The sequence below is a fragment of the Umezakia ovalisporum Ak1311 genome (genome assembly GCF_029891685.1).
Lineage (GTDB): Bacteria > Cyanobacteriota > Cyanobacteriia > Cyanobacteriales > Nostocaceae > Umezakia > Umezakia ovalisporum.
The window spans coordinates 55897-171239 of sequence record NZ_JANQDJ010000041.1 but is presented as its reverse complement, the minus strand read 5'-3'; the positions used below and the strand labels follow the sequence as shown (position 1 = coordinate 171239).

Here is a 115343-nt window from a genome sequence, read left to right as displayed (position 1 = left end):
TTCGCCATTTGGTGATAGTCAATCAAGACAAGCAAGTGGTGGGAATTGTCTCTCCAGAAAGTATTAGGCAAGTTTTACGCCCCACAAATTTGCTAAAAATGCGACGGGTATCAGAGGTCATGACTACTCAGGTGATTCATGCATCACCAACAACTTCTGTTCTCAGCTTGGCGCAGATGATGGCAACTCATCAAGTTAGTTGCATAGTGATAACCAAAATTGATTCCTGGAATGATGTTCTGCATGCTATTAAGCCTGTGGGGATTGTTACAGAACGAGATATAGTACAATTTCAGTCATTAGGACTTAATTTGGCTCAAATTGATGCAAAAACAGTGATGAGTACACCTTTATTTTTGCTTAGTCCGGAAGATTCTCTATGGTCTGCCCATCAAGAAATGCAACGGCGGCGAGTACAGCGATTAGTTGTATCCTGGGATTGGGGAGCAAAGTTAGGTATCGTCACTCAAACCAGCTTGTTACGGATATTTGACCCGCTAGAAATGTATGGAGTTATAGAAACTTTGCAACGAACTGTAGCTGAATTAGAAGCTAAGAAAGAGCAACATCCCAGGGAGGAAACTAACTCTACAGAATTATTTGTACAGCCATATTCAAAACAAGTAGAGAAACAATACATAATTCCTGACGAAAATTTAGATAAGTTGCTTTCCAGTGTTGAAAGCAGGATAGAACATTTGATGAAAAACCCTGATTTGTCCCCAGAATTGCAACAAATGTATTTAAGTTTAGCAACAACAGACATCCAAAAAATTCGCCATGGGCTTGGTTCTTTAGATACCAATAAGTTTTGCCAAAAATCAAATAATAGTGGTATTCAATAAAAAACTATTGCTTATATTTTCGCAAATTTGTGTCATGGTGATACCTAGGGATGGAACCTTGCTTTAGTGCATAGGAAATTCGCCCCAAACTACTTTTAGATATTGCTTGGATGTCTATGACTTCGCTACAACCAGCCCAAATCAAGTCAGAAATTACGGCAATGCCTAGCTGGTTACGTCGTTCCATTGGCAAAGCTAGTGAGCTTTCCACTGTACAACGTATTATTAAGCAACGCCAAATTCATACAATTTGTGAAGAAGGACGATGCCCCAACCGAGGCGAGTGCTATGCACAAAAAACCGCAACTTTCTTACTATTAGGTCCAGTCTGTACACGTTCTTGTGCTTTTTGTCAAGTAGATAAAGGTCATGCACCAATGCCTGTTGACTCAGAGGAACCAAGAAAAGTAGCAGAAGCAGTGCAGCTTTTGGAATTGAGGTATGTGGTGCTGACTTCGGTGGCTCGTGATGATTTACCAGATCAGGGAGCGGGGCATTTTGTTGAGACTATGGATACTATTCGCCGATTAAATCCAGATACGCAAATTGAAGTGCTGACCCCAGATTTTTGGGGTGGTATCGGTGTTGGGGAATCAGGTCAACGGCAAAGGATAGCCACAATTGTGAAAGCCAAGCCAGCTTGTTTTAATCACAATGTGGAGACAGTGCGGCGGTTAACAGGCCCTGTACGTCGAGGGGCAAAGTATGAGCGCTCTTTGGGAGTGCTGGCCACAGTTAAAGAAATTGATTCGAGTATTCCTACTAAATCAGGTGTAATGCTGGGACACGGTGAAACCAAGGAGGAAGTCATCGAAACGATGGCGGATTTAAGGGCTGTGGGATGCGATCGCCTGACCATTGGCCAGTATATGCGTCCTTCTTTAGAACATTTACCTGTGCAAAAATACTGGACACCAGAAGAATTTGATGCCTTGGCGGGCGTAGCATGGGAAATGGGATTCAACCACGTCCGCTCCGGACCTTTAGTGCGTAGTTCTTACCATGCGGGTGAGGGGGGATGAGGGGTGGGGACAAGTCTAGTCCTCAATCCCCAGTTAAAAGTCCCAAAGACACAAATATTTCTAAAGAATTTGGGTTTTTGGTACAGCTGTTTGGTATTTCTGAGAAAGTCAAGCAAGAAGGAGAACAAGTAATGGCTAAAGTTCAAAATTCACCGGTTCCAGCAACAGGAGCTAAACCCCCATACACTTTTCGTGCTGGTTGGGCATTGCTGTTATTAGCTGTTAACTTTTTGGTTGCAGCTTATTATTTCCACATTATTGAATAATTAGAAGTGGAGTGGTGCTGTTCAAATCGTACCTTTAAATAAACCTTTGGGGCGAATGAGCAGCACCAAAATCATCATCAACAACGCTATACCTTGTTTGTACTGTGAACCTATCCAGAGGGTGCTGAGTTCTTGGGCTACACCAATAATTAAAGCCCCAGCGATGGCTCCGTAGGGATTACCAATACCTCCTAAAATGACTGAAGCGAATAAGGGTAAAATCAAAAACCAACCCATATTCGGGCGGACAGCTGTAATCAATCCATACATACTCCCACCTAAGGAGGTGAATGTACCAGCAATGATCCAAGTCCAAAGGATGACTTGTTCTACATTAATACCAGAAACTCTAGCTAAATCTAAATCATCTGCAACGGCTCGCATTGCTTTACCAATTTTGGTATTTTGCAGGAGATAGTGCAGCCCCAAAATTGCTAGCACGGCTAACCCCAATACCAACAATTGATTTTGCGGTATCCTAAGACCAAAAATATTCAAAGCAGTGGTCACGGGTAATTGATAATTTTTGTTCTGGCCTCCCCAGAGAAAAATAATGCCATTGCGTAAGAATAAAGCCAGTCCAATAGAGATAATAATCAGCGTGGTGGAAGTGGCACGAATAGAACGCATTCTTGACCACAATAGTTGTTCTGAAAGCAGCATTGCTGCTACTGTTCCCGTTGCTGCCAAAATCATGGATAGCCAAATATTGATGCCAGCGGCATTTACTAACAAAGTCAAGTACGCTCCTAAAGTGAGAAAGTCCCCGTGAGCAAAATTAGATAAGCGTAAAATACCGTAGGTAAGTGTAAGTCCCACCGCTGCTAAAGCAATAATGCTTCCTACAGCAATGCCATTGATAATGAGTTGGGCAATTTGTGTATCCATTAGTTTGATCTCAATAGTTACTCCTGAAAATACCTGGAGGTTGATTTCAGATAATCATGCTTTTTACTAGTTATCAAAACTATAAGTTATCAATTGTAAACAAAAGGCAATAGTAAGTTAATATACATAAAATCTTGTTCTCTTTTTTGTGCCTCGCCAAAGTTGTTCAGCGGTCTAGCCGACCATGCAGCAATATTCAAGCTTACCAGAACAAAACTCATCTGTAGATGAAACGTCAACACTTTTGACAACAATACAGCAACTTAGTGCCGAGTTGTGGCTGGAGCGCAGCTTGAACCAGTTGCAAAGTCGCCTTAATGATTGCCTACTTGTGGGTTATGGTAGTGTATTACAGTGCAGAACCACAGCAGCAGAAATCTTCCAAACTGCGGTGAACGAGCTGAGCATAGCCTTTAATGGTATGACAGTGGCCATCGCCCTGTTTCAACCCAAGGCAGAAATTGCTCAAATTTGTTATATTTCTTACTCTTCCTCGCCATCTCCACAGTTTATATTTCTAAAGCAGGAAGACAAAAAATTGCAATGGCAACTCCAAGCAATCATAGCAGTGGAAGATTTAGAGCGGCTGGAGAGCGAAGAACCAAATCATGTGCGGTGCTTAACTGACGATGCTGGGGCTGTGATTGGTTGGCTAATCATTTCTAAAACGCTGCCAAAGTATGATCAAAAATCACTCACACCATACCAATCTCAACTGAGATCGCAATTGCTGGAACGAGCCATTAAGCAGTGTGTGACTGCACTGGCACAAATGCAAAAAATACAATCTTTGCAGCAACAGTCGCAACAGTTAGGTAGTTGTAATGAAAAACTGGAGCGCACCAATCAACTTAAAAACCAGTTTTTGGCTAATACCAGTCACGAAATTCGTACACCGTTAAGTTCTATCATCGGTTTTAGTCAACTACTCTTAGCCCAAGGCTACAAACCCACCAAAGAAAATCACCAAGAGTATTTAAGAATCATTCAATCCAGTGGTAAGCACTTACTAACGCTGATTAATGATATTTTAGACCTCTCCAAAATTGAAGCTAATCAGCTAGAGGTGGAATGGGAAAATATTAATGTCCGAGAAATGTGTCGTAATGTTTTGGCACTAGTCAAAGAGAAAGCAGCGAATAAGGGTTTGAAACTAGATCTGAAATTACACCCTGATGTCACAACTATGGTTGCTGACCCTTTGCGACTGAAGCAAATGCTGTTGAATTTGCTGTTCAATGCCCTCAAGTTTACCAAAACAGGTACTGTTGGTTTAGAAGTTTTGCCCAAAGATGGATTTGTACATTTTATTGTTTGGGATACTGGTGTTGGCATTTCCCCAGAAAACCAAGAGCAACTATTTCAACCTTATTTTCAAGTTGCTAATTCTGTAGTTCATCGCAGTGAAGGTAGTGGTTTGGGGTTAACCGTAACTCGGAAATTGGTGGAAATTCATGGTGGTTGGCTGGAAGTGGAATCGGAAGTTGATCATGGTTCGCGTTTTACCATCATCCTTCCTGTGAAACCTGTGGGAGAACTAGAGAAATATGAATTAGATTTGGAGAAGATAGTGGCTTCTGACCAAGACAAACATCAACAGGAGGAAGGAGAATCTACACTAATTGTCCCTAGTTCTTCTCTGAATATTTTGTTGGTGGAAAATGATTTACCCAATGGCGAGCTGATCAGAATTTATCTAGGTACATTGGGATATCAGGTAACTTGGGTCAAAAGTGCTGGGGAAATGTGGTCAGCACTTACACAGTTAAATCCAATAGTGATTTTAATGGATATTCTCCTGCCAGATGGAAATGGTTTAAAACTGGTACAGCAGCTACGGGAAAGACCCAATTATCAAATGATTCCAGTAATTGTGCAAACAGCAATGGCAATGAAAGGCGATCGCGAAACTTGTTTAGCTGCTGGAGTCGATGAATATATCTCTAAACCTATTGATTTGCCTGTTTTAGGTAATCTGGTAGCTAAGTATTGTAAAGTGTCGAGTAGGGTTACCAAAACGGGGCATTAGTCAAGAACATTCATTTTTTATCTAAGATAGAATTGGCTAGGTGCTATGAGGTATACCCGGATTGGGGAATCATGTTGACAGAAAAACTTGAACAATTAAAAGTTTTATTTCGCGAAATGGAGCAGGCTTTAATTGCTTACTCTGGAGGTATTGATAGCACTTTGGTTGCCAAGATTGCTTATGATGTGTTGGGGGATAGCGCTTTGGCGGTAACAGCCGTTTCACCTTCGCTGTTGCCTGAAGAATTAGAAGATGCGAAAATCCAAGCAGCAACCATGGGAATTGCCCATAAAATTGTCCAAACTCACGAAATGGACAATCCCAATTACAGTTCTAATCCTGTCAACCGTTGTTATTTTTGCAAAAGTGAGTTGCATGACACTCTCAAACCCTTAGCTTTGCAGCTAGGTTATCCTTACGTGGTGGATGGGGTGAATGCTGATGATTTACACGATTACCGCCCAGGAATTCAAGCGGCTCAGGAAAGAGGGGCGCGATCGCCATTAGCAGAAGTGGGTGTGACTAAAGCTGAAGTCCGTCAACTTTCAAAACAACTCGGTTTACCTTGGTGGGATAAACCCGCTCAACCTTGTCTGAGTTCTCGTTTTCCTTATGGTGAAGAGATTACCATAGCTAAGTTGCAAAGGGTGGGTAGAGCAGAAATTTATTTACGAAAGCTGGGTTGGCAGAATTTGCGCGTGCGTTCTGAAGGCGATACAGCCCGGATTGAATTGTTACCAGCAGATATCAGAGATTTTGTCTTAAACACCGATTTACAGTCAGTAGTCTCTGCATTTCAGGGTTTGGGATTTATCTACGTTACCCTGGATTTAGAAGGTTATCGTAGTGGCAAGTTAAATCAAGTTCTTCAGCACTCACCAATGGTTCACTAAATGTCTGTGTTGGTAATTGGGTTTGTGCAAATTGCCAAACTCGCCATGATAGAAATGAAAACGCAGCCTTGCTGCAAGCTGCGGATAATCCCCAGGTGATGATGCAAACTCTCGACAATGCTTACCCAATATAAAAAACTCTTGACAAGAGTTTTTTGTTGAATTTATAGAATAACCTGATGGGAAGTGCTAAGATTTAGGCCAAGTAATTAATGTTTCTTTCTTATTCTGTGGCTAGAGCTAGTACAGCAATTGGTGTCAGTCCAATAATTAAGGAGATTGTGCAAAAACAGGCACATTCGACACGTTTAACTCTAAAAGAGGTTATTCTTATGGGGATGTTAGCTATTGACAAGTTAGATGATCAAAGTCGTCAAGAGTTAGCCGATCAAGTTCATCAAATGCAGGTGAATGGGGAAATTTGAGCCAGAGGAATTTAAGTGGCGCAGTTTCAACGGAAATTACAAAGTAACTAGGAATCCATAGGGCTTGTTTTCCATAGGGTTTTGGATATCCAGCTTGACCATATCTACGACTGAATGCACCCTTTAATACATTAACAATTTGAGATATTGAAAGTTTGGGTGGAAAGTCAATTAATGGGTGGATGTGGTCTGGTGCTGGGTTGATATCAAGGACTTGAAAATCCGTCTTTTAGCCACTTGTAGAAATGATTTGTGGATTATTTCAAGACTTTCATTAGTAAAAAATTTTCTTCTGTAGTTAGTAGCAATGATCTTCTAATTGTTAGAAGTTCTCAAAGTTAGCGATCGCATTCTTCATTTTATCCACCACTTCATCCACAGGTATCGCCCCCAACTCTCCAGCCGCACGAGTCCGGATACTTAAGCTGTTGGATTCAAATTCTTGGGCTCCCACCACGGCCATTACTGGTATTTTTTCTTTTTCCGCATTGCGGATAAGTTTACCCAAGCGCTCGCCACTGCTATCGACTTCTGCACGAATACCCGCAGCAACCATTTTGGCTGCTACCTGTTTAGCAAAATCTAGCTGTGCTTCGCCTACAGGTAACAATTTGGCTTGTACAGGTGCTAACCATAGAGGAAAATCCCCAGCATACTGTTCAATCAAAATCCCAATCAGCCGTTCTAGAGAACCAAAAGGCGCGCGGTGAATCATCACCGGGCGTTTGCGGGAACCATCTTCAGCCACATACTGCAAATCAAAACGTTCCGGTAAGTTGTAATCTACCTGAACAGTTCCTAACTGCCATTCACGTTCCAAAGCATCACTAAAGATAAAATCTAGTTTAGGTCCATAAAACGCAGCTTCCCCAATCCCCTCAAAGTATTCCATTCCCAACTTTTCCACTGCGCGGCGAATTGCCCCTTCGGCTTGATCCCAAACTTCATTAGAACCGATATACTTATCACTGGCTGGGTCACGGAAGCTCAGTCTAGCTTTAAAATTCTTTAACTGTAGACTCTTAAACACCGACAAAATCAAGTCCACCACATTCAGGAATTCACTGTCTAGCTGTTCTGGAGTAACAAACAGGTGGGAATCATCCACTGTAAAACCCCGCACCCGCGTTAAACCGCCTAATTCTCCTGATTGTTCATAGCGGTAAACAGTGCCAAATTCTGCCAATCTAATAGGTAGTTCCCGGTAAGAACGTAATTCACTCTTGTATATTTGGATGTGAAAAGGACAGTTCATAGGTTTAAGGACAAAACCTTGCTCTAATGCTGCGGCTTTGTCGTCATCGGACATCAGAGGAAACATATCTTCCTTATATTTTTGCCAGTGTCCAGAGGTCTTAAATAAATCGACTCTGGCAATATGTGGTGTAACCACAGGCAAATAACTGCGTTTTAGCTGTTCCTTCTTAAGGAAATCTTCTAACACATTCCGCAACAAAGTACCTTTGGGAGTCCACAGAGGTAAACCCGGCCCCACTTGCTCAGAAAATATAAATAATCCCAGTTCCTTACCCAGTTTACGGTGGTCTCTTCGTAGGGCTTCTTCTTTGCGGCGCTTATACTCAGCCAGTTGTTCTGAGCTTTCCCACGCAGTAGCATAGATGCGTTGTAATTGCGCCTTGGTTTCATCTCCACGCCAATAAGCACCGGCGACACTTTCTAATTCAATAGCTTTGGCGTTTAATTCACTAGTGTTTTCCACGTGAGGCCCAGCGCACAAATCCCACCATTCATCTCCCAGATGGTAAATTGTGATGGGTTCTTCTTTGATATCTGCTAGGATTTCTAGTTTATAGGGTTCCTGAACTTCTGAAATTCTTTTTTGGGCTTCTTCCCGACTGACTTCTTCGCGAATTACAGGCAATTTGCGACTAATAATTTTGACCATTTCTTTTTTGATGGCTTTCAAATCATTTTCGCTAAATGGTTCTGGACTGTCGAAGTCGTAGTAAAAACCGTTCTCAATCCATGGACCGATGGTAACTTGCGCTTTAGGAAACAGCTTTTGTACCGCCATTGCCATTACATGGGAAGCTGTGTGGCGAATCTTCTTTAATTTCTCTGATTCGCTGGTACGGGGTAAATAAATTTTTTCAGGTTGTTCTGATTGACTGAGAGATGATTTTGGCGACATCGGCTGCTGAACCATTAGCGAAGTGATTGCAAAAAAATAATTTTAGTAGTTGAAGCTCTGAAAAGTCTACCCAAGGACTGGCGACCAATGCAACAAGGCAGAAGCCAACAGTCAAAGAGCTCATTTTATAAACCTTCCATTGATTTTAGAGCGTTGTGCTATGTCCTTTACTTGGTACTACTATTTTTTAGTCAGGAATTCAGCACTGACCAGTGCTGCTCCAAATATAGCGAGATTGCTGACCTTAATTACTGCCAGTTCGACTTTAAATATATCTTATAAATTTTAGCCAGTCAGGGCTGAGAAACCACAAACCAACAGGACACCATTCGCCCTTAACCACCTCCACCTCACGGGAACTACCCTCAGAAGGTAGCAAAGACGCTTTACCTGTGTAGTTAGTACAGTTCTTTTCTATTTTTTTTAGTTGCCCTATTACCCCATCACAATTATTGCAGATTTTTTCACATTCCATCTGAGGAGAGAGCAGAAAAAATGTTAATTTTTGTAAAAAACGTTAAGATTAATAAGGAAGTTAGAAATATACTTTTTATCTATGCGAGACTCGAATTTACCGGGGGCTGAGATGCTAAAAACGGTGTTAGAACCTCTGCTGGAGGATTTTAATTATTGGTTTGCGCGATCGCGTGAATTGTTAGAAACCGGGCAACTCACATTCATGAGTCACGAAGAGCAATCTGATTTACTTTTGCGAGTCAAGCAAGCGCAAGAGGAGCTAAACGCAGCAAAGATGCTGTTTAACGCCACGGATAGACAAGTCGGGGTGGAAATGACGACTTTAATGCCTTGGCACCAATTAGTTACAGAATGCTGGGACATATCAATGCGTTTGCGTCAAGCACGAGAAGCGTGAGGGTGATCTGCTGGTGGATTTCAGTAGGTTGATTGGGATAACAACAGCACAATATACAAGTCGCATTGAAGATACAAAATCCTTAATATTATTTTTATTAACAAGTAATGTATCCCATGCTACTTTAATGTGAATAACGATTAACAAAATTTTCCATAAAAATATGGCGCGCCAAGGGTGCGTTAGGCATTCATCTTCGCCGGATAAAACAATGTAGGCGAAAAAAAACGTTACTGAATAAAGTTTTAAAATTTGCTGTTTTTGGAGGAAAACCCAATGTTACACTTGCTTTACATTTTCGCTTTTACAATTCTTGCTATCATCGCCGTTGCTAACTTAATCCGCAACTTGATTATGTTTAGTGTTGATCGAGAGCAGGTCTATGCGCCTAAAAATTCATCAACCGATCATCAAGGTTATCGTTCCCCCAGAAAACAATTTATCCCCCATCCAGAATTATTAGATAACGCGGGTAATCTCATTAAAGAACCTTTGTTAGTAATGCGTTCGGTCAACGTTGAAGATGCTCGTCAACAGTTAGATGCTCTGTATGAATCTTCTCCAGGACAGAAAATCGACCGTCAAGAAGAGGGTTAATTTTTCACTGTCATCAGTGAGGATTTGTAGCGTTGGGGTTGAGCAATGCTAAACCCCTGTAACTATCAAAAACACAGATCAATTGCAGTTTGAATATTTGTAGTAAGGACTATAGTCCTAAACATTGTCGCTACTAAAGCACTTACAAGAAATCAAGCGGAAGGTTGAAAGCCCCTGAAAAGCCGCAACATAGTTCCGTGCTTTGTGCTTTACAAAGGGACAGTTTAGAATCCTTCCGCCTAAAGGTAGGGGAGAAGTCAAGCACTAATTAAGCTTCAATAAATACCCGGAGATTACCCCGCTTTTTGACAACACGACAAGCTGTAGTATTACCAGAGCGCTCAAACTCCAAATCCAGAATAGTAGGGCCAACTCGCAAATTATGTAATGAGAGACGATTAATTGATTCTGGTAAAGTCGGATCGATAATTCGCAAGCAGTTATTTTGAGCATCAGGTACCAAATTAACTACCATTTGCAGCAGTTGAAAAATACTACCAGTAGCCCAAGCTTGTGGTGTACAAGCCACTGGATAGCGTACGGGAGAATGGTCACCATTACGTTCGTAACCGCAGAAAAGTTCTGGAGGACGTTGATATGGTTGCTGGCTAGTCATATCAAACAAACCCTGGAACACTTCCAAAGCTTGATCAATCAAACCGAGCGATCGCAATCCCATAGCAATGAGAGAGTTATCATGAGGCCAAACTGAACCAATGTGATAACCCATAGGATTGTAAGCTGGGGATAAACTGCTGAGAGTACGAATACCCCAACCATTAAACATGTCTGGTCCTCGGAATCGCTCCGCCACACTATGAGCTTTTTCAGGTGTGAAAATCCCTAAATTCAGACAGTGACCAGGATTAGATGTAATACTGTCCACTTGGTTACCGTCTCCATCCAAAGCCAAGGCGCAGAAATCTTGGTCCTTAATCCAAAAGTCTTGATTAAAATAAACCTTAAGCTGTCTTGCTTCATCCAGCCAGCGTTCCGCTAAGTCCAGCCGGTCCTTGATTTTAGCGATTTTTGCTAGGTGAATTTTGGCTGCGTAAACGTAAGCTTGCACCTCACTCAAAGCAATGGGGCCTTTAGCTAACTCACCCTTATGGTCTACGATACAGTCATTAGAATCTTTCCATCCTTGGTTAAGTAGACCAAGTTTAGATTTACGGTAGTAAGTCAAATACCTATTGTGTTGGAGATGGCCATCAATCCATTCCATCGCAGCTAGAGCATTTGGCCAAAGTTTGTCTATAGTTTCTTGATCGTGAGTCCAAGAGTAGTATTCAGCATACAACATCAACCACAGCGGGGTAGCATCAACCGTACCATAGTAAGGTGTATGAGGAATTTCTTGACAACGAGCCATTTCCCCACATCGGATTTCATGTAAGATTTTGCCTGGTTCTTCTTCACGCCATTCATCCTCTGTTGTACCTTGATATGACGCTAGTATGACCAGGGTTTCTTTAGCAATTTGGGGATTTAACATCAGGGTTTGGGAAGCTGTAATCAGGGAATCTCTGCCAAATAATGCCGAAAACCAAGGTACACCTGCGGAAACAGTCTTATACTTACCAAAGGACTGGCGTAACAAATACAGATCTTGTTCAGCTCGCTCAATTACACGATTGAATATACTTTTATCTGATCTAATCTGTGTAATTTGCTCTATCCATTGTTGCTCTTCCATCAACTCAGCAGCTTTGGCTTGTACTAAGGTAAAAGCTGCACTGACTGTAGAACTGGGCTGATTGTTCGTCAACATATTAACTCTGTAACCCAGCTTTTGAGTTTCGTGAGAAGCTAAATCCAACCGCCAGATAGCAGTGTAGCCTTGGAAATAGTCTGGTTGGCGATACTGAAATTGGATACGGGATTCCATTAATAAGCCATCCAAACCTTGATAGGCCAAGGTCAAAGATTCTTCTCTGGGTGGATGTGTCGGCGCAACACTGTAGCCAGTAAAAGCTGCTTTTTCTTCAGTTATGGATTCTACCAAGCGTAAAATTCTACCCTGTTGTTCTCTTTGGGCACCGCGAACTTCAAACAAATCAACAAAATCTGCATCAAAGCTGATACTTAATTCAAAGCTGATATGAGTTGTGCTGTAATTAGATATTTCAATTTCTTCAAATAGCGCCCCATTGAGGACTATTTCTCGGCGAACACCTACGGTTTCTGCCTTCAAGTTTTCCTCAATACTGGGGTTAGTACACAGAACAGAAACTGCAAACCCTTTTTCAGCAGTACTGCTGAGAAGAATAGGCGATCGCCCAGCAATTTGCAACTCCAGACGACTCAGAAATCGTGTATCAGCGCAAAATAATCCCACATTTGGGTTACCCTCTGTGAGGGAACAGCCAGAAATGTTTCCTAATGTATCGGTGACCAAAAATAAATCATCATCTTTAACCGTCAGAGTTGGTTGTGCTCTTTCACTTACAACAGAAGGCCATTCTGGTACAGGTAATTGTTCTGCGGGAGTAAAAGTTTTGCCATGCAAAGAAATTTTTTCTGGGGTCATCAGTGTATCCGGTGTCATTAGCCAAAGTTCCAATTAAAGGTATTCGTCGATGATGTCAACAGAGAAAGTATTTTTGCCAGGTCATTCCGATATTTTGGAGCCCAATTGAGATTTACATCTTTTTGGCAAAGTAGTAGACAGAGATTTAGCACAAATCCTTATAAGAGTATATTTTCTACATCTAAAGTCAAGGCTCAAAAATGGTGATTTTCAGCTAATTAATCTCCGCCTCAACCTTCTCAGTCCTCATGGAAAGATTATTCTTAGCCAAGATACTAAAATTCCCCCTAGTCTTTGACGCATTCATGGTTTAAGCCCAGCAAAGCTGTCAAATTATGTAGACAATTTTTGGATTTTATTAAAATTTTTGTCTAAAGAAATTCCTTGAATTTAAATAAACTAATACAATATCAAATGAATGTAGAAATATTAAAAATTATAGTCATATTTACCGTTTACTCAGTTAAAACAAACAAAATGTTTTTAACTTCCTAGCAGTTATTACTTAAGTCAGATATGGCAAAAATCAATTAACCACATATAACAGTAGATACTAAATAACGAAAATCTATAAAACTGAAATATTTGTGCGAAAGTTGCAAAATTAAAAACCAAGAAGACTTGAAAGTAGCTCATATTGGCTCCATTGGGCATTTGCTGATAGCAAAATTGTCTGTTGAATGTATATTGGGCCTAGTAACCTATAATTTCCAAATTGATAATGCCAGCAAAGTTGCCAAAAAAAAGCTGAAAAAGGTGAAAAATAAATATATACTCCCATGTGCCTAGGGTAAGACCAATTAATTTACCACTTGTGTGCGTCTCATTCTGGAGATTTTTCTAACGCCGTCACCACCTTTGTGAACAGTGTTGTTAAAGATTCTTTACATATTCCAACTGTTTGCTGCACTTGAGAGTCCGTTGTGATTTGTACAATGCAGCTATGAAGTGAATGTTTTTTGTGATTGGGCTTTTCCTTAACGATATTCATGAGCATTTCGTCTTCCGTGCTGAGTGATCTGCTACAGTCCATAACCTACCTGCGACCCCAGCTATATTTCAAGGCTTCATTAACAGCCCTTTCCCATGCGATGGAAGATCAGGTTTTGGCTGCAACTTTAGAGCAGCCCTTGGTAATTGCTAGCTTCCAACGAGAGCGATACTATCGCCAAGAAGCTCATCGCTATCAACGCTTGGCTTTACGTAGTAATCAAATATACGTTTTATCCGCACTAGAAACGGAGTTTACCAACAGTTCAAAATCTTATGAAAAAATAGCCTTTGAGCCAGAAGATGCCTTAAGTCAAGAATGGCATTTAGTGGTAATTGCTGATAACTATGCTACTTCTCTGGTATGTCGGGAGCAATCCTGTTCCATTGCTAAAAATCAGGAGCTACGAGAATTCACTCCTAGCCTGGATATGGACACAGCTCGCAGGTTTGAAGGTATCTGGACATCAGAAAGGGGAGTTAGTCTCAAAGCAGCTGATTTGCTATTAAAGAGAATTTTGGTTTACAGACCAGACCTGCTAGACAAAATAAACAAAGCACGCCAGAGGTTTGGTATTGGGCAAGCCAGAAGTTTTTCCCCGGCAGAAAAAACTACTGAATTTGCTTGTGATATCGACACTGACCCCTTTGTACAGCGCTTAGTAACTTATCTCCAAGCCAGTCAGTACAAATTGCACAAAGCCTATCGTTCCATTACTGCCCAAGCACGAAAAGAGCGTTTGATCAACTCCATTAGTACAGCAATTCGCCGATCGCTTGACCCCAATGAAGTACTACAAATTGGTGCAGAAGAACTAGGGCAACATCTAGGGGCTAGTCGCTGTTTAATTTACCGCGCTCAAGCTACAGATGCACAGGCGCACATTGAACATGAGTTTTTGATTCCTGGTGTTTTACCCATTTGTGGGCAAAGTTGGCAGTTAGATGAAAATCATTTATTTCAAGAAGTAGTACAAAAGGGCGAGGGGGTTTGTGTAGCTGATACCCAAAGTGACCTTCGTGTGACCAATTCCAGTAAACTTACCACCATTGCCAAAAAATTTGCTATTCGTTCTTGGTTACTTGAACCAGTATTATTTCAAGGACGGTTGTTAGGAATTGTAGAATTGCACTATTGCAACCTACCACCGCACGAGTGGCAACCAGGAGAACTAGATTTGGTAAAAGCCATTGCTACCCAAATGGGTGCAGCTTTAATTCAAGCAGAAGCTTACGCCAACTTAGAAGACCTGAACCAGCAACTAGAAGCCCTAGACCGCACCCGCAGTAACTTAATAGCGATTACCGGACACGAACTCCGCACCCCTTTATCGACAATTCAGGTGTGTTTAGAAAGTCTGGCTAGTGAACCGGATATGCCTTTAGAGTTGCAGCAGGTAATGCTGAATACTGCTCTTTCCGACTCAGAACGAATGCGGAAATTGGTGCAAGATTTCCTCACCCTGTCCAACCTCGAAAGCGGCCGAGTAGAATGGCATCCAGAATCCCTCACTTTACAAGAATGTGTGGATTTAGCCCTCAGCCGACTTCGCACTCGTTCTTCCACAGAACGACTTCCCCAAATCAAAACTCAGATTAACCAAAATTTACCTTTGGTCAGAGCTGATGGTGATTGGCTGGTGGAGGTAATAGCAAAACTGATCGACAACGCTTGTAAATTTACGCCACCTCAAGGAAAAATTACGATTACAGCCACCCAAAACAACAATGAGATGGTGGAGGTGACGGTGGCTGACACTGGACGCGGTATCGAACCCAATCGACTGGAAATAGTTTTTGACCGTTTCTATCAAGAAGAAGGAGCGTTGCGACGTACCACTGGCGGTACAGGTTTAGGACTAGCAATTAGCCGCCAAATTGTCAATGGCTGGAGTGGAGAAATTTGGGCAGAATCAAATGGTAAAGACCAAGGTAGTGAATTTCATTTCACTGTTCCCATCGCCCAGGTTAATCAACAGGAAAAACGGACGGCTGTCAATAGCAGTTCCTAATGTCTCTTTCAGAGGAGAGCTTCTCCCCAAGATAATTGGTAATTCTTAATTTTTGAGGTTTATGTAGAAATAGCTCCTTAACCAGTCCCTTAGTTAGGAAAAAAGAAACTTTGACTAAAAACTGTTACAGTCTATAACGCGATGGCAACATGATCCCTTGAGCGGTGTTACGATTCCCTAAAAACCGTTGAGAGACTAATTTTTTTTATGGCAGAAAAACTTTCTGGGCAAACTCCCCTGTTTGGTGGTAGCACTGGTGGCTTACTCACAAAAGCACAAGAAGAAGAAAAGTACGCTATTACTTGGACTAGCGCTAAAGAGCAAGTTTTTGAAATGCCTACAGGTGGCGCTGCTACTATGCGTAAAGGCGAAAATCTGCTATACATAGCTCGTAAAGAATATGGCATCGCCTTGGGTGCTCAACTCCGGAAATTCAAAATCACAGACTACAAAATTTACCGGATTTTACCAACTGGAGAAACCACTCTCATTCACCCAGCTGATGGTGTCTTTCCAGAAAAAGTTAACCAAGGACGCGAGAAAGTGCGTCATGTACCGCGCAGCATCGGGGAAAATCCCAGTCCCGCAAAACTCAAGTTCACTGGTAAAGCTACCCACGATGTCTAGGGGCTAGGTATTGGGGACTGGGAATTAGAAACTGGAGACTGGGAATTGGGGACTGGGAAAGAGTTTTCTGAATACCTCAGACCCAATACCCCTCCCTAATCACCAATCCCCGCTTCCTCAACCCCGATTCCTCATCCCTACATCCAGTTATGATATTCCCCGATTTTTCTGATTTTTCTCAGCTAGCTTTACAAGGTAATTTTGTCCCGGTGTATCAAGAATGGGTAGCAGACCTAGATACCCCCGTTTCTGCTTGGTATAAAGTTTGTGCTGGTCAGCCTTATAGTTTTTTGCTGGAATCAGTGGAAGGCGGGGAAAAAATAGGACGCTACAGTTTACTGGGTTGTAATCCACTTTGGATTTTGTCAGCAAAAGGTGACACTACCACCCAGACCCATCGCGACGGTTCACAAGTTGTCTTTCCAGGCGACCCATTGACAGCTTTAGCTCAATGTCTAAAACCTTATCAGCCGGTCACCTTACCTCAACTACCCCCGGCTATTGGGGGTTTGTTTGGATTTTGGGGCTATGAATTAATTCGCTGGGTAGAACCACGTGTGCCAATTCATCCGCAAGATGAGCGTAATATCCCTGATGGTTTATGGATGCAAGTAGATCACCTGTTGATTTTTGACCAGGTAAAGCGGAAAATTTGGGCCATCGCCTATGCTGATTTACGTGACCCGCAAGTAGCTTGGCAACAAGCCTATGAACAAGCGTGTGAGCAAGTAACTCAGATGCTCCATAAGTTATCTTTACCTCTGTCGCCGCAAAAAACTACTTTAAAATGGGCTCACCCAGGAACCAACAATGTTGGGGGAATAGAGGGATATACCAGCAACTTCACCCGCCAAGAATTTTGTGCGAGTGTAGAAAAAGCCAAAGAATATATTAAAGCTGGCGATATTTTCCAAGTAGTAATTTCCCAGGGTTTATCAACACAATACACAGGGGATGCTTTTGCTCTTTATCGTTCTCTGCGTCAAATTAATCCTTCGCCTTACATGGCTTTCTTTAACTTTCAGGATTGGCAAATTATCGGTTCTAGTCCTGAAGTCATGGTCAAAGCAGAACGCAATGGCGATGGTGAGATTATAGCCACAGTCCGCCCCATCGCCGGGACACGTCCACGGGGTAAAACAACTAAAGAAGATGCAGCCTTAGCAGAAGATTTATTGCAAGACCCCAAAGAAACTGCGGAACACGTCATGCTAGTTGATTTAGGGCGTAATGATTTGGGGCGTGTTTGTCAAAGTGGTAGCGTCAAAGTTGATGAGTTAATGGTAATTGAACTTTATTCCCATGTCATGCACATTGTCAGTAACGTGGTAGGTGAGTTAGCACCCAATAAAACCGCCTGGGATTTACTCAAGGCTTGCTTTCCTGCGGGAACTGTGAGTGGTGCCCCTAAAATTCGGGCTATGGAAATTATCCACGAGCTGGAACCGACTCGCCGGGGTGTTTATTCGGGAGTGTATGGTTATTACGATTTTGAAGGACAGTTGAATACTGCCATCGCGATTCGCACTATGGTATTACATAATAATGTTGTAACTGTTCAAGCAGGTGCAGGGGTGGTGGCTGATTCTGATCCAGAGAAGGAATACGAAGAAACTTTGAATAAGGCCAGGGGTTTGTTGGTCGCTATTCGTTGTTTACGCTGAGTTTTTTCTCACCCAGAGGCCTAGAGACCCAGAACTAGTCAGAACTAGTCAGAACTAGTTAGTTATTATCTGTTTTTTGAGAAAGGATCAAATTTAATACGTTTAATTCGCGGGAATTTAAAAGATATTTGTCTGTAAATAGTTTTTGTCTGATTTCTTGTAATGCATAACTTCTAAAGACAACGAAGGGAAATTCTTTATAGTTATTTCCTATTGGTAAAATGCTATTTACTGGGTATAATAGTCTAATGTATTTAGCGAGAATATCCCGGAAACAATTGTCTTCTGGTTCTGATGGTTCGTTAGCAAAATATTCAGCCATCACTTTTCCACTGATAAATGCAAATAAAGGTAACGCATAATATTGATCATTATGTTGGCTTTTTTGCCTGAAATTTTGTGTTTTATCCGGTGCGTTTTTTAACTTATCAACCAATTCAATTGCATCTTTAATCGCAAATCTTAAATTTTCAGGATACTTGAGATTTTTACTAATTGTTTGCATATTTTCCCATAATTCCCCCTTGGCGTATTTTTCAATATCCAATAATTTTATTTGATACGATTCTTCTATATTTGCACTGGGTACTAATAGCAAACCACCGCTAATGTAACCGAATTCCATAACATCAAAATCAAGTAATTTATCCAAGGTGTTAGCTACTTGCAAAAATTTGTTATTAAAAGATTTCTGCAACATTAAATAACTTTGTTTTGCGCTTTGTTGAACTACAAAATCCCCATCTCCCATGAGTTTCTCTAAGTTGGTGTAGACTTTTGCCAATACCTCATGACTGGGGTTTATTTGGTATTCTTTTTTGAGTTTGTAAATCAAACTTAAAATTTGACTAGAAAATGTTTCCCCAGCGGCTAAAACTGATTTTCCACCCAGAGGAATCAAAACATACTTCCTCCTACCAATTTTACCATAGCCATAAATTCTTGTCATCATCGACCCTTTCAGAATTAACAACAGGTTTAATAAACTGAGCACACTTTCTTGTACAGATAGCTGGGGGTTATCTGCATAATAAATAGCACGTTCCGCTAAGTAAAAGTATAAGTATTTATCCTGTTTATCTATATCATCATTTCCTCTACCTCGGTAAATCACCTGAATGATTTCCATGAGGTTTTTCTCAATTTCAAACTTGGGTATCTCCACTAAAATATGCTTTACTTTGGGGAAGGATAAACCACGACTTCCCGAAGCAGTCATAAAAACTACCTTGACATTTTCTTGGTACTTTTTAATTTCTTGTTTTTCCCATTCCGAGATATTCGCGTGTATTTCCAGGTATTGTTCATTTTTCTGGAACTTATCTTTCCCTAACTTATCCTGGATTTTATCAATTATTTGGGACAGCAACCGTTTATTTTGGATGTATACTATGAACTGTGCTACCTGTGAATTTTCTAACAGATGGTAAATATCTGCTAAAATTGCTTTGACAACAGTTTTTTCTAGATTAGATTGCTCATTTAATCGCTCTTCCTCGTTAAACTTACAAGATTCGATAAAAATTTGGTAGCTAATAGTTAAACTTTTGGCTGGGTAGGAATTAGCGTTAATGACAGTAGCAGGGAAATTTTTAAACTCTAAATTTGCAACTGATAAGGGTTGAATATGATCTCCAGCGTGACGGAAGTAGATTTTATTCGGCTCCGAGGTGGTCTCTTCTAGATGTTGACGAATTACATTCTCATCCACAATGGAAGCATCTGCAATAATTACCTTGGTATTAAAACCGTTTTCAGGTTTGGTTAATTCATATTGCTTGATAATTTTATGAATACCAGCGAGAAACTCTACCCCTCCCTCATCACCTGTGATTTCGTCTATCATGATCAATAAATGTTTGATACGACGAGAGATATTTTGCATTTTGTCCGGGAAAACTTTGTTTTCTCTAGCGTTGTATGCGTTACGGAATATTTTTTCCAGGTGTTGTAAAGTATCACCAGTATCGGTTTTTTTCAATGACTGAGTAGACGTAGTAGCAATAATATGGTGGGATAAATTCTCAGAAATGATAGTATATATACCTTCGCAGATACTATTTAAAACACCTTTGTATTTTTGTCCTGCGTCTTGAATAGTATTATCAGTAATATGTTCGAGCCGATTGTTGCGTCTAGCTTTTCTTTCTGAGTTTCCACTATGGAGAAACTGAACTGCTGCTTTCACAAAATCATCCTGACGTTGGTTGGAAGTATATTCAACCGAACATATGCCAAAATTATCATGAATTAGGTTACTATTGGTATTGATAGCAAAAATTCTGTCATCTACTAATTTACCAGTTTGTTTATCTTTAAATTTTTCTATAATGTCGAGATTTACCTGTTTTCGAGGACTGATATAAAAAAAGAGAAACCCTTCATCTAGATGTCCTTTCAGAAAGTTGACAATAGCTGTGGTTTTACCAATACCTGGGTTACCGGTCAGGAATATATAGGTGTTGTCGGAAAGAAGAGACTTTTGAATGAGTTGACTATGTGCGTCGCGAAAGCTCTCATTTCCTGTTAAACCTAACTCAGAAATTAACTCTGGGGGAACTTTAGCAACGGAGCTAGAAAAGTTGCTGATTTTCTCGACGTGCGGTGGTATGGTGTTGATTCTGTTAGGAGTAATTTCTACAAGAGAGTTGATAAACTCCTGTCCGTTGTCAAAACTTCTTCCAGCGTTACGTTTAATTTGATTGAGAACTCGATAACGTACATCTGTAATTGCTTCGTTGCTATTATGGCGTTTATAAATTTGATAACAAGTCCGAAAAATATCGAGTTTATCTGGTTGAATAGATATAGTATTGAATGAGCGATCGCTATAACCAATCGCATTGAATACCATTGGTGATATGTTTGATATTACCCCAATTTCTTGAATAAATTGATAAAAGCTATAAATATAACCAGCAGCTTGAATTAATTTGGTGCTTTCTTTATCTTTAGCCTTAAAAGCTGTAAAATAATCTTGCAAATCTGGGGAAAAATCTAAACCCAAAGAGTTAGTATCAATACTCAAGTTAGAGAAAACACTTTTAGAACGGATATAGTTGACATCCCGCATTAATAAGCGGCGAATCATTTCCACAGAATCAATATTTTTGATATCTTCATCGCTGTGAATAGAAAATACGGACAAATCAACACACACAATTTTGTATTTTCGCTGATATTTGAGCAAAATTAACGTATCGGCGTTGAGAAAATCACCTTTTGTCTTATACTTCGTAATATAGTAATCAAAATTTTCTAATTGTTCAAACTGAGAAAGAAGATCTTTAAACCATTGCGTCTGATTAGTTTCATAAGTTCCTATGCTGTTATCACCATGAAAGCAGCATTGATAATATAAAATTTCTACCCTGGGAAACTTTTCCGGTTGATCGCATCCCACAGATATAAGATATTCATGAAAGAAGTTTAATCCTGATAGAAAACCTTTTTGAAGGAAAAATTGACACCAAGTTTCAGCTATCTGTTTTTCTAATGTACTGACAATTTTATCAACTATTCTTTTGCAAATTTTAGAAAATTTCAGATTTTCCAGTTCGTGACGATATAAATTACCAAATCTTTGTTTGATTTGGTTTTGCTGAATGTAGGATAAAATACCAACATTAAATCCTACTTCATATAGTCTTCCTAGATCATCTGCTATTTTTACTGTCATATTGATATATTTTTTTTAATTAACCACCAAGTACCCCAAGAACCAAGTAAAAAAGTTATAAGTATTATCTCTACTAACTTTATTCTGGGGTTTCGAGTATGTCTCTAATATAAGTTAAGAATGCTAGGGAGTTAAATTTAGCCTTTCCTCTAGTATGGTTAAATAACGCCAGTTTACCTATAGATTCGTCTCCAATGAGATTTTCATAAGGGTCTAATTTCAGTTGTAATACATTGTACTTTTCGTATCGGTAAAAATGAAATAAGGTTAAGCATTGCAGTATTTCACTTTTTAAGTTGCTTTGGTTGGAAATTAGTCCTCTTCTAATATCATCATCATCAAGAATACCTTTATAAATATTCAGCAATGTGGCGTAAGACATGACCCCATTATAATTTGTGTCTTTAGCAACCACCATACCATTAAATAAGTTGAAAAATATAACCGATTGTTTATTGCTATCTTCTGCTAATTCTGTCAGCTCCATGGTATCTTGAATATATAATGATGTTGATTTTATTTCTTCACCTACTTTTACGGCATAGTATTTATCAAAAAACATGGGGTAGATTTTAATGTGCTCTCGTTCTGTTTTCAAAGCCTTAATCACACTTCCAGACATAAAATATAGTCCGTCATTTTCAGTTTGAGTAATATGTAATGTGCTGCTGTAAGGAACTTTCGCTATATAAATAAAGTGTTTATAACCTTTTTTATACAGTTTATCTACATTGTCAACTATAACACTCGGATATTCAAACATCTTTTGATGATCATCATAGTTTTCTGAGAATGTTTTTAACAATCTCAATTTCACTGTTTGCGGTGTTTGATCTTGGATTTGAAAATCAATAATTTCTCCCATCAAGTTAGATTTTTTGGTTTGTGTTCCCCATTTACTATCACTCACTCGACTGGAAACTACAATTATGGCAAGTTTATCTAGTTCGCTAAATTGAAATTTATCTGGATCTTTTAGGGTAAATTTTTTGGGTAATACAGAATACAAAGAACTTAAAGTGTTAGGCTTTTTATATTTACCCTTAGCATCAAGGTCACTAATATATATTCCTTGGGAGTTGCTGCGATGTTTTTCATTTAATAAATGGGATAGTACACCCGTTAAGGAAGCTATAAATTTTTCTATCGGTTCATCATCGGTTTTCTCTTTTAAATGTAACCTTAAAACGGGAATAAATAACTTTGATTGTTTTTCTAGTAAGACATACAAGCAAATATAAGCTAGTAAGCTGTAGGTGATTTTGTAAATAAATTCTTGATGAGATTCTAGTTTCTCAGTTTCTGAGCAATATGGAAATATGACTAATTTACGCTCTGAAAAGTTTTTTTGATAAAATTTGTCACATTGTCGATTGTTAATCGGCAAAAAGACTACAGGTAAAACACTAATATCTTGTTCTATATCATATTTCATATCGCATTTTTCTCGATCATCAGTCTCTAAAAAATGAATTTCGCTGATAGTCATTTGCGCTTGGAGACTGACAATAACGTTTGTGTCAGTGCTTGCTTCTCCTAAATTGATGTATTTTAAACAATCTTTATGATTATCTTGTAACCCAGGCTTAAATAATGTACTTCTACTATTAATAGTGTCAATATCCTGTTCTAAAATACTATTTTTTACAGAAATATGTAGGGGGTATTCTCTAGTAGGAAATGGAGTTTTCCGCTTAATGAGCTTTTTTAAAACTTCCTTGAGAATGTTAATTTTCTTTTGAACTTTAAATTTATCAAAACCTTTTATACAACGTCCAAAAATATTTTTCTTCTCTTCATCAGTACCATGCTGTAATATTGGTAGTATGTCTTGTTCAAATTTGGCAATGGGGTTATAGTGTAATTCATTCTGAGGATGATAATTTGGTTCTTCAGGATTTTCACGAGATGCAAATAAAAAGTAATATAAAAATGCTATTTTTAAAACTTTGTAAACAAATTTTAATTTTTTCGATTCATCTTTTATCCCTTCTTTATGCTCTCGACTATCTGGATTTAAAATATTGAGATTATAATCAAAAACAGTTCTACCTCCATCGGCTTGTACTCTACCATCAAATTTCAGTTTTATACCAAAAACAAATTCTACTTTTTCGCAATTTTGATCTTCTGTCTCTCCTAAGTAACCCTCAATAACAGGTATAATAGGCAGCATATCAAATGCTTCGCTGTGAGAAAAAACATTTTGATAATTAACTTCTATCCCCTGATAGTTGACTAAATATTCCCCATCCGCTTTGTTGGGATTGTTAATGTAATCATCTAATAATTTCAATCTCCTGATTAAGTCAGCTAAATATATTTTTCCCCATAAATGTTCACTACTAGCGTTTTCAGTAATATTTTCAAAAAGAAATTCTAAGTAATTAATTTTTGCTAGTCTTTTCAATTTACCTAATGTTTCTTTATTAACTAAATTTTGTAATCGATAGATATCAGAGTTGATGTCCTCTTCCTGTTGATGTAGAATATATGCTATTTCTTCCTTATCTTCATAACTTGTATCCCCAAATTGCCTATCTATAAAGTTATTAATACCCTTTACTAATTCTCTGTGAAAATCACGTGGTTTGTTAACTGAGATTTTGATTTTATGAGCTTTAAGTAATTGTCTGTTTTGCTCGCAGTCCTTTTTAAAGGTTAAGCGCTGTTTCTCAAGATTTTCAGCTGGAGGAAAGTTATACGTCAAATCAAATTTATGGGATATGACGCGAAATTTTTTTAAATCACTAATTAGCTGTTTAATAAATATAAATCTATCTATACCTGTCTTTTTAAGAATAGCTGCTTTTAATTGCGTCTGAATAGCATTGGTAATTTGCCTAATTTGTTGGCAAAATCTTTCTTCTGAACCAGCACTTAAATTGAGGGTAGCTGTATCTACTGCTGTAGCGTTTCCTAAAGGATTATTTACTTGTAATTGAGTAATTTGAGTCGCTATTTGATTACTGTTAATCAGTAGCCATTGGTTATTGTGATGGATTTCAAATATCTGTTGCTCTTGTAAAACCTGTAAAATTTTATTCAATAAATCAGTATAATCGACATTGGCTAAATCTGGATTCGGTATTATTCTATTCATTGTGAGAATTTTTCTGTATTAAATATAATTATGCTAAGATTATAACCTTGTATTCAGTAACTGTATGTTTGATATATGGTTGGTTATTTTTTTCCTCTTGGTAAGGAACCACAGCCACGGGGAGAACATAGGTAGATTTAAAATATACTTTCATAAAAAAAAGTCCACTTAGGCGGACTTTGAGCAAATTTCAGTTGTTAAATGAAATAATTAGGCGTAGGCGGCGATTTGATCTAACAAGCCTTGAAATAATCTCAACCCGTCACTACAACCTAGAGAGGCATCTGAGGCCCTTTCTGGGTGGGGCATCATGCCTAAAACGTTGCCTTGAGGATTGCAAATACCGGCGATGTTATTAAGAGAACCGTTGGGATTTTCTCCTGTATAGCGGAAAAGTACTTGCCCTTGATCTTCTATGGCTGATAAAGTGGCTCCATCAGCGTAAAATCTGCCTTCACCGTGAGCAATGGGCAATGTGATTATTTCACCAGTTTTATAGGCTTGTGTCCAATTGGTATCGGTACGCTCGACTTGCAAAGGCACGCGATCGCATATGAAACGTAAATCCTGATTTTTGGTTAATGCCCCTGGTAAAAGTCCGGCCTCGGTTAATACCTGAAAACCGTTGCAAATACCCAGGACAAATTTACCTTTTTCGGCGTGGCGAATTACCTGCTGCATCACAGGGGAAAACTGAGCGATCGCACCACAGCGTAAATAATCCCCGTAGCTAAAACCACCAGGTATAATAATTACATCTAAATCAGCAATGTCTGTTTCTTGGTGCCAAACCATACGAGTTGGTTGACCTAGCAATTCTTTGGTGACATAAGCCACATCGCCATCGCAATTGGAACCCGGAAAAACTAAAACCCCAAATTTCATCATTTAGTCATTAGTTATTGGTCATTAGTCATTAGTTAATGGGAGGAGGAAGTGGGGAATTAATACTGTTCCTATTCCCCCATCCACGATGTTAAAAGACTCCCGTTTGTGTTTCCACCTCTATCAAATCAAAGCGGTAATTTTCAATTACCGGATTTGCTAGCATTTGGTCACAAATACGTTCAAGGTCTTGACGCGCTTTAATCTCTTCGGTGGAAGTGATGATTAGTTCAATGTACTTACCAATCCGCACCTGTTCCACGTTGTTATATCCCAGTTGCTGTAGACCGGATTGTACAGCTACACCAGCAGGATCTAAGACTGAAGGACGAAGGGTCACGAAAATTTTAGCTAGATACTTCCTTTGCACAGGCTTTTTGCTCAATGCTGCGATCGCTATACTATAACTTTATGCCCCAACTGAGTAAAAATAAGATTACGAAGCAGTTACAGTTAATCAACTAGTTAGCGAGTACCACAGCTTCTACTAAAGTGGCAAATTTAAATGATTGTCTATGAGAGCCATACACACCCGCAGTCAAGAGCGGATTTTGAACTTGCTAAAAACCGTTAAACAAGGCATTTCTGCCCAAGACATTTATGTAGAATTACGTAAACGGAATCAGAGTATGGGTTTAGCAACGGTTTACCGCTCCCTAGAAGCCTTAAAACTAGAAGGAATGGTTCAGGTCAGGACTTTGGCTAACGGGGAAGCCCTCTATAACCTAGCACAGCAAGACAAACACCACCTCACATGCCTCCAGTGCGGCTTGTCGATTCCCGTCAATCAGTGTCCAGTCCATAATCTAGAAGATGAATTGGAATCCAGTCATAAGTTTAAAATTTTTTATCACACCCTGGAATTTTTTGGTTTGTGTAGTCAATGCCAAATCAATCAAGCTGCTAGCATGGGAGTTCATTAGACATTGGCGACAAAAATGTAGCTTTAGTAGCTAGTTAGTTTTTTGCTCACAAAAGCTAACAAACAATCATATTTAAGCCAAATTTCCCATCATCTACTGGCCAGTCCACAGAATTACCAGTAAAATACCTTTAAGTCACTAACCAACTCATATTCGGCGTGAGTCAAGTTGTTGGGGTATGATTTACTCATGTCACTCTCTCAGTGCTGTTTATTATCTATTGACAGTCAATACTGAGAGAGCTTTTTTACCCCTTTTCCCACTTTTAAAACAACCTCTTAACTTAAATCAAATCACAAACATAATTATTTATACTTTAAAGTCACTGGTAATATTTAAGTAATTTAGTCATCTATCCAAAGCTAGATATTTCAAAACATCAATCATACTCAAACCCAATCTCTACAACCACAAATAAAACACAAATAATAATTCCGCTAGTGGTTGGGTTAGCTGGCGTTGTCTAGGGAATAGCTATTAACTGTATTGGTAGCTTGACAATTAATATTTAGTCAGATGAATCTGACTTGAGCTGATGGCTAACCCCAGGCTGCTGACAATTTAACTAGTCAAAATTCCTCATCAATGACGTGTCAACTACATTGTTATTTTCTATAGCTTCTTCAAGCTCACTAGGTAACTTAAATGCTTTGATAGCATCAGCAAATAAAATTTACTGTTGTTAATATCTACTTTAAGATACGTTACAAATTTACACTTATTTTAAAACCAAGATATTTGTATTTGTAGAAATTTGAATAAACTCTAAATATAAAAAAATAACTACATATATACACGTAAATATGTTTATGATTACAAAAAGAATATTATTTGCTGTATTTTATTTTATTTCTGGACTAGTTTATCTATGAAAGCAAGCGAAACCAAAGTACAAGATTTTTTATCATTATCCAAAACTCAGTTTATAATTCCTATTTATCAACGGAACTATGATTGGGGAGCTAGTCAGTGTAAACAACTCTTACACGACATTCTCGAAGTTGGAGCAAAAAAACAAATTAAGGCTCACTTTATTGGAAGTGTTGTATATATTCATGATGATATTTACACATCTTCAAAAACCAGGGAATTGACAATTATTGACGGACAGCAACGTCTAACAACATTGACAATTATTTATTTAGTTATTGTAGAACTTGCCAAACAATTAGGAGATGAAAGTCTAGTTAATGAAATCAGTGAAACTTATTTAATAAATAAATTTGCTCAGGAACAAGAAAAACTAAAACTAAGGTCAACAGACGATAATCATGATGCATTGAAGCATCTACTAAAGGGTGAGCGTAGTGAATATTTTGCATATTATTCAAAAATAATAGATAATTTTAATTTTTTTAAACAAAAAATAAACAAGGAAAATTATCAAACTGTTTTGGAAGGTCTTTCAAAACTAATGTTTGTTGAAATCTCATTAGATAGAGACAAAGATGATCCACAACGAATTTTTGAAAGTCTCAACTCCAATGGTTTGGATCTTTCACAGGCTGATTTAATCCGAAATTACATTTTGATGGGATTGAACCGTAAAGAGCAAAAAAAAATCTATCAAAACTATTGGGAAGTTATCGAAACATTAGCAAAAGATGAATCTAACAATAGTAGAGTATCGGATTACATCAGAGATTATTTAACACTGGAAAACAAGAAAATTCCAAATAAAAGCCAAGTTTACTTGGAATTTAAAACCAAGTATCCTCATACCGACTTAAATAATTTAGAAAAAAATCTAACAGGATTAAAGACATTAGCTTACCATTACAACAAACTAATTAATCCCCAAAAAGAAACAGATCGTGATATTCGTTTACAGATAGAATATATTAATCGATTGGAAATAAATGTTGCTTTTCCTTTTCTAATGAGAATCTATGATGATTTTATCAAATCAATTATTGATAAAAAAATATTTTTACAAATATTAAACTTAATTCAGTCTTTTGTTTGGCGCAGGTCTATAGTTGGTTTACAAACTAATGCGTTGAGCAAAATATTTATGAACCTCTATGAAAAAATAGACACTTCAAAATACTTATTTTCAATTCAGAAATCATTAATACAAAGGTCAGGTACTCAAAGGTTTCCCAAAGATAAAGAATTGATAGAGGCATTAAAAGTAAAAGATATTTATAATATAAAACCTAAAAATAGAATTTACTTGCTCGAAAGAATAGAAAACTTTGAAAATAAAGAACAGGTATTAATTGACAAAAATCGTGACATTACAATTGAACATATATTTCCACAAAACCCTGACCATTCATGGAAAAAAACATTAGAAGATGAGGAATTCCTAGCTATCAAGGAAAATTATCTAAATACCATTGCAAATCTTACTTTATCGGGTAATAATAACAAACTTGGAAACAAACCTTTTTTAGAAAAAAGAGACTTACCAGGTGGATATTCAAATAGTAGACTGTGGTTAAACAAATATTTGTCAACTATTGATAAATGGGGTATAAAGGAAATTGAAACACGTTTTAACCAGATATCAGAAAGAGTATTGAAAATTTGGGAATATCCAAAAATTTCAATTGAAGAAGAAATTGATAAAGGAGAGATAAATATTTTTGAAGCCGAAGATCCCACATTTAAAAAACTCGAATATGCTATTTTATTCGACCAAAAAATTGAAGTAACCCAAGTATCAAAACTTTATGCAGAAGTATTTAAACAGCTTTTTGAACGGAATCCAGAGATATTTTTTACAACAGATTTATATCAGAAAATTAATTTAACTCACACAGATGCTGGAGTAAGACAACCTGTAAAAATCAGTGACACTTATTTTATTGAAGGTAATATGGATAGCCTTAATAAATTTGAACGAATCAAACAAGCTTTGATTGCTTTCGACTGCGAAGAAGAGCTAATCATAAAATATCAGCCTTAGCCTGAAGATAACCCTGCAAACCCCCTAGGTCAACCTAGATTGAATCTTCTCCTTTCTGTTCACAGCCTACACTGAGGGAGCTTTTTTACACCCCTTTCCACTTTTAAAACAATCTCCAAGTCTTACTTAACTTGCAAAGACAAAAAATTATCTCTGTCATTGCCTCAAAGAGTGTTTAAATGTGATTACTGCGGCTTTGAGTGTGACAGAGACTTAAATATTGCCATAAACCTGAAACAAGAAGCAGTCACATTGACCGTGTTAGCCTGTAGACTAAATACTGCCGACACTACAATACAATAGTTGGGAAAAAAGCATACTTAAATTTCCGCCAGGTGATGTATCAACTCTTCCTACCTAGAAAGATTTTTATTAACGTTTAGATTCTCACCGCTAAACAAAGGGTTAGCAGAACCATCGGTAACAATGGAACGCATCCCCTCTAAAGTAGCGGGAATAGAGCGGGGATCCATAAACATTACCTTGCTGCTGTCACTGCTACCAATCTTCACACCCATTTCTAAATAATTTTGCGCCAGCAAAAACTGTAACGCTTCTTTTGCACCTGGTTGACTATTGAGGGTTTTAGTAATAATTTCTAGTGATTCCGAAGTTGCTTGTGCTTTGAGAATTTGTTGCTGGCGTTCTGCTTCAGCTTGCAACACAATAGATTTTTGTTCCGCTTCCGCTTGGAGAATCGTAGATTTTTGGCGAGCTTCAGCATCCAAAATTTGAGCCTCAGCCTTACCCCTAGCGCTGTTAACAGCAGATTCCCGTTCCCCTTCAGAAGTGAGAATTGCCGCTCGTCTGCGCCGTTCTGCCGCCATTTGCAACTCCATTGATTCTCGTACTGTTTGGGATGGAACAATATCCCGCAATTCTACCCGCGTAATTTTCACACCCCAGGGGTCAGTAGCAATATCTAACTCCCGTAATAAAATTTCATTAATTTGAGAACGAGCGGTAAAAGTTTTATCTAACTCCAGTTGTCCCATTTCTGAACGAATTTGAGTTAGCACCAAATTTGTCATGGCGGCACGGAGATTTTCTACCTTGTACCATGACTTTTCCATATCTACAATCCGCCAGTAAACCACCGCATCTACTTCAATGCTAACATTGTCGCGAGTAATACATTTTTGCGGAGGAATATCTAAAACCTTTTCCCGGATGGTTTCTTGATAGACGATTTTATCCAAAAAAGGGATGACAAAGTTCAGTCCTGCACCAAGCTTTTTATTATAGCTACCTAATCTTTCTACTAAAACTTCATTACCTTGATTAACAACTTTCACCGACCCCGCCACTGCAGAACCACCAAGCGCTAAGAAGATTAACAAAAAAAACTGTTCCATTTATTTATCCTCCTAATTTTTCCTAGCATTTTTTCTGCAAACCGTGATGAAATTACTTCCTTATTCCTTACTCCTCATCTCCTTTGCGTTTATTCCTCATCCAGCTTCTTGCAGGTTTATAAGGTACACAAAGAAGTAATCAACTACCAATCTGTATTTTGTCTGAATCAAAACTGCTGTGTAGACAAGAGGCAATTTACCACCTTTCTACAAACACACACTCAAAGCAATAGATAATCTGGCATCACCACCAAGGTAGTACCTTCTCTTCTGACCACGTAAACTTTTTGATGGGGTGCTAGGCTCAAATGTGGGTCGTCACATTGTGCGCGCCAAGAATTTCCTTCGTATAGCACCCGCCCAGTTTCCCCAGGAGGAATTTCCGTTAAAGTTTCAGCTAAAACTGTATCCAGCATTCTTGAGTTGCGTCGTCGCGGTTGCAAAAACCGTCGGGAAAACACAATCAGAAGCGTGGAAAGCATTAGCCAAGCAGTAACTTGTAGCCATAAACTCTTTAAACCCACCAGAGAAACCAGAGCTACAATCAGGGCACTAATTCCCATCATGAATTCGACAAAAGCCGATGGTAAGAAAAGTTCCATTAAGCAGAGAACAGATCCTGCCAGGAGCCAGATTAAGGTATAACTTGGCATAGGCATTGGGCTATCCTGGATTCTACATTTACGTAAATGTATTTCTGAGATCAGATACACCTAGACTATAACTGTTTACCGAAAAAAAACATAAATTTCAGCAACAAGCTGTAGTCATCATTTTACTAGTCCAGTTTATTCTAGCTTTAAATTCTTTAAAAGTTGGTTGATATTTTAACTTGATAACTTGATGATTTCCTCACAGCGAATAATTTATTGCCTCAATCCAGATTGTACTAATCCCATTAACCCTGTGGGAGAAACTGTATGTGCAAGTTGCCAAACTCTTTTAGTTCACCGTTTTCTCTGGGCTACTGGTTCCTTAGCAGCCAGCATCCCCCCCGGATCTGTAGTGCTAGATAGGTATGAGGTAATTACACCCCAGGTTTGGTTAGATACACAACCGGGCTTACCACCACTAGTGTCTAAAAAGTTACCAAATATAGTTATGCCTTACTTAAGGCTATACCAAAAGCGGTTGCACCTCCCCGCAGCCTATGGGTTTGTTTACACCACAGAAGAAAATGTAGATGATATCCTCTTATTGGAAAATGTGCCGGTAGATCAGACAGGAAATCTCTACCCCGCCATTGGTGAAGCATGGGAACCAGCAACCACCGTCAGACAAGTTTACTGGCTATGGCAAATTCTCCAACTGTGGCAACCTTTGTTAGAGTTAGGAGTTGCCCACAGTTTACTTGTACCAGATAACCTGCGATCGCAAGGTTGGTGTGTGCGACTGTTAGAACTTCACCAAACACCAGATGCTGAGAAAGCGAGTTTGGCAGATTTGGGTCAATGTTGGCAACTATGGGTGAGATCTGTAAATACCGCAGTATCTCAAAAATTAGAAAATATCCTTCAGCAAATGTGTAGCACCGAGGCAAAGTTAGAAACCATTTCTACTCAACTCAACGCTTTATTACTTTCAACTGCCGCAGAATTACCATTAACTTTGCAAGTAGCAGGGGCAACGGATATTGGACGGGAATTACGGTACAATAAAGACAATTGCTACCCCATAACTGCCAGTGACTTAGATGACCCCATACTGCCAGGATTAGCAATTGTTTGCGATGGCATTGGTGGACACCAAGCCGGTGAGGTTGCCAGTCAATTGGCTGTACAGTCCCTTAAGCTGCAAATCCCTGCCTTTTTAACCGAGGTCGCAGAACAAACTCAACTAGTTGCGCCTAATTTATTGCAGCAACAACTAGAAGCCTGCTTGCGGGTAGTAAATAATGTCATTTGTGCTTGTAATGATGAACAAAAACGCCAAGGTAAAGAACGCATGGCCACAACCCTCGTAATGGCCGTACAAGTGCCGCAACGAGTGACAACGACCTGTGGATGGCAATCGGATAACGCCCATGAACTTTATCTAGCTCATATTGGCGATAGTCGCGCCTATTGGATAACTCGGGATTACTGCCAGCTACTCACCCTAGATGATGTTGTCGCCACGAGAGAAGTCTGTTCTGCCCGGAGTTTGTCTCGTCCAGCACTTGAGAGAATAGATGCAACTGCCCTTACCCAAGCATTAGGGACAAAAGATGCCGAATTTCTAGACATTGTGATTCAACGTCTTGTCATAGAAGAAGATGGTGTATTGCTGCTCTGTTCTGATGGTTTAAGTGATAACAATTGGGTAGAAAAATCTTGGCAGGATTATGTCATACCCGTGTTAACAGGTGAAATTTCTGTTGCAGATACCGTCAACCATTGGATTAATTTCGCAAATGAGAAAAATGGTCATGATAGTACCGCTGTTGTCATGACTCTTTGCCGAGTTTCTACAAGAGACCTACTGCCAGTTACTCCATCATCATCTTCAGAATTTTCAGAAGAAATTATCATAACCGAGGAAGTACAAGCACCAAAAGAACTAGAAACACCAGCAGGAAAATCTTCCTGGGGGGAGAGTTCCCCAGTTCTACTGGATGTGGACTTGACACCTGACCATCTCCCGCACTCTCCGGTCCCCACTCCAGTTAAACAACCAAGTGGCTTTCATCCTCTGTTTTTAATGGCGGGATTGTTACTTGTGCTGATGGGGGGTTCCAGTGTGGGATTATTTGCTTGGTGGCAACTTAATCCTCCAGGATTTCAACAGATATGTCGGCAACTTCCCCACAGCATAAAATCAATATGTCCCAATCAAGGTAATTAGTGGTAAAAGCATCAGTTGTTGTAGAATTAGACTTGTCGTTAAGGCGCACAACAAAACCGAATCGGGTTTTTTATTATCCAAATGTCGCTGACTAACTACTATTAAAGCCTGCTGGGGCAGGCTTTGTTTGTATATCAGTTACAGAAGCGTAACTATTGCAAACAGTTTTTTTCAAAAAAGCAGTTCAGTGAGGAGTGACAGTGGAAATGGTTGTGGAACAGCAAAAGCTAGGTGTAAATGTTGTTATGAAAGTTGGCGATCGCGTCCGTGTTAAAGAGTCGGTGGTAGTTTATCATCATCCTGAGCATCGAGGTCAGGCTTTTGACATCAAAGGTATAGAAGGCGAAGTCATCGGTATTGCTACTGAATGGCAAGGTAGACCTGTCAGCGCTAATCTGCCAATTTTAGTTAAGTTTAGTCAAAAATTTAAAGCCCATTTACGCGACAATGAGTTAGAACTCATTTAAATACCTACCAGCGGCGAAACCACTGGAAAATATTGATTTCGCCGCGCATTTTTTCCAGGTCTTGACGATGCTGTTCGGCCGTTGTGTAGTACCACTCACAATAACTTTGAAACTCTGAGCGGGTCTTAACTTCTTGGTAGAATTGGCGTGTTGTTTGGTAATTAGCAAAGCCTTCCTCAACATCACATTGAGGCGATGGCATGATATAAGGTAAATTTTTAGACATTGTTTTTAGACATTGTTTTAAAGAAAGAAAATGCCCAAAACCCTTGATGATCAACAGGCGCACTGCCCTCTATATCCCACTTCAGACAAGGGATTTTCGCCCGAGGCCCCTCTTTGGGAGAATGCTGTTTAAGTCCTTTAACCCACAGGAACTTGGGACATTCTAATATTAACAGGAAGGGTGAAAACCTGTATAAAAACCTAGCTGCCTAACGGCAATCTGCACCTTGATAATAGTCCACATAGGCTTTTATTCCATAGTTCTAGTTCCCAGCAATGAATAGGGAAAATCTACATGGACACCAGAAAAATCAAAATTTAAATCAAACAAATTCTTAGGTAATCCAACTACCGAGGTGTACTCAGAAAGTTAAGGCCTTCAGGAGAGTGTCAAAAACCTTGATTACAGCCAACCCCGCCAGCTATAGACAAAACTGCCAATATACTCTTTCAGTGCAGTAGTAAATTGGTGTAGATTATTGCTATCTGGTAATAAACTTAAAATAGCGGCTTTAGGAGTAATGCTGAGTTCTTGGAGTTCACCTTCACTGACCAGAAAATCTGTAGGCGCAGGAACAGCATCAATACCTAAACCCTGGAAAATTTTTAGCGATCGCGGCATATGCATAGCCGAAGTCACTAATAGTATTTTACCAATATTACGAGATCCTAAAATTTTCTGAACATTTACAGCATTTTCATAAGTATTAAGAGAGTTTGGTTCTTGGATAATTACCTCTGACGGGATACCAATAGATGTGAGCACATTTGCCATATCTGCCGATTCCGAAGAACCACCACCACCACGCCAATCAATACGTCCTCCACTGAGAATAATGATTGGAGCTTTTTTTTGCCGATATAATTGAGCCGCATAAATTATGCGATCGCCCGTTTCACTTAAATCAACAGTAGGTCGGGGAGGATGAGCTGACTTAGTTGCACCCCCTAACACTACAATTGCCTCTGCATTAGGTACTGGGGTGGGAGGAAGATATTGCCATTCCAGCGATTGCACCAAAAATTTAGCAACCCAAGCATTACTGCAAACCAGCAATAAAGTCAAAGCCAAGGAAATAGCCATCGCTGCCATGCGTGGTCGTTTCCACAACGTTACCAATGCAAATATCAAGCTAATACTCATTAATCCTAGGGGATAAAAAAATAGTGGTATTAACTTAGAGAGATATAAAAACATATTTCAGATCAACCCAAACATGATTTAGTCTGGCTCTAAAGTTGGAGGACAACTAACAAAAAAGTGTACATGATCTTCCATAATTTCAAGAGCTAGAGTGTGAGATTTTAGCTTTTTTATTTTTTCATAAACCAACCATAAGCATCTCTGCTTAAGTGGGAAACTCCTTTAAGTAAGTCGGCTGATTGAAACAACAATCCCACAGCTTCAAGCCGTGGGAGCGTCAAAAATTAACCTCATTTTTGCCAAAACCTGAAATTAAAACTACCAGAAGCCCGACGATAACGACGGCTAGTTATTCTTCTCCTTTGCTGTTTAGTAATTCTTTCTCTGGAGCTTGTATTTGTCTCCATATCAGAAGTTTCTAGTGGCTGAGTAATCATTTCTTCCTTGCTTCCCCACCAAGCAGTAATCCAGCCACCACCGATAGCAGCGATACCACCCAGTAAGATACTTATAGGTGGAGAGTAGCCCAAAAATACAAAACCTAAGAGGAAAAATAACCAGTACTTCAGTCCTGCGTCGATACCATCAGAAGAGGCTACCGTCATTTCCTCTGGGCTATTTTTACTGGAATTTGTAAACCAACCTAAGATGAAACCAGCAATAATACCGAGGAAGATACTCAGGGGTGTAGAAGCCCCTACAAGCCTCAATACGAGGATTAAAAATCCTCCAAAGACAAGTTGAGATAGGAATTCAGGAGAGATGGGGGGTAAACCTTGATTTTTTGATGCCATAACGTAAACGTAATAAATACTACATGTGAAATAGTTGTTTTAATTGTTTTAATTGTGTCTGTGGTGGTTGAGTTGTATCCCAAACTTGCACATAGGGTTTTTCTGCGGCGGTAAATGCTTCAGCTTGCTGAAGTTGGGATGCTAATAAATCCACCGTAGCATCAGCAATATCACCAGTGCGATTAGCCAGACGCTCTTGTACAACTTCTACAGGTGCTGTGCAATGAATAATTTCCAGGGGAAGTTGGTATTTTGAGCCTTGGGCAATGGCCTCTTGTCGCAGTTGTTGTTTATCATACTTAGCATCTAAAATTACATTAAAACCTTGTCTAGCTAGTATAATTCCCAAATTCAGCAATCGGGCATAAGTTTTTTGAGTCATTTCAGGAGTATACAAATCATCTCCGCCACGTTCCCAAACAGAAATACCCCCCAAATGTTTGCGTACTGCATCTGAGCGAATTTGAATCCCTCGCAGTTGACGGGCTAAATATCTTGCGGTTGTAGACTTTCCAGAACCAGACACACCAGACATTAAAATCAGTTTCCCTTGTTGGGATTTAGTGTAATCCCAAGCCTGTTTGTAATATTCTGCTGCTGTTTTTGCCGCTTCTTCCTTGGCTATCCCTGGGACACTAGGGTCATCTAACAAAAATGAAGTCACCTTTGCCCGCACATAAGCTTGACGGCTTAAATACAAAGGTAGTACCTGTAATCCTTCCCAATCACCAGTTTGCTCAAGGTAGGTATTCAAAAATACATTAGCTAAATCAGGGCTTTGTCGCGCTTCTAAATCCATCACCGTAAAAGCCACATCATACATGACATCCACAAAGCGAAACGGCTCATTAAACTCAATACAGTCAAAAAGGGCAATTTTTTCATTCCACAGAGCAATATTTCTCAGGTGTAAATCACCGTGACATTCACGAATGTAATTATTTTCTACTCTGCGGGTAAATAATTCTGAGCGTTCTGCAAAAAAACCATCTGTATAACTTTTTGTTTCCTGAAACTGTTTTTGTGTCTGTGGTCCACCAATATACTTTTCAGTTTGTTGGTAATTCTCATCAACAGCTGCTCGCACCTGGGGAACTTCGCCAAAACTGCGAATATAATCATTGGTTGCAGATTTTGCGTGGTATTCAGCCACAACTTTCCCCAAATCCTCTAGGTGGCTCTCATTTAATTTCCCTTCCTCAAATAATGTACTAAATAGCAACTCTTGGGGAAACTGACGCATTTTTAGTGCATATTCCACAACCTTTCCCATTCCTCCCAGCTGATATTGCTCATCCACCACAGTCACAGGTAATACTTGCAAATACAGTTCAGCTGCTCCGCGTTGATTCAACCGCAATTCTTCCTGACAAAAATGTTGTCGTTTCTCTAAAGTAGAAAAATCTAAAAAGCCAAAATTAACTGCTTTTTTGAGTTTGTAAGCATATTTTCCGGTGAGTATGACATAAGAAATATGAGTTTGAATGAGTTGAATTGGTTCTATTACTTCATGGGGATAAAATCCTGGCTGTAACATTTGTTGAATTAAAACTGGAAGATTTACTTCTGTCATAAAAATTATGGATTAGATATTTACAGAAACTATGGAATAGACAACTAAGTTGTTTTTGCTCAAGGGTTTGCAGCTATCATTCCTAATCAAGTATAAACATATCATCTCACCCTGTGAACATATATCAGTATCAGTTAGACCGATGCTGAATAAAAAACCAGGGCTTAAACCCTGGTATAAATAGCACTTATCATCAAATGTTCAGTCGTCTTTTTTACAACTTATCAGTTTGTCTTAGCTTTGAGAAGATGCAAAAAAGCTGAGGTGATAGATAAAACCCTTAGATGGATGGGACTGAACTTCTCGCAGTACAGTGGTACCGTTCCAATCAAGTTCAGGGATATTCAGTTCAATCTCTGTCTTGTTAATAGCAGCTTGTTTGAGTAAGCGCTCAACAGTTTTAGCGTCAACCACCAGAGCAATTGATTCCGCACCTTTGTGTCCGTACAAATTAGCAGGGATAAGGCCAGAACGGCGTAAAGCATTTGGCTTGCTACCTTCTGGTCGTTTTTGAGATTCGAGTTTAATAGCCATACAAGTTGTTAATTAGCAGTTATCAGGTGTTAGTTTTGGGTGATCAGCACTTTGTTGTAGACGCAATTAATCGTGTCTCAGTACTAAGCATTTGATAAAGAAGCGGGTGTACCGTCAGGATGCAATAAAGCACGTTTTGGCCCGTGGATTGGGTCTTCGACGATAATGGTTTGATCGCGGCTAGCTCCTAAAGAGACAATGGCGATGGGAACTTCCATCAATTCGGCTAAGAATTTGAGGTAGTCTAGTGCTTGCGCTGGTAAGTCTTCTAAGCTACGACATTCCTTCGTGGATACTTGCCATCCTGGTAGAGTCTTATAAATAGGGCGACATTGAGCAAAATGACGAGAACTATTGGGGAAGTGTTCGCACCGTTCCCCGTTTATTTCATAGGCCACACAGACTTGAATTTCCTCTAGTTCGTCGAGAACATCGAGTTTGGTAATGGCCATACAGTCCATACCATTAATTCGCACCGCATAGCGACCGATGACAGCATCAAACCAGCCACAACGCCGCTTGCGTCCCGTGGTGGTGCCAAATTCTGCACCGCGATCGCACAACAATTGTCCCACTTTTCCATGCAATTCAGTGGGAAAAGGCCCTTCTCCCACTCGGGTTGTGTACGCTTTTGACACCCCAATCACTCGGTCAATCATTGTCGGTCCTAGACCCGTACCAACGCAAGCCCCACCAGCCACAGGGTTAGAGGAAGTAACATAGGGATAAGTACCGTGATCTAGGTCAAGAAGGGTACCTTGTGCGCCTTCAAACAAAATATTCCGCCGGAGCTGAATGGAATCATATATTTTTAATGATGTATCAACGACGTAAGGCCGCAAGCGTTCCGCGTAACCCAGATATTGCTCAATGACTTGCTGGGCATTGAGAGGAGGTAGGTTGTAAAGTTTTTCTAAAATTGCGTTTTTATAATTAATCGTCCATTCTAATTTTTCACGTAGCGCTTCTTGATCCATCAAGTCTAAAACCCTGATTCCTGTACGTTCTGACTTATCAGCATAGGTGGGGCCAATACCTCTACCTGTAGTGCCAATTTTATAACTTCCCCGTCGCTCCTCCGATGCCTGGTCAATCAAACGATGATAAGGCATCGTTACATGGGCTGTCTCAGATATTAATAGCTTCCCAGTAGAAATATTTAATTTTTCTAGTTGATCAAGTTCTGCTATTACAACCTGTGGATCTATGACTGTTCCACAGCCAATAATACACTCTGTATTTGGGTACAGAATACCAGAGGGAATTAAGTGCAGCTTAAACGTCTGATCTTCCACCACTATGGTATGTCCAGCGTTCACTCCCCCTTGGTAACGTACCACCACATCTGCGGAGCGGCTGAGTAAGTCTGTTATTTTACCTTTTCCTTCATCGCCCCACTGGGCACCTATGACAATTACGTTAGCCAAGAGATTATATTAAAGGGTAAAGTTTCCACAAATCATAATTAATAGCAGATTGCAGAGGTTTTGTCAAGACTTAATCATCAGCTACCCCTTTATGGGAGGTTGGTTGTCCCTCAACTTTGCTGTCAAAACTCTGGAGAGTTAAAAATTTATTTGTTGCACTATGGTGAGTACGTGGAGTCACAAATCAATTTAGTTTTTCCTAATTTAGCAATTACTCAGCTACCCAAATTAGTCACAGAATATCGCATCCAGACAAGAAATGCCATGAGAAAAGCAATCAAAAACCGGGTGAGGAACTTAACTGGAGATTACAGCAAACCTTAAGTTGTAGAACGAACTTTTCGTTGAATGACCAGGTATCCCCTAAACACCATAATCCCTTTGCAAATTTCTGCGCCTCTGGGTTTCTGGGAGAGACAAAAACATATCGAGGGGTTTTACATAACAGCTTTCTTTATTTAGAGCTTTTGTTACAATTAGTAAAATTTGTATTTACAAAATACCATTATGGCCTTATACGCTGAGTTACATAGACACCTGGGGGGTTCCGTTGTTCCCCGTGTGTTGTGGCGTTACTTTGAGCGCCATGCGAGAGATTTAATTTCTCGTTTTGCCGAATATTCAGAGTTTGAGGACTTTTATACTCGTCCCCGTAACACTTTAGATGAGTATCTAGAATTACATACCCTAGTGGAAAGTGTACAAACTGTAGAAACATTACCCTACTTTATCTATCGGTTACTGCGGGGGGCTTATATTTTTGAGAATTTAGCTTACTTGGAACTACGCTATACACCCTACTTACGTACATCTGAAGATCTAAGTCAAACCGCAAGAATTGACAAGATGGCAGAAATTGTGGAGGTGGTAGGCAAATCTAGTTATGTACCAGAATATCCTATTGTTACTAGCCAAATTCTCTGCATGCACTCGCGTTTGCCTTATGAGGTGAACAAGGCAATAATTGATTTGGCGTTGCAAAATCAACAGTACGTTTGTGGGATTGATGTAGCTGGTGGCGATCGCTATTATGAAGAACGTTTAGACGAATGGATCAGCTTGTATGATTATGGGCGATCGCATGGAATAAAGACAACCGGACACCTTTACGAAACCACAGATGGTTGTTACCCCAGACTCTTACCCTACCTAATGCGAATCGGTCACGGTATCCAAATTCCGTTGTTATTTCCAGAGTTATTAAAAGATATAGCTAGACGGGGACAATGTTTGGAAGTTTGCCCTACAACTTACCTCAAAACAGGTACTTTACAGGATATCCGTCAACTCAAATTAGTTTTTGACCGTTGTTTCGAAGCTGGAGTAGACATCGCTATTTGCACCGATAATGCAGGGTTACATAATATGCGCCTACCCTTTGAGTATGAAAACCTGTTGACTTACGACATTATTAATTTTGAACAACTGCGAAGCTGTCAAAATGCAGCTTTTCGCCATGCTTTTGCTTGGCCTTACAATCAACCTCCTGCATCTCTATTGAACAGATTACTTAAACCCGAATTTCCTAAAGTTTTAGTGATGACAGATTAGTTGTTGACCATTGAATTATTGATCTAAATTAACAAATCCCAGAAACACGGAGAACACAGAAGTTGATACTCGGTAAATCCCCAGCCGTGAGTTTTTAGCGACAGGAATTTTGATTCTGTGTTCATCTGTGTTCATGTACAGTGGAGTTATTTTTCAACAGATGTACCTTCTGTTGCGCCACCAATTGTTTTCCAGGCCGTCAAACCCCCTTTGATTTCAGTAGCATCATGAAACCCAGCTGCTCGTAACATTTCGGCTGCTTGGGCTGCTTGTGCATCATTTTCTCCATATATATATATGTGGCGTTGTTTGTGCAAAGAACATTGAGCGCGTTGCACCAGTTCATCTAAAGGGATTTGCATAGCTCCGGTGATGCGACTGTAATTGTAATTGTGGCGCTCACGCACATCTATGATTGTAAAAGCTGGTTGTCCCCATTCCAAACGAGATTTTAGATCATGAACCTCAGCAGTTAAATCACTACTCATAAACTTTTCTCGTTGATAATCTCACCTGAAATCTATCAAGAATCCCCATAAAATCTCAGTTTCTTTACAAAAAATCAAAAATTCTCTGGAAATGTAAATAAAAATGCTTATTCTACTTCAGTGGTTGGCAATTAGCCTAAACTGTAATTTATGGCATCTACTATTCAAGCTCTACCAACAGAAGTTGTATATCTGATCACCGCTGGAGAAGTAATCGACTCTTTAGCATCTGTGGTGCGGGAATTGGCAGAAAATTCCCTAGACGCAGGCGCAACACGCATTGTAGTTTCAGTCTGGCCCCAGCAGTGGCGCGTTCGCGTAGCAGATAATGGTTGTGGAATGAACAAAAATGATTTGCAACAAGCAGCGCTAGCATACAGCACCAGTAAAATTCGCTCTAGTGAAGATTTATGGAAAATTAACAGCTTGGGGTTTCGCGGTGAAGCGTTGCACAGTTTGACAACTTTGGCAGATTTAGAAATTTTGAGCCGTCCACGAACAGAAAATGTTGGCTGGCGCGTTGTTTATGGTGATGATGGCAAAGCTGTGGAACTAGAAGCAACAGCGATAGCACCTGGTACAGTAGTTACAGTTTCTCATCTTTTCGGTAACTGTGTCATGCGTCGTCAAGGTCTACCCACAACCGCACAGCAAATAAGAAGCATACAAGTGGCAATTCAACAAATAGCTCTCTGTCATCCCCATATTACTTGGCAAGTTTGGCAAAATGACCGCCAATGGTTTACCATCTCTCCAGCCGCCACCACAGCACAGATCCTACCGCAAATTCTCCCCCAAGTGCGACAGGGTGATTTACAAGAATTAAAACTAGAAATTCCCAACCCTGCAAGTTCAGAAATTCCCACTGGTAAATCAGCAATAACTTTGCTAGTGGGATTACCTGACAGATGTCATCGCCGACGACCAGATTGGGTGCGAGTGGCAATTAATGGGCGCATGGTCAAATCGCCAGAATTAGAGCAGACAATTCTATCAGCATTTCACAAAACACTACCACGCGATCGCTATCCTATTTGTTTATTAAAACTTGCCCTTTCTCCTGAACAAATTAACTGGAATCGTAATCCAGCCAAAAACGAAATTTATCTCCATGAAATCAGTTATTGGCAAGAGCAAATTACCCAAGCAATCAATCAAGCACTCCGCATCAGTGCTGTCCATCTCCAAGAATCTGTGCACACAACACGAGTTAGTAAATTACTAAAATCCGCAGAAACCAAAGCAGATTATTACCCTAATACCCAAAACTCCCATGCAGAAAATACTACTCAGCATTCTCTCAAAGCGATCGCACAACTTAGTAATACCTATATTGTAGTAGAACATCTAGGTGGTATGTGGTTAGTAGAACAACATATTGCCCATGAGCGAGTTTTGTATGAGCAAATATCTGATAATTGGCAACTTGTACCCGTTGAACCAGCAATTATCCTTTATCAATTATCACCAGTCCAAGTATCACAACTACAAAGAATTGGTGTAGACATAGAACCCTTTGGCGAACAAATTTGGGCAATTCGCACTGTACCAGCACTTTTGCAACGGCGAGAAGACTGTGCAGAGGCAATTTTAGAACTTAGTTGGGGAGGTGATTTACAAGCAGCTCAAGTAGCCGTTGCCTGTCGCAGTGCTATTCGTAATGGCACACCAATGAATTTGGCAGAAATGCAGACACTTTTAGATCAATGGCAACGTACTCGCAACCCCCGCACCTGTCCCCACGGTCGCCCAATTTATTTATCTTTAGAAGAACCAGCTTTAGCCCGATTTTTCCGGCGTAATTGGGTGATTGGCAAAAGTCACGGTATTTGAATTTTATACCCGAATCTGACTCATAAATCTTACATTAGGCAACTTAAAATTTAATTTTTAAAATAAATATCAGGAGATATTTTGATTTTTGAATCAGCAAAATATAATATTAACTATCATTTTATTAAAAATTTAAATAAACCGATTATTCTGTTTTTGCATGGTTTTATTGGTAATATAAACGAATTTGATGAGGTAATTAAGTTACTTGCTAATGAATTTTCTTTTCTCACAGTTGATTTACCTGGACATGGAAAAACTCAAGTATTGGGTGGGGATGAATACTATAAAATGGAAAATGTGGCTCATGGTGTAATTAATTTACTACAAGAGTTAAAAATTAACCAATGCTTTTTAGTAGGTTATTCAATGGGTGGAAGATTAGCCTTATATCTCACCCTGTATTTTCCAGAGAGATTTGCTCAGGTTGTCCTAGAATCATCATCCCCAGGTTTAGCAACAGAAATAGAAAGGTTAGCAAGAGTTAAACTTGATGCTCAAATAGCTAGGAAATTAGCACGCAGTGTTGGCAAATTAGATTTTGCTGCTTTTTTACAAAATTGGTATAGTCAACCAATCTTTGGCTCAATTAAAAATCATCCTCAATTTGAGATTATGTTACAAAGTCGCTTGGGGAATAATCCAATTGAATTAACTAAATCATTGCAATTTATGGGTACTGGTAATCAACCCTCTTTATGGGCAAAACTGAAAGAAAATACAACACCTTTGCTGTTATTAGCTGGGGAATATGATGAAAAATTTATAGCTATCAATACAGAAATAGCTCAAATCACTAAACTTGCCCAGCTAAGAGTCATTAATCATGCTGGGCATAATATTCATTTAGAAAAAACTGAACAATTTGTGAAAAGTATCAAAGATTTTATACCAGCTTAACGCCAAGACTCAACAATCATGGCAAGAGCAAACAATGCAAATAACAAGCCTGCAACCCTTGCAAACCAGATCCAGACATTGAAAGACCCCAGGGTTTGAGCAAGTGAGGATATACCTAAAATTTGAAAGATAACTAAAGAAATCGCAAAACTAGCCAAGGTCAACAAAAAATACTTCAATCCTTTTCCAGTCAAAATTAACAGTGAATTGCGGTTTTCTTTGAGATTAGTTTTCATAATTTTTTCACTGTCCTCAGTAAAGAATTCAACAACATAGCTGTCATGCTTTTCGTTGATATTCATTAGACTTTCCTCCAGTATTAAATAAACCTAAACAAAAAGCCGGGCAATGTATAAACTACACCTCCGGCTTGTAAACTTCTCATTTATCAAAAGCCAAATGTCTTGAGACAATCAGATATTTAATTGTGTTGATAGCTCATTCACCTAGTAATAACTATGTAGGGAATTATCTTGCTTTGTATGACTGCCTCCAAGCTATCCATGTTTCAAGAATGTAGTCATGCAATTGTTGAAGTTGTTGCAGTTCTTGTGAACTTAAATTGTAACGGTGGCTGATATGACCACTTAGTTCAACCATAGTTTCATATTTGCCTTTTTTACTAGAAATAACCAATTCACCATGTTGAGTTTCTGACAAGGTTTCGATGAGCAGAAAGCTCATGTGAGAAAAGACCAGTGGTAACTCAATTGTGTGGAAATGGTTCGTTTTAGGTAAAAATCTCAGATTTTCTCGTTCTGGCGATGTGATTTCAACTGGAGGTTTTGGGTTTTGTTCTCCTATTTTCAAGATGGTTGTGATGTTATTGGCACTCCTAATAAAGTCTGGCAATCGTGAGAAGCTGTGCATTTTCACCACTCCATGATGTTGGCTGTTGAGCTTGAGACTTATATGTATGTATAACTCACATGGAAGTACATAGCTATACGATACACACATCTCTACTAAAAAGCAAGCACTTAATAAGAATATTTTTTTACTAACGTGAGAGTCGCATGTTTTTTTTCTCACGTAAATATACAAAACCAGGAAATAAGTATTTTTTAATACAAAAAAACCTTCCGGTAGAGAGGAATTTGATGGAACAGTTGTGTATTTGTTGTGTAGTTAATGTGAAACTTAGAGAAAAGTTAAACAATACTCTTTTCTAAAATTCAAAGTTATGCTATAAAAGAATATTCTCACATACTTATAATTAACAGATATACTGTGGAGCTTAGATAAGATGAAGAGCGCAGATCATATGCCTCTGTTTCCTGATGACTTTATTACTGAAGTTGCGAATAAACATGGTGTGACCAAAACAGAGTTAGATGCTTTAATTCTGGCATTAAACGGTTATTCGGGTGCAGAAATTGCCGTAAAACTAAAAATTTCTCAACCAGCCGTGAGAAAAAGATTAGGAGAAAGCTATCGCAAATTAGGCATAGAAGGAAGCGGTAATAAAAAAATTCATAATCTGAAACAAAAGCTATATGCCCAGTACCAAGGTATTAATGAAAAAAATGTCACTTCATCAACACAAGACTGGGGTGAAGCAGTGGATGTAGAAGGATTTCGTGGTCGGGAAACAGAAATTCGGGAATTAGAGGAATGGATAGTTGGTAATGATTACCTCAGATGCCGTTTGGTAGCAATATTAGGAATGGGTGGAATTGGCAAGACGGTAATAGCGGCGAAAATCGCTAAACAAGTCCAGCCACAATTTGATTATCTCATTTGGCGATCGCTTCGCAATGCACCACCATTACAGGAGATTCTGACCCAAATTTTGCGATTGTTACCGATTGATCGCGAACATTACTTACAAGTTAGTGAAAACGATAAAATACTGTTACTAATTGAAATGTTAAGAAAACATCGATATTTAGTGATTTTAGATAATGTCGAATCAGTGCTACGCAGTGGCGAAGGTAAAACCCAAGAATGGGCAGGTGAATATGAACCTGGCTATGAAAATTATGGCTACTTTTTTAAAAAAGTAGCAGAAGCATCTCATAAAAGTTGCTTGCTATTAACTAGTCGGGAAAAACCAAAAGAAGTAGCTGCACTAGAAGGTAAAAATCTGCCAGTTAAAGTTTTGCAATTATCTAGTCTCAATTTAGCAGAAGCTAGAGAAATTATGCTTGACAAAGGATGCAATTGTACTAATGAAGAATTGCAAACATTAGTCACAAAATATTCTGGTAATCCTCTAGCGTTAAAAATAGTCGCAACTACAGTTTATGACTTATTTAGCAATAATATCAAAGAATTTTTAAAAGAAATTGAAGAATCAAACGTCGCTGTTTACGGAGATATTCGCATCCTGCTAGATACGCAATTTAAACGCTTGTCAGATTTAGAAAAACAAGTGATGTATAAGTTTGCAATACATCGTGAATATGTTTCTTTACCACAACTGAAAAATGATTTAAGAAGCACAGCTGCAGAATCTAACATCCTGGAAGTTGTGGAGTCATTATTGCGCCGATCGCTGATTGAAAAAGAAGCAAGCACCACTAGATTCCGCCAACAATCTGTAGTCATGGAATATGTGACCAAACGTTATATTGAACAGGTCACTGATGATTTGATCGAAAAAAAAAACCAGAGTTTGTCAATGGTTACCCTTTAATGCAGGCGCGATCACTTGATTATATCCGACAAATCCAAGAACGGCTGATACTAGAACCTGTAAAACAAAAGCTCATTCAAGCTTTCGGTACAACCAAACAACTAGAATCTCATCTACGGCGAATACTGAGGACCTTACAGCAGGAGTCGCCGCCAACCAAAGGTTATGCCGCTGGTAACTTAATCAATCTACTGCGACAACTGCAAATAGATAAATCCCAGCAGGATATTCACATTGATTTAAGTGGGCGGGATTTTTCCGGTTTGACAATTTGGCAAGCCTATTTCAAAGATGTCAACTTAAAAGACACCAGTTTCGCCAATGGGGATTTAACTGGGTCCGTGTTTACCGAAACCATGTCTAGTATGGTTTCTGTGAGATTTAGTCCTGATGGCAAATTCTTTGCTACAGGTTTAATGACCGGAGAAATTCGTCTATGGCTAGCTGGTGATACTAGGCAAATTCGTATTTATACTGGTCATACTGACTGGGTTTGGGCTTTTAGCTTTAGCCCAGACAATAAAATTTTGGCCAGTGGTAGTGCTGACTACACAGTTAAACTCTGGGATGTGCAAACAGGTGAATGTCTACATACCCTCAAAGAACATACCAATAAAGTTTACTCAGTAGCTTTTAGTCCCGATGGTTCTCTTTTAGCTAGTACTGGTGAAGACCAAACTATTAAAATTTGGGACATTGCTACGGGAGTTTGTCAGCAAACACTCCGTGGTCATGATGGCTGGGTGTGGTCTGTCACCTTCCAACCATCTCCAACTAATGAAAATAATCTTTTACTCGCGAGTGGTAGTGCTGACAACACAATTAAGCTCTGGGATATCAACACAGGTAGATGTCTAAAAACCTGGAATGGTCATGGTAGTGATGTTCACTCAGTAGCCTTCAGTCCCGATGGAAAAACACTAGCCAGTGGTAGTAGAGACCTCACCTTAAGATTGTGGGATGTCAATACAGGTCAATGTCAACAAGTGTGGGAGGGACATACTAAAAAAATTTATTCCGTGCGTTTTAGTCCCGATGGGGAAATTGTCGCTAGTTGTGGTGAAGACAGAATAATTAAACTCTGGGATACCCAACGGGGTCAATGCTTGAAAACCTTACAAGGTCATTACAGCCAGGTGTGGGCCATCGCTTTTAGTCCTGATGGTTACACCCTAATCAGTTGCAGCGACGACCAAACAGCCAGGCTCTGGGACGTAAATACAGGCAATTGCCTTAATGTTTTGCAAGGCTATACCCGTGATGTCTATTCCGTAGCATTTAGTCCCAACAGTCAAATCTTAGCCAGTGGACGGGATGACTACACTATCGGTCTGTGGAACTTACAAACAGGAGAATGCCACGTTCTTAGAGAACATCAAGGACGCATTCGTTCTATTGCCTTTCATCCCCACGGTCAAATACTCGCCAGTGGTAGTGCTGACAACACTATCAAACTGTGGGACCTCACAGATATTCACCATGGCAAATGTCTGCAAACCTTAACCGGACATAGTAACTGGGTGTGGACAGTTGCGTTTAGTCCTGATGGGCAAACTTTAGTCAGTAGTAGCGAAGACCGCAGCATTCGCATCTGGGATATTTCTAGCGGAGAGTGTCTCAAAAAAATCAAAGGACATAGCCATTGGGTATGGACAGTGGCCTTTCATCCCAATGGAAATATTTTGGCAAGTGGCAGTGCTGACAGTCAAATTAAACTTTGGGATATCACCACCCAAAAGTGCATCCAAACTTTCACAGACCATCAAGACATGATTTGGTCAGTAGCATTCAGTCCCCACGGGCAACTTTTAGCCAGTGGTAGCAAAGACCATACTGTGAAGTTATGGAATCTGACCACAGGGAAATGTAATCAAACCCTAACAGGGCATAATCAACCAGTTTACTCAGTGGTATTTAGTCCCAATGGAGAAATTTTAGCTACTGCTGGTGCTGACACCACTGTGATCCTGTGGCAAGTGAGTACAGGTGAGTGTCTAGAAATCCTCAAATTGGGACATACAGCAGCGATTCGCTCTCTAGCTTTCAGTCCCGATGGCAAGTTATTGGCTAGCGGCGGTGAAGACGAAAAAATTCAACTGTGGGATATGCAAACTTATAGCCGATTACGAGGGCTTAAACAAGATCGCTTTTATGAACGTATGGATATTAGCGGTACTACAGGCTTAACGGACGCCGAAAGAGCTTCTTTAAAAATGTTGGGTGCTGTGCAGTGAATTACTCAGCTTTTAGGCAGTAGTTTTTTCTATGTTAAAAAAATATTTATTACTCTAAATACCCAGTGCATTACACCATGTCAAAATAATCATTTTAGGTATGTAATAGTGTTATCATCTCAGTCTCTCATCAAACAAACATCCAATCACATCAATTCCATTAAAATTGTGTTGATTGGTGAGTTTATTAAACACAGAAGCTTTAATGGAGCTAATAAAGCCCTGCCCGTTCTAGCTTCTAGTTTAGTTAACGCTGGGTTTAGCCAAGTTGTACAGCTAGATTTAGAACGCCGTGATTTAAGTTTTGATGATGTTCTTAATGAAACAAGAAACGCTGACTTAATTGTTTTTGCTGGTTGTTTAACAAGTCAATGGCCAGAAATTGACGAGCATAGTCACAAAATCTTTACAGAACTTAGGAAATCAGGTAAAGAAAATGTACCAATTTTAGTTGGTGGTTATGCAACTAAAGGTGTTGCAGATATTGCCAGAATCACACCTTGGATTACAGCCTTTTGTGATGGCGAAGGCGAAGAATCAATTATAGAAATTGCTTACGCAGTTGCTAAAGGTACATTTTATCAACAGCAGAAGCACTTACCAGGGTTGTGTTTCATAAATCAAGATGGTAATTTCCATAGTGTTAATCTTGATAATCATAGTGATAGAGAAAATCTTGTCTTTCATCATGCCATTGCCCCCAGAGTAAATAATTTTGATGATATTGACCAGAACTTTGGTTTAATTCATATACCGGAGATACATGATATGGACATTTTTAAATCTCCAGAAGGTAGACAATTAAAAACAGCCCAAATTTTTACTCAGCGAGGATGTCCTTGGCAATGTGGTTTCTGTAATAAAAGTAAAGAAAGTAATAATGTTGTTAGATTAAGTGAAGCCTCTTTTCGCCGACAATTACAGCAACTAAAAAAACGTGGTTATCAAGCAGTCTATCTAGATGTTGATACTTTTACAGTTCATGAGCTAGCTGCTAAACAAGAAGCAAAGATTCTTAAGGAAGAAGGATTCGTTTGGGGTTCAAACACTCGCATCGACAAAATTAACTATGAGGGAATACAGTATCTAGTAGAACATAATTGCGTCTATATGTTTTTTGGGGTTGAGCATACTTTACCAGAAGTATCTTTAGCCTGTCATAAGTTTAATGGTTCTACCTTAAGTCAAATTAAACAAGCTTTTGAGTATCCACAGAAAATTATTAAAGTCTTTGAGGCTATGAATTTAGCAGGACTACCTAGTAGTTATTTCTTGATTTTAGGTTTACCAAAAGCTAAACTTAATGCTGACCAAACTGAAATTCTTGGTTATGAAACAACCACCCTTGCAGATGACATCCAAGCAATACACTTTGGGATTGAAAAATGTAATCCAGATTTTTTGAATTTTAATGTTATGCGGTTTATGCCTGGAAGTATAGCTGCTGATACTATAGGTGATTGCAGTTACTCTTGTGTAAGACCATCAGGAAAACAGCCAATTACTGCTGGATATTTTTTACCACGAGCTGTCAACCATTATGATTACCCACAATCTAAAGAACATAGTGTTTACCGACTTTGTGAATCCGTCAGCAGATATCAACCTATTACAACTGCTATTAACCCTCAAAGAGTTTATGACACTATCTGCTTTGCCATGCAGTTAATTAACGCCAAAATTGATGCAGGTGGTAAAGCCACAAAGTTGTTTATTGATAGAGAATTACTTTCTTTAGGTCTAGTAACTCAAGACAAACTAGGTAGATATAACATCGCTCCCCTATCTGAATTTGAAGAATTTGCCAATATTTAAAATGCAGTTGTTTCACCTAAATACCGTTAGTAGCCCTTAATTCCTCCTGTAACATTTTCTTGTAAATACTAGGTAAAGAACCACTAATTGAATTAGTTTCTATACCGTATCCCAAACTCGTCCAAGTGGGGGAAAGTAGGCGCAAAACATCGTCAATTTTCCCCTTTCGTAATAGTTGAGAAATATCAGTTCGCCAAACTTTTGTATCATTTAACCAACGGTAAACCACTACATCTTGATACACAGCTTCAAAACTATAAGCAGACCAAAACATCATCTGCATGGGAGGGTTGGGATGATAGCGAGGAGCAATATCATACCAAGTCTGATTAATAATTTGGTATCTCCCAGCCGCAGTAGAACAATTGCCCTGATTTGGTCCTGTGACGATGGTCACACATATCTCTGGATGACGGCTGAGACTATTCACCTGCTGTCCACCATACAAAAGAGAATAAGGACGATCACTATTTGCTTCACTAGCCGAGATGGTTCGCATCAAAGCCCGAACATAAGGATCACCCCCTTTCATCACCAAAGGCGGCTGTTGTACTCTAAACACAGGATCGCCAGGCGATTGCAAATCTCCATCTATGTACCATTGTAACAAATAGACAAAGCCGAGAAGTGCGGCCATGGGGCCAATCAGAAGCTCAACGCCTTTGAGTTTAAAGCCTTTCAGTGTCAAACTCCTTCAAATTCGCTCTTCATTAACAACAATAACTGACGCACTTATTTCGGCAAAGTTCACAAAGAAACTGCTGAATGCTAAAGGAATTATTTTTTAATCAACCAACATTAGCAAAGAGTTCTCCAAAGCTTTTCCAGGAAGCTTCTGGTTTAGCCACAACCTCAACAACTTTATTACGTGCAGCTAGCTCAAACAAGGATTCAACAGCAACCTCAGCAACCTTCTGTCGAGGAATACTACCATCAAATAATGTATCAGCACTCTGCATGACGATGGCATCAGAGTTATCTTCATTTTTTAACCCACCAGGGCGGACAATAGTATAAGTCAAACCACTTTTTTGAATGTATTCTTCCGCTTGTTTTTTCCACATTAAAATCAGCCAAAACAAGTTCAACGGATGGAACAACTGAGAAACACACAAAGAAGATACCAGAACAAAATGCTCAATTCCTTTGGTTTTAGCAGCATCAACTAAATTTTTAGTACCTTCATAATCCACTTTATAGGGACCAGTAGGGTCGAAACTGGGTTTAGCGCCAGTAGCACACAATAAAACAGTACTATCTCCTAATGCAGCATTCAGGCTTTCTGATTGCAAGACATCCCCCAGTACTAACTCGACATCAGGAGGTAAAATAGCCCTAGCTTTTTCTGTGTCTCTTACCAAAGCCCGGACAGGAATATTTCGCGCTCTTAGCTCTCGGACAATTCGGCGACCTGTTTCACCTGTTGCTCCAGCTACAAATGCTTTCATCAGTGTGTTTGGGGTTGAATATTTAACTTTAATGCTAACTGCTAGGCCATTTCTTGAAAAGGTTGGTTCCGTACAAACTACCCATCCCAATTCTATGCTGCCACAGAGATAAATTTTGATCTCGCCAGTCCCTAATCAGAAATGTGGACAACCAATTCTCTACTGTGACTACGCTGACGATGTTCCCAAATATAAATGGCTTGCCAAGTTCCCAAGACTAAATGACCACCATTGATAGGAATCTGTTCAGAAGTATGAGTGAGTGCTGTCCGAATATGTGCCGGCATATCGTCCGGTCCCTCAGCATCGTGGATATATTTACCTGATTCTGGGACGAGGTTAGCCATAAAGTTGGCTAGATCCACCAGTACATCGGGGTCAGCATTTTCTTGTATAACTAAACAAGCTGAAGTGTGACGCAAAAACAAGCTACAAAGACCAGTTTTTACCCCAGATTCTGCAACTATGGCTGCAACTTTTGCAGTAATATTGTGAAAACCTTTGCCAGTGGTAGAAATTTTTAGTAGCTTTTGGTAGTGAGCCATGTTGACGGTAATTGACTATTAACTCTATTTTACGGATTTATGACTTCATCTGGGCTAAGTGGGGCAATAAACCCTATAGTAGTAATATTGCTTTTCCTCTCTAACAAGCAAAAAACACAAAAATATCATACATTAACATCAAGTATTTCCAACTTGAGAGAGATGTTAGTGATACTCTCTTTTTATAGGTTCTTAACTAGTGTTGCTTAAAATAGGAGAATATACTCATGAGTTTATTAATGCAAACCGCAGCTGAAGCAGTCACAAAAGGTTCCGAATTTCCTTTGGCTTTTACATTAGTGTATGTAGTTGGTTTTATTGCTGCTGTTACCATTGGTTCTATTGCTTGGTACAACTCTAAACGACCTGCAGGTTGGGAAAGCAAAGATCGTCCTGACTTTCTACCTGAAATTGAAAAAGAAGAAACTCCGGGCGTAGGTAAACCGAAGTCTTAAGAATTACAACATCCTGATTTTTGAGTTGAATTACCAAGTCTAAATTTAAATCAACAGGCGCGATTTATCGCGTCTTGTCAACTCGTCTCTGGTCTGTTAGTTTTGAACTTCAACCCAGCGACGATAAAGCTTTTGAACTTGTTTGAGCAAAGCCGTATGAAGTGATTGAGTGGTTTCACTCAGATTAGTTAACTGCTGTAATTTTGTCAGTAGCCGCGCTTCCTCTACAGCTACATCTCCATCACTGTAAATTAACCCACTAATAGCCTCAATCAAATTTTCGCAATCTTCAAGGCTGGGGCGATCGCCCAAATATTCTTGTACCCAAGCATAACATTCTTTTGGTTGCACAGGAACCAATTCGTACAGCCAAGGTTTAATTTCCGGATCAGTGGCTAAACCTTTTGCTTGAGCTATTTCGCGCAGATATTGTCGTTCTTCTGGCTGGATTTTACCATCAATCCAAGCCGCGCCAATCAAAATTTTCACTAAGTTTTTTACATGGGAATTAGTCACCGTTGTTGCCTCCTGGGGTAGATTCGGGGCTTCAACAAAATAGTACAATCCCAAACAGTATTCATTCGGAATCGTTGGTTTTTCTTAAGCGCACCATAAAAAACCCATCCATGTTGTGTTCATGAGGCCAAACTTTCAGCCAACCTTGGGGTGTAGAATAGGCAAATTCAGGAGCATCAACCCTGGGAGGTTCAATTTCCCAACGGGGATGATTGGCTAAAAACCTGGAAATCACACCTTCATTTTCATCTGGATGTAGTGTACAAGTAGCATAAACAAGTACACCACCTGATTTCACAAACTTTGATGTGTGTGAAATCAATTCTGTTTGCAAAACTTGCAGTTCTTGGACAGATTCTGGTGTTTGTCGCCAACGTGCATCGGCGTGTCGGTGTAGCGTTCCCAAGCCAGAGCATGGTGCATCCAGTAAGACGCGATCGCTGGTATTGTAAAATTGCGGCAGATACCGGCTATCTCCTGTACAAATCCTAATAGATTGTAAATGTAGGCGTTGAGCATTTTCTTTCAGTTTACGCAGACGGGAAGCAGTGCGATCGCCAGCCCAAATTTCCCCCTGATCCTGCATTAATTCGGCAATATGGGTTGTTTTCCCCCCGGGTGCTGCACAAGCATCAATCACCACTTCACCTGGTTGAGGGTTGAGTAAATAACCCACAAGTTGAGCGCTAGCATCTTGTACAGACCACCAACCTTGACCAAAACCGGGGAGATTTTGTATCGCTCCTGTACTACCAATTAGTCTTAAAGCTTGGGGTAAATGAGGAACCCGCCTAGTTAAAATCCCAGCCCAGTGCAAAGCCTCCTCAACTTTCTCAATAGTTGTCCGTAGAGGATTAATTCGCAAATCAATTGTCGGGGTTTGGTTCATCCACTGACATAGTTGTTCTGTTTCAGCCAAACTTAATTGTTCTAACCAAACCTGAATCACCCAATCGGGAAAACTGTGTAAAACCCCCAAACGTTCTACTGGATTTTCCGGCAATTTTAAAGGTTCTGGTGATTTTTCCGCTAAACGGATATATTGTCGCAATAAACCATTAACAAAACCTGTTAAACCTGCAAAACCATTTTCTTTAGCCAGTTCCACAGTAGTATTTACAGCCGCCGAAGCAGGAATACGCTCTTGATAACGCAGTTGATATAAACCCAAATGTAGAATAATGCGGAGGTTTTTGGGTTGTTGGTGAGATTTTTTCGTCGCCAGTTGGTTAATGAGTGCATCGAGAGTGCGTTGCCTTCTGACAGTGCCATATACTAATTCTGTCAGCAAACGACGGTCTAAATCAGGTAAGCAAACTTTTTGCAGCACTCTATTTAAGGCAACATCAGCATAAGCGCCTGCGTGAATATCTCCCAAGGCAATTAAAGCTATTTGACGGGGGTTAGTCATCGAAAAATTTCCATCAGGAATTTAGATAATATTCCTATTTAAATTTAGTAAAATTGTTGACAAAAATGCCTACATTCGCCAAAAAAATTACAATTAGTCATCATCTTTGCGAAAAACCAAGCCCCAGTAAAAAAAAATCAAGGAACAAACATTATAATTACTCCGAGACCTTTTTTACCCATAAAGAATCAGAGGAGACAACATGGCACGAGTAATGATAGTTGGAGCTGGTGGTGTAGGTAACGTTGTTGCACACAAATGTGCGGCACAACAAGAGTTTGAAGCAATTCTTCTTGCCAGTCGAACCGTTGACAAGTGCAATCGCATAGCAGAACGTATTGGCTCAAATAAGCTAAAAACTGCGGCTCTAGATGCAGATAATGTTAATAATACTATCAAACTAATCAGAGAGTTTCGTCCTGATATCCTCATTAACGTGGCACTTCCCTATCAAGATTTAGTCCTGATGGATGCTTGTTTAGAAACAGGAACCGATTATCTGGATACCGCTAACTACGAACCTCCGGACGTGGCTAAATTTGAGTATAGTTGGCAATGGGCCTATGGCGACCGCTACAAACAAGCAGGCATTACTGCCATTCTAGGATGTGGTTTTGATCCTGGGGTAACAGGAGTGTTCAGCGCCTATGCACTGAAACACTACTTTGATGAAATTTATTACTTAGACATAGTTGATTGTAACGCAGGTAATCACGGTCAAGCATTTGCCACAAATTTTAACCCAGAAATTAATATACGTGAAATAACTCAGCCAGGAAGATATTATCAGCAGGGTCAATGGATAGAAATACCTCCATTATCAATTCATCGTCCCATATATTACCCGGAGATTGGGCCCAGAGAATCCTATCTTCTCTATCATGAAGAACTAGAATCTTTAACTAAACATATTCCCACCCTGAAACGAGCGCGTTTTTGGATGACCTTTTCGCAAAATTATATTAATCATTTGCAAGTTTTACAAAATCTTGGTCTGACGCGCATTGATCCAGTTGATTATGAAGGAACCCCAGTAGTACCGTTGAAATTCCTCAAGTCCCTCCTACCAGAACCCTCATCTTTAGCAGAAAATTATACAGGGCAAACATCCATTGGCTGTCATATTCGCGGAGTCAAGGATGGCAAAGAACGCACCTACTACATATACAACAACTGCGATCACCCTCAGGCATATCAAGAAGTTGGCAGTCAGGCCATTTCTTACACCACAGGCGTACCGGCGGTCATCGGTGCATTAATGGTAGTCAAAGGTATCTGGAAACAGTCAGGTGTCTTTAATGTAGAGCAATGTGATCCTGACCCGTTTATGCAGTTGTTAGGGCCTCTGGGTTTACCCTGGAAAGAAGTAATTGATCAACCCTCACCTTTTGAGGACAACTAACTTAACATTTTTTCACCGCAGAAAAACCAGCCTTGGTTCTCGTTAACAAGGCTTGGTTCAACACCCACCGCGCACAATTGACGAAAAATTTTTCTTTCCATAAGTCACCTTGCTCAAACACTGTTTCTAGGTTTAAGTCAAGGTTCGTCTCTCCACCAGCTTTAATTTCCGTTTTCCCAACGGTATTTGATATGATGATACAAAGAAATACTTCGGTTTTGGCAAATATCCCCTCCCCTTGTTTCGTACTACAAGAAGAACTTCTTGAGGGAAACCTGGCAGTTTTTCAACGGGTGCAACAAGAAGCACCAGTAAAAATTCTCCTCGCTTTAAAAGCTTTCGCACTGTTTCATAGTTTTCCCTTAATTCGCCAGACACTAAAAGGCGCTTCAGCCAGTTCCCTTTGGGAAGCACAACTAGCAGCACAGGAGTTTGGCGGGGATTTACACATTTATTCCCCGGCTTACCGTGATCAGGATATGACTGGAATTCTCACCTATGCTAACCATGTCACATTTAACTCTATTAGTCAGTGGAAAAGATTTTATCCTTTAATTGAGCATTTGTCTGCTCCCCCTTCTGTAGGATTACGGATTAATCCCCAATATTCCCCCGTAGAAACAGCTTTGTATAATCCTTGTCAACCTTATACTCGTCTGGGTGTTTCCCCAGAACATCTGGGAAATGTGTTACCAACAGGTATAGATGGTTTCTTATCTCACAATTTATGTGAAAGCGATTCCTACGCATTGGAAAAAACTCTGTTACACATTGAAGACTTGTTCGGACAGTTTCTCCCCCAGCTAAAGTGGCTCAATTTGGGCGGTGGTCATTTGATGACTCGTCAAGGGTATGATGTGGGACACGCAGTCAAGGTGCTCACAGAGTTTCACCAACGTTATCCCCATATTCAATTGATTATGGAACCAGGTTCTGCAATTACTTGGGAAACAGGCTTTTTGTTGAGTACTGTACAAGATATAATTTCCACTGCTAATGTCACTAATCTCATGTTAGATGTATCATTCACAGCTCATATGCCTGATTGTCTAGAAATGCCCTACAAGCCCGTGATTTGTGGCGCTCATGAACCACAGCCAGGAGACAAAATATATCGCATGGGCGGATCTAGTTGTTTAGCCGGGGATTTTATGGGTGACTATGCTTTTACTGAAGAATTATCAGTAGGCCATCGCATCATTTTTGAGGATATGATGCACTATACAATGGTAAAAACTACCATGTTTAATGGTGTAGTTCATCCATCAATTGGTATCCTCAAAAAAGACGGTACATTTGAGATATGGCGAGAGTTTTCTTATCCAGACTATCGAGCTAGAGTCGGCTAAGAGCATTTCAACTGCTGATTTGCATTCAGTACTTACTTGTGATTAACTATTCCATTGGTGATATTTTTGTGTGGCAAGTTAGTTAATCAATGCGTCGAGATTGCTTTGCTTTATCACTGGCCACACATTATCAAATCGCTCAAAACTAATTAATGCTAAATGCAGTGAGTTTCGCATCAATTCTTTATAAAATAAAGCTCGAATTTCCAAAGGATATCCATGGATACCCATAGGCCGATAAATCATACAAGCGCCATCTGTAACTAACAGCGTTGGGTACATATCAAGTAGCAAAAGCCCCATATAACTACAAAGGGGCTGGAAAGCTGATGTTTATTTTCCACAGTTTACACATTTTATTTGCAGTATTATTGCACTGATTTTCACAATAGCATTCCCCATGGAAGTAGTGATATTTACTATCGAGATATATAAGGTTCTACACTCCCAATTTCAAACTCACAGGCACGAGAAACAGCTTCAGGTGGTAACTCATCAAAACTAACTAATGGTAAAAAGTTGGGATTATCCATCAATTCTTTTGCCAACAAGAAACCAGCAATTGTCCAAGTTTGATATTTCCTGGCTTGTTTGCCAATTAAACGCCCTTTTTTACCGTCATAATACTCTGGCCATTCATCTTCATTCAGCCGTACTTGGGCAATTTCAAGAGCCCTTCTAGCTACAGCAGTTTTGTTAGTTTTTACAGATGCTGCGGCCAACATCCACATTAATACCGGCCAATTGCCAGCATTATGATATGACCAAGGGATATTTTTAGGGTCACATCCTGTAACAATTCTGTATTCTTCATTTTCTAAAGCTGGGAAACAGATTTTCATAGGCATATCTCCCACTAAATCCTCCCATCGCTCCTCAATTAGAATCATAATTGCTTGTGATTGTTCCTCGCTGGCTAAGTCAGAAATGATCGCCATTAAGTTACCCAGTGCAAAGAAACGAGTATCTAACTGGGAGGGTCCGACATTACCAGCTAAATAACCACCTTTTCTTGGTAGCCACTTGTCTAACTCGTAATAGGGAAGAGAGTCTACATAGATATTAAAAAGATTGACTGCTCCTTTGCCGTACTCTTCACTCTTGAAACGATAAATTGCATTGAGGCGATTAATATCTATCCAATAATGTTGCCGGATATGAGCGCATAAAAGCGGTAAGCGATTGTCAATGGCGGCGACTATATCTTGATTACCTTGACAAATGAGCATTTCACGAGCAGCTCGCAAAGCTGCATAAAACAAAACCTGAATTTCTAGAGGATGGCCATAAATCCCCATCCGACGGTCAATCATACAAGCACCATCGGGAACCAACAACGTCGGATACATATCAAAGCGATTAGCCAAGCAGATTTCCATAATTAACCTGATACCATTTTGGAAATCAGGTTCATAGGCTATAGAATAATCCTTAGTAGCGACTACATATGCACGCAACAAAATAATCCACCACAGACAAGAATCCACAGGAGTAACTCTAGCGATGGCATGTTCGCCAAAATCTGCTTCTAAATATTCCTGTCCATTTTCGCAGACAACTTTAAAGCTAGCTGGAATCAAACCGCGCCCTGGCTTATAGGCATCTAATTGTCTTTCTTTAGGCTGTAACTTCAAAGTTTCTTCTAGGAAATTACGAACAATATCTGTTCTACCTTTGATCAAAAAAATTAACGCTGAAGAAACAAAATCCCGGACAAAGCACTGATCATAATTAAGTGCTTCCACTGAAACATCATAGGCAGCTACAGTTCCAATGGCGCGTCCTTGATAATAGAGAATTGAGTTCTCTATTGCTCGCCATGCTTCTTCTTCTATATTCTCATCTGTTACTAATTCATTTGTAGGCATCGCTAGAGTAACTCCATTGAGGGGGTGAATTTTTAGTAGATGCGCCTTCATTGAATATTTATGCTATTTCTAGCATAAAAAAGAGCATCTTATGAATAGCAAATTGCTGGAAGAAAAGAACTTATAAATAATAACTTAAGCCATCAATTTCTACGCAATTGTATCTACAGTTAGTTGCTGTTTAATCAATTATCTGTTGCGTGAATTGCAGCTGGGCATTTTTAGCCTCAAGTCAGTTATCATTTCTAAAATAGCCACACCATAATGTATATTCCTAGATGATTCTCTGTCCTGTCTGTACATCTAGAACCTGGCTTTACCAAAAACAATATATTTGCCGTACTGCTCAAACTCTGTGCAGTTTTAACTATAATCCGGTAGATTTACTTATTGAGAATTTAGTTTCAAGACGGCTGATCAGATTATTCCCCCATAACTCCATAATTTATAATGTTTTTGCATAATATGCAATATCAAAGCTCAAAAATTTTAGATGTTAATATTTCTCAAAACCTAGATATTTTACCTAAATTACCAATAGCATTGTGAAATTTTGGGAGTAGAGTCAAAAAATATATATTGTATGGAACTTAAATAGTCAGTATCATTTTCTGCTTCCCGTGGGGTAGACACATGGAATTGCACTGAAATTTTGTCGAGTCGAAGAGACAAGATTCAGCTATCTTAAGTTTTAAGATGACAAAACGCCATTAATATGACTTCAATTTATCCTCACAAAAAAGCCAAAGCCCTCAAACCGACTAGCCGCCGCCCTGCCAAAGAACTTTGTAGCGAGTGCGGACTGTGTGATACATACTATATCCATTATGTCAAAGAAGCCTGCGCTTTTCTTAATCAGCAGATAGGCGTTTTAGAACAACAGACCCATCAGCGATCGCGTAATCTGGATCATGAAAATGAACTTTACTTTGGTGTTCATCAAGACATGATCGCAGCCCGGAAACAGCAGCCCATAGAAGGATCCCAATGGACAGGGATAGTCAGTAGCATTGCCATTGAAATGCTGAATCTAGGATTAGTTGAAGGCGTTGTCTGTGTACAAAACACCAAAGAAGACCGCTTTCAACCCATGCCAGTGATTGCCCGTACCCCAGAAGAAATACTAGCAGCTAGAGTAAATAAACCAACATTATCTCCCAACCTTTCTGTTTTAGAACAAATAGAACAATCGGGGATGAAACGTTTATTAGTAATTGGTGTAGGTTGCCAAATTCAAGCCCTCAGAGCCGTAGAAAAACAACTAGGGTTAGAAAAATTGTATGTTTTAGGTACACCCTGTGTAGATAACGTTACCCGGGCTGGATTGCAAAAATTCCTAGAAACCACCAGTCGTTCACCCGATACAGTAGTACATTATGAATTCATGCAAGACTTCCGCATTCACTTCAAACATAAAGATGGCTCCATCGAGAAAGTACCATTTTTTGGCTTAAAGACCAATCAACTTAAAGATGTCTTTGCTCCTTCCTGTATGACTTGCTTTGATTACGTCAACTCCTTGGCAGATTTAGTTGTTGGTTATATGGGCGCACCCTTTGGTTGGCAGTGGATTATAGTCAGAAATCATACAGGTAAACAAATGCTAGATTTAGTGCAAAATCAATTAGACACCCAGCCTGTAACCTCCCAAGGAAACCGCAAAGAAGCTGTGCAACAAAGTATTCCTGCTTACGATAAAGGTGTGACATTACCGATGTGGGCGGCGAAACTCATGGGAGTAGTAATTGAAAAAATAGGGCCAAAGGGTTTGGAATATGGGCGGTTTTCTATTGATTCCCACTTTACACGGAACTATTTGTATGTAAAGCGGAATTATCCTCAGAAGTTGGCAACTCATGTGCCGGAGTTTGCTAAGAGGATTGTGGGACAGTATAAGTTACCTAACTAACCATTGCCACAGATGTGATTGCCGCCTCTAATGCTATGGAAACATGAGTCCAATGAGTCCCCCCCTGACAATAAACCACATAAGGCTGACGCAAAGGACCATCAGCAGAAAACTCTAAAGTACTTCCCTCAATAAATGTCCCCCCAGCCATCACTACTTGGCTCTCGTACCCTGGCACATCATCAGGAATGGGGTCAAGGTAAGAACCCACAGGTGAATGCTGTTGTATAGCCTTACAGAAGGCAATTAGCTTGGCAGCAGAACCGAGTTTAATGGCCTGAATTACGTCCCCACGGGGTGCAAATGGTGGTGGATTGACGGGATAACCCAATTTATCGAACACATAACCAGTTAAATGAGTTCCTTTCATCGCTTCCCCTACCATCTGGGGAGCTAAAAATAAGCCTTGGAAGAGTAGACGATTTTGGTCAAAGGTTGCACCACCATAACTACCAATACCAGGGGCGGTTAAACGACAAGCTGCCGCCTCCACTAAGTCGGCTCGACCGGCAACATAACCCCCAGCTGTGACAATGGTCCCACCCGGATTTTTAATTAATGACCCTGCTATTAAATCAGCACCCACATCTGTGGGTTCTCTGGTTTCAATGAATTCGCCATAACAGTTATCTACGAAGCAGACGGTATTGGGGTTTTGTTGTTTAACTAAATGGACGATTTTTTCTATGTCGGTAATTGATAAACTCCGTCGCCAGGAATAGCCGCAAGAACGTTGAATTAATACTAAACGCGTTTTTTCAGCTACGCTATGACTTAAGGTTTGCCAATCTATGCTTCCTTGCGAGGTTAGCTCCAATTGACGGTAATTTATGCCAAACTCAATAAGAGAACCTTGGCCTTTACCCCGTAAACCAATGACTTCTTCAAGCGTATCGTAGGGAGAACCCACTACTGCTAACATTTCGTCTCCTGGACGGAGAACACCAAACAAGGCACAAGCGATAGCATGAGTTCCAGAAACAAACTGCACTCGCACAGCCGCAGCTTCAGCACCCATGACTTTGGCAAAAACTTGGTCTAATGTTTGTCGTCCTAAATCATCGTGGCCATAACCACTAACACCAGCAAAATGGTGTGCCCCCACACGGTGATGACTAAAAGCATTCAGGACTCTTTTTAGATTATGCTTGACCTGAGCGTCAATTCCAGAAAAAATCTCTAACAGTGCCTGTTCTGCTTGCCGCAGCTGTTCCACGCTGTTCATTAGTTCCTCTTTCACAACAAATTAATTATTTTGGGATGCGGATTTTCCAATCACGCAGATTAGGCTAGACAATTTCAATTCGGGTTATTGCATGACAATTGCTACTTCAACCAAACCTCAAATCAACTGGGTAAACACCCTGTTTTTCATTGCCTTACACATTGGCGCTTTATTTGCTTTTGTTCCTGGCAACTTTAGCTGGAATGCCGTTGGTGTGGCTTTATTACTTTACTGGGTCACCGGTGGACTGGGTATTACTTTGGGATTTCACCGCCTTGTTACCCACCGCAGTTTTCAAACTCCTAAATGGCTGGAATATTTCTTGGTTCTGTGCGGGACTTTGGCCTGTCAAGGTGGGCCAATTGAGTGGGTAGGTACACATCGCATTCATCATTTACATTCTGATACTGACCGAGACCCCCATGATTCTAATCAAGGTTTCTGGTGGAGTCATATCGGTTGGCTCATTTATCATTCTCCCTCTCACTCTGATGTTCCTCGCTTTACCAAAGACATTGCCGAAGACTCAGTTTATCAGTTTTTACAAAAATATTTTATTTTGATTCAGGTAGCACTGGGTTTATTACTCATTTATCTGGGGGGCTGGTCTTTTGTTGTTTGGGGAATATTTGTTCGTATTGTCTGGGTCTACCATTGTACTTGGCTGGTGAACAGCGCCACTCATAAATTTGGTTATCGCAGTCATGATTCCGGCGATTCTTCCACTAACTGCTGGTGGGTTGCTGTGCTAGTGTTCGGTGAAGGCTGGCATAATAACCATCATGCTTTTCAATATTCCGCTCGTCACGGGCTGGAATGGTGGGAAATTGATTTAACTTGGATGACCATTCAGTTACTGCAAGTATTTGGTCTGGCTACTAATGTCAAATTGGCAGACAAAAAGCAGTAATTTTCATCTACTTAGTCAATAGTGAATAAACCGATACATTTATTCACTATTGGCGAAAAATCAATTTCTCTGACGCACTAATAACCATTCACAATCTCAGAAAATAATCGACTACAGCTAATTAATAGTGCGCTTGTGTAGCTTGGATTGTTATAATCCAAGACGCTAATGTTAAGAAACTTTGCAGCCAGTTACTTTTTTGGTGACTTGGCCGCGAGTCTTGTTGTTTTCCAGGTGTTCATGACTATATCAATCATCAATAGCGACAAACTAGGTGAAGACCTTGGCGATTCCAGCCTGAAGCTAAAACATATTATCAAAAGCTTGCCACGGGAATGTTTTCACCAGAACCGTCGTAAGGCTTGGACTCAAGTTTTGCTGAGTGTTTCTATGGTTGCCTTGGGCTATTATCTGCTGACCATTAGTCCTTGGTTCCTCTTACCCCTAGCTTGGGTTTTTACAGGCACCGCCTTAACAGGTTTTTTTGTCATTGGCCATGATTGCGGTCACAGGTCTTTTGCAAAAAATCGTTGGGTAAATGATTTGGTGGGACATCTATTCATGATGCCTTTAATTTATCCTTTCCACAGTTGGCGGATTAAACATAATCATCACCATGCTCATACCAACAAGTTAGATGAGGATAATGCTTGGCATCCCATTAGAACAGAGGTGTTTTCCAGCTGGAAACCCTTAAATCGGTTTGCCTTTAAAATGTTCATGCGTCAGCGTTTGTGGTGGGTAGGTTCCATTGGACATTGGGCAGTAGTGCATTTTGATTGGCGGAAATTCAAAACCAAAGACCAATCTGATGTGAAGTTTTCCGTGGCTGTAGTAGTTGTGTTTGCAGCCATCGTATTTCCTCTGCTGATTGCCACAACCGGTATTTGGGGATTTGTCAAGTTTTGGCTCCTGCCTTGGATGGTTTACCATTTTTGGATGAGTACCTTTACTATAGTTCACCACACAGCCCCAGATGTTCCTTTTAATACAGCTAACAAGTGGAATGAGGCTTTAGCACAGCTATTTGGTACTATTCATTGTGATTATCCGCGTTGGATAGAAATTCTCTGCCACGATATCAATGTCCACGTTCCACATCATATCTCCACTGCCATTCCTTCTTATAATTTGCGGCTAGCCTACAGTAGCATCAAAGAAAATTGGCAGCCTTATCTACACGATGAATGCAAGTTTTCTTGGTCTCTAATGAAGCAAATTACAAACCAATGTCAACTGTACAAAACTGATGTTGGTTATAAGACCTTCAACGAATATTACGCAGGAAAATAAATAGCATTGCCAGTAGTTAACCTATGAGCAAAGTTCCACTCTTGTTCTTGCAAGAGCGTTTATTATCCTGTAAATTAAATAGATTCTGGTAATTAACATCACAATAAATTGTGATGCTAATTACCAAAGACTACCTTTTGAGGTATTAGTTAAAGCTAATACTAAAATTCCGTCGCAAAAGATTCCGATCAATATCCCAAACAAAAATAAAGTGCAATCAAATACCATCCCTGCCAATAATCCACATGACTGTGAGTTGTCTGAGAAGACTACCAAACTGCCTTTTACTCTTCAGGATTTGAAAGTTGCAATACCTGCTGAATGCTTTCAGCCAAATTTGATTAAATCCTTATTTTACTTTTTTCGTGACATCTTGATTATTACTCTGCTTTATGCAGTGGCTCATTATCTGGATTCTTGGTATTTTTGGCCTGTTTTCTGGGTCATGCAAGGAACAATGTTTTGGGCTTTGTTTGTCATCGGACATGACTGCGGACACCAATCTTTTTCTAAGCACAAATGGCTCAATGATTTGATTGGACATTTATCTCATACACCCATATTGGTTCCTTATCACGGTTGGAGAATTAGTCACAGGACTCACCACAAAAATACTGGCAATATCGATAATGATGAAAGCTGGTATCCTGTGACAAAATCACAATATAAACAAATGCCATTACTCCAAAAGTTAGGACGATATTATGTTTTTCTTTTGGCTTATCCGGTGTATCTTTTCAAGCGTTCTCCCGGTAAGGATGGCTCTCACTTTTTACCTAGTAGCCCACTTTTTAAACCTTCAGAAAAACAGGATGTGTTGACCAGTACTATACTTTGGATTGGTATGGTAGGGTTGCTAGGTTTCTTCACTTATCAATGGGGTTGGATGTGGCTACTCAAATACTACGCTATGCCCTACATTGTGTTTGTAATTTGGCTGGATTTGGTGACATTTTTGCATCATACAGAGCCAGATATTCCTTGGTATCGTGGAGAAGATTGGACTTTCTTGAAAGGTGCTATTTCTAGCATTGATAGGGACTATGGTTTTATCAATCATATCCACCATGATATCGGTACTCATGTTGCTCACCATATCTTTTTGAATATGCCTCACTACAATTTACGGAGGGCTACTGAGGCGATTAAACCGATTATGGGTGAATATTTCCACCAGTCTCAAGAGCCAATTTGGAAGGCTTTATGGCGTTCTGCTCTCAGCTGTCATTTCGTCCCAGATACGGGTAATAAAGTTTACTATACCTCTAATCGTCAAAAATAGGCAGGCAATTTAAGTCTTAGGTAAGGCAAAGGAGCGTAAGGTCTACGCAAAGGTACGCATAAGTTTATTTCTGGGCGATGGATGGCTAAAATCCTAAAATCTTCCATTGCCTTGGACTATGTGCTTAACAGTGGTTAAGGTTTCTAAGCTAACAAAGCCACGGCGGTGTCCTTTTTGGTTGGACATACCTAGAAATACTGAATCTCCGCGGCAAGGGTTACGAGAAAACCGGGGGGAAGCGTTAATGTAGGTGGAGGCGCTATTTACTCCTGAGGCAAATTGCCGACTTTCTTGATAGGAGTCTGTGACAATGCAGTCTGCATGACCGCTACTGTATTGATTGATCCAGGCGATGGCATCTTCTAAACTATCTACCAGTTTAAAGGCTACTGTCCTAGTTAAATAGGAATTTCCCCATTCATTGGCCTTGACTAGCTGTAAATGGGGAAAAGCCTCTACCAGCTCTTCATCTCCTTTGATTTCAAAGCCTTTTTCTTTTAAGCTGTTCCACAGAACTGCTAATGATGATGGCAAAGCTTGACGGTGAATTAATACTTTTTCAATGGCATTTACCGGGTCTGGTTCACTCTCATGGCTGTCGATAATCATCCACCGTATCATGTCTAAGCTACTATTCAGTGAGCAGTAAAGGTAACAGTTACCCATAACTAATTTTAAGACTGGGCAAGTTGATTGTCGCATGACCTGGTGGACTAAGCTGGAACGTCCGTAGGGCATGATTAAATTGATGTACTTGTCTTGGGTGACTAAGTCTCTCAGGGAAGCACCATGTTCTGCTGTAATTAGTTCTACACAACCCGGCGGTAAACCAACTTCTTCTATGGCGCTTTGCAGGACATTGGCCATCGCTTCGTTAGAATGACTCGCTTCTGTACTACCTTTAAGTATGATACTATTACCAGTTTTAATACATAAACCAGCTGCGATCGCTCCTAAATCAGGAAAAGCTTCATACACAAATCCAATTACTCCCAAGGGCATTAACTGGGTGTAACTTTGGGAATCTTCTAGTTGATAGTCAGCGTTTCTAACTCGCCGTAAGGGATCGGAAATTTCCCCCAACCTTTCCAGAATTTCTACTGCTGCTTCTAGCCTAGTGGGAGTCAGCTTCAACCAATCTAAAATTAACTCTGGCACAGCCATTTCTTTACTGGCTTCTAAGTCCAAAGTATTGGCTTCCAAAATATCATCAAAGGAATTTGAAAGCGCCTGTGCCATTGCTAATACAGCGCGACTACGGTCTACTCCCTTGGTTAACCCTAACTTGAGCCCAGCTTGATAAGCGCGTTTAGCGCTAGTAATTGGTTCGGGGGAATCATCTACAACTTCAACGGTCATTGAATTAACGTCTGTAAGTAAGCCAGACCATCAGCGCTGGCAGAATAGCCAACAGCACCGCTACTATAGCCCAAGCAATTAGGCTTGAACTATTTGCCAATCGCAGTGCTAATGGTAACCATATAATCACTAACACGAAAATAATGCCTAGCGCTACAGTTAGATAGCTGTCTCCCAACTGAGTCGGTACCACCCGCCAACTGTTTCCTATCCAATGCCAGGCTCGCTTGTAGGGATAGGTGGTTGAAAGTTGTTCTAGGACATGACCATTATCTTCTACTACAAAGATTTGTTGACAGCGATCGCAACCGAATGCCTCTGTTAGTGTAATGGGAATTAGCTGTCCTTTGCGTCGGCAGGGACAAGGATATTCCCTATTCAACTCTATTTTTTCTGGTTTTTGAGATGGCACAAGCGTTATAGTAACTTGAGCGTATTTTTTATCTTTTCCGAGCACACCGTACCTCAATACCTTGGGGTTGGGTTTCTCATGAGAAAAATCCTGCCTTCCCCCATGACAATGCCGTGAGAATAGCTAGACTTAATCCAGTTTAGTACACCCATTTCAAATGAGGAAACGGCTTCTTTCCCAAACAAAAAAACACCAGTTTCCCTCGACATTTCCCGGAGTTACATCATCTTCAACTTCGTAATTTCTTAAGCGGGTAACGCGATTCGAACGCGCGACATTCACCTTGGCAAGGTGACGCTCTACCACTGAGCTATACCCGCAACTTCAACACAACTTCTATATTCCCAGATATATTTTAATTTGTCAACCCCCAATTTTGATTCGGTGCTGAGTTGTGGGACTCAGCACACAGCCACAGCTTCAGCCTAGCTCTTCTGACTCTGCGGTTAAATTGCCTAACTTTTTACCAGGAAAAGATGCTGGCAAAGACTGTCCATTGTGGGGGTATGAGTCTGTGAGACTAGAGCGCAATTGCCGCATCAGGCTAGCCATTTCTAAGGCATTCATAGCGTAGTCCCAGCCATGATTACCTTTAATTCCTGCTCGTTCTAAGGCTTGCTGCATGGTATCCACCGTCAAAATGCCAAAAATCACCGGTACACCAGTTTGAAAGCTAGCCGCGGCAATGCCTTTAGAAACTTCAGAAGATACATAATCAAAATGAGGTGTTTGTCCCCTAATGACGGCACCCAGACAAATTACAGCATCATAACGATGAGAAAGTGCTAGTTGGCGGGCTACCAGAGGTACCTCAAAACTTCCTGGAACCCAAACATAATCTACCTGACTACCGTAGGGGTCTGGGTCTACGCCGTGACGTTTCAAGCAATCTTGACAACCCTCCAGCAGCTTCCCAGTAACAAGGTCGTTGAATCGACCAATAACCACTGCTAACCGCAACGGTTCGCTTTGAACAAAAGTTCCCTCAAAAACTGCCATCACTGCCTCTTAATCAACTATACTCTGGTCAATATACATTTCTTATTTAAATGCCGAAGAGCAGGAGAGCACATTTGGGTAAATAGAACAAGAGAACAGGACAATCTTGTTCTTGGCTCTTCTGCCCCTCTGGTCGCTATGCTATTTTCAATAGGTTCCAGCGATGGCCTAAACTACAAAAAAGTTTAATATACCGACTAAAAGCACCAAAGCAATCCAAACTCCAGAACCAAGCCAGAGAAATTTTTTAGATTCCACCCAATTTTGTGGGGTAGCATAGACCACAGGAACCCCAACTACCAATACAAAGGACGTGAGAACTAAAGATATCAAAGCGGATTGAAATACTATGGTCATTTTTCCTTCTCTCAAACTAGCGCAAATACTAAATATAGAACATCTTGACACTCCCACAGATGGAAGCATGTGGGATTCTTGTTTCATCCAGCCAACTTACTAACAGGAGTTTCCTCACTTAAACAGAAGTTGTTCTGTCCACAAGCTTGAGATTCCGTGTGTCCCACGGTACGATTTAATTCTACAATAGTGTCTAAATCAAGTGAATAAATTGAACACCCCACCCCAAAACATCAGAACCGAGGACATTAAGATGCTCAAGGGGGATGGTTCAGCCCTCTCTACTGTAGGAAGAGAGCTAAGACCAAACATGGGGATGAACTCCCACCTGGGGAATTTCCCAGGGAGTACAGAAGGTGCAACCAAAGCCTCCCATGAGTTGGAGTAGTTCACACCAAGGACTAATGAATATGGATTTAATTCTTTGTCACACAACCGCAGACTTTGACACATTAGCTGCGGCAGTCGGACTAGCCAGCCTACGTCCAGGCAGCAAGATTGTACTAAGTGGTGGCGCACACCCACCTGTCAGAGATTTTTTAGCCCTGCACCGAAATGAGTATCCCATCATTGAGAGACGTTCAGTGAATCCCCACCAAATTCGCTCTTTGACAGTAGTGGATACACAAAGGCGACATCGCCTCGGTAAAGCTGCCGAATGGTTAAACTTACCCAATATAAAGGAAATCATAGTTTATGACCATCACTTAAGTCAAGAGTTAAATATTCCCGTCACAGAATCTCATATTGAACCAGTGGGAGCCTGTACAACATTAATGGTGGAACAATTACAAAAACAGGAAATTCCCCTGACTTTATCTCAAGCCACGGTCATGGCATTGGGCATTCATGTTGATACAGGTTCATTAACATTTGACAGTGCCACACCCAGAGATGCCTTCGCCTTAGCTTGGTTAATGGAACAAGGAGTGAGTTCATCGGTAATTTCCACCTATCTTGATCCCGGTTTATCTCCTCAACTACAGCAGCTATTAACAGTAGCACTGGAAAAATTAGAATATTTTTATTTACGCGGATATACCATTGGTTGGGTAACACTGAAAACAGATGATTTTGTGCCAGGGTTATCTAGTTTAGCTTCACAACTCGTAGAATTAACAGAATTAGACGCCTTACTATTGGCCAATGAATACACCCATAAAGAAGCTGACTCACGTTTAACAATCATCGGGCGAACGCAAATTTCCGGTATCAATCTCAACCTCTTATTTCAAATATTCGGCGGTGGTGGACATTCCCAAGCAGCATCCTTGAGTTTACGCCAAGTAGACACACAGCAAACATTACAACAACTCCTAGACGCCATCAAAGCTGCAATTCCTCATCCTCCCACAGCCAGAGACTTAATGTCCTCCCCAGTCCGCACCATTCGCCCCCAGACCACAATTGCCCAGGCACAGAGCATTTTATTACGCTATGGACACTCTGGTTTATCTGTAGTGGATGACCAAGGACAACTTGTGGGAATTATTTCCCGACGGGATATAGATATTGCTCTACACCACGGATTTAGTCATGGGCCAGTGAAAGGCTACATGACAACTAAAGTTAAAACAATCACACCAGATACCATACTGCCAGAGATTGAAACCCTTATGGTAACTTATGATATTGGACGCTTACCAGTATTAGACAACGGGCAATTAGTGGGAATTGTCACCCGTACTGATGTATTGCGGGAATTACATCAAGCTAAAGAGGAAAAAAACCGCAAAATTCAAGATTCAAAATTGAAAATCGACTTTAATACCGAGTTACAAAATCGCCTAGCCCCACAACTATGGCAACTACTTACCATAGCATCCCAAGAAGCGGAAAAACGAGGTTGGCACCTTTATTTAGTAGGTGGTGCAGTGCGAGACTTGCTGTTAGCCGAATCAGCTACAGGAACATTAATGATTACAGATCTAGACCTTGTAGTTGATGGCTTTCACCAAGCAGCAGATGTTGGTGCTGGAGTAGAACTAGCAAAAGCACTCCAAGAAATTTATTCCCAGGCGCGGTTAGAAATTCATGGTGCTTTTCAAACTGCTGCCTTACTGTGGCACAAAGACCCAGAACTAGATTCATTATGGATGGATATTGCCACCGCTAGGACAGAATTTTATCCTTACCCAGCTGCAAATCCTGAAGTTGAAGCTAGTTCCATTCGTCAAGACCTATATCGCCGTGACTTTACCATCAACGCCCTCGCCCTTCGCCTTACCTCTCCCCGTCCGGGAGAATTACTAGATTTCTTCGGCGGTTTACTAGACTTACAAGCCAAGCAAATTCGAGTTTTACACCCCAACAGCTTTATTGAAGACCCTACCCGCATTTATCGCGGTGTACGGTTTGCTGTGCGCCTTGGATTTGCCATTGAATCACAAACCCAAGAATTTATTCACTATGCCATTAACAGTGGCGTTTACCATCGCACTGCTCAAACAAATATCAAAACCCCAGGGCTACAAACCCGACTGAAAGCGGAATTAAAATACATCCTCCAAGGGACTAATTGGCAACCAGCTTTACAATTACTCAATAAGTTAGGAGCTTTGCAGTGCATCCATCCCCGACTCAATCTGGATGAATCACTTTTACATCAACTGCGATTGTTAGAACGCTGTTTACGACGATTTGACCCCCAAGAAACCCTCAGCCACTGGGAAATGCGCCTAGAAGCCTTAATTGCCCACTTAGAACCACAGTATCGCCAGAAAGTAGCTAGAAATCTGCATCTACCAGAAGATGGCATTAAACGGTTACAAAACTTGCATCAAGCCCAAACAAAGGTAGTGGAATTATTACCAACTTGTCAGCGTCCTAGTCAAATAGTGCAGTTGCTACGACAGTATGATTTACCTATGCTGATTTTAATTGCTTTACCCAGCCCCCCAGCACTGAGACGGCAAATATGCCATTACTTGAAAGATTTAGCCAATGTCCAGCCTATACTCAATGGTAATGATTTAAAAAAATTAGGCTACAAACCAGGTCCACAATATCGGCAAATTTTAGACGATTTACTCGCTGCTACCTTAGATAAAGTGATTGAAAATCCAACTGAGGCTGAGGAGTTTTTAACCAACCATTACCCCAAGTAAGCTACGTTAACAGCTAGGAGATTTTCTCTTCAAATAAGAAGACCTTCACAAAGCACATCTGTTTCACTAGGGCTGAGTTAGCGAGATTAGCGATGGCGATGATTATTTCAGAAAGTCAATCAAGAACTTTTCCTCTGGCACGATGTATAAAAATACAATTTTTTTTGAGAGTACATACGCTACTGTACAGTAATTGACCCAAACTATGATAGTTTCTTGAGCTTTGAATCTCTAGCTTCCCAGCAGAAGCGGCAAACCAGGCAAGCAAGTTATAATTCTTTTGCGGAGCAACGTAACAAAAATTTATGAGTAACCCCTTTGTACAAGCCTTTTTCCTAGGCAGAGCTGTGGCTGAAGTAATCAATGAGCGCTTAGAGGTGGCCATCACCGACGCTTTGAGCGATTTGGGCAAATTTGATGCCGAAGCAAGAGAGCAAATGCGCCAGTTCACACAAGAAGTCATAGAACGGTCAAATCGGGCAGCAGAGGCTGCGGGTCAAGGTACCTCTACTGCTGACTCTTCTAGTTCTGATGCTGTTGACTTGCAAGCAACAATCGATGAACTAAGAGCAGAAATCGCCCTCTTGCGAAATGAACTGCAACGTTATCGTAGCAGTTCTGTGTAAATTTCCTGATTATTCATGACACATTACGCTTAATAGCAAAAAGTTTAGGATTCAGAGTGTCTTTTCATCGAACTGTTTTGGTTAAAAACCAACGGTACAAAAAAAATATGGAAACAGGTTATTCAGATCAGGCATACCGTTGGAATCGGGAAAACTACTCTAGTAGAAGGCGGTTTGTTGACATTTGGTCTTTTGTCTTGACCTTAACGTTCAAGCTTTGGCGTTACAACAAATCTTGGAGTTATGCGGGTGGAATGACAGAGGCCAAGCAACTTGCAAGACGCAAAACTCAAGCCGTTTGGATTCGTAATACATTGCTGGACTTAGGGCCAACCTTTATTAAAGTCGGGCAGTTGTTTTCTACCCGTGCTGACATATTCCCCAGCGAATATGTTGAAGAACTGGCAAAGTTACAGGACAAAGTGCCGGCCTTTGGCTATGAGCAAGTAGAAGCGACAATTGAGCAAGAGCTAGGCAAAAAAATTCCCGATTTATTCCAAAGTTTTGAACCTATCCCCCTGGCGGCTGCTAGTTTAGGCCAAGTACACAAAGCTGTGCTGTACACCGGGGAAGCAGTTGTTGTCAAAGTACAACGTCCTGGACTAAAGAGGTTATTTGAAATCGATTTACAAGTTCTCAAAGGCATCACCCGCTACTTCCAAAACCACCCCCAGTGGGGACGGGGGCGAGATTGGCTAGGGATTTATGAAGAGTGTTGCCGTATTCTTTGGGAAGAAATTGATTATCTCAATGAAGGTCGTAATGCTGATACATTTCGCCGTAACTTTCGCGGCTATGACTGGGTAAAGGTCCCCAGGGTTTACTGGCGTTACGCTTCTCCTAAGGTCTTAACTTTAGAATATCTCCCCGGAATTAAAATTAGCCAATACGAAGCTTTAGAAGCCGCAGGTTTAGATCGCAAAGTCCTAGCCCGTCAAGGCGCCCAAGCTTACTTGTTGCAGTTGCTCAATAATGGCTTTTTTCATGCCGATCCCCATCCAGGCAATATTGCCGTAAGTCCTAATGGGGATTTAATCTTCTACGACTTCGGTATGATGGGGCGAATTCAATCCAATGTCCGTGAAGGATTGATGGAAACTTTGTTTGGCATTGCTCAAAAAGATGGCGATCGCGTTGTACAGTCTCTCATCAATTTAGGAGCCATCGCACCTACAGATGATATGGGACCTGTGCGCCGTTCCATCCAGTATATGCTAGACCATTTCATGGATCAGCCTTTTGAAAATCAATCTGTGGCCGCAATCAGTGACGATCTGTACGAATTAGCTTACAATCAACCATTTAGGTTTCCTGCAACCTTCACTTTCGTAATGCGAGCATTTTCTACTCTAGAAGGGGTAGGCAAAGGCTTAGATCCAGAATTTAACTTTATGGAAGTTGCCCAACCATATGCAATGCAACTCATAACAAATATGAATGGTTCCGATAATAATAGCTTTATCAATGAATTAAGTCGCCAAGCAGTTCAAGTCAGCACAACTGCATTTGGCCTCCCTCGGAGATTAGAGGATACACTAGAAAAATTAGAACGCGGAGATATGCGCGTGCGCGTCCGTTCAATAGAAACTGAGCGTCTGCTACGAAGGCAAAGCAATGTTCAAATCGGCACAAGCTACGCTCTAATTATCAGCGGATTTACTCTTTCTGCCACAATTTTATTGGTGAATAGTTATGTATGGTTAGCCGTTTTAGCCGGTTTAATTGCAGCCCTAGTCTCGGTTCTGCTGATTCGCTTGCTATCACGCCTCGACCGTTATGACCGAATGTATTAATTTTCGTCAAAAGTTATGAAACTAAAATTCGTCGGTATTACTGATCCGGGACTTGTTCGTTCTAATAACCAGGATGCTTACTATATCGACCCCCATGGACGATTTTTTATTGTTGCTGATGGTATGGGTGGTCATGCAGGAGGTGAGCAAGCAAGTCACACCGCCACGGAAGAAATTGCAGCTTTTCTGGGGTCTCACTGGGATAGTAGTGAATCAAGTCAAAAATTGCTAGAAAATGCCCTCGAAAAAGCCAATGCAGCCATCCTCAACGAGCAGCAAAAACATCCTGAAGGTGCTGATATGGGTACTACCGTGGTCGCCGTGATTTTTCGCTCACCAGATTCTCCTTGGTGCGCTCACGTTGGTGATTCTCGGCTCTATCGGTTTCGGGAGGGGAAATTACAACAAATCACCGAAGATGATACATGGGTAGCTAGGGCTATTAAAATAGGTGATATCACCGAAGAGGAAGCCCGCAATCACCCCTTCCGCCATGTATTATCCCGATGTTTAGGTAGGGAAGATTTATGTCAAGTTGAGGTGCAAGAAATTGACATCAAAACAGGCGATCGCCTACTTCTATGTAGTGATGGTTTAACTGAAGAACTGACCAATCAGAATATTGCTGCACACCTTGGTAACTTTCCCATATTGGAAAAAGCTTCTGTTTCTCTGATTGAATCCGCCAAAAACCAAGGTGGACACGATAACATTACCGTCGTCATTATCTCCGTAGAAGAAAACACTCCACCATAGTTCGGATATGCAATTTTGGATTTTAACTACTCAAAAGCCCATAGGTTCCACTGACATGAAATTGCTTTCCAACAACAACTGCGAATTTAAAGTCCAAAATTGCGAATCAACATTTTTTCACTGCATATATTCGACCATATTTTTCCTATTTATACCAAATCTTCAACAATTTGTTCAGCCTGAGCATTTTTCCTGTTGACAACTTGATACAAATACTCTTAACCTCCAAACTTACCTAACGGAGGTTAACATTACACAGTTTGATTCATTGACTTCTTCTACCCAATCATATGTGGCTAATAAAATACACCCACATTACCTGAGCCTTCCTACCCCTATATCAAAACTCCTGACAGAAGACTTGGAAACGAGTGGGAGGTAAACCTTAGCTATACATCAGTTGGTTGAACTACAAAATAACAAAACCAGAATCCTACCCATAAGGATGTGGGCAATTCGTCAAACAATTGTTATCTTTCTTAATATAGAAGTTCAATTGTACGAAGAACACTCACCCAAATTTTGTACCTTTGGGAATTGTGTAATCGACATAGATTTTAAGCGTTGTTTTTCTAGGAGTTTATTATGAACCAACCCATCCAACTATCTTTAGAACAGCAATTTAGCATCCGCTCCTTTGCTACCCAAGTACAACACATGAGCCACGACCAAGCTAAGGATTTTTTGGTCAAGCTTTATGAGCAGATGATGGTGCGGGAAGCAACCTATCAAGAGCTGCTCAAGCACCAGTGGGGCTTAGATTCAGGTTCCACTCCGGCATAGATGAGCTTGTGTGTCGCGGTGGACGACCTCCTTCTCTTGCTCGGTTCCAAGAAGGAAAGGAGCTGGGGATGCTGGGGCGTCAACTTCAACTAACAACTCACCACCAGCAATTCTAGGTTAAAGCTAAAGTTATGTACACAGCCACCCTCGCTCTTTGGTAGAATCACTGCCCATTGTTGAGCAAGTTTATATTGAGAATTTATTGGACTTTCACACAGCAACAAGGGCTCACATTCTTAACGTTAAGCCCTCTGTGGAATCGATAAACTAACCTCTGTTCCACTCTTTTCTTGAGCCTTGCAGGTTTTTCAATGAAGTTTTGCAACTCCCTGCAACTCCCACTGATAAGCATTATATTTTTTATAAATCAAACTTACAAGTAGATATATATCCTTCTTAACAAAGTTTTACATTTCTCCACACAACATCAGATGATGTGCTTTTCCTCAGTTCTTGTTAAATGAACTTCTCCCAAAGGTATTTCACGAGGTGCCCCAGTCACAGCAGGTAAGTTAGCAGCAAGGCCAAGTTGTCGCCAGTAAGCTAAAACCGCAAAGGCGATAGCCTCTTTAAAATCTGCATTCAAGCCCACTTGATCTGTAGTCAAAACTTGCACCGATGGCAACAACAACTGTAACCTTTCTTTTAAATACAGATTACGACTGCCACCACCACACAGTAACACCTGCTGAGGCATTTGGGGCAAAAAAGTTTGATAACTATGAGCAATAGAGGCAACTGTTAGTTCTGTGAGTGTGGCTAGTAGGTCAGCAGGGCTGAGTTGGTACGGTGCTGCATCTCGCAAACACTGATCCAGGTAAGCCACACCAAATAATTCACGACCCGTAGATTTAGGGGGGGGTAGATGAAAATAATCTTGCTTGAGCCATTGTTCCACTAAGGAAGCCCAAGGAACACCACTAGCTGCCCAATTCCCATTTTCATCATAGGACCTAGCACCATCAGTCAAATGTTGTACTGCCAAATCCAATAAACTATTTCCTGGTCCGGTATCCCAACCACGAATTTTTGTCAGCCATTCATCACCACGAGGGGGAATGTAAGTAACATTGCCAATTCCACCAATATTCTGAATACAACGCCCTAAAACAGAATCACTTAATAAAAAAGCATCTACCCTCGGTACAAGAGGCGCACCATGACCACCAACATTGATATCGCCCACACGAAAATTACTTACAGTTGTAATTCCCGTAAGATGAGCAATCAAAGCTCCGCGACCTAATTGCAGGCTATAACCTAGAGAGTGGGCAAAATTAAAATCCTGGAAATTTTGACCTTCTTTTAGAGGTGGTCGATGATAAACAGTTTGACCGTGGGAACCAATCAAAGTTGCAACCTCGTGACCAATTTGGATATTTTGAGCAGCTTGAGCAAAAGCAATGGCAATGGCATCATCCATTTGTGCTAATTCTGCCATGGAAATGGGAACGCCTGCCCCAATGGCCAAAATTTTTTTTCTTAATTCCGGAGTGTAGGGATAGGTTTCCCCTGCTAGGAACGAAACCTTCAAATCTAAATCACTACCAGTAATCTCTACCAAAGCAGCATCAATACCATCTACGGAAGTACCACTAATTAAACCGATAACGCGAACAGGTACGGTAACTTTTTGAATCTGAAACATTGGCAGAGATAATTTTGTGGTTGGTAACAGTTTATTCAACTTATCTTACTGTAAAAAAATAAATAGCGATTTTCCTGCAATTGAGTTCAAACTCCCCGCTGGCGACGGTAGGATGAAAAGAACAATCAATGAGCTTTCCTGGTGATGAATCTGGCTGAAACTCCCAACGACCAAAATTTTGACAATCCTTTTCTCACCCTGAACTATGAACCAGCATTGGCATCCTTGGGTGATGATTACTACGACGAAGTGATGGCGGCAGATTTTCCCCGGAATACTTTACGCTGGCGCAATGATGCACTGCTACCTCCTTTAGGACTAGACCCCCAAACAGTTAGAGACGAAGATTTTATCAATGCCTTTGGGAAATTCCAGGGACGCAAACCATTTTTAGCATTGCGTTACCACGGCTATCAGTTTGGGGAATATAATCCTCACTTGGGTGATGGTAGAGGGTTTCTCTACGGACAAGTACGTGGTACTAATGGTGAATTGTATGATTTAGGCACAAAAGGTTCTGGCAAAACACCCTACTCTCGCGGTGGTGATGGGATGCTCACACTCAAAGGCGGAGTGCGAGAAGTTCTAGCAGCAGAAGCATTACATCAATTGGGAGTACGTACCTCTCGCTGTTTGACAATGATTGAAACTGGTTTATCTCTTTGGCGTGGTGATGAACCTTCCCCCACTCGCTCATCTGTAATGGTCAGATTCAACAGTTCTCATATACGTTTTGGCACTTTTGAACGATTGCATTATTTGCAACGACCAGATTTAACCAAGAAACTTTTAGACCACGTAATTGAGAATTATTATCCTCATTTAATCCTAGAAAAAAATAAATACATTTTCTTTTATGCCGAATTAGTCCAACGCGTAGCACAACTAGCAGCCCAGTGGATGGCCGCTGGCTTTTGTCATGCAGTGCTGAATACTGACAATATGTCAATTACAGGCGAAAGTTTTGACTATGGACCTTATGCATTTATTCCTACTTATGATCCATACTTTACCGCTGCTTATTTTGACTACTATAGACGCTACTGTTATAGTCACCAACCAAGTATTTGTCAGTGGAATTTAGAAATGCTCCAGGAGCCATTAAAGGCAATTATTGACAAAACCGAAATGGAGTCAGAATTAGCAAAATTTAATCATTATTACCAAGGTAAATACCGCTCGTTAATGTTGAAAAAGTTGGGCTTTGAGGAGTTTCAGCTACCAGAAGCAAATGAACTGTTAAATTTAACTATTCAATTCTTAGAAGATAGCCAAGTTGGTTATCACCTGTTTTTCTGGGAAATAGCCCGTACTTTTGCTTCCAAATGGCGAGAAGACCCCGCCTTTGTCCTCAACGGTTCCAATATTCTCCCAATATCACCAGCAAAAATTTTCGAGAATTGGTGTCTACTGTATCATAAAATTCTCAATTCTTTTCCACCTGGACGTATGGATATAATTGCCCAAACCCTTACTCATCACAATCCCCAAACAGCATTATTAAGACCCATTATTGAATCAGTTTGGGAACCTATTGTCCAAGAAGATAATTGGCAACCTTTTCACGATTTACTCAAAAAAATTCAGTCAAAAAGATAGTATCACAAGGCTCTTGTCACTTTTTGTCTGTATGCTCATTACATATTTTCAACACTTGAAATTTATACTAATTGATTGATGATTTGCCGTCAACTAAACTCATGCTGTGATCAGGTTTAATTGAAATCACTAAATCAACGCCTTTAGGCGATTTCACCAAGGGGGTAATGAACAATTCTGGGTGTAGCGATCGCCAAAAATAATTGACAAATTCCTCAACTTGTGAATCAGACATTCCTGATTTACCAGCAGCGATCATTTGTCGTTCTGCTTGTTTACGCCATGCCATTGAACAACGATAATCAGTGGGGTATAGGACTATTAAACTGTCTAATCGTTCCCACAGTGGCAAATAATCACTCAGTCGCCGATTCATATCACGAGCAAAGTTCTTCTCTTCATCTGTGATAATTGGTGGTAGTGCATAATTAAATACGTTGGAGTCAATTGGTCGCACCCCCACAAACCATCCTTCAAACAGGACAATATCAATGTCTTTGACAATTTCTGGACTGGTGCGATCGCCTGCACCGTTGTATAGAGATTTATCAAAGCGGGGAACAATAACTGGACTTTTACCCTGACGAATTTGATCTAATACCTTTAAACCTAAATCTATATCATGGGTTCCTGGGGGTCCGCGCCAAATCAGCCTGGGGTCTTGTTGAGTTAAAACCAAGCGATGGCTATAAGTTTTATACAAGTCATCTAAAGATAAACTCAAAGTACGAAACCCTATTTCCTCCAGGATCAAACTTAGAACCTGGCACATTGTAGTTTTACCCGTACCTTGTCCACCTAAAATTCCCTGAATGAGCGGTCGTCCCAATCCTTGGCGATGTGATGCTAACTTTATACTCAGTGGTAGCCACAGGTCTGAGAACACCGCCAAAATTTGTTCTGGTGGTTTATTCAGGTTAGTTTGACATAATCGGTTAAAATTTGCCAGGATAGGGTTGAGTAAACCTGCTTTTGTTGTATCCGCATCACTAGCCCAAGAATCCATAATTATGAACCAAGTTTAAAGGATTCGACAAACATACTATAGATAAAACCGACTTTGAGAACATTTAGCGATTCGATCAAAAGCACTTGCTTAGACAACAACCTCCGACCATAAAATACTCTGCTAGTCACCTCTGTCAATACAACTAAAATGCCGGCCATCACAATATCTAACAGACCTCTTTGTCCAGCTATAGTGGAAATTGCTGTTCCCAGAAAAAAACCAAAAAAGAAACTAATCAACAGTAACGATAAACGTCGCCAAGGATTTAAAAACCATTGCCCCAAACGGATAGCAATGGAATCGAATAAGTTAGTGAGACGAGTGTTTTGCATTAATTACCTAGGTACTTTTGCGAAATGGTAACATTTTGCCAGTTTTCATCCTAACAAGACTATGTTTGAGATCAAAGCAGCAACTTGACATTCTGAATGGTAGGCAAATTGAGACGCAAAAAAAAGGTGAAATTCCCCTCTTGTTAGTTAAACTGACTAAAAAATATTAATATATATACAGGAATTTCCCCAGTCATGCCCAGAACATAAGGAAAAACACCCTGTTACTCACACTACATCATTCTCAAAAGCTGCTGTTTGCGTTTCTACAAACGGATTTATAGCTTTCGTATAATATTTTACATTTTTCCTTGATTATCATTCTTGTTAACAAGAACAAGCTTTTTTATCTATTTTTTACTTGACAATTAATGTAATTATTTATGCCGAACTGCTCTGCTAAACATGGTACTTCCTATACATTGCATCTTCTGAGGCTACAAGAAGCTAGAATCAGCCACTAGCAAAATATCGAGTTAACATTCAAATAACAGGCTAATATTTGGTTAAGCCTAGGCAAAATAAAATATTATTGCTAACCATTATCAATATGAAATCTAAACTATATCGTAACGCTGCTATTACAGTTTGTGCTTTGGGGTTGCTTGGGTTAATGATAGGATGCTGGGAGATAAGTGTATCTTTTGAGTCAGTAGATTCCGATACATCTTTGCCAGTGAGTTCTGATACATTAAATCCGGATGCAACTTCTGCACCACCACTCCCAGATCAAACACTTCCTTCTACTGACTTAATTCCAGCAAATAACCAAACCAATAAAATTGGAATCAATGACACTCACATTTTGACACAGGGTCAACACTCAAATGCTGATGCCCAGAGTCAGAGAACTTTACGAATCAGTAATCAAACAGATCAGCCTGTGCGCCTGGCCTTACTAGCACGACAACCCCGGGTGAAAAACCCCGGCACTCAAACTAATTATCATCTTCCGGCTCATTGGGATTTTGATCCCCAAGAAGGTAGTGAAAAAGGGTTGATTTTATCCTTGCCTGATGGAAATCTCAAACTGGAAAATGGAGATATTATAGTTGCCTTCGCACAAGACGGTTCTCGGCGTTACTGGGGCCCATATGTTGTTGGGGAAACCTCTTTGCCTCAATGGAACAGCGAAAATCAAGAATGGTTATTGGTACTGAGTCCTTGACGAAAGGGACAATTAATAAATTTCCCATTCTTGATAGCAGAACAAAATATAGTCAGTCAACGACTATTCACTAGTTATGACTGTTAACTGATAACTAATGACCCATGAGGATAAAACTGAGTGTTTCTGGTATTGTTAACCACTGGTACCACAATCTAGCGAAAAGTCCGGTTTTTGCCGTAAGTATACTAATTCTGATTAGTTGGCTGGCTTATGGGTGGAATTTGGGCAGTGTGGGTTTGATTGATGAAACAGAACCATTATTTGCTGAAGCTTCCCGGCAAATGTTGGTAACAGGTGATTGGATCACTCCGGTTTTTAACGGCGCAACTCGTTTTGATAAACCAGCTTTAATTTACTGGTGTCAAGCCATGGCCTACTCAATTATCGGAGTGAACGAATGGTCGGTGCGCTTACCTTCAGCCATCGCATCTGCGGGAATCATTGGTTTAACTTTTTACAGTGTACACTGGTATTGTGCTCAAAAAAACCAATCAGAACAACTGGCACACCCCGCTCAAGGCAACTTAACAGCTTTAGTTGCAGGGGCTATGCTAGCACTCAATCCTGAGATGATTGTCTGGGGAAGAATCGGTGTCTCTGACATGATGCTGACCGGGTGCATCGCATCAGCGTTATTATGTTTTTTTCTGGGCTATGCAGGTAAGAATGAACAAAAGCCAGAATCTTTTTCGTCCCCATTCCCCAACAAGTGGTATTTAGCTTGTTATGTACTAATTGCTGGAGGGATTTTAACCAAAGGGCCTGTAGGACTTGTTTTGCCCATACTCATTATCGGCGCATTTATCATTTATGTCGGCAAGCTCCGAGAAGTACTAAAAGAAATGCGTATCCTCACGGGTATGCTGATTGTTTTCGCTTTATCAGCCCCCTGGTATATCCTAGTAACTTGGCGTAATGGTTGGAATTATATTGATTCTTTTTTTGGCTATCACAATATCGAACGTTTCACAGAAGTAGTTAATGGTCACTCAGCCCCTTGGTATTTCTATTTTGTAGTAATTCTCCTCGGTTTTGCCCCCTACTCTGTGTATTTACCCCTAGCAATAGCTAAACAGAAAATTTGCCAGCCATCGCACTGGATATCCCAAACACGCTCTCAACAATTTAGTTTATTTGCCTGCATCTGGTTAATTAGCATCTTTGGCTTTTTCAGCATTGCAATCACGAAGCTTCCCAGCTATGTACTACCTTTAATGCCAGCAGCAGCTATTTTAGTAGCGCTGTTATGGAGCGACTTTTTCGGCCCCAACAACCAAGATAAATCCTCTGTGTCCTTTTCTTTCAAACTCAGTGCTTGGATAAATGTCATCCTTGCCACAGTACTAGCAGCAGCACTATTTCACATTATTCACCTCATCAATAATAATTCAGTTGCACCCGACTTTCCGGCACTGATTCAAAAAGCAGGCTTACCAACACTAGGGGGATTAATTTGGTTCTTGGGTGCGCTAATCATGGCCGCCTTGATTATTAATCGCCGTTGGCAAAATATTATCAATGTCAATTTACTATTATTTACACTATTTTTAATAATTGTCTTAATGCCAGCTTTATTTTTGATGGATCAGCAACGTCAACAACCCTTAAGAGAATTATCTGCTCTCATAGTCAAAGCAAAACAACCAGACGAAGAATTAGTTATGGTAGGTTTCAAAAAACCGAGCGTAGTCTTTTACACCCAACAACAAGTAAATTATATTAAACTCACCAAAGATGCTGTAGAGCACATTAAAAATCTTACTTTTCAGCCAACACAGCCAGCGTCAATACTTATCCTCGCTGAACCCAAAGCCTTTGTAAAAATGGACTTACAGCCCGATACATACGACATCTTATACACAAAAAAAACTTATCAGTTAATTCGAGTTTCCTGGAAAAAAATCAACAAATTGGTTTGATACAGACGTGATTATTTTTTTCTGGGCTTCAATTTCGCTATTTTTAACACTCTTAAATGTTGCATCTTCAATTTTTTAACTAAATTCTCCAGGCCTTCTTACACCCAAAGCTTGATTGATCTGAGTCAATAAATCCTCCATTGATATAGAACGAGGCAAAATCTGAGCATTAGTTTCCTCTGTTTTCCTCACCGAGACACTACCCGGTAAGGGACGGGATTTCCCCAAAGCTTGACGAGACCCTATGCTCAACACAAACTGCGCCAACTCACTCATAACATTTTCCACTGGAGAACCCTCCGACAGAGAACAAGTCACAGTGTGATTTAATTTCTCATCAATTACCAAGATTGGGGGCAAATCCTCAGGTAAATCCGCCAAAACCTTCAATTTCCCTAGCACCTCCTGATCCACAGAAGAATCTCCCAAACAAATCAGCAGTAAATCAACACTTTGGTGACGAATTTGTTGTAACACCTCAGTCCAACAACGCCCCATTGCAGCTTTTAAACCAGCAGTCTGTAAATACTGAATTAAAGCCTGGAACCACTCAGACCCCCGCTCAGTAATCTCATTATTCAGGGAAGATTGTTTTACCGTCGCATCTTTCACCTTTTTGAACCGCGTCCGTGGCAAATCATCCAGCATCGTCAAATCCACCACAAGGATACTTGGTGGGCAACAAACACCAGAAGCAATTTGCAACACAGATAACAAAGGATCTGTTTGCTGGGTCAAGTTTTTTTCCTCTCTAGAGAGAGATGTTAAATAAGGAAACACTGACAAACCAGATATTTGGGAAGCCGCTAAAGTAGTTGCTACATCGCAAGTCACCAATGGAATATTAGCCAATGTGGGATGTTGAATTAACTGTTCTAGATAAGTTTGAGCAACAGAACCTTTCGCATCTAATAAAATTACATCAAACTTCCAAACCCGTGCTAAAAGTTCAGCCTGATCTAAATCATCTACCTCTATTACCCGATGTTCTCGCAGGGAAGGATGGGGGTCAATTGACTGTAAATTATGTTCTACCAACCTCAAAATTCGCAGTGGAGTTCTAGTTACTGTGATGTGCTGATTTTCTAACCCCGAGTGCCCAATTGCTAGTTGAGTAACTAAGTTTTCTAACAATGGTACTAAATCCTGGTGCTTAACTGGCAAATTGAGAAAACCATCAGACCCATAAGCAAATGCTTGATCTTTTTCAGCCCCCGTCGCTGTCACCATCACAGGAATGTGCCTAGTAGCAGCATCAGATTTCAATAAAGTCAACACATCCCAACCCGAAAGTAAAGGTAATAGTGGATTTAAGAAGATAGCTTTTGGTTGCAAGCGTCGGGCTTTTTCTACTGCTTCTGTTCCCGAACGAGCAATCACCACCCGATAACCTAAACCCTTGAGCTGATCAGTTAAATCTTCGATATATCCAGCCACAGCTTCCACCACCAGGACTAACCTTTGTGAGCTAGTAGGTTGATGTTGGGCAATTGTCGTCATGGGGCTACGTGCTGAACTTGTAACCTCTCGTGTTTCAGAAACTGGGATTTTACCATCTGCTCTCATTCCCATATCAGTACTTGTTAAACCAGTGGGCGGTGGACTTGGTGGTAGCAGTAACGTAAATTGGCTACCCTTGCCTTCACGAGATAAAAAGCTAACATCACCTCCATGAAGACGAGCCAAAGCCCTAGTTAACACCAACCCCAAACCAGTTCCTTCAAATTGCCGCGTCAGGGGATTTTCCAACTGTTGAAATTTTTGGAAAATTAAATGTTGCTGATGTTCAGGAATGCCAATACCTGTATCCCACACTGTAAAGGCAACCCAACCTTCCCAACGACTAACCCGCAAACCAATTTCCCCAGAGTTTTCTGTGAACTTAAAGGCATTGGACAGTAAGTGTACTAACATCTGACGCAAGCGCAATTCATCCGCCACCATCTGGTCTAAGCCTGGCTCAACAAAGAGGGTAAAATCAGGAATAGCATTTTCTGTTGGGTTTGCTGAAGCGGAAGCCTTGGTAGTTTGAGTGTGGATTGCTTTTGCTTCCGCCAGGGCGCGATCGCACACCGTCCGAATTTTCACAGGTACCAGGGCTAAATCCATCTGTCCTGTTTCCATCCGAGTCAAATCTAAAATATCATTGACCACACTCATTAAATGCCTTCCGCTTTGGTGAATTAGTCCTGCATAACGGGCTTGGCGCTCGTTGAGTGTACCCAACTGCTGATCCACCAGCAACCTTGATAGTCCCAAAACAGCAGTTAGGGGGGTTTTCAGTTCATGACTGATACAAGCTAAAAATTCATCCTTTAATCGATTTAGTTGAATCAAATCAGCATTTTTCGCCGCTAGTTCTTTACATATCTGCTGCTGTTCCGTAACATCAGTGGCTAATACTAACCATAGGTCATGATTTTGTTCTGTCTTGAGATTTTCCCCAGTTTGCTCAAAGGTAAATTCTCCAGCCAATATTTCCCGCAACAGTAGTTCTGACTTCTGATTATCCAAGGAAATCTTGGCAAATTGCCAAATTCGCTCCTGACCACTTTGCACCTCCACAACACAAGTACAAGTACCCATCTGACTATCCAAAAAGCAGCGATTGGATGTAGCCGTTGTGGCTATTGGCTGTTTATATACATTGTCCATTGGCGGTGGAGAAGATATTCTTGGGGGCAGGCCTAACTTAGACCGTAGTGGTATAGATTGCCCCTGGCGGGCATTACCCCCCTCACCATGAGAATAAAATCTACTTCCTTGTTGGCTGGCGTATTCTGTAGCCGTTTTCGTCTGGGCTGAGGCCAGTATTGCTTCTACTTGTTGTCGGATGGCCTCTGGATCTTTCAATGCTCCTAATTGCTGCCACCAAGCCGGATTTTTTGCTACCACTTCACCTGTTCCAGTTTGCAGCATTAACGGCCAAGGCAATAATTCCAATAACTGCACCAGTGATTTCTGTGCTGGTTGACGTTGATTTATTCTTTGGGATTCCCCGGTACTGTTAGAAGGACATCGCCCCATGCCTAATAAGTCAATTTGCCTGTGAGTTTTGGCTCTTTTTCTGGAAGTGTTAAGATTATCTGGGGAAATATTTTTAGCCGTTCTCTTGACAGCCGGAGAGTATCTATTTTTCCTAGTATTGATTGCCAATTTTTCCTTAGCCAAGGCTCTTAACAGACTTGCGCTGTTAAGCAATCCCAGGAATTTGCCATCTGCATCAATCAGCGCCCACTCTAAGTTATTGTTCCTTAGAATCTGATGTTCAGATCCGCTAAATTCCAATTGGTAACGTAAAAGTAACTCTAATTGCTCTACACAATAACTTGCAGGTAATGTCTTGAGTGGTTCTATGATGCTTTGATCCCACTTGGACAGCGGCTGGTGCCAATCCAACATTTCATGACCACTGGATGCTACCAATAGTTTTTGTGTTAAGCGAGCAGATTGCACCAATCCCAAAGGGCACTGTTGCTGATTTACTATCACCAAGCGATCGCACTGTTCTTGCTCAAATATCCCCAGCACTATAGCCAGGGTACTTGTTTCTACGCAGTTGGGTACGGTTGCGAGAAAGTCATAAAGCGGGTACTGTAGCATTGACATAAGGAATCTTAGGGGTCATTCTTCTTTGTGGAAGCTTGCAGGTTCACCATCAGCACTTCAGCAAATACTGTTCCACCAGCAAACAAATATTCTTTGAGAAGACTCATTTCAGCGATTCTTGTTACAGCCACAACGCCATTGAAACAATGAGTTTGCCGTTTGAATGCACTCACGGCCATATTTTTATTGGACAGGAGTTATGGCGCTCACTCGTTGCCTATGCCGCTGGTACTTTTAGGGAAGTGTCCTTGTCAGTCCCTGACTGCTGTGGAAACTTCTTTTCCAGCGTGACAACTAAAACAATTATGGGGTCAAAGATTCGCTAATAAACCTTGAGGAATTATAATGATTTAGAACGAGACGATACTTTAAGTTAATTTAAGTATCTTATCAAGGAGTGAAGTCAAGGGATCTATGTCTGGGGAAATATACATACGTGAATCATTAATTAAATAATGTACCTTCATTGACAACAGAGGCTCAATCCACAAGCTACTAAGTGCTAGCACTTATCCAAGTGTATCTCGCTGTTGTACAACCAGACATGCACTGAAAAGGAAAGTTACCAATCTAATACACAACTACACATAAACCTTAAAAGTGTTATCTACATCTAATGATATAGATACTCCACCAATATGGGTCAGGGTGATTAACTTCAGACATACAAGTATACATATGTTACTGATCATATTGGTTTTTCCAGCCAGTCTCCCCCATTGAGACCCTCAGGCTAAACAAATTACCCAACTAAGTTTCAATCATTACACCACCGAGCAATTGAGCTGATGGCCAATAATCACCACTACCACTGCTAGAATTTACTACCTACTGACGTGGGGGCAACAATATCTTAATAAAAATTTCACTAGTCAATCTTTTTATGTACTTCCATGACAGACACAAAAACCACAGCAGTTCTTTCAGCAGATGACTCAAGTTGATCGGCAGGCATTGTTACAACAGCTTAAAGCAGATTATCGCCGCATTCTTATAAATTACTTTACTGCAGACAAAACTCTGAAAGATGAAATTGATAAATTTATCAAAGCAGTATTTTATGCTAATATTCCTGTGCCTCAAATTATAGAATTTCATATGGAACTAATTGAAGACTTTTCCATACAGCTAAGATTAGAAGGCAGGAGTGATGAAGCACTGCTTGATTACCGCCTAACACTCATAGATATACTAGCGCACTTGTGTGAACTGTATAGATGTTCACTTTATAAATAAACGAAATTCATAATAATGAATCAACCCAGAAAAACTTATGTCCTCAAGCTTTATGTAGCAGGGAATACACCTAATTCCGTAAGAGCATTAAAAATACTTAGAAATATTTTAGAACAGGAATTTCAAGGTGTCTATGCTTTGAAAGTAATTGATGTGCTGAAAAACCCACAGCTAGCCGAAGAAGATAAAATATTAGCTACGCCAACATTATCTAAAATTTTGCCTCCACCCGTCCGCAAAATAATTGGTGACCTATCAGACAGAGAAAGAGTTTTGATTGGATTAGATTTACTTTATGAAGAACTAAGTGAAGAATATTGGGAAGAGTAAAAAAAATCTTTAATCATACAAATTTGATAACAAATTACCAAGTTTAGTTTAGTAATATAAAAACCGGGTTTAATACCCATTTGTTAACAAACAATGAGCGAAAAAGACCAAGCAGCGCCAAACAACACCCTGATTACTGGGGTAGAAAAAATTCGCACGATGATAGAGGGCTTTGACGATATTAGCCACGGAGGTTTGCCTATTGGTAGAACTACCTTAGTTAGTGGTACATCCGGCACAGGCAAAACTTTATTATCCCTGCAATTTCTCTATAACGGTATTACCCGTTTTGATGAACCCGGTGTATTTGTTACCTTTGAAGAATCCCCCAGCGACATTATTAAAAACGCCCAAATTTTCGGGTGGAATTTACAACGCCTCATTGATGAAGGAAAGTTATTTATTCTTGATGCTTCACCAGATCCCGAAGGTCAAGATATTGTTGGTAACTTTGATCTGTCTGCACTCATTGAACGTTTGCAATATGCAATTCGCAAATATAAAGCCCAAAGAGTATCCATTGACTCAATTACAGCAGTCTTTCAGCAGTATGAAGCCATGGGAGTGGTGCGGCGAGAGATTTTCCGCCTTGTTGCCCGTCTGAAGCAACTACACGTCACAACTATCATCACCACTGAACGTAGTGAAGAATACGGGGCTGTTGCTTCCTTTGGGGTAGAAGAATTTGTTTCCGATAACGTGGTAATTGTACGTAATGTTTTAGAAGGAGAACGTCGCCGGCGCACAATTGAAATTCTCAAATTGCGTGGTACAACTCATATGAAAGGCGAGTATCCTTTTACAATTACTAATGAAGGAGTCAATATTTTTCCTTTGGGAGCAATGCGCTTGACCCAAAGATCTTCTAATGTCAGAGTATCATCTGGAGTCAAAACCCTCGATGAAATGTGCGGGGGTGGTTTCTTTAAAGATTCTATTATTTTGGCAACAGGAGCCACGGGTACTGGTAAAACTTTACTAGTCAGTAAATTTCTACAAGACGGGTGCATAAATGGTGAACAAGCAATATTATTTGCTTATGAAGAATCACGGGCTCAACTGTCTCGTAATGCCTATTCTTGGGGAATTGATTTTGAAGAATTAGAACGTCAAGGATTACTCAAAATAATTTGCACTTATCCTGAATCAACTGGTTTGGAAGACCACTTGCAAATTATTAAATCAGAAATTGCAATTTTTAAGCCCTCCCGCATTGCCATTGACTCGCTTTCAGCACTAGCTAGAGGAGTGAGTAATAATGCCTTCCGTCAGTTTGTCATTGGTGTTACTGGTTATGCCAAGCAAGAAGAAATAACTGGTTTTTTTACCAACACAACTGACCAATTTATGGGATCACATTCCATTACTGACTCCCATATTTCTACAATTACTGACACAATTTTGATGTTACAGTACGTAGAAATTCGTGGTGAAATGTCACGGGCAATTAATGTATTTAAAATGCGGGGTTCCTGGCACGACAAGGGTATCCGCGAGTATAATATCACTGCTGACGGCCCAGAAATTAAAGATTCTTTCCGTCACTACGAAAGAATTATTAGTGGTTCGCCTACTCGCGTTAGTATCGATGAGAAGGCGGAACTATCGCGCATAGTCCGCCGTTTTGATAACAAAGCAAGTTCTGATTCTTAAATTTACTGTCATGGTATATTCATTTTTAAATTGAGGATCATGCTATATTCTGTGGATAAGAGGGGTTTTCTGCCGCTAGTATTGATTTTTGTGTGAGGGGATGCGGTGAAAGGACAATACTTATTCTATAGTTTCCTACCTAGTGTCACAGCAGCAGTATTAACAACCCAGCCTGGATTAGCTGGGATAGCAACTGGTGTAAAACTTGGGTCTTCTCCTAGTGTCTTGACTTATAGTGATAGTCCAACTTCAGTAGCAGACAATATTGATACCCAACTGCCTATTACTAAGACACAGATTTTTCCAGATATAGTACCCGAATCTGGGTTAACTACATTTGATTTGCAGTCTTCAATGAGTAAGAGTAACCCAGTTATCTTGACAAAAACTACTGTCATACCCATAGAAGAAGATTCGCAAAAAGATGAAGGTAAATTTCCCAGTTTCACACATTGGTTAAATCCTGACCCAAATAACCATCAACAACAAACTGAAATTGCAAGTTATGAGCAGCAATTACAAACAACTGGTAATTTAAATGTTACCTCCAAACCAAATGTTTACCTGTCTAGTTTACCTTCGTCAGCAACTTATGCCACAAAGGCAAAAACTCAGTCATTGAATTTAAAAACTGAGTTCCAGGGTAATACAGCCGCTGGGTTGTTGTCCGTGGCTAGTTGCTCCCAGAACGGGGAGTTAAATAATATATCAATTTCTTCGTCTACAACTGCTAGTAAGTGCCCGTCTCAACATCTAAGTTATCCCAATACTGCCAACATCACCTCAGCCTTGGGAAATACTGGTTCGGATTTAATTCTTTTGCCACCAGAAACTAACAACATTGCACCTGCTAGTACTGCTCAAATTCCCACGCAAATAGAAGGTGTAAGATTTATGCCGACTAGTAGTGTGGAAATTCCTGGTCATCTCATCCCTAGTGCCAATCCTTTGCAATTTCCTACCAAACCAGAGGAAGTGAGATTGGAAGGTAATCAGCCCATTACCTTGGTACAAGCCCTAGAACTGGCAAAGCGGAACAATCGTGATTTACAGGTGTCTTTATTGCAGCTAGAACGGGCTCAAGCCGCTCTGGGTGAGGCTCAAGCTGCTTTATTGCCTAATGTTGGTCTGAGTGCTGATATTACTCGCAGTCGTTCCGCTGCACAACAGCTACAGTTAGAACAACAAGCACGACAGTCACCTTTACCAGTACCAGCAGCTGAAACCACAACGGCTTTTAGCGGTCAAGCTCAATTGACATATGATCTTTTTACTTCCGGCAGACGACGAGCTAACATCAGACAAGCAGAGGAACAGGTACGCTTAAATGAGTTGGCAGTGGAAGCCCAATCTGAGGAAATTCGCCTCAATGTCGCCACGGAATACTACGACTTGCAACAAGCAGACGAACGAGTACGCATTGCCCAATCTGCTGTGCAAAATGCCCAGGCTAGTTTACGAGATGCACAAGCTTTAGAAAGGGCGGGAGTTGGTACGCGATTTGATGTCTTGCAATCCCAAGTAAATTTGGCTAATTCTCAGCAAGAACTCACTAATGCCTTCTCTCAACAGCAAGTTGCCCGTCGTCGTCTATCGACTCGGTTAAGTTTGCCACAATCAGTAAACATTAGTGCAGCAGACCCTGTGCAATTAGCAGGTTTATGGAGTCAAGACCTAGACAGCAGCATTATTTTAGCATTTCAAAATCGTCCGGAACTACAACAGCAGTTGGCACAGCGTAATATCAGTGAACAGCAGCGGCGACAAGCACTTTCAGCCCTAGGACCTCAAGTTAGCTTGATTGCAAGTTATAACTTGCTGGATCAATTTGATGATGGTGTGAGTGTCACTGACGGTTACTCTGTGGGCGTCAGGGCTACTTTGAACTTGTACGATGGAGGAGCCGCTAAAGCCAGTGCAGCCCAGGCAAAAGCTAATGTGGCCATCGCAGAAACTGAATTTAGTGAACAACGCAACCAAATTCGTTTTCAGGTAGAACAGGCTTTTTCTACCCAGAAAGCTAACTTAGAAAATGTTCAAACTGCCAATACTGCCTTAGAACAGGCTAGGGAAGCTCTTCGTTTGGCTCGTTTACGATTCCAAGCGGGTGTAGGTACTCAAACTGATGTCATTAATTCCGAGAACGACTTGACAAGAGCCGAAGGTAATCGCATTACGGCTATCTTAGATTACAATCGCGCTTTGGCTCAGTTACAACGAGCCGTTACTTCTAGGGGATTAGCTCAGTAAATTCGTCACAAAACTTGTTCTATTTTGATTTCCAGCCCCCGGATTTATCTGTGGGGCTTTCAGTTGCTTTGGCACTCCCCAGGGTGAAGCAAGTGCCGAAAGTTCTTTTATAAACTCTTCACAACCGGTAAGCTTAATGACCATGACTCCGTCAGGTAATCAGTTAAAGTAAACATAAGTAAAGAAAGCGCTTTGAACTAAATGCCTGGTCTACCCTTAGAGGAAATCTCTGCTCAGTTAGAAAGTCCCAATTTGCGCGATCGCATGGTAGCTCTTGCCAGTTTGCGGGAGCTACCTCCCGAAGATGCAGTACCTTTAATTAAAAAGGTGTTAGATGATGAATCTATACAACTGCGGTCAATGGCAATATTTGCCCTAGGAATCAAGCAAACACCAGAATGTTATCCAATTTTAGTTAAAATTCTGGAAAACGATCCAGATTATGGCATTCGTGCCGATGCAGCTGGAGCGTTAGGATATTTAGGTGATGCCAGAGCCTTTGAAGCACTGGTCAGAGCATTTTATGAAGATACTGATTGGCTAGTACGCTTTAGTGCAGCGGTTTCTCTAGGTAATATCAAAGACCCACGGGCCCATGATGTTTTAATTAAGGCCTTGGATAGCAGCGAAACAGTCTTACAAGAAGCTGCAATTTCTGCACTGGGAGAAATACAAGACATTCAGTCTGTGGACAGTATTCTGCGCTTTGCTCAGTCAAATGATTGGTTAGTTCGCCAACGTCTAGCAGAAGCCTTGGGAAATCTTCCTACTACTAAGAGTATTTCAGCTCTAAAATACTTAGAAAAAGATCAGCATCCCAACGTTGGCGAAGCGGCGAGGATTTCTTTGGCAAGACTTGAAAAACAAAGTAGCCAAGCTTAATCTTAACTTTGGAATGTTTAACCTTTTGTTGCAGGGTAGTTTCATTCATGAATATTGAAGAATTTTTTGAGTTGAGTGCTGGTAAATGGTTTTCCCATCGCACCAGTCACCATTTAGCTTTTAAACAATCTGAAGACGGCAAGTCAGACATAGTAATTGAAAGTTTACCACCAGATCATCCAGAGGTAATCAAACTGTGTCAACAATACGAAGTTGCTCCTGGTCAAGCTTCCTGTGGTGCCAGGGTCACCTGGAATGGCACAATGGAATGGGATGAAGAAAAACACACTGGTTCTACGGTCTTAGTTACCGTACCCGATGCCGTTAGTCCCAACGAAGGCAAATTACTCAGAGAAATGGGTTATGCCGAGAAAGCACCCGTTGCAGGCAGCTATAAAATGGGTAACGATGGCGCTTTGACTTTATTCACAGAGTATGAAACCATGTCTAGCGAAGAACGTTTATGGTTTGCTAGTCCCAATTTACGAATGCGCGTAAGTATCCTTAAACGTTTTGGCGGTTTTAGTATGGCTTCTTTCACTTCCGAAATCCGTATGGCTCCATCGGCTGCAAAAGCATCATAACAAGCTAATTCCCCCTCTCCCACAAGGAGAGGAGGGAGGTATCTTGGCAACAAATTCACATTTGCAACAAGTTAGCGAAAGCCTCGGGTAGTGGCAAAACAATGGTGATCAACAATGCCATCGTCATCAATCCTAAAATGTCACGTCCATTATCCAGTTCTGTGACATCATTCAAGGCAGGTTCATCCATTAAGGGGATAAATAATAAAATAATCGCCCATAGCAAAAATCCTGACTGCACTAAAGAAACTAGCAGTAGTAATAAGCGAGAAACTTGACCAATAACGATAGCGGTTTTCTGCCCAAACATGGCATGGACAATGTGACCTCCATCCAGTTGTCCCACAGGCATCAAATTCAAAGCTGTGATGATAATCCCAAAAAAACCAGCTATGGCGATAGGATGCAGATCAATTGCTGATGTTGCAGTTAGCTTGTCTCCTAATGCCAACTTAGAAAGCAATGCCAATAAAATTGAAGATTTAGGATTCAGAGCTTCAGGGTTTAAAAATCCTGTTTCCTCCGTCATCGGCACTACTTCTGAATTCACCAAACCCCAAATAAGTAAAGGTAAAGTAGCCACAAAACCTGCCAGAGGCCCAGCAATACTCACGTCAAATAAAGCTTTGCGGTGAGGAATTGGACTACGCATTTGAATAAATGCGCCAAAAGTACCTAAAAAGAACGGCATAGGTATAAAATAAGGCAGGGTGGCCCGAATTTTGTAATATCGGGCGGTCAAATAATGACCCAGTTCGTGAATACCCAAAATCGTCATCAGCCCTACAGCATAAGGCAACCCTTGCCACAAAACATTTGGATCAGATGCCAATTGTTTTGGATCTGCCCCGGCAATGTTTGTCCCCACCAAAGTAGTAGTAACCAAAGTAGCTAATACTAAAAATAAAGCTAATCCTGGACGTGTAATCTGTTGTCCCTTGCTTTTATTTTTAGCAGCTTGACTGTTGGGCACAAGGACAAAGAAAGGTTTACCATTCAAACCTTCTTGAAAAATCAGGATAAAGCGATCGCCAAATTCCGCCTCCACATTTGCCTTAATTTGCTCATAAGCCTGAGTAGGTGTTGTTTTGATCTGACCTCTACAGATCACAGCCTGGGGTCTGTACTCAATTTTGTGGATGTAGTATACAGACCAGGGAAAACAATTTCTCAGTTGGGTTTCTTCTGTTGGTTCAATGGGACGCACTGGTACTGGTTCTGCGGTAGGATGGATGGCTGATTGTGATTCAATAGTTTGGGGTTGAGTTTGTACATCTGTTGGCGTTTTACGACCCCATTGAAACAATAGCCAGTATAACAGAAGGCAGATAATTGATGGCCAAATAATCAGTGATGATGGCGGAGGTTGTTTCGTTCCATACATCAATGTCCAGGCGCTCAATATCAAAGCTGGAGTCATTAACACCAACCACAGCAACCAAACAGGTGTGCTGGTCATATTAGCGACGCTGCGCTGCACTATCAAATAAGTAGCTAGTCCCAGTAGTAGGAGAAACCAAAATGTCATTTGCTCTTTAGTAATTTGGCAAAAACGTCTTACTAGTGTGTCGGTACCACAACCTTCACGACTACACAGACTCAACCCAATTTGTCCATAATAGTTAACAGAACTTGTAACTCTTAAGTGTTAATTCTTAAGAACTTCAACTCTGTAACCCAATTTTTACCACCCCTCAGTTTCGGTTTTTGTTCATGTGTCCCTCACCTCAACAACCAAGTCACACAGCTAAACAACCACGTTTGGTATTAGATACCATCTTTGCCTTTCCACCAAATCGGGACACATTAGGAGGAACCTCTTACCTTATTGTAGGAAAAGAAGGCAACATCCTCATAGATTCTCCCTCTGACGATTTAAAAAATCAAGATTTTCTGCGATCGCATGGAGGCGTGCGTTGGTTATTTCTCAGCCATCGAGGTGCCATTGGTAAAACAGCAAAAATTCAACAAACCTTTGGCTGCGAAGTCCTGATTCAAGAGCAAGAAGCTTATCTATTACCTGGATTAACTCTCACCTCCTTTACCCATGAATTTACACTCAATTCCACATCTCAGGTAATTTGGACACCTGGCCATTCCCCCGGTTCATCTTGCCTTTACTACAGTGAATTAGGCGGTGTGCTATTTTCTGGTCGCCATTTACTTCCCAACCAGGGAGGGGAACCAGTACCCTTACCTACAGCAAAAACCTTTCACTGGCCCAGACAAATCAAAAGTTTTCAATTCATACTAGAACGTTTCACGCCGCAAACACTCCAGTATATTTGTCCCGGTGGGAACACAGGTTTTCTCAGAGGTAAAGGTGTAATAGATAATGCCTACCGCCGTCTGGTGAATGCTAGTGAAATTCCTGACCAGTGAGGAAAAATTAAATGGGAAACAGCCTCGAAATTTCCCATCTACCCACTGTCCATTCCCTACTTCCCACTGGAGGCTCTCGCCAACACCGAATTAGTCTTGAATAATTCCATAGCTGCTTGATATTGTAAATCCGTTGCCGTGGCAATCTGTTTTCGGGTAATTGCCTCTTGGGAAATTACCACATCTGGCTTAATTCCTAATTTATTAATATCCCGATGTGATGGCGTTTCATACTTAGCAATTGTCACCGCCAAGCCAGAGCCATCGGATAATTCAAACAAAGACTGAATTAATCCTTTACCAAAGGTAGTTTCCCCAACCAAAGTAGCACGACCGTTGTCTTGCAGCGCTCCTGCCAAAATCTCACTAGCGCTCGCGGTTCCTTCATTTACTAAAATCACCAAAGGATCATCTGTCAAAGCAGGGCCAAATGATTCAAAACTACCCTGGATACCTTGGCGGTTTACCGTGTAAACTATGGTGCCAGAATTCAACCACAAACGGGCAATTTCAATTCCTGATTGTAATAGCCCACCAGGATTATTTCGTAAGTCTAAAATATATCCACCAGCACCTTTTTTTTCTAGGTTAGAAATAGCCTGTGCTAATTCCCTTGAGGCGTTAGCATTGAATTGAGTGAGGCGAAGGTAGCCAATGGGCTCACCCTGTGGAGAGAAACGTAGATCTGCTACCACAGGGTTAAGACTAATGCGATCGCGCACTATTCTCACTTCTTTTTTTCCTACCCCATCTCGTTCAATCAAAAGTGTGACGGAACTACCAACAGGGCCTCGCATCCTTGCGGCTGCTTCCTCCAGGCTCAAATTGTCTGTTAAAATCCCTTCGATTTTGAGAATGCGATCGCGGGGTTCAATCCCCGCTGCATCTGCTGGTGAATCCATAATAGGAGCCACTACCTCCAGCTTTCCGGTCTCTCCATTGAGGGCAATTTGCAACCCTACCCCAGTTAATTCACCAGAAGTATTCACCTGCAAACTGTGGTACTGCTGGGGATCTAAAAAGCGCGTAAAAGGATCACCCAAAGTCTTGACCATATTCTGAATTGCTGCATAAGCCGCTTCATCGTTTTTTAGTGGCTTCTCTAGCACCTTTTTCCTCACTTGCGACCAATTTTGATGATTAAATGTCTCATCTAGATAGGCCCGATTAACAATTCGCCAAACCTCTGAAACTAGTCTTTGCTGATCAGTTAAAGCCACCGCCGAAGGGATGAAAGCGCCCAGGGCTAACCAAAACGCCATTAAGACTGAAAATCCTAGTCTGAAAACCTGTTTTTCCATGAAAACCATTTCTAAATTGCACCTGATCCCAAATTGCCGCAAAATTCTAGGCAAAAATGCCTACTTACCGCCGCGTTGATGAAATCTATATCTCAACTATGTTACTTTTTTTATAGAAGTGGTGCATTTCTCTCATCAAGTTGTTCAAAAACTGATGGCGTGTACTTCACTCAACAAACGATAAGATCTATTTGGTGGCTGGCATTTTTGCTCCTGGCTTGCCAAGAGAACGCAATATATTCCATATTTACAGAGTGTTAAGAAGATAAAAACTCTCACCACTCTGGAAAGTCAAAAGCAAAGAAACAAACTCCCCTTTTTGAAAATCCCAAAATTTTTAATTGGGAGATTGATCAACAGCAACCAATTTTTAGGAACTTGAGATTGTATGGCCAACGTTTACGACTGGTTTGAAGAACGCTTAGAACTAGAAGCCCTCGCTGAGGACGTAACTAGCAAGTATGTCCCCCCCCATGTAAACATCTTTTATTGCCTGGGTGGAATTACCTTAACTTGCTTTTTGATCCAGTTCGCCACTGGATTTGCCATGACCTTCTACTACAAGCCAACAGTGGCTGAAGCCTACTCTTCAGTAGAGTACATCATGAATGAAGTCAACTTTGGCTGGCTCATTCGCTCCATTCATCGCTGGTCCGCCAGTATGATGGTATTAATGATGATTTTGCACACCTTCCGGGTGTACCTCACAGGTGGCTTCAAAAAGCCCCGTGAATTAACCTGGGTAAGTGGTGTGATTTTAGCTGTAATCACCGTTTCCTTCGGTGTCACAGGCTACTCCCTACCTTGGGATCAAGTTGGTTACTGGGCAGTAAAAATCGTCAGTGGCGTACCAGAAGCAATTCCGGTAGTTGGCGTTTTCATTTCTGATATGTTACGCGGTGGTTCCAGTGTCGGTCAAGCCACACTGACTCGCTACTACAGCGCTCACACCTTCATTCTCCCTTGGTTAATTGCGGTATTCATGCTGTTCCACTTCTTGATGATCCGCAAACAAGGTATTTCTGGTCCTTTGTAATCTCATAACTAAGCCAAAATGCAAAAAGGTAACAGCTTTTAGTTCCCAGACAGAGAGATTTGTTTTAAACTTATGAGCAATCAACAATTAATAACTCATAAGCCACAATAAAAACAAAGACTTGTATTTGCAACTAAAAGCTGTAGACACCTCCCGGGCAAATGACCCCAGCCTAGGACAACCTTATAGCTGATGGTTTTGACAAATGCTTTAACTGAATTTGAGCAGGAGAGCGCATTTAAATTATGGCAACAGTAAAAAAACCCGATCTGAGTGATCCTCAGTTAAGAGCTAAACTCGCCAAAGGCATGGGTCACAACTACTATGGTGAACCCGCTTGGCCTAATGACCTACTGTACGTATTCCCAATTGTGATCATGGGTTCATTCGCTTGCATTGTAGCTCTAGCTGTGCTAGACCCCGCAATGACAGGTGAACCAGCAAATCCTTTTGCCACACCCTTGGAAATCTTACCAGAATGGTACTTGTACCCCGTATTCCAGATTTTGCGCTCACTTCCTAACAAACTTTTAGGAGTATTAGCAATGGCCTCCGTGCCCCTGGGATTAATCCTAGTTCCTTTCCTAGAAAACGTGAACAAGTTCCAAAATCCTTTCCGTCGTCCAGTGGCAACTACAGTGTTTCTGTTTGGAACTCTTGTAACCCTGTGGTTAGGTATTGGTGCTGCTTTACCACTAGATAAATCTTTGACCTTGGGATTGTTCTAAACTAAGCAGCAAATAATCTTTGACATCTGTAGTTTCAAGAGCATCTCCCAAAACAGCCAAGGAATCACCACTTAATTGTTCTGGAAAGCTGCTCATTCTTTTGGTAGATGTAATTTTGAAACCTACAGGTGTCGATTTTAGCAAGGTAGCTGGTATATGGAACTTTTAGTTTTGGAGCAAGAAAACATTCCAAAATCTAAAATCATCAAAGTGCAACCATTACAAAAATTCTTACAAATTCTATATCCAAGTCAAGGTCAATGCTTAGCATACCGCAGCACGACCATCTGACAGTGAAGAGCGAACTACAGCTCCTAAACTACGTACAAAAATGGTTTGAGGAATTCTGTCTTAAATATCTGCCTCAATTTGGCTGGTCAGAAAGCCAACTTTATCGCCTCCACCTAGCCTTAGCAGAGGGTTTTACCAACGCAGTTCGTCACGCCCATCGTGCTTTACCACCAGAAACAACCATAGAAATTGAAGTGAGTCTATGGATTGACAGACTGGAAATGAGAATTTGGGACCAAGGAAAACCCTTCGATCCCGATGCTATCGCAGAGCCACAGCCGGGTACTCTCCAAGTGGGGGGATATGGATGGTTTCTCCTGCGACGTTTGGCTGACCGTGTTGTTTACGAACGCAGTACAGATGGTAAAAACTGTTTACTAATCGTCAAATATAGCAATCAGAACATACACAAATGCTGATTGATACACCAGGAGAAAACTTAAGTTCAGCTAACCAAATTAACAAACAAGCTCATCATGTTTTCGTTTTCTTAGAGATTTTTGCTGGTGAAGGCGGAATTCAATCTTATGTCAAGGATATTTTCCGTGCTTATGGAAGATTAAATGCTAGGTGTAAAGCACAAGTCTTTTTATTGCGAGATAGCTTTCACCAGTCAAATCCTTATGAGTCCGATAATTTAAAATTTTATTACTTTGAAAATAAATTCCCTCAACTGGGAAGGCTCAATATGTCCGTAGCTTTGTTAAAACATCTGCTACAAAAACCCCCCCAGCAAGTTTTTTGTGGTCATATTAACCTAGCCGTACTAATCAAAACTATTTGTCAGCCCTTGGGTATTCCCTACACAGTTCTTACCTATGGCAAAGAAGTTTGGGAACCACTCAAACACAGTCAAAGAAATGCCCTAGCATCAGCAAATGCCATTTGGACAATTAGCCGCTACAGCCGCCGTCGCGCTTGCGCTGCTAACAATCTAGACCCAGAAAAAATCAAGATCCTACCTTGTGCTATTGATGGTAATAAATTTACCCCCGGTCCTAAACAACCAGAATTAATTCAAAAGTATAGCTTAGGTGGTGCAAAAGTATTAATGACCGTGGCGCGACTATGGTCAGGAGATATTTACAAAGGCGTAGATGTCACTATTCGCGCACTACCCCACATAGCTCAAGCTTTCCCACAAGTAAAATATCTAGTCATTGGTCGCGGTGATGACCAACCACGATTAGCCCAGCTGGCTCAAGACTTAGGAGTGAGCGATCGCGTGGTTTTTGCAGGTTTTATTCCCACAGAACAGTTAGTAGCACATTATCGCCTCGCTGATGCTTATATTATGCCCTCCCAAGAAGGCTTTGGCATTGTTTATTTAGAAGCCATGACCTGCGGTGTACCAGTGTTATCCGGTGACGATGATGGCTCCGCCGACCCGTTACAAGATGGTAAGCTGGGATGGCAAGTACCCCATCGCCATTCACAAGCTGTTGCTACTGCTTGTATAGAAATTTTGCAAGCAAAGGATCAGCGTTGTCATGGACAATGGTTAAGAGCACAAGCCATGACTCTTTTTGGTATCGAAACCTTTCAACAGCGTTTACAACAACTACTTTTGTCCTGAGTCATCAGCCCCTAGTCCTAGAGCTGAATTAAAGCTAAATTAATATTTCTTGACTTTTGGTAGTTGACTTTAGGCTTTTGACTCTCCATTAAAATCGTTATCCTAGAGGAAGAGCAAGACAACATTTTAAAAAATGAGCCTTAAATCTTTCCAATTAAGTCTTGAAAACCTTCGCCCTTGGCTCACCCTGTTAGCAGTTTTTTGGTTGTTAGCATCATTAGGCTTAGGCTGGTTGGTGAATTCCTTATTAATTATCTTTGGTTTGTTATTATTAACACCCGTCGTGGCTTTCTTGGCATTTCGCTGGTGGCTACAACGTAATTTAATTCCTAGCCACTGTCCTGTATGTAATTTTGAATTTACAGGTTTAAACAACACTCAGTTACAATGTCCCAATTGTGGAGAGCAGTTATCCGTCCAACAAGGTCACTTTCAGCGCTTCACACCAGAAGGAACAATTGACATTCAAGCAATTGAAATACCAGCCCAATCACTAGAAGATCACAAATAATTCCCAACACCTCTTTGAGAGCATAGCTTCTCCCTAAGGTAATTCATAATTCCTAATGTCAAAATCATGCTTTATATCTTTTGATAACATCTCCTCAAACTTGACCAGCAGTAAAGTAAAAATAACTATTAATCCCAGAAATGTTCACTGTTGACTGTCCAACTTCTGCGTCGATAATACAAAACTTGAGCAATTAATGACTCTATTCTTAATAGACAATGAACTTTACCTGGGTAAAACGCAAAAATTGTAAATTTTTATTGCAGTATTCAACACTTCTGATATTAGCGGAATCCCTAGAGACTATTTAACTCACCCTAAAAAAGTCCCTGAGAAACTTCGTTTATAAACCTTTCACAAATCCCCGGTTTAGAAAACAGGGTAGACACGCCATCCTACAGAAAACTTAATCTCATGTCAAGACTTTTAATTAGTCAATACCACACAGAACTAGAAAAAATTATTCAGTTTGGCGGATCGAGAAAAGAAACTTCTATTCGCGGGGCTTTTCAAAATCTTTTAAATGAATATTGCAAACCCAAAGATTTTTTATTAATTCCTGAATTGGATTATAAATTACCCAACGGCAAAGTTGTTTATCCTGATGGCACTGTTAAAGATGCTTTACGTCTGGATTGGGGTTACTGGGAGAGCAAAGACCAATATGACAATTTAAATCAAGAAATTGAAATCAAACTTAATAAAGGTTATCCCAATAGTAACATTTTATTTGAAGATTCCCAAACCGCAGTTTTAATTCAAAGCGGCACAGAAACCCAGCGCGTACCCATGAAAGATGCAGACGCCCTGGATGACATTATTAATAATTTTATTAACTATGTCAGACCGGAAGTGAGAGACTTTCGGCAAGCTATAGAAACTTTTAAGCAAGACCTACCCACCATCTTAGATTCTCTCAGAGACTTGATTGATAGTCAAGGTGAAACTAACATTTCTTTTCAATCCGCCAGGAATAAATTTTGGCACATTTGCCAAGAATCCATCAACCCAGAAATCAGTTTACTAGATATTCGGGAAATGATGATTCAGCATATTCTCACTGAAGATATTTTTCTCAATATTTTTAACGAATCTCAATTCCACAGAGAAAATAATGTAGCCCGGGAATTGCAAGAAGTCATCACTACCTTTTTTACAGGAAATATTAGACGCAACACATTAGGCAACATCGAAAGATATTATGCCGTCATTAGGCGCACAGCAGCAAATATTCATAACCACCAAGAAAAACAAAAATTTCTCAAAGCCTTATATGAGAACTTTTATAAAGCATACAATCCCAAAGCTGCGGACAGACTAGGAATTGTATATACTCCCAATGAAGTTGTCCGTTTTATGATTGAAAGTGTAGATTTTTTAGTGCATCAACACTTTGGTAAGTTATTAGCTGACAAAAACGTAGAAATTCTCGACCCAGCCACAGGAACAGGAACTTTTATCACAGAATTAATTGATTATTTACCACCCCAGAGTTTGGAGTATAAATATAAACACGAAATTCACTGTAATGAAGTAGCTATTTTACCCTATTATATTGCTAATTTAAATATTGAGTACACCTATAAGCAAAAGATGGGAGTGTATGAGGAATTTGAGAATATTTGCTTTGTGGATACTTTAGACAATACTTTGTTTGCAGGTAAGCAAATGGATTTATTTGCTATGACTGTAGAAAATACCTCCAGGATTAAAAGGCAAAATGACAAAACTATTTCAGTAATCATTGGTAATCCCCCTTATAATGCCAAGCAAGAAAATTTTAATGAAAATAATGCTAACCGTGGTTATGGGGCAATAGATAAATTAATTAAAGAAAGTTACGTTAAATATAGCACTGCTCAAAATAATATTGTACTTTATGATATGTATACCCGTTTTATTAGATGGGCAACTGATAGACTTGGTAACAATGGGATTATTTGTTTTATAACTAATTCTTCTTTTTTAGATGGTCGTGCATTTGATGGTTTTAGGAAATCTATTCAAGATGATTTTTCTTTTGCTTACTTTTTGGATTTAGGAGGTAATGTTAGGGCAATTTCAGGAAGAGATGGTATATTTATTTCAGAAAAGCATACTATTTTTGGTAAAAGTGCCATGACTGGTATATTAATATGCTTTTTGGTTAAACATAGTAATTTTTCAGGATGTAAAATATTTTATTCTCATCCTTTTCATATTCATGAGCTAAGAGATAACAAAATTACATATTTAGCAACGAGTAAATTTAACCAAATTCCTTTTGAACACATTACCCCCGATAGAAAACATAACTGGATAAATCAAACAGATAATGATTTTGATACTCTTTTACCTTTAGTTGACAAAGATGTGAAAGCAGGTAAAGGAGAAAAAGCTATATTTAAGTTGTTTTCTTCAGGTGTAAAAACACAACGGGATGAATGGGTTTATGATATATCTAAAAATGCGCTAGAACAAAAAGTAAAATTTTTAGTTAACATTTATCAAGAAACACTGAGGAATTCAAATTACTCAGAAAAAAATCAAATTAAATGGGATAGGGAGTTAACTAAATATTTAGATAAAAGAATTAATAAAAATTTCCACCCTGAGCAAATTGTTAATAGTTTATACCGTCCTTTTTATAACCAGCATTTTTATTTTGATAAGCACTTTAACGGAATGACTTATCAATGGTTTAACATATATAAAAATGACAGTGAAAATAAATATATTGCAATACCAGGACTTTCATCACCTAAAGATTTTCACTGTCTAGCTCTAAATATAGTCATTGATTTAAACTGCTTACCCGCAGGTTCCCAATGTCTCTCCCTGTACTGCTACGACAAAGAAGGAAACCCCATAGACAACATCACAGACTGGGGACTAAAACAAATTCAAACCCATTACCAAAACACAACAATTACCAAAATAGACATCTTCCACTACACCTACGCAGCATTACATAACCCAGCCTACCGCCAAAAATACCAACTCAACTTAAAGCGAGACTTTCCCCGCTTACCCTTATATGATAACTTTCCCCAATGGGTCAACTGGGGACAACAACTCATGGATTTACATATCAACTATGAAACGGTCTCACCCTACAAACTCAGTCGGGTTGATATTCCTTTAAAGGACAACCAAACCACACCCAAAGCCAAGTTAAAAGCAGATAAAACCAAGGGAAGTATCATCATAGACGACATCACCACACTACAAAACATACCCAGCCTAGCTTGGGAATATAAACTAGGTAATCGTTGCGCCTTAGAATGGATTTTAGACCAATATAAAGAAAAAAAACCCAAAGACCCCACCATTGCTGCACACTTTCACACCTACCGCTTTGCCGATTATAAACAACAGGTAATAGATTTGTTAATGCGAGTATGCACAATCAGCGTGGAAACAATGAACATTATCCAGCAAATGTCCGAAAAATCATAAACTCTCAATGTAAACCCTGAACTTGCATTAAATCTAATTGGCGAGCAAAAATTTCATCAATAGGTAACATTTCCCCATCAGTAGTCATAAATTTATGGTCCTTTGTCGCTCGAATAATTGAACCATCTTCTAAAGTATATTCAAACACCTCTTGTTCTCCCCGATTATGCCATTGTGCAATGGGTTGAGTATAAATATTACCATTACCATCAACGCTGTACACCCGACACTCAATGGCTTTTCCAACAATTTCCCCAATAGGTAAAAAGCCATATTCCACCGTTAAAATCTCCGTATCAGCACTTAAACAATATTCCGCAAAGTTTAACATTTGCTGGAATAATTCTTCTGCTACTTGTTTCTTGACTCCATTCTTCGCCGCACCATCCACAAACTTTTCTCGCTGCTTTTGCATTTCTGCAACCTTCTTTTTACCCATAGCCCGGCGCAGCAAATCAGCTTGTCCCAGAGAATACCCAGCCATATCTTGAGCAATTTTCATAATTTGCTCTTGATAAACCATAATTCCATAGGTTTCATTCAATACAGGTTCAAGAATAGGGCTTTCATATTCGATAGTCTCTTTTCCATGTTTACGATTAATAAACTTAGGAATGAGTCCCGCATCCAAAGGCCCAGGTCGGTATAGTGCCAAAATAGAAGAAATATCTTCTATATTAGAAGGTTTTAAATCTCTCACTATCTGACGCATCCCCGAAGATTCTAATTGAAATATTCCTTCTAAGTCCCCAGCTTCTAACAATTCATAGGATTTTTTTACATCTTTCGGTAAAGTTTTATATTCACCTTTAGCTAAGATTTTTTGGGCTTTTCGTTCTTGACCTGTAATTTCATCTGGGTCAATGCGAACCCCAGAGTTTTGTTCAATTAAATCAATTGTTTTTTGAATCAGGGTCAAATTGCGTAACCCCAAAAAATCCATCTTTAACAAACCCATTGACTCCAGGTCTTCCATAAAATACTGGGTAATCACCGAGCCATCATTATTCCTCTGGAGGGGTACAATTTCATCTAAAGGTTCAGCAGAAATAACCACACCTGCTGCATGGACACCAAAAGTTTTGTTCGTTCCTTCAATTCGCATAGCCATATCAACCCAATGGCGTACTTTTTGGTCATTATCATATTTTTCCTTAAATTCTGGTGCTGGAGTTTCATCAGAAATCATTACCTTAAGTTTAGTTGGTTTACCCCGCACTACAGGAATTAATTTCGCCATTTTATCCGCTTCCCCATAGGGAATATTCAATACCCTAGCCACATCTTTTAAAACTGCTTTAGAAGTTAGGCGGTTAAAAGTAATAATTTGTGCTACTCTGTCTTTACCGTACTTTTGTGTGACATATTCAATTACTTTATCCCGCTTTTCAATGCAGAAATCTGTATCAATATCAGGCATTGACTTCCGTTCTGGATTCAAGAATCGCTCAAATAGTAACCCATGATGTACTGGGTCAATATTGGTAATTCCCATAGCATAAGCTACCAAAGAACCAGCAGCAGAACCACGACCCGGCCCCACAGGAATATTATTATCTCTAGCAAATTTGATGTAATCCCACACCACTAAAAAATATGTAGAAAAACCCATTTTCTGCAACATTTTTAGTTCATATTCCAATCTCTCTTTATACACTGCATCAACTTCATGACGGGATTTGCGATGTAACCGTTCTAAAAGTCCTTGCCAAGCTACTTCTTCAGCGTAGGTATCCGCAGTGTGACCAGAGGGAATAGATGGTGTGGGAATTTGAGGATCACCCATAATACTGTAAACCCCCACCTTATCCCCCACCTCTTCCGTGGTGGCTATGGCTTCGGCAATCACATCATCGGACAAATGGTCGCGAAATAGCTGCTTCATTTCTTCAGCAGACTTGAGATATTCTGTGCCACTATAACGCATCCGTTTATCTTCACTAATGAGCTGACCAGTTTGAATACATAGCAAAGCATCATGTGCTTCCACATCAAAACAAGATATAAAATGAGAATCGTTAGTGGCAATAAATTTAATTTCTAATTCTCGGGCAATTTTGACAATTTGAACATTAACAATCCGGTCTTCTTGGGAGCCGTGGTCTTGAATTTCTAAATAATAATCATCACCAAATACTTCTTTATACCACTTGGCAACTTTACGCGCTGCATCCGGTCTACCACTCAAAATGGCTTGGGGTATTTCTCCACCCAAACAAGCACTAGTGACAATTAAACCTTCACGATATTGCTTGAGTAAATCCTTATTAATACAAGGACGAGAAAAAATTCCTTTACCTTGGACTCCTTGGAGGTGAGAAATTGTCGTCAGTTTAACTAAATTTTTATAACCTTGGGTATTTTTAGCTAAAACCACTTGATGATATTTAGGGCGGCGTTCTTGTTTTTCAATATCGCCGTTAATAATATACATTTCATTGCCAATAATTGGCTTGATATTCTTGCTGCGGCAGATTTTAATTAATTCCACAGCACCATACATCACACCGTGATCAGTCAGAGCCACAGCTTTCATCCCCAGAGCAATGGCCTGGTCTACCAACTCTGGTAGCTGACTAGCTCCATCCAGCAAACTGTAGTCACTGTGAATATGTAATGGCACAAAGGACATATACCCTCCTAGCACAACCAGATAGTATAGCACTGCATTGACTTCTCCCCTGAATGGAATCACACAGGATTCTGAAGCCACCTTAGGCAACATTTACGAAATGAATTTCCAGAATTTAAAAAACTACCTTGATAAATCCCCATATTACATAAAATAATACAGCAGATTTCGTTCTTATGAAGTACAAATCATAATCATAAAACTTTTGTGGGGTAGGCATCTTGCCCGCCAATACTGTATATCACCGCACCAGAAAGTGCTGTATTACAGTGTTATTCACATTATTTAATTAATGATATATTACCGATTCACCCATGTTTTTTATAGTACATATAGCCCTAGTATCACAAGTGTTGAATCCTGGAATAAAAATTTACAATTTTTGCATTTTACCCATACAAAGTTTATTGTCTATTAAGAATACAGTCATTAATTGCTCAAATTTTGTATCACCGACGCACAGCTTGGACAGTCAACAGTCAACATTTCTGCCCTAGTATATATAGGCAATAAGTTATCTAAAATTATACTCTTGTACAGTCTTGTTGTTGGACTTATGTTAACAACATAATAACAAACTGTAAACAATAATTAATCCTACTCAATATAAAAATTAACAGATATTTTCTTCTGCAAAAAAGTAGATTTTTAAATCTATCCTTTAGGAGATAATTCATATCTAAATGAAATTTAAAATCATAAAAAATATTTCTAATAAAATTATCATTTCAATAACCTGTTAAGGGAATTTTTTCTCAAGGGAAAAACAACTGCCACCAAGTAATTTACATTAGTAAATCCGCAAAAATATGCAAAACCACTCTGGGAAAACAATTTCAATTTGGATGACCACAGCAGAAATACCACACCAACCGATGCTGGAAGAAAATATTCATACTGACGTGTGCGTGGTGGGTGCTGGTATGGCGGGGATGTCCACTGCTTATATGCTAAGTTGTGAAGGTAAATCAGTAGTGGTGCTAGATGACGGACCTATTGCTGGGGGTCAAACTTGCCGAACAACAGCACACCTTTCCAACGTCCTATACCATCGCTACTATGAACTTGAAGATATCCACGGACAAAAGCGTACCAAGGAAATTGCACAAAGTCATAGAAAAGCAATTGATACCATTCAAGCTATCGCCGCTCGTGAACAAATTAATTGTGACTTAGAGCGACTTAACGGTTATCTTTTTCCTCCCAACCTTGAATCTCTAGATGAGATGCAGCGAGAATTAGCAGCAGCACATCGCGCCGGACTCACTGATGTGGAACTTGTCAAACAAGCACCAATAGATGGCTTTGACACAGGAATGTGTCTGCGTTTTCCCCACCAAGGGCAATTTGACCCCTTGAAATACATAGCCGGATTAGCCGAAGCAATTCAACGCCGAGGCGGAAGAATCTATACGGGAACTCACGTGGAAAAAATTGCAGGTGGTGTAACTGGCCGCGTCGAAACCAGCAATGGTCAAGTGGTAACAGCTAATGCTGTGGTTGTAGCCACCAATTCGCCAATTACTAATTTAGCTACCATACACTTTAAGCAGGCGGCTTACATTACATTTGTCATTGGTGCCAAAGTACCCCGCGGTTTTATTACCAAAGCCCTTTACTGGGATACCCTCGACCCCTATCATTACCTGCGTCTCCAAAGTATAGATGAACAATATGATGTCCTTATTGTTGGCGGCGAAGACCACAAAACCGGACAAGCCGATGATGCTGATGTCCGATATGGCAAACTAGAGACATGGACAAGAGAACGTTTTCCGGTGGTGGAAGATATTTTATTTCGCTGGTCCGGTCAAGTAATGAATGCTGATGACGGTATTGCCTACATTGGCAAAAACCCCTTGGATGAGGACAACATCTACATCGCCACTGGTGACACCGGCTTGGGAATGACCCACGGCACCATTGCCGGTATACTTTTGAATGATATGATTTTGGGCCGTCACAATACCTGGGCTGAACTTTACGACCCATCACGGACAAGAACCGCCGCAACAGGTGATTTTGTGTCTGAAAATATTAATGTTGCCGCTCAGTATTTAGATTGGGTCACACCGGGGGAAGTTGATTCTGTAGACAAAATTTCACCAGGTAAAGGTGCAGTGGTGCGGCGTGGTTTAACTAAAATTGCTGCCTACCGGGACGAAAACGGTAATTTCCATGAGCATTCCGCAGTTTGTACCCACTTGAAATGTATTGTATCCTGGAATTCTTCAGAAGAAACTTGGGATTGTCCTTGTCATGGTTCCCGCTTTGATGCCAAGGGCAAGGTAATTAATGGCCCAGCAATTAACAACCTTGAACCTGCATATCAGAAGCAAACCTAAGCAAATTTTTCTGCACCATCAGGAACCATTAGCTGTGGGGAGTGTCAAAAACCGTATTCTTGTAAATCCTTTAAACAACATACTTCTAACGCTCTAGCATGGGTAGCTGCAAGGACAACTGGTGGCGCTACCCCAGCATCTAAAGCTTCTTGCCAACGAGCCGCACATAAACACCAGCGATCGCCAGGCCGTAACCCAGGAAAATTAAATTGGGGAACAGGCGTACTGAGGTCATTACCCTGCAATTTAGTAAACTCTAAAAACTCTGTTGTTACTTGGGCACAAACAACGTGCATACCAAAATCCTGACCACCTGTATTACAAAACCCATCCCGGTAATAGCCAGTCATGGGAGATGTGCAACAACTTTCTAGCTTTGTTCCTAGTACGTTTTTTGCTTCTGTCATACTCAATTGCTAATTTTTTTTGGCTAATTTACGCTAATTTTAATACTAAGACTCCCGCAGCACATATCCTACGCCTCGCACCGTTTGAATCAGACGCTTGTGAGTTTCATCTTCAATTTTCAGCCTTAAATAACGAATATAAACTTCTATGACATTGGACTCACCCATAAAGTCATAACCCCAGACGTTCTCTAAAATTTGTTCCCGGGTCAATACTTCACGAGGGTGTTCCATTAAATACTTTAACAGTTCAAATTCTTTCATTGTCAACTCAATTGACCGTCCGTTATGTATAGCGCGACGACTTGCTACATCTAAAATCAGATCTCCAAAACGCAACTGTTCTGTGGTCTCAACATCTGGTTTTAAATAAAGGCGAATCAACCTTAAAAAATCTTCTGGGCGATAAGGCTTGAGGACGTAATCATCAGCCCCAGCTTCTAAACAAGCCACCCGGTCATCTACCGTATCTCTGGCCATCAGTACCAAAACAGGGGCACAGGTTCCAGCATTTCTGAGACTTTTACACAACGACAATCCTGACTCTCCTGAGAGCATCCGGTCTACAACAATTAAATCAGGTTGGTCATCGCGGCAGTGTTGTAAACCGCTAGCTGCATTATGAGCTAAAATCGCCTCATAACCCGCTTCTCGTAAATCAAAGGAAAGTTGATTGGCTAGACTCTCATCAGTTTCAATCACCAAAATACAGGGACTGTGAGCTATTGTCATCATAATTGAATTGGGAATCTGGGATGGGTGATTTAGTCATTTCATTGTTTTGACACTCCCCACAACTAGAAGCCGGGGGATTCTTGCTTCAAAGGGATTCCAATGAATTTACCCGCGCTAAGGCGCCGCTTTGCTAACAGCAAGCATCTTCACCGTCTGCTCGACGGCTGCAAGTCCCCTAATCAGAACTACTTGCTCAACTAGCATTCTTCAGCCCGATTAATTTGCACTAAAAGCCATCTTGACATTGACTAGGGTAACTCTACTGATGTTGGTTTGGCGATATGTGGTAGACCCCAACCAAGCTTTTCTCGCAAGATGCGGAAAAATTCCGGTGGTTGCAGGCGAATGAATCGTGCACTGTACTGCGATCGCTCTAAATTTACCCGATTTTCTGGGAAGACATAACATCCCCCATTACCGTCTACCACCATTACCAACCGAGGAATATTCACAGGGTAAATATTCACTGTTTCTGTATCTGGAAACACTAATGCCCGTGAAGCTAAGGAGTGAGGGCAAATGGGTACTAACTGCAACACAGGGACACCGGGACTTATGACTGGCCCACCTGCACTCAACGAATAAGCCGTTGAACCTGTGGGAGTAGAAACTATTACACCATCTGCGGCAATATCTACTGGTGCATGTCGCCCCACGGCAATTTCAAAATGGCACATTGAGGTCAATGGTTCCCGATGCAAAACCATTTCGTTTAAGCACAGAGCTTCCCAAAGCACTGTTTCTCCACGAAACACCTTCACCGTGAGCATGGCTTTTTCTTCAATTTCATACCCACCCGCCATCACCTGTTCTATTGCTTGAGGCAGTTGATTGATATAAGTTTCAGTCAAAAATCCCATGTGACCAGTGTTCACCGCTAACAGTGGAATACCAGTGGGAGCAACTTGACGAGACGCTGCTAAAACAGTGCCGTCTCCCCCCAACACTACAGCAAACTGCATTTCCGAGTCAAAACCGGGGGGAGTCAATCCTTCTATTGGGGTGTGACATACAGGACTTTCTGGGTTAGAGTAGCCCAATATGCCACCGATACTTGTGGTGACAATTACATTCCAACCGGCTGCGGTTAGCTTGTCTTGCAGTTCGATAGCGATACGAGCCGCTATCGGCTTAACGTCATTGTAGATAATGCCTGCTTTCGGCACACTCAAATATCCAAGTTTTGGCAATGCTTACTACTTATGTCATCGTGACATATTTTGGACAATGTAGTCATTAGTCTGCAAAAAATTTGGACTCAACCCCATTTCCTCAACGGCTGGAAACTTTGATCACCCATGACTAATGACCAAGAATTTTATTGACTGTTTACTTTGGAAGATTGTTTAAACGGAGTTTTTTTGGGTTTTTCTTTTTTCTTTTTAGATTTATTTTTCTCGTAGTCCAGCTCTTTCAGCTTCTTCATAATGCGACTGAAATACTCTTGCAGGTAGCTTTCCAGGGTTGTAGTTTCTCCTTTGTCTAACCCAAACACTTGGTACACCTCATCCATGGGAGCATTTAACGGTTTACCACTGGCTAAAACCTCTGTAAACTCCAGTCTGTCTGCAACGTTCCACCCCCACTGAAAAAACCGGATGACGCTACGTATAGTACGCAAGAAGTTAATTGGCATACGGGTCACTTTAGCTTCTTTTCCAGACAAACCCTCGCACAAACTGATAATTTCCTCTGCACTCCAAGCCCGAGTACCCACCACCGGGAAAGCTTTTTTCTCTGTTTCTGGTACACTCAAACTGCGAATAGCAAATTTAGCGATGTCTTGAGTATCCATATAAGCCACCGGCGAAGAAGTACCAGTTACCCAAACTGGCTGATTTTCTAAAATGGGAATACCATACTGACCGATTAAGCCTTGCATAAACCCAGCCAGGCGTAAAATTGTGTAATTTATACCAGACTCAGCTAAAAAGACTTCTGTACACCGCTTAATTTCCATCAGAGGCACTTGTGGATACTGATCAGCACCGAGAATAGAAAAGAATATAAAACGTTCTACACCCGCAGTTTTTGCCGCTTGAATTAATGCTATCTGTCCATCCCAATCCACCTGTTTAATAGTCAGTGAATCTGTAGCACGAGATGTGGCAGCATCAATGACTGCTGTGATACCTTCCATCGCTACCGTCAGACTTTCGGGGTTACACAAATCCCCCCAAACTAATTCAGCCCCCCATTCTTTCAGAAACGCAGCCTTTTTCGTACTCCGTACAAGACAACGTACTTTGTGCCCCTCATCGATAGCACGACGAGCCACTTGTCTTCCTAAGGTGCCAGTAGCACCGACGATCAATAAAGTCATGAGGGTAGTAATAAATTTTTTAACTTTTATGAAATGAATCTTAACAGAATTAGCTCTGTAAACAAAAGTTTACATTAGTTTATTAAACTTAATTGATACAGAGAAAAAGAACTAGGGAAAATTGCGCCACTATGGGAACCGCCACAGAAGATAACTTTATTCAATATCTCTCTGTTCCAGTTCCCAGTTGTCATCCTCAGAGGATTATTCCTCTGCACCCTGAATTTTCAGCAACAAAGCACCTAAAGCCCAACCCACGAAAATTAAACCGAAAGACAACAGCGCTGCATTTAGAATTTCGCCGCTCATTAGTGTGATTCTCCTTTGCGAATGGTTAATTAGAAGTGATTCTAAAGGTTTACCTTTAGATTTCGTCTTTTTACCTTGTTTCATCAGACTGGATTCATGACTCCAGTCTAATTTTCACCAGTCCGACTGAAAATGTTCACAATTGCTCACATTCTCTTGTTCCCTCAACCTAGAAGTGTCCCC

General features: G+C 40.4%; 94 protein-coding genes, 1 tRNA gene and 4 pseudogenes (1 of these 99 running past the window's edge). 52 read left to right on the top strand and 47 right to left on the bottom strand.

From position 1 onward, the window contains the following. The 3 genes from NWP25_RS06875 to psaX all read left to right on the top strand — a co-directional run. Positions 1-845 carry the 3' portion of a CBS domain-containing protein gene (locus tag NWP25_RS06875; protein ID WP_280649410.1) on the top strand. Its footprint begins 388 nt before the window's first position, so 845 of the gene's 1233 nt are visible here — the last part of the coding sequence; its start codon lies beyond the left edge, outside the window; its stop codon occupies positions 843-845. A gap of 116 nt (positions 846-961) precedes the next feature. Further along, the gene (lipA, locus tag NWP25_RS06870; RefSeq protein ID WP_280699079.1) at positions 962-1867 is read left to right on the top strand and encodes a lipoyl synthase; all 906 of its coding nucleotides are present in this window, start codon (positions 962-964) and stop codon (positions 1865-1867) included. A 131-nt stretch (positions 1868-1998) separates the two neighbouring features. Next, on the top strand, positions 1999-2133 hold the full coding sequence (gene psaX, locus NWP25_RS06865; protein WP_239726898.1) for a photosystem I protein PsaX: 135 nt from the start codon (positions 1999-2001) through the stop codon (positions 2131-2133). 21 nt (positions 2134-2154) lie between these two features. Here psaX and NWP25_RS06860 read toward each other — a convergent pair whose 3' ends face one another. Next, on the bottom strand, positions 2155-3021 hold the full coding sequence (locus tag NWP25_RS06860; RefSeq protein WP_280649409.1) for a branched-chain amino acid ABC transporter permease: 867 nt from the start codon (positions 3019-3021) through the stop codon (positions 2155-2157). Positions 3022-3205: 184 nt separating this feature from the next. On the opposite strand from NWP25_RS06860, the gene hrmK reads away from it, so the two are divergent. The 3 genes from hrmK (at position 3206) to NWP25_RS06845 (ending at position 6368) form a co-directional block, all read left to right on the top strand. Then, positions 3206-5050, top strand: a complete 1845-nt coding sequence (gene hrmK, locus NWP25_RS06855; RefSeq protein ID WP_280649408.1) for a hybrid histidine kinase/response regulator HrmK — start codon at positions 3206-3208, stop codon at positions 5048-5050. Positions 5051-5121: 71 nt separating this feature from the next. Next, positions 5122-5943 carry an ATP-dependent sacrificial sulfur transferase LarE gene (larE, locus tag NWP25_RS06850; protein WP_280656940.1) on the top strand — a complete coding sequence of 274 codons (822 nt, stop codon included), beginning with the start codon at positions 5122-5124 and terminating at the stop codon, positions 5941-5943. Positions 5944-6155: 212 nt separating this feature from the next. Next, complete coding sequence (locus NWP25_RS06845; RefSeq protein WP_280649406.1) at positions 6156-6368, top strand: hypothetical protein; 213 nt, start codon at positions 6156-6158, stop codon at positions 6366-6368. Here the strand turns inward: NWP25_RS06845 and tnpA are convergent. Then, positions 6289-6680: pseudogene (gene tnpA / locus NWP25_RS18660) on the bottom strand (IS200/IS605 family transposase). The gene NWP25_RS06845 and the pseudogene tnpA sit on opposite strands and share 80 nt — an antisense overlap. A 10-nt stretch (positions 6681-6690) precedes the next feature. Beyond that, positions 6691-8535, bottom strand: coding sequence for a threonine--tRNA ligase (gene thrS / locus NWP25_RS06840; RefSeq protein ID WP_280699059.1), 1845 nt, complete (start codon positions 8533-8535; stop codon positions 6691-6693). Between the two features lie 541 nt (positions 8536-9076). Here thrS and NWP25_RS06835 point away from each other — a divergent pair. Together NWP25_RS06835 and NWP25_RS06830 are read left to right on the top strand one after the other, a co-directional pair. Further along, positions 9077-9394, top strand: a complete 318-nt coding sequence (locus NWP25_RS06835; protein ID WP_280649404.1) for a DUF2605 domain-containing protein — start codon at positions 9077-9079, stop codon at positions 9392-9394. A 276-nt stretch (positions 9395-9670) separates the two neighbouring features. Next, entirely contained in the window at positions 9671-9991 is a 321-nt protein-coding gene (locus NWP25_RS06830; protein ID WP_280699057.1) for a DUF2973 domain-containing protein, read from the top strand. Positions 9992-10259: 268 nt separating this feature from the next. Here the strand turns inward: NWP25_RS06830 and NWP25_RS06825 are convergent, their stop codons facing one another. Then, entirely contained in the window at positions 10260-12539 is a 2280-nt protein-coding gene (locus NWP25_RS06825; protein WP_280649402.1) for an amylo-alpha-1,6-glucosidase, read from the bottom strand. 971 nt (positions 12540-13510) lie between these two features. Between NWP25_RS06825 and NWP25_RS06820 the strand changes: the two genes are divergently transcribed. From NWP25_RS06820 to trpE, 3 genes are all read left to right on the top strand, one after another. Beyond that, on the top strand, positions 13511-15523 hold the full coding sequence (locus NWP25_RS06820; RefSeq protein WP_280699055.1) for a DICT sensory domain-containing protein: 2013 nt from the start codon (positions 13511-13513) through the stop codon (positions 15521-15523). 207 nt (positions 15524-15730) lie between these two features. After that, positions 15731-16150 (top strand): photosystem I reaction center subunit II PsaD, encoded by a 420-nt coding sequence (locus NWP25_RS06815; protein WP_280649400.1) that lies wholly within the window; start codon positions 15731-15733, stop codon positions 16148-16150. Positions 16151-16299: 149 nt separating this feature from the next. Next, entirely contained in the window at positions 16300-17814 is a 1515-nt protein-coding gene (gene trpE, locus NWP25_RS06810) for an anthranilate synthase component I (RefSeq protein ID WP_280699054.1), read from the top strand. Positions 17815-17872: 58 nt separating this feature from the next. On the opposite strand, the gene NWP25_RS06805 is transcribed toward trpE, so the two are convergent. The 4 genes from NWP25_RS06805 to purS form a co-directional block, all read right to left on the bottom strand. Beyond that, the gene (locus tag NWP25_RS06805) at positions 17873-21493 is read right to left on the bottom strand and encodes a helicase-related protein (RefSeq protein ID WP_280649398.1); all 3621 of its coding nucleotides are present in this window, start codon (positions 21491-21493) and stop codon (positions 17873-17875) included. A 79-nt stretch (positions 21494-21572) separates the two neighbouring features. Next, entirely contained in the window at positions 21573-24596 is a 3024-nt protein-coding gene (locus tag NWP25_RS06800) for a hypothetical protein (RefSeq protein WP_280699052.1), read from the bottom strand. Between the two features lie 210 nt (positions 24597-24806). Next, positions 24807-25481, bottom strand: coding sequence for a phosphoribosylformylglycinamidine synthase subunit PurQ (purQ, locus tag NWP25_RS06795; RefSeq protein ID WP_280649438.1), 675 nt, complete (start codon positions 25479-25481; stop codon positions 24807-24809). Positions 25482-25572: 91 nt separating this feature from the next. Further along, positions 25573-25851 carry a phosphoribosylformylglycinamidine synthase subunit PurS gene (gene purS / locus NWP25_RS06790; protein ID WP_280649437.1) on the bottom strand — a complete coding sequence of 93 codons (279 nt, stop codon included), beginning with the start codon at positions 25849-25851 and terminating at the stop codon, positions 25573-25575. Between the two features lie 145 nt (positions 25852-25996). Between purS and NWP25_RS06785 the strand changes: the two genes are divergently transcribed. From NWP25_RS06785 to NWP25_RS06775, 3 genes are all read left to right on the top strand, one after another. Beyond that, entirely contained in the window at positions 25997-26404 is a 408-nt protein-coding gene (locus NWP25_RS06785; RefSeq protein WP_280649396.1) for a Fur family transcriptional regulator, read from the top strand. An 868-nt stretch (positions 26405-27272) separates the two neighbouring features. Continuing rightward, positions 27273-29318: a DUF262 domain-containing protein gene (locus NWP25_RS06780; RefSeq protein WP_280649395.1), complete on the top strand. Its 2046-nt coding sequence runs from the start codon at positions 27273-27275 to the stop codon at positions 29316-29318. Between the two features lie 111 nt (positions 29319-29429). Then, positions 29430-29621, top strand: coding sequence for a zinc ribbon domain-containing protein (locus NWP25_RS06775; protein ID WP_280649436.1), 192 nt, complete (start codon positions 29430-29432; stop codon positions 29619-29621). Positions 29622-29671: 50 nt separating this feature from the next. Here NWP25_RS06775 and NWP25_RS06770 read toward each other — a convergent pair whose 3' ends face one another. Further along, complete coding sequence (locus tag NWP25_RS06770) at positions 29672-30673, bottom strand: SPFH domain-containing protein (RefSeq protein ID WP_280649394.1); 1002 nt, start codon at positions 30671-30673, stop codon at positions 29672-29674. 221 nt (positions 30674-30894) lie between these two features. Beyond that, on the bottom strand, positions 30895-31326 hold the full coding sequence (locus NWP25_RS06765) for an NfeD family protein (protein ID WP_280649435.1): 432 nt from the start codon (positions 31324-31326) through the stop codon (positions 30895-30897). A 190-nt stretch (positions 31327-31516) separates the two neighbouring features. On the opposite strand from NWP25_RS06765, the gene NWP25_RS06760 reads away from it, so the two are divergent. Together NWP25_RS06760 and NWP25_RS06755 are read left to right on the top strand one after the other, a co-directional pair. Continuing rightward, positions 31517-33496, top strand: a complete 1980-nt coding sequence (locus NWP25_RS06760; protein WP_280699050.1) for a protein phosphatase 2C domain-containing protein — start codon at positions 31517-31519, stop codon at positions 33494-33496. Positions 33497-33690: 194 nt separating this feature from the next. Further along, the gene (locus tag NWP25_RS06755) at positions 33691-33963 is read left to right on the top strand and encodes a ferredoxin-thioredoxin reductase variable chain (RefSeq protein WP_280649392.1); all 273 of its coding nucleotides are present in this window, start codon (positions 33691-33693) and stop codon (positions 33961-33963) included. A 4-nt stretch (positions 33964-33967) separates the two neighbouring features. Here the strand turns inward: NWP25_RS06755 and NWP25_RS06750 are convergent, their stop codons facing one another. From NWP25_RS06750 to NWP25_RS06720, 7 genes and pseudogenes are all read right to left on the bottom strand, one after another. Further along, the gene (locus tag NWP25_RS06750) at positions 33968-34189 is read right to left on the bottom strand and encodes a hypothetical protein (protein WP_280649391.1); all 222 of its coding nucleotides are present in this window, start codon (positions 34187-34189) and stop codon (positions 33968-33970) included. 402 nt (positions 34190-34591) lie between these two features. Continuing rightward, the gene (locus NWP25_RS06745; RefSeq protein WP_280649390.1) at positions 34592-35386 is read right to left on the bottom strand and encodes a YdcF family protein; all 795 of its coding nucleotides are present in this window, start codon (positions 35384-35386) and stop codon (positions 34592-34594) included. Positions 35387-35410: 24 nt separating this feature from the next. Then, positions 35411-35530, bottom strand: a pseudogene (locus NWP25_RS06740) (transposase); the annotation flags it as partial. Between the two features lie 92 nt (positions 35531-35622). Then, positions 35623-36126, bottom strand: a complete 504-nt coding sequence (locus NWP25_RS06735; RefSeq protein ID WP_280649389.1) for a hypothetical protein — start codon at positions 36124-36126, stop codon at positions 35623-35625. A 19-nt stretch (positions 36127-36145) separates the two neighbouring features. Next, a complete protein-coding gene (locus NWP25_RS06730) occupies positions 36146-37699 on the bottom strand; it encodes a bifunctional aminoglycoside phosphotransferase/ATP-binding protein (protein ID WP_280657239.1) in 1554 nt (517 codons plus the stop codon). 234 nt (positions 37700-37933) lie between these two features. After that, the gene (rplY, locus tag NWP25_RS06725) at positions 37934-38233 is read right to left on the bottom strand and encodes a 50S ribosomal protein L25 (protein ID WP_280649387.1); all 300 of its coding nucleotides are present in this window, start codon (positions 38231-38233) and stop codon (positions 37934-37936) included. A gap of 83 nt (positions 38234-38316) precedes the next feature. After that, positions 38317-39660 carry an adenylosuccinate synthase gene (locus NWP25_RS06720; RefSeq protein ID WP_280649386.1) on the bottom strand — a complete coding sequence of 448 codons (1344 nt, stop codon included), beginning with the start codon at positions 39658-39660 and terminating at the stop codon, positions 38317-38319. A gap of 60 nt (positions 39661-39720) precedes the next feature. On the opposite strand from NWP25_RS06720, the gene NWP25_RS06715 reads away from it, so the two are divergent. Further along, entirely contained in the window at positions 39721-39984 is a 264-nt protein-coding gene (locus NWP25_RS06715; RefSeq protein WP_280649385.1) for a hypothetical protein, read from the top strand. Between the two features lie 183 nt (positions 39985-40167). Continuing rightward, the gene (locus NWP25_RS06710) at positions 40168-41211 is read left to right on the top strand and encodes an adenosine deaminase (protein WP_280649384.1); all 1044 of its coding nucleotides are present in this window, start codon (positions 40168-40170) and stop codon (positions 41209-41211) included. Positions 41212-41357: 146 nt separating this feature from the next. Here the strand turns inward: NWP25_RS06710 and NWP25_RS06705 are convergent, their stop codons facing one another. Then, positions 41358-41699 carry a rhodanese-like domain-containing protein gene (locus NWP25_RS06705; protein WP_280649383.1) on the bottom strand — a complete coding sequence of 114 codons (342 nt, stop codon included), beginning with the start codon at positions 41697-41699 and terminating at the stop codon, positions 41358-41360. A 150-nt stretch (positions 41700-41849) separates the two neighbouring features. Between NWP25_RS06705 and mutL the strand changes: the two genes are divergently transcribed. Continuing rightward, positions 41850-43532 carry a DNA mismatch repair endonuclease MutL gene (gene mutL, locus NWP25_RS06700; protein WP_280649382.1) on the top strand — a complete coding sequence of 561 codons (1683 nt, stop codon included), beginning with the start codon at positions 41850-41852 and terminating at the stop codon, positions 43530-43532. Positions 43533-43613: 81 nt separating this feature from the next. Further along, a complete protein-coding gene (gene menH / locus NWP25_RS06695) occupies positions 43614-44432 on the top strand; it encodes a 2-succinyl-6-hydroxy-2,4-cyclohexadiene-1-carboxylate synthase (RefSeq protein WP_280657240.1) in 819 nt (272 codons plus the stop codon). Here menH and NWP25_RS06690 read toward each other — a convergent pair. Together NWP25_RS06690 and NWP25_RS06685 are read right to left on the bottom strand one after the other, a co-directional pair. Then, entirely contained in the window at positions 44429-44734 is a 306-nt protein-coding gene (locus tag NWP25_RS06690) for a hypothetical protein (RefSeq protein ID WP_280649380.1), read from the bottom strand. The genes menH and NWP25_RS06690 overlap by 4 nt on opposite strands. A 166-nt stretch (positions 44735-44900) precedes the next feature. Beyond that, positions 44901-45302, bottom strand: a complete 402-nt coding sequence (locus tag NWP25_RS06685) for a hypothetical protein (RefSeq protein WP_280657781.1) — start codon at positions 45300-45302, stop codon at positions 44901-44903. Between the two features lie 376 nt (positions 45303-45678). Here NWP25_RS06685 and NWP25_RS06680 point away from each other — a divergent pair, with 376 nt between their 5' ends. The 3 genes from NWP25_RS06680 to NWP25_RS06670 all read left to right on the top strand — a co-directional run bounded on the left by NWP25_RS06680 (position 45679) and on the right by NWP25_RS06670 (position 51119). Further along, positions 45679-47070 (top strand): NB-ARC domain-containing protein, encoded by a 1392-nt coding sequence (locus NWP25_RS06680; protein ID WP_280649378.1) that lies wholly within the window; start codon positions 45679-45681, stop codon positions 47068-47070. Next, positions 47070-49304, top strand: coding sequence for a WD40 repeat domain-containing protein (locus tag NWP25_RS06675; RefSeq protein ID WP_280699048.1), 2235 nt, complete (start codon positions 47070-47072; stop codon positions 49302-49304). The genes NWP25_RS06680 and NWP25_RS06675 overlap by 1 nt, the downstream gene beginning before the upstream one ends. A 108-nt stretch (positions 49305-49412) precedes the next feature. After that, complete coding sequence (locus NWP25_RS06670; protein ID WP_280699046.1) at positions 49413-51119, top strand: B12-binding domain-containing radical SAM protein; 1707 nt, start codon at positions 49413-49415, stop codon at positions 51117-51119. Positions 51120-51135: 16 nt separating this feature from the next. On the opposite strand, the gene NWP25_RS06665 is transcribed toward NWP25_RS06670, so the two are convergent. The 3 genes from NWP25_RS06665 to NWP25_RS06655 all read right to left on the bottom strand — a co-directional run bounded on the left by NWP25_RS06665 (position 51136) and on the right by NWP25_RS06655 (position 53112). Beyond that, positions 51136-51756: a glycoside hydrolase family 24 protein gene (locus NWP25_RS06665; protein WP_280692341.1), complete on the bottom strand. Its 621-nt coding sequence runs from the start codon at positions 51754-51756 to the stop codon at positions 51136-51138. Between the two features lie 151 nt (positions 51757-51907). After that, positions 51908-52567 (bottom strand): NAD(P)H-binding protein, encoded by a 660-nt coding sequence (locus NWP25_RS06660; RefSeq protein WP_280649375.1) that lies wholly within the window; start codon positions 52565-52567, stop codon positions 51908-51910. Between the two features lie 131 nt (positions 52568-52698). Beyond that, positions 52699-53112, bottom strand: coding sequence for a secondary thiamine-phosphate synthase enzyme YjbQ (locus tag NWP25_RS06655; RefSeq protein WP_280649374.1), 414 nt, complete (start codon positions 53110-53112; stop codon positions 52699-52701). 227 nt (positions 53113-53339) lie between these two features. On the opposite strand from NWP25_RS06655, the gene psb35 reads away from it, so the two are divergent. Continuing rightward, complete coding sequence (gene psb35, locus NWP25_RS06650; RefSeq protein ID WP_280649373.1) at positions 53340-53567, top strand: photosystem II assembly protein Psb35; 228 nt, start codon at positions 53340-53342, stop codon at positions 53565-53567. 96 nt (positions 53568-53663) lie between these two features. Here the strand turns inward: psb35 and NWP25_RS06645 are convergent, their stop codons facing one another. Continuing rightward, positions 53664-54083: a tellurite resistance TerB family protein gene (locus NWP25_RS06645; protein WP_280649372.1), complete on the bottom strand. Its 420-nt coding sequence runs from the start codon at positions 54081-54083 to the stop codon at positions 53664-53666. 61 nt (positions 54084-54144) lie between these two features. Further along, positions 54145-55494, bottom strand: coding sequence for a 16S rRNA (cytosine(967)-C(5))-methyltransferase (locus NWP25_RS06640; protein ID WP_280649371.1), 1350 nt, complete (start codon positions 55492-55494; stop codon positions 54145-54147). A gap of 202 nt (positions 55495-55696) precedes the next feature. Between NWP25_RS06640 and NWP25_RS06635 the strand changes: the two genes are divergently transcribed. Both NWP25_RS06635 and nspC read left to right on the top strand, forming a co-directional pair. After that, entirely contained in the window at positions 55697-56896 is a 1200-nt protein-coding gene (locus tag NWP25_RS06635) for a saccharopine dehydrogenase family protein (protein WP_280649370.1), read from the top strand. A gap of 191 nt (positions 56897-57087) precedes the next feature. After that, the gene (nspC, locus tag NWP25_RS06630) at positions 57088-58245 is read left to right on the top strand and encodes a carboxynorspermidine decarboxylase (protein ID WP_280649369.1); all 1158 of its coding nucleotides are present in this window, start codon (positions 57088-57090) and stop codon (positions 58243-58245) included. Positions 58246-58422: 177 nt separating this feature from the next. Here the strand turns inward: nspC and NWP25_RS18810 are convergent. Then, positions 58423-58530, bottom strand: a pseudogene (locus tag NWP25_RS18810) (glycoside hydrolase 100 family protein); the annotation flags it as partial. A 134-nt stretch (positions 58531-58664) separates the two neighbouring features. Continuing rightward, positions 58665-60113 carry a glycoside hydrolase 100 family protein gene (locus tag NWP25_RS06620; protein ID WP_280651480.1) on the bottom strand — a complete coding sequence of 483 codons (1449 nt, stop codon included), beginning with the start codon at positions 60111-60113 and terminating at the stop codon, positions 58665-58667. 715 nt (positions 60114-60828) lie between these two features. Here NWP25_RS06620 and NWP25_RS06615 point away from each other — a divergent pair. Next, a complete protein-coding gene (locus NWP25_RS06615) occupies positions 60829-62022 on the top strand; it encodes a Coenzyme F420 hydrogenase/dehydrogenase, beta subunit C-terminal domain (protein ID WP_280651481.1) in 1194 nt (397 codons plus the stop codon). Here the strand turns inward: NWP25_RS06615 and NWP25_RS06610 are convergent. After that, the gene (locus NWP25_RS06610; protein WP_280651482.1) at positions 62015-63247 is read right to left on the bottom strand and encodes a methionine gamma-lyase family protein; all 1233 of its coding nucleotides are present in this window, start codon (positions 63245-63247) and stop codon (positions 62015-62017) included. The two genes, NWP25_RS06615 and NWP25_RS06610, sit on opposite strands and share 8 nt — an antisense overlap. 91 nt (positions 63248-63338) lie before the next feature. Here NWP25_RS06610 and NWP25_RS06605 point away from each other — a divergent pair, with 91 nt between their 5' ends. From NWP25_RS06605 to NWP25_RS06595, 3 genes are all read left to right on the top strand, one after another. Further along, on the top strand, positions 63339-64157 hold the full coding sequence (locus NWP25_RS06605; protein WP_280651483.1) for an acyl-CoA desaturase: 819 nt from the start codon (positions 63339-63341) through the stop codon (positions 64155-64157). Between the two features lie 240 nt (positions 64158-64397). Further along, positions 64398-65450 carry a fatty acid desaturase gene (locus tag NWP25_RS06600; RefSeq protein ID WP_280651484.1) on the top strand — a complete coding sequence of 351 codons (1053 nt, stop codon included), beginning with the start codon at positions 64398-64400 and terminating at the stop codon, positions 65448-65450. 211 nt (positions 65451-65661) lie between these two features. Further along, positions 65662-66732: a fatty acid desaturase gene (locus tag NWP25_RS06595; RefSeq protein WP_280688298.1), complete on the top strand. Its 1071-nt coding sequence runs from the start codon at positions 65662-65664 to the stop codon at positions 66730-66732. Between the two features lie 93 nt (positions 66733-66825). Here NWP25_RS06595 and NWP25_RS06590 read toward each other — a convergent pair whose 3' ends face one another. The 5 genes from NWP25_RS06590 to psbZ form a co-directional block, all read right to left on the bottom strand. Then, a complete protein-coding gene (locus NWP25_RS06590; RefSeq protein ID WP_280651486.1) occupies positions 66826-68091 on the bottom strand; it encodes a glutamate-5-semialdehyde dehydrogenase in 1266 nt (421 codons plus the stop codon). A gap of 4 nt (positions 68092-68095) precedes the next feature. Next, positions 68096-68503, bottom strand: a complete 408-nt coding sequence (locus NWP25_RS06585) for a hypothetical protein (protein WP_280651487.1) — start codon at positions 68501-68503, stop codon at positions 68096-68098. Positions 68504-68751: 248 nt separating this feature from the next. After that, a tRNA-Gly gene (locus tag NWP25_RS06580) sits at positions 68752-68823 on the bottom strand. 100 nt (positions 68824-68923) lie between these two features. Continuing rightward, positions 68924-69502, bottom strand: a complete 579-nt coding sequence (gene ribH, locus NWP25_RS06575) for a 6,7-dimethyl-8-ribityllumazine synthase (protein ID WP_280651488.1) — start codon at positions 69500-69502, stop codon at positions 68924-68926. Positions 69503-69670: 168 nt separating this feature from the next. Then, positions 69671-69859, bottom strand: coding sequence for a photosystem II reaction center protein PsbZ (psbZ, locus tag NWP25_RS06570; RefSeq protein ID WP_280651489.1), 189 nt, complete (start codon positions 69857-69859; stop codon positions 69671-69673). 410 nt (positions 69860-70269) lie between these two features. On the opposite strand from psbZ, the gene NWP25_RS06565 reads away from it, so the two are divergent. The 5 genes from NWP25_RS06565 to NWP25_RS06545 all read left to right on the top strand — a co-directional run bounded on the left by NWP25_RS06565 (position 70270) and on the right by NWP25_RS06545 (position 76924). Then, a complete protein-coding gene (locus NWP25_RS06565; protein ID WP_280699077.1) occupies positions 70270-72966 on the top strand; it encodes a CBS domain-containing protein in 2697 nt (898 codons plus the stop codon). Positions 72967-73271: 305 nt separating this feature from the next. After that, positions 73272-73592, top strand: a complete 321-nt coding sequence (locus NWP25_RS06560) for a DUF6825 family protein (protein WP_280651490.1) — start codon at positions 73272-73274, stop codon at positions 73590-73592. A gap of 107 nt (positions 73593-73699) precedes the next feature. Continuing rightward, the gene (locus NWP25_RS06555) at positions 73700-75385 is read left to right on the top strand and encodes an ABC1 kinase family protein (protein WP_280651491.1); all 1686 of its coding nucleotides are present in this window, start codon (positions 73700-73702) and stop codon (positions 75383-75385) included. A 15-nt stretch (positions 75386-75400) separates the two neighbouring features. Beyond that, on the top strand, positions 75401-76141 hold the full coding sequence (locus tag NWP25_RS06550; protein ID WP_280692328.1) for a Stp1/IreP family PP2C-type Ser/Thr phosphatase: 741 nt from the start codon (positions 75401-75403) through the stop codon (positions 76139-76141). Positions 76142-76726: 585 nt separating this feature from the next. Further along, positions 76727-76924 (top strand): NblA/ycf18 family protein, encoded by a 198-nt coding sequence (locus NWP25_RS06545; RefSeq protein ID WP_280651493.1) that lies wholly within the window; start codon positions 76727-76729, stop codon positions 76922-76924. A gap of 427 nt (positions 76925-77351) precedes the next feature. Here NWP25_RS06545 and NWP25_RS06540 read toward each other — a convergent pair whose 3' ends face one another. Next, positions 77352-78572, bottom strand: coding sequence for an anhydro-N-acetylmuramic acid kinase (locus NWP25_RS06540; RefSeq protein WP_280651494.1), 1221 nt, complete (start codon positions 78570-78572; stop codon positions 77352-77354). 144 nt (positions 78573-78716) lie between these two features. On the opposite strand from NWP25_RS06540, the gene NWP25_RS06535 reads away from it, so the two are divergent. Then, positions 78717-80171: a protein adenylyltransferase SelO family protein gene (locus NWP25_RS06535; RefSeq protein WP_280699044.1), complete on the top strand. Its 1455-nt coding sequence runs from the start codon at positions 78717-78719 to the stop codon at positions 80169-80171. Between the two features lie 67 nt (positions 80172-80238). On the opposite strand, the gene NWP25_RS06530 is transcribed toward NWP25_RS06535, so the two are convergent. Further along, positions 80239-81177 carry a glycerate kinase gene (locus tag NWP25_RS06530; RefSeq protein ID WP_280699042.1) on the bottom strand — a complete coding sequence of 313 codons (939 nt, stop codon included), beginning with the start codon at positions 81175-81177 and terminating at the stop codon, positions 80239-80241. Between the two features lie 2 nt (positions 81178-81179). Next, positions 81180-81512 carry a DUF565 domain-containing protein gene (locus tag NWP25_RS06525; protein ID WP_280651497.1) on the bottom strand — a complete coding sequence of 111 codons (333 nt, stop codon included), beginning with the start codon at positions 81510-81512 and terminating at the stop codon, positions 81180-81182. A 550-nt stretch (positions 81513-82062) separates the two neighbouring features. On the opposite strand from NWP25_RS06525, the gene NWP25_RS06520 reads away from it, so the two are divergent. Together NWP25_RS06520 and NWP25_RS06515 are read left to right on the top strand one after the other, a co-directional pair. Continuing rightward, the gene (locus NWP25_RS06520; protein WP_280651498.1) at positions 82063-82680 is read left to right on the top strand and encodes a hypothetical protein; all 618 of its coding nucleotides are present in this window, start codon (positions 82063-82065) and stop codon (positions 82678-82680) included. Between the two features lie 104 nt (positions 82681-82784). After that, positions 82785-84602, top strand: coding sequence for an ArnT family glycosyltransferase (locus NWP25_RS06515; protein ID WP_280699040.1), 1818 nt, complete (start codon positions 82785-82787; stop codon positions 84600-84602). A gap of 75 nt (positions 84603-84677) precedes the next feature. On the opposite strand, the gene NWP25_RS06510 is transcribed toward NWP25_RS06515, so the two are convergent. Then, complete coding sequence (locus NWP25_RS06510) at positions 84678-88211, bottom strand: ATP-binding response regulator (RefSeq protein ID WP_280699038.1); 3534 nt, start codon at positions 88209-88211, stop codon at positions 84678-84680. 8 nt (positions 88212-88219) lie between these two features. Beyond that, complete coding sequence (locus tag NWP25_RS06505; protein WP_280651501.1) at positions 88220-88384, bottom strand: hypothetical protein; 165 nt, start codon at positions 88382-88384, stop codon at positions 88220-88222. A gap of 742 nt (positions 88385-89126) precedes the next feature. On the opposite strand from NWP25_RS06505, the pseudogene NWP25_RS18510 reads away from it, so the two are divergent. The 6 genes and pseudogenes from NWP25_RS18510 to NWP25_RS06475 form a co-directional block, all read left to right on the top strand. Then, positions 89127-89447: pseudogene (locus tag NWP25_RS18510) on the top strand (circadian clock protein KaiA); the annotation flags it as partial. A 15-nt stretch (positions 89448-89462) separates the two neighbouring features. Next, positions 89463-89777 carry a circadian clock protein KaiB gene (kaiB, locus tag NWP25_RS06495; RefSeq protein ID WP_280651502.1) on the top strand — a complete coding sequence of 105 codons (315 nt, stop codon included), beginning with the start codon at positions 89463-89465 and terminating at the stop codon, positions 89775-89777. A 93-nt stretch (positions 89778-89870) separates the two neighbouring features. Continuing rightward, the gene (gene kaiC / locus NWP25_RS06490; RefSeq protein ID WP_280651503.1) at positions 89871-91430 is read left to right on the top strand and encodes a circadian clock protein KaiC; all 1560 of its coding nucleotides are present in this window, start codon (positions 89871-89873) and stop codon (positions 91428-91430) included. Between the two features lie 105 nt (positions 91431-91535). Continuing rightward, the gene (locus NWP25_RS06485) at positions 91536-93680 is read left to right on the top strand and encodes a TolC family protein (protein WP_280651504.1); all 2145 of its coding nucleotides are present in this window, start codon (positions 91536-91538) and stop codon (positions 93678-93680) included. 201 nt (positions 93681-93881) lie between these two features. Then, positions 93882-94562: a HEAT repeat domain-containing protein gene (locus tag NWP25_RS06480; RefSeq protein WP_280651505.1), complete on the top strand. Its 681-nt coding sequence runs from the start codon at positions 93882-93884 to the stop codon at positions 94560-94562. A gap of 47 nt (positions 94563-94609) precedes the next feature. Further along, on the top strand, positions 94610-95146 hold the full coding sequence (locus tag NWP25_RS06475; protein ID WP_280651506.1) for a phycobiliprotein lyase: 537 nt from the start codon (positions 94610-94612) through the stop codon (positions 95144-95146). Positions 95147-95201: 55 nt separating this feature from the next. On the opposite strand, the gene NWP25_RS06470 is transcribed toward NWP25_RS06475, so the two are convergent. After that, a complete protein-coding gene (locus tag NWP25_RS06470) occupies positions 95202-96674 on the bottom strand; it encodes a site-2 protease family protein (protein WP_280651507.1) in 1473 nt (490 codons plus the stop codon). Between the two features lie 185 nt (positions 96675-96859). On the opposite strand from NWP25_RS06470, the gene NWP25_RS06465 reads away from it, so the two are divergent. Beyond that, positions 96860-97528, top strand: a complete 669-nt coding sequence (locus NWP25_RS06465) for an MBL fold metallo-hydrolase (RefSeq protein ID WP_280651508.1) — start codon at positions 96860-96862, stop codon at positions 97526-97528. Positions 97529-97584: 56 nt separating this feature from the next. Here NWP25_RS06465 and ctpA read toward each other — a convergent pair whose 3' ends face one another. Continuing rightward, entirely contained in the window at positions 97585-98838 is a 1254-nt protein-coding gene (gene ctpA, locus NWP25_RS06460) for a carboxyl-terminal processing protease CtpA (RefSeq protein ID WP_280699036.1), read from the bottom strand. A 379-nt stretch (positions 98839-99217) separates the two neighbouring features. Here ctpA and petB point away from each other — a divergent pair, with 379 nt between their 5' ends. After that, entirely contained in the window at positions 99218-99865 is a 648-nt protein-coding gene (petB, locus tag NWP25_RS06455; RefSeq protein ID WP_280651510.1) for a cytochrome b6, read from the top strand. A gap of 245 nt (positions 99866-100110) precedes the next feature. After that, the gene (gene petD / locus NWP25_RS06450) at positions 100111-100593 is read left to right on the top strand and encodes a cytochrome b6-f complex subunit IV (RefSeq protein WP_280651511.1); all 483 of its coding nucleotides are present in this window, start codon (positions 100111-100113) and stop codon (positions 100591-100593) included. Here the strand turns inward: petD and NWP25_RS06445 are convergent. Beyond that, positions 100561-100689, bottom strand: a complete 129-nt coding sequence (locus tag NWP25_RS06445) for a hypothetical protein (RefSeq protein ID WP_280651512.1) — start codon at positions 100687-100689, stop codon at positions 100561-100563. The genes petD and NWP25_RS06445 overlap by 33 nt on opposite strands. A 164-nt stretch (positions 100690-100853) precedes the next feature. Here NWP25_RS06445 and NWP25_RS06440 point away from each other — a divergent pair, with 164 nt between their 5' ends. The 4 genes from NWP25_RS06440 (at position 100854) to NWP25_RS06425 (ending at position 106409) form a co-directional block, all read left to right on the top strand. Further along, positions 100854-101303, top strand: coding sequence for an ATP-binding protein (locus NWP25_RS06440; protein ID WP_280651513.1), 450 nt, complete (start codon positions 100854-100856; stop codon positions 101301-101303). Continuing rightward, positions 101297-102460 (top strand): glycosyltransferase, encoded by a 1164-nt coding sequence (locus NWP25_RS06435; RefSeq protein ID WP_280651514.1) that lies wholly within the window; start codon positions 101297-101299, stop codon positions 102458-102460. The genes NWP25_RS06440 and NWP25_RS06435 overlap by 7 nt, the downstream gene beginning before the upstream one ends. Positions 102461-102593: 133 nt before the next feature. After that, positions 102594-102971 (top strand): hypothetical protein, encoded by a 378-nt coding sequence (locus NWP25_RS06430; RefSeq protein WP_280651515.1) that lies wholly within the window; start codon positions 102594-102596, stop codon positions 102969-102971. A 414-nt stretch (positions 102972-103385) separates the two neighbouring features. Continuing rightward, positions 103386-106409, top strand: a complete 3024-nt coding sequence (locus tag NWP25_RS06425; protein WP_280699034.1) for a type ISP restriction/modification enzyme — start codon at positions 103386-103388, stop codon at positions 106407-106409. Between the two features lie 4 nt (positions 106410-106413). Here NWP25_RS06425 and NWP25_RS06420 read toward each other — a convergent pair whose 3' ends face one another. Further along, positions 106414-109041 (bottom strand): DNA polymerase III subunit alpha, encoded by a 2628-nt coding sequence (locus NWP25_RS06420; protein ID WP_280699075.1) that lies wholly within the window; start codon positions 109039-109041, stop codon positions 106414-106416. A gap of 809 nt (positions 109042-109850) precedes the next feature. Between NWP25_RS06420 and NWP25_RS06415 the strand changes: the two genes are divergently transcribed. Beyond that, positions 109851-111386, top strand: a complete 1536-nt coding sequence (locus NWP25_RS06415; protein WP_280650533.1) for an FAD-dependent oxidoreductase — start codon at positions 109851-109853, stop codon at positions 111384-111386. 44 nt (positions 111387-111430) lie between these two features. Here NWP25_RS06415 and NWP25_RS06410 read toward each other — a convergent pair whose 3' ends face one another. From NWP25_RS06410 to petM, 5 genes are all read right to left on the bottom strand, one after another. Continuing rightward, a complete protein-coding gene (locus NWP25_RS06410; RefSeq protein WP_280650534.1) occupies positions 111431-111793 on the bottom strand; it encodes a DUF2237 family protein in 363 nt (120 codons plus the stop codon). A 45-nt stretch (positions 111794-111838) separates the two neighbouring features. Further along, a complete protein-coding gene (gene nblR, locus NWP25_RS06405) occupies positions 111839-112525 on the bottom strand; it encodes a response regulator transcription factor NblR (protein ID WP_280650598.1) in 687 nt (228 codons plus the stop codon). A gap of 251 nt (positions 112526-112776) precedes the next feature. Further along, positions 112777-113694 (bottom strand): NAD(+) kinase, encoded by a 918-nt coding sequence (locus NWP25_RS06400; RefSeq protein WP_280650535.1) that lies wholly within the window; start codon positions 113692-113694, stop codon positions 112777-112779. A 152-nt stretch (positions 113695-113846) separates the two neighbouring features. Continuing rightward, positions 113847-114851 (bottom strand): SDR family oxidoreductase, encoded by a 1005-nt coding sequence (locus tag NWP25_RS06395; RefSeq protein WP_280650536.1) that lies wholly within the window; start codon positions 114849-114851, stop codon positions 113847-113849. A gap of 204 nt (positions 114852-115055) precedes the next feature. Beyond that, positions 115056-115160, bottom strand: coding sequence for a cytochrome b6-f complex subunit PetM (gene petM, locus NWP25_RS06390; RefSeq protein ID WP_206264527.1), 105 nt, complete (start codon positions 115158-115160; stop codon positions 115056-115058). Positions 115161-115343 lie beyond the last annotated feature (183 nt).

Excerpts from the sequence above, each read along its gene's own strand:
- NWP25_RS06605 (WP_280651483.1), top strand. The coding sequence starts at position 63,339 with ATGACAATTGCTACTTCAACCAAACCTCAAATCAACTGGGTAAACACC.
- NWP25_RS06425 (WP_280699034.1), top strand. The coding sequence starts at position 103,386 with ATGTCAAGACTTTTAATTAGTCAATACCACACAGAACTAGAAAAAATT.
- nspC (WP_280649369.1), top strand. The coding sequence starts at position 57,088 with ATGATGATACAAAGAAATACTTCGGTTTTGGCAAATATCCCCTCCCCT.
- NWP25_RS06660 (WP_280649375.1), bottom strand. The coding sequence starts at position 52,567 with ATGAAAGCATTTGTAGCTGGAGCAACAGGTGAAACAGGTCGCCGAATT.
- NWP25_RS06685 (WP_280657781.1), bottom strand. The coding sequence starts at position 45,302 with ATGCACAGCTTCTCACGATTGCCAGACTTTATTAGGAGTGCCAATAAC.
- NWP25_RS06750 (WP_280649391.1), bottom strand. The coding sequence starts at position 34,189 with ATGTCTAAAAATTTACCTTATATCATGCCATCGCCTCAATGTGATGTT.
- NWP25_RS06620 (WP_280651480.1), bottom strand. The coding sequence starts at position 60,113 with ATGCCTACAAATGAATTAGTAACAGATGAGAATATAGAAGAAGAAGCA.
- lipA (WP_280699079.1), top strand. The coding sequence starts at position 962 with ATGACTTCGCTACAACCAGCCCAAATCAAGTCAGAAATTACGGCAATG.
- NWP25_RS06545 (WP_280651493.1), top strand. The coding sequence starts at position 76,727 with ATGAACCAACCCATCCAACTATCTTTAGAACAGCAATTTAGCATCCGC.
- NWP25_RS06860 (WP_280649409.1), bottom strand. The coding sequence starts at position 3,021 with ATGGATACACAAATTGCCCAACTCATTATCAATGGCATTGCTGTAGGA.
- NWP25_RS06590 (WP_280651486.1), bottom strand. The coding sequence starts at position 68,091 with ATGACCGTTGAAGTTGTAGATGATTCCCCCGAACCAATTACTAGCGCT.
- psaX (WP_239726898.1), top strand. The coding sequence starts at position 1,999 with ATGGCTAAAGTTCAAAATTCACCGGTTCCAGCAACAGGAGCTAAACCC.
- NWP25_RS06770 (WP_280649394.1), bottom strand. The coding sequence starts at position 30,673 with ATGGAACAGTTTTTTTTGTTAATCTTCTTAGCGCTTGGTGGTTCTGCA.
- NWP25_RS06530 (WP_280699042.1), bottom strand. The coding sequence starts at position 81,177 with ATGGATTCTTGGGCTAGTGATGCGGATACAACAAAAGCAGGTTTACTC.
- NWP25_RS06525 (WP_280651497.1), bottom strand. The coding sequence starts at position 81,512 with ATGCAAAACACTCGTCTCACTAACTTATTCGATTCCATTGCTATCCGT.
- NWP25_RS06470 (WP_280651507.1), bottom strand. The coding sequence starts at position 96,674 with ATGACATTTTGGTTTCTCCTACTACTGGGACTAGCTACTTATTTGATA.
- NWP25_RS06410 (WP_280650534.1), bottom strand. The coding sequence starts at position 111,793 with ATGACAGAAGCAAAAAACGTACTAGGAACAAAGCTAGAAAGTTGTTGC.
- rplY (WP_280649387.1), bottom strand. The coding sequence starts at position 38,233 with ATGGCTATTAAACTCGAATCTCAAAAACGACCAGAAGGTAGCAAGCCA.
- NWP25_RS06735 (WP_280649389.1), bottom strand. The coding sequence starts at position 36,126 with ATGGCATCAAAAAATCAAGGTTTACCCCCCATCTCTCCTGAATTCCTA.
- NWP25_RS06675 (WP_280699048.1), top strand. The coding sequence starts at position 47,070 with ATGCAGGCGCGATCACTTGATTATATCCGACAAATCCAAGAACGGCTG.
- NWP25_RS06665 (WP_280692341.1), bottom strand. The coding sequence starts at position 51,756 with ATGGCCGCACTTCTCGGCTTTGTCTATTTGTTACAATGGTACATAGAT.
- larE (WP_280656940.1), top strand. The coding sequence starts at position 5,122 with ATGTTGACAGAAAAACTTGAACAATTAAAAGTTTTATTTCGCGAAATG.
- NWP25_RS06825 (WP_280649402.1), bottom strand. The coding sequence starts at position 12,539 with ATGACACCGGATACACTGATGACCCCAGAAAAAATTTCTTTGCATGGC.
- NWP25_RS06480 (WP_280651505.1), top strand. The coding sequence starts at position 93,882 with ATGCCTGGTCTACCCTTAGAGGAAATCTCTGCTCAGTTAGAAAGTCCC.
- NWP25_RS06560 (WP_280651490.1), top strand. The coding sequence starts at position 73,272 with ATGAGTAACCCCTTTGTACAAGCCTTTTTCCTAGGCAGAGCTGTGGCT.
- NWP25_RS06515 (WP_280699040.1), top strand. The coding sequence starts at position 82,785 with ATGAGGATAAAACTGAGTGTTTCTGGTATTGTTAACCACTGGTACCAC.
- NWP25_RS06640 (WP_280649371.1), bottom strand. The coding sequence starts at position 55,494 with ATGACTAACCCCCGTCAAATAGCTTTAATTGCCTTGGGAGATATTCAC.
- NWP25_RS06635 (WP_280649370.1), top strand. The coding sequence starts at position 55,697 with ATGGCACGAGTAATGATAGTTGGAGCTGGTGGTGTAGGTAACGTTGTT.
- NWP25_RS06600 (WP_280651484.1), top strand. The coding sequence starts at position 64,398 with ATGACTATATCAATCATCAATAGCGACAAACTAGGTGAAGACCTTGGC.
- NWP25_RS06510 (WP_280699038.1), bottom strand. The coding sequence starts at position 88,211 with ATGTCAATGCTACAGTACCCGCTTTATGACTTTCTCGCAACCGTACCC.
- NWP25_RS06785 (WP_280649396.1), top strand. The coding sequence starts at position 25,997 with ATGAGAGCCATACACACCCGCAGTCAAGAGCGGATTTTGAACTTGCTA.
- NWP25_RS06555 (WP_280651491.1), top strand. The coding sequence starts at position 73,700 with ATGGAAACAGGTTATTCAGATCAGGCATACCGTTGGAATCGGGAAAAC.
- NWP25_RS06730 (WP_280657239.1), bottom strand. The coding sequence starts at position 37,699 with ATGACAGAAGTAAATCTTCCAGTTTTAATTCAACAAATGTTACAGCCA.
- NWP25_RS06610 (WP_280651482.1), bottom strand. The coding sequence starts at position 63,247 with ATGAACAGCGTGGAACAGCTGCGGCAAGCAGAACAGGCACTGTTAGAG.
- NWP25_RS06830 (WP_280699057.1), top strand. The coding sequence starts at position 9,671 with ATGTTACACTTGCTTTACATTTTCGCTTTTACAATTCTTGCTATCATC.
- NWP25_RS06615 (WP_280651481.1), top strand. The coding sequence starts at position 60,829 with ATGACTTCAATTTATCCTCACAAAAAAGCCAAAGCCCTCAAACCGACT.
- petM (WP_206264527.1), bottom strand. The coding sequence starts at position 115,160 with ATGAGCGGCGAAATTCTAAATGCAGCGCTGTTGTCTTTCGGTTTAATT.
- hrmK (WP_280649408.1), top strand. The coding sequence starts at position 3,206 with ATGCAGCAATATTCAAGCTTACCAGAACAAAACTCATCTGTAGATGAA.
- NWP25_RS06550 (WP_280692328.1), top strand. The coding sequence starts at position 75,401 with ATGAAACTAAAATTCGTCGGTATTACTGATCCGGGACTTGTTCGTTCT.
- NWP25_RS06780 (WP_280649395.1), top strand. The coding sequence starts at position 27,273 with ATGAAAGCAAGCGAAACCAAAGTACAAGATTTTTTATCATTATCCAAA.
- NWP25_RS06435 (WP_280651514.1), top strand. The coding sequence starts at position 101,297 with ATGCTGATTGATACACCAGGAGAAAACTTAAGTTCAGCTAACCAAATT.
- NWP25_RS06690 (WP_280649380.1), bottom strand. The coding sequence starts at position 44,734 with ATGAATATCAACGAAAAGCATGACAGCTATGTTGTTGAATTCTTTACT.
- NWP25_RS06465 (WP_280651508.1), top strand. The coding sequence starts at position 96,860 with ATGTGTCCCTCACCTCAACAACCAAGTCACACAGCTAAACAACCACGT.
- NWP25_RS06420 (WP_280699075.1), bottom strand. The coding sequence starts at position 109,041 with ATGTCCTTTGTGCCATTACATATTCACAGTGACTACAGTTTGCTGGAT.
- NWP25_RS06680 (WP_280649378.1), top strand. The coding sequence starts at position 45,679 with ATGAAGAGCGCAGATCATATGCCTCTGTTTCCTGATGACTTTATTACT.
- petB (WP_280651510.1), top strand. The coding sequence starts at position 99,218 with ATGGCCAACGTTTACGACTGGTTTGAAGAACGCTTAGAACTAGAAGCC.
- kaiC (WP_280651503.1), top strand. The coding sequence starts at position 89,871 with ATGAGCGAAAAAGACCAAGCAGCGCCAAACAACACCCTGATTACTGGG.
- NWP25_RS06800 (WP_280699052.1), bottom strand. The coding sequence starts at position 24,596 with ATGAATAGAATAATACCGAATCCAGATTTAGCCAATGTCGATTATACT.
- NWP25_RS06445 (WP_280651512.1), bottom strand. The coding sequence starts at position 100,689 with ATGAGCAGCTTTCCAGAACAATTAAGTGGTGATTCCTTGGCTGTTTTG.
- thrS (WP_280699059.1), bottom strand. The coding sequence starts at position 8,535 with ATGGTTCAGCAGCCGATGTCGCCAAAATCATCTCTCAGTCAATCAGAA.
- NWP25_RS06430 (WP_280651515.1), top strand. The coding sequence starts at position 102,594 with ATGAGCCTTAAATCTTTCCAATTAAGTCTTGAAAACCTTCGCCCTTGG.
- psb35 (WP_280649373.1), top strand. The coding sequence starts at position 53,340 with ATGAGTTTATTAATGCAAACCGCAGCTGAAGCAGTCACAAAAGGTTCC.
- NWP25_RS06520 (WP_280651498.1), top strand. The coding sequence starts at position 82,063 with ATGAAATCTAAACTATATCGTAACGCTGCTATTACAGTTTGTGCTTTG.
- mutL (WP_280649382.1), top strand. The coding sequence starts at position 41,850 with ATGGCATCTACTATTCAAGCTCTACCAACAGAAGTTGTATATCTGATC.
- NWP25_RS06760 (WP_280699050.1), top strand. The coding sequence starts at position 31,517 with ATGATTTCCTCACAGCGAATAATTTATTGCCTCAATCCAGATTGTACT.
- NWP25_RS06765 (WP_280649435.1), bottom strand. The coding sequence starts at position 31,326 with ATGCCAAGTTATACCTTAATCTGGCTCCTGGCAGGATCTGTTCTCTGC.
- nblR (WP_280650598.1), bottom strand. The coding sequence starts at position 112,525 with ATGACAATAGCTCACAGTCCCTGTATTTTGGTGATTGAAACTGATGAG.
- ctpA (WP_280699036.1), bottom strand. The coding sequence starts at position 98,838 with ATGGTTTTCATGGAAAAACAGGTTTTCAGACTAGGATTTTCAGTCTTA.
- NWP25_RS06565 (WP_280699077.1), top strand. The coding sequence starts at position 70,270 with ATGGATTTAATTCTTTGTCACACAACCGCAGACTTTGACACATTAGCT.
- NWP25_RS06745 (WP_280649390.1), bottom strand. The coding sequence starts at position 35,386 with ATGTTTTTATATCTCTCTAAGTTAATACCACTATTTTTTTATCCCCTA.
- NWP25_RS06475 (WP_280651506.1), top strand. The coding sequence starts at position 94,610 with ATGAATATTGAAGAATTTTTTGAGTTGAGTGCTGGTAAATGGTTTTCC.
- petD (WP_280651511.1), top strand. The coding sequence starts at position 100,111 with ATGGCAACAGTAAAAAAACCCGATCTGAGTGATCCTCAGTTAAGAGCT.
- psbZ (WP_280651489.1), bottom strand. The coding sequence starts at position 69,859 with ATGACCATAGTATTTCAATCCGCTTTGATATCTTTAGTTCTCACGTCC.
- purQ (WP_280649438.1), bottom strand. The coding sequence starts at position 25,481 with ATGAAATTTGGGGTTTTAGTTTTTCCGGGTTCCAATTGCGATGGCGAT.
- ribH (WP_280651488.1), bottom strand. The coding sequence starts at position 69,502 with ATGGCAGTTTTTGAGGGAACTTTTGTTCAAAGCGAACCGTTGCGGTTA.
- NWP25_RS06535 (WP_280699044.1), top strand. The coding sequence starts at position 78,717 with ATGAATCTGGCTGAAACTCCCAACGACCAAAATTTTGACAATCCTTTT.
- kaiB (WP_280651502.1), top strand. The coding sequence starts at position 89,463 with ATGAATCAACCCAGAAAAACTTATGTCCTCAAGCTTTATGTAGCAGGG.
- NWP25_RS06540 (WP_280651494.1), bottom strand. The coding sequence starts at position 78,572 with ATGTTTCAGATTCAAAAAGTTACCGTACCTGTTCGCGTTATCGGTTTA.
- NWP25_RS06815 (WP_280649400.1), top strand. The coding sequence starts at position 15,731 with ATGGCAGAAAAACTTTCTGGGCAAACTCCCCTGTTTGGTGGTAGCACT.
- NWP25_RS06805 (WP_280649398.1), bottom strand. The coding sequence starts at position 21,493 with ATGACAGTAAAAATAGCAGATGATCTAGGAAGACTATATGAAGTAGGA.
- NWP25_RS06655 (WP_280649374.1), bottom strand. The coding sequence starts at position 53,112 with ATGGCTCACTACCAAAAGCTACTAAAAATTTCTACCACTGGCAAAGGT.
- NWP25_RS06395 (WP_280650536.1), bottom strand. The coding sequence starts at position 114,851 with ATGACTTTATTGATCGTCGGTGCTACTGGCACCTTAGGAAGACAAGTG.
- NWP25_RS06440 (WP_280651513.1), top strand. The coding sequence starts at position 100,854 with ATGCTTAGCATACCGCAGCACGACCATCTGACAGTGAAGAGCGAACTA.
- NWP25_RS06820 (WP_280699055.1), top strand. The coding sequence starts at position 13,511 with ATGAGCATTTCGTCTTCCGTGCTGAGTGATCTGCTACAGTCCATAACC.
- NWP25_RS06415 (WP_280650533.1), top strand. The coding sequence starts at position 109,851 with ATGCAAAACCACTCTGGGAAAACAATTTCAATTTGGATGACCACAGCA.
- NWP25_RS06705 (WP_280649383.1), bottom strand. The coding sequence starts at position 41,699 with ATGAGTAGTGATTTAACTGCTGAGGTTCATGATCTAAAATCTCGTTTG.
- trpE (WP_280699054.1), top strand. The coding sequence starts at position 16,300 with ATGATATTCCCCGATTTTTCTGATTTTTCTCAGCTAGCTTTACAAGGT.
- NWP25_RS06835 (WP_280649404.1), top strand. The coding sequence starts at position 9,077 with ATGCGAGACTCGAATTTACCGGGGGCTGAGATGCTAAAAACGGTGTTA.
- NWP25_RS06845 (WP_280649406.1), top strand. The coding sequence starts at position 6,156 with ATGTTTCTTTCTTATTCTGTGGCTAGAGCTAGTACAGCAATTGGTGTC.
- NWP25_RS06710 (WP_280649384.1), top strand. The coding sequence starts at position 40,168 with ATGGCCTTATACGCTGAGTTACATAGACACCTGGGGGGTTCCGTTGTT.